This is a genomic window from Rhizobium sp. BK512 (assembly GCF_014194915.1).
Classification (GTDB): Bacteria; Pseudomonadota; Alphaproteobacteria; order Rhizobiales; family Rhizobiaceae; genus Rhizobium.
This window is the reverse complement of record NZ_JACIAS010000005.1, coordinates 461373-563502: the sequence shown is the minus strand read 5'-3', so window position 1 is coordinate 563502 and position 102130 is coordinate 461373. Positions and strand designations below refer to the sequence as shown.

Genomic DNA, 102130 nt, shown 5'->3' with positions numbered 1-102130 from the left:
GCGCTTCAGTCTGCGCACGCTGTTGCTCTGGGGGGCACCGGTGCTGCTGATCCTTGCCGGCGGGGTTTCGCTCATCGTCTTTGCCCGCAGGCGGGCTGGAAAGCCAACTGGCAGCAAGCTGACCGTAGAAGAGCAGGCAAGGCTTGCCGAATTGCTCGATCCGACACCGCGACTTTGACGGAGGTCAAGGTCGGTTCGTCCAAGCCGTCCTACGCTCATGGCACCAGATGTTTCCGAAAGGGGAGGTGCACGCATGCAGGCCAAGGACATTATGACGAGCAACGTGGTCTCGATGAGCCCTGCGGCAGGGATCCGTCATGCCGCCGCGGTGATGATGCAAAACAACATCAGCGGGCTGCCTGTCGTGGACGACGAAGGGCGGATCTGCGGAATTCTGACCGAAGGCGACCTGTTGCTGCGGCGCGAGATCCGGCTTGCGCCGCGCACCGCGCGTAACGCGGAAATCACGTCCGATGTCGATCTCGACCGCTACATTCGCGGCAACGGCTGGTCCGTCAGAGATATCATGTCGCGCGATGTTATCGTCGCCAGCCCGGACAGCGAGGTTTCGGATATTGCCGAAAGCCTCGAGGTCCATCGCATCAAGCGTATTCCGATCGTCGACGACGGACGGCTCGTGGGGATCGTCAGCCGGCGCGATATCCTCGCTCTGATAACCGACGCGCCGACACTCAGGTTGCCGCGCGAGGATGACGCGATCCTACTCGCTGTTTGCACACGCCTGAAATATGATCTCGGGCTGACGCCGCAAAGGATCCGCGTCTCCGTCCATAACGGACAGATCACGCTCGAAGGAAATGTGGAAACCGACTTGCAGCGCCGTGCCGTGCTTGCGCTCGTCGAGAATCTCGGATTGGGAAGCTGCCTCGATCGGTTGCAGCTTGTCGCGGATTCAGATCCGGAAAAGCGGTCGCAACAGGCTTAAATCCAAGCCACTGATCGAGTCGCGGGCCGGGGGCTTCGGTCCGCCGCCGGCAGCCAATGCCTTGTCGAGTGCAGGACCAAGGCCGACCGACAGGGCCTTGTCGTCGAGCGGGCCGACCTGCTTGAACAGGATGCGGCCGTCGCGGTCGATGACGAAGGTCTCCGGCACACCGTAGACACCCCAATCGATTGCCTCCCTGCCGGTCGGATCGACGCCGACGGCAGCATAGGGGTTTCCGTTGTCACGCAAGAAGGCCAGAGCGTTGCTGCTGTCATCCTTATAATTGATGCCTATCAGCTTGACGCGCGGGTCCTTCGATAGCCGCATGAGTGCGCCATGTTCCTGCCGGCAGGGAACGCACCAGGACGCGAATATGTTGACGATCGTGACCTGGCCGGAAAACCCGCTATCTTGAAGTCCGGGAGACTGCAGACCAGCAAGCGGCGGCAGATCGATTACCGGGTGTGCCTGACCGATCAGTGCGGAAGGCAGGGCGGAGGGCGAATATCCTTCCGCCGCCTCCCGATAGAGCGTGCGCCCGGCGGCTCCGGCAATTGCCACAAAGACGAGCAGCGGCACGGCGGCAAGCAGATAGCGGCGCACTTTAGCGTGCCTCGTGGCGCGCGCCATGCCTGATCTTCGCCACTATCTCGACCTGCCGGCGATAGGTGCGGCCGCGAAACCAGGTCGTTGCGCTGATAGCGGTCATGACGGCGAATGCGGCGGCATAGGCCGCCAGCACATAGTCCCGATGTGTCATTTAATTCTCCTTTTGCATTGCGGCCCGTGCCGCCAGGCGGTGATGCGACATGAGTCTCCGCCGCCAGATTTCGTTCCTGATCGAGGCCAGGAGGAGCGTGAAAAAGAGCGCCGTGAAGGCCAGGCCCATGGTCAGGAGCGGGCGAAGGAATTCGATGTCCAGAGCGGGGCCATCTAGCCTGAGCACGCTTGCCGGCTGATGCAATGTGTTCCACCAGTCGACCGAGAACTTGATGATCGGAATGTTGACGAAGCCCACGAGAATGAGAACCGCCGTGACACGAGCAGCGCGCGTCGGTTCGTCGATTGCACGATTGATTGCCAATAGCCCGAGATACATCAGGAAAAGCACGAACATCGAGGTCAGGCGCGCGTCCCACACCCACCAGGTTCCCCACATCGGCTTGCCCAGATCGCGCCTGTCACGAGCGACACGAAGGTAAAGGCGGCGCCGATTGGCACAGCAGCGCGCGCGGCGACATCGGCGAGCGGATGGCGCCATACCAGGGAGCCGATGGCGTTTGCGGTCATCACCACATAACAGAACATTGCCATCCATGCCGCCGGGACATGGACATACATGATCCTGACGGTCTCGCCCTGCTGGTAATCACCATCGGACACAAAACTCAGATAAAGTCCAACAGCGAAACAGAGTGCAGTGACGATCGAAAGTCCAGTCAGGACCCGATCGGCCAGTTCCAGGAATCTGGCGGGCTGCGCAAGCCTGGTGATGTCGTCTTTGATGCGTTCGACATAAGTCATGGCCCGGTCTAGCGCCCAAAGCCGTCAGATTAATTGACCGGGATCAAACTGCGACCATTGGTGCGGTCATGCGTCTCTCATTTCGCTCTCCTGTTATCACAGTCCGATCCTCGGTCGCGGGTCCAGCAGGTTCATCGTGACATATTGCGGGGCCTTCTGACGCGGCAACGCTTGACGGAACCGGCCGATAATTGATCGCGGTCAAAGACGATGGCCGCGTAAATGCCAAAAAGGAGACATTCCAGTCCAGGAGACCTTCACCTTGATGATTGCCGCGCACGACCGATCCGCCCCTCCTCCCGCCGACGTGATTGCGGGCTCCAGCCCGCAGCCGGGGGAAACGAAGTCTGCTGTCTCCGGCCTCGTCCGGTTGCTGCCCCTGCTACGGCCTCACCGGGGCTTGGTCCTCCTGGCGGTGATCTCGCTTGCGGCGGCGGCGCTGATCTCGCTTGCGTTGCCGATGGCGGTCCGCCGGATGATCGATCATGGGTTCGGACAGTTCGACGGTGGCTTCATCAACAGCTATTTCCTGATGCTTCTTGCGCTTGCAATCGCGCTCGCCATAGCAAGCGCCTGCCGCTATTATTTCGTCACGACGCTTGGAGAGTGCGTTATCAGTGACCTGCGTGTGAAGACCTTCCGAAATGTGACGCGGTTGCCGGCAAGCTTTTTTGACGCCAACAAATCCGGCGACATCGCATCGCGACTGACCGCGGATGCCGCACAGATCAAGTCCGCATTGAACCTCGCTGCATCGGTGGCCTTGCGCAATTCGCTGCTGTGCCTGGGCGCGCTGGTGATGATGTTCGTCACCAGCCCTGGACTTTCCGCCATCACATTGGGTGCCATCCCGCTTGTGATCGCGCCGCTCGTCCTTTTCGGGCGCTCGGTCCGGAGAAAGTCGCGGGCGGCTCAGGACGCTCTCGCGACCGCATCCGCTTTCGCCAGCGAAATGATTGCCGGAAGCCGGACGGTCCAGGCCTTCAACGGGGAGGCAGCGGCGAGCGACAGGTATGCGCATGACGTCGAGGCGTCCTATCGCAGCGCCGTCCTTGCCGCCAGCTCGCGTGCGCTTCTGACCGCCGTTGCCATTGCAATGATTTTCGGAAGCGTCGTCGGGGTTCTCTGGATCGGCGCCCATAATCTGCTCTCGGGAACGTTGTCGGCCGGAAGTCTGAGCCAGTTCCTGCTCTATTCCGTCATTGCGGCAGGGTCGCTAGGCTCGCTCTCGGAGGTCTGGGGCGAACTGGCGCAGGCTGCGGCTTCAGCCGAACGCCTTTTCGAATTGCTCGATGAAGATGCCGGTGAGAGCGAGCAGGCCTCGCGTTCTGCGCTCAGCCAACCCGCAAAAGGCGCGATCGAAATTCGAGACCTGCATTTCGCCTATCCGGGCGCTCCGGACAGGCAAGTCCTCACGGGCCTGTCGATGAACGTGCGGTCCGGCGAGACAGTCGCTCTTGTCGGTGCTTCCGGCTCGGGCAAAAGCACAATCTTCTCGCTCATGCTCGGTTTCTACAAGGATTATGCGGGCGACATTTTGCTCGATGGTTGCGATGCGCGCACGATCTCCACCACTGCAGTACGAGGCGAAATTGCCGTCGTACCGCAGGACGTGACCGTCTTCGCAACCAGTATCGCAGAAAATATAAGTCTCGGACGGTCGGATGCGTCGCTGGACGAGATCGTGGCTGCAGCGACGGTGGCAAGAGCGCATGGGTTTATTTCCGAGCTAACGGATGGTTACCGTACCGTTGTCGGCGAGCGCGGTCTCACTTTATCGGGCGGTCAGCGGCAAAGACTGGCGATCGCCCGTGCAGTCCTGAAAAACGCGCCGATCCTCTTGCTGGATGAGGCCACGGCATCTCTCGATTCAGAAAACGAGATGCTGGTGCAACGGGGGCTCGACGAATTGATGTCCAATCGCACGACAATCGTGATTGCTCATCGGCTTGCCACCGTGCTCAAGGCGGATCGAATTCTGGTGCTCGACGGAGGGCGAGTAATCGAGGAGGGTACACACGCCGCGCTGATCCGCAAGGGTGGTGCATATTCCAGGCTTGCCGAGTTGCAGTTCGATCTCTCGGGGTCGGCGGCCATGGAACACGATGCGGCGTAAGGGCAACGACAAACAGTGGCAGATCGCGCGTTGCGGCCACGTCCGCTTTCTGCTCCTCGGTAAGAGGCCTAAATAAATTGCTGGGAAGAGTTCTCCAGACATCGTCTGTAATCTTCAGCGGAGTCCGGCATTTCGATAGGCTGGTGTCGAACGTTCGGTTATCCATATGGCTCTCAGTGTTTCATGAAAGGTGAACGTGAAACAGAAAGGCAACCCCATGTTGCAGGGGCTGCCTCGTCCAAACCTTGCACTAGCCGATCAGGTAACCGGAGATTTGCGTGGCATCACACCAGTCCTCGTCTGACTGCGGCGTCAGCACACGGCAAGCCGTTGGCTTTGCCGCCTCTCGGCCCCGAAGCAGTCATCGCAGCCCTCAATGTTCTCAATCCCATACATTGCAATTTTCCCGGCTCTCGGCTTTCCTGCAACCGGAAAGTGATCTCGGAGGTTGCGGATGACGGAAGCAAAACGCGTTGATGAACTGTTCGAGGCCTGGGCTAACGATCATTCGCCTGGCTGCGCGGTTGCGGTCATGCGTGACGGCGAGGTTATCCATAAGCGGGGATTCGGCATCGCCAATCTGGGCCACGGTATCGCGATCGGGCCGTCCACCGTCTTTCATTCGGCATCTGTCTCCAAACAGTTCACTGCATTTGCCATCCTGCTGCTGTCGGCCGAAGGAAAATTGTCGCTTGATGATGTGGTGAGTAAATACATGCCCGGCCTGCCTGATTTCGGCGCACCGATCACCCTCAGGCACCTCATGCACCATACGGGTGGCCTGCGCGATCACTGGGAATTGCTGGGCCTCGCCGGCTGGCGCTACTCCAAGGACCTGATAACCGATGACGACATCTTCGCGATCGTCTCCCGGCAGCAGGACCTGAACTTCCAGCCGGGAGACGAGCACCTCTATTGCAACACGGGTTATGCCTTGCTGGCCGAGGTCGTGAAGGTGGTCAGCGGCCAGTCGCTCCGTGCCTTTACCTCGGCCCGGATTTTTGAACCGCTTGGCATGCACAACACGTTCTTTCGCGACAACTATGCCGAAGTTGTCAGGAATGTCGCCGACGGTTATGTCGGGACGGAGACCGGGGTTGAGATCTCCAACACGAACTTCGATACGGTCGGCGCGACCAGCCTGCTGACGACAGTGGAAGATCTCGCGCTCTGGGATGAAAATTTCTACCACAAGCGTGTCGGGGGGGCCGACGTCATCGCAAGGATGGTCGAATGCGGCCGACTGAACGATGGCAGTGAAATCGGCTATGCCTCGGGTCTCGGCGTCGGTACCTATCGCGGCCTTGCGATCGTCGAACATACCGGCGGCGATGCCGGCTTCCGCTCCGATATCATCCGCTTTCCGAAGCAGCATTTCACCGTGGCGATCCTTGCCAATTTCGGGTCGATCGTGCCGAGCAACCTCGCGCGGGGGATCGCCGATATCTATCTGGCAGATGTGTTGCAGCCGATCCCGGAATCTCTGCCGAGCACGTTTCCGCAACCCGGCGCCGATGCATTGGAACTGCTCACCGGCTATTACGCCGAACCGCGACTGGCCGGCCGAGTCGCCCGCCTCGTGGCGCATGAGGGAAAACTGCTGATAGGCTATGACATCGAATATGGCACATATCGCCTTGAAGCGGTGGATGACCGCCGGTTCCGTTTCAGCGATTTCCCGAACCATGAGCTCGCGCTGGAGCAAGGAGAAGGCGAGCCGGCAACTGCGCTGACCTCCTATCGCGACGGCAAGCGCCTGTACCAATACCGGCGATTACCCCCCTATACGCCGTCGCCAAAGGAGCTTGCCGATCTCACCGGCACTTATCGTCCGGTCGAAAACGACATGCCCTACGACGTGAAGGTTCGGGAAGCGGGGCTGGTATTCAAATCCGTGAAGTCACGGGAAATAGCGCTGACAGCCGTCGCTCCGGACCATTTTCTCGGTGACGGGGACCGGTTCACGTTCACCCGCGATGACGACGGCCGGGTCACAGGCATGCTGACGAACAGTGGTCGCATCCGCAATTTCCGCTTCGAGCGGCTTTGAACCGCTCGCAGCGCCAGAATGTCTGCTCCTGGCGCTTTCCAGACGAAACATCCTACGGATGAGCCGGTTGATGGCTTACATTTCATCAAAGCGGCTATTTTCGCTGTTGCTCCACAGTCATTGTTACATTGGCCGCTCTTCATTGCTGGCCACGCGCGCTCGGGTCCGAAAACTAGAAATGCTCCCCGACCCAGGGTGCAGGCCCGAGAACGCGCGATCGAGGATCATGACTGCCTGATCGGAACAACCAAGCCCCGTCGCATGGCAACCCCGGCGAGTGGAACCATGGGCCTCATTGACCGGATTTCACCGCGGCAAGCCGGCTAGCCCTTCCAAACGTTATGCCGGCCAGGGCGACGAGCCTGTCGACATGCACGACCAGACCAACGGCGACCGCGAGACGCGCGGTTCGCCAATCGACTTCTTCCCCGCCCTTCAGGCGGCCGATGGACCGGGGTCGTCCGGCTTCTCCGGCGCTGGCCTCTGTCTGCCGGGCGCTCCACCCTTTAGCAGCCTCAGCGTCGGCTTCCCAGCGAGCCTCATCCTCACCTGAAAGCCGTCCGATCCCCTCATCGCTCGTTCCGGCTGGTAGTTGACGGTTTCCAGTAGAACCTGTTCCTGAAACCCATCTGCATTTTCGATAACGATCTTCTGACCTTCCCTTAAGCCAAGAAGGGCAAGGCCACGAAGCGTGTCGACGGGGAGCAGCATGCCGACCGGCGTCGTCATGCGGCCAGTGGTGAGGATGCGCGTGTCCCGCCTACGGTCGATGCTGAAGGTCACTCGACTGTTCAGGCTTGCGGCATCTTCTGGCAGATCCTCCCTGAACACGACAGTCGCGGCGGCCATCTTCCGCCCCAGTAGCTCGTGCAGCAGGCTGTCGCGAACGAAGGGGTCATCGATCATCGCCTCGAGCAGTGTAAAGTCCTTCGTGGTCAGCAAGCATTGGTCTCTCATCGCAGTCTCCATCGCGCGTACCCGGGCACTCAATTCGAATGGGTGGAGTTCCCCTGGCCGCGAACGGCGCAGGGGTCAGGAGCCTGCTGTGATGCACCCCCCGGGAAGATGATTTGGGCGTGGGTCGAGGATCATAGCATTTGACCGAGTTCCGCGGACTCAGACACCCATTCTACGGTCAGCCGGTGCAACTGACCGTCGCGAGCAGTCCAGTCTATGGACTGACCAGCTCTCAGGCCGATCAATGCAGTGCCAATCGGGGTGAGGATTGAAATCTTGCCTTCGGCGATGTTTGCCTCCCCCGGCAATACGAGCGTCACTGTCCTGTCTTCCCCGAGGTCACTGGTGAAGCGCACGGTCGAACCGAGGCGGATGATGCCGCGCGGGAGCCGATGGTCGTCCACAACGTGCGCACGTTCCAATTCGTAAAGCAGTTCGTCGGACACGACGGCATTTTTCGAAAGATGCGCCTCGGCGATTTTCGTCAATTTTCGGTGCTCTGAATGACCGACGATGATCGCCGGCCTGTTTGGGGGTCGCTTGTCTGCCATCTGCAATCTCCTGCTGACCGCAAATCAGTACTGCGGCAGCGAAACGATCGGATATGAGGAGAATGTCGCTATGGCTGCCCGACATGTCGAAGTCGGACGCCAGTATCCCTCGGCAGGCGCGACGCCGCCAGCCGGGGATTAGGATCCTGCGATGAGGATTACCCGCTTCACAACACTATTATGGTGCCAGATCAACATGGATTGAAGATGGCGATGAACCGTTGATGAGTCAAGGATGGCGCACGGGTGAGAGGCGCGGCTCTGTTGGACTCAGGCTCTGAAGCCGCCATCGTTTGTCGGCGTTCGCCTTGAAATATATCGTATTACGATATAAATTCATTGATGAGATCTTGACCACAGAGGAGCGCATTTCTATGGAAAATCGACCGAATCCCGCGGCAATGCGTCCTGCGGCGCGTTATCCTGCGGATAAAACGCTCGAAGATCTGAGGCAAAAGGTTCACGCCCTCCTCGATGATAGAATGGCGAGCCGTTTCGAGCTCCTCCGCGCTGAATGGTTTTACGATCTGGCTCTGCTGATCAATGACTTCCGTCTATGGATGCAGCGCCTCGATCAGAGTTTCGATCGCTTCCAGTAGCCATTGCTTGTCCGGCTCCCTCACGAACGGAAACTCGCCACCACGGCTTCGAACACGCTCGTTAGTAGTGGTCTGCTCGGCGATCAGTCCGAGGCAGTTCGACCGCATATGAATTGGGGTCCTCCAAGGACGGCCTTATTAACATCAATCGGAAGAAGAGGTTGCGTCTCCGAAACTCGGCCATGCATGCGCCGCGGCCAGCGGATGACCGATCTGATTAAGGTCGTTCAGCTAGGAATCTCGAACCTTCGTAACAGCGGCGAACTTGTCGAATGCGACGAGGCCAGCATGCCGCCGTCACCACGTCGTGTCGCGGAGGTTTGACTTCGGAAAATCAGCTGCCGGAATGGACACAGAAATCCGCCGAATCCCAATGGAGCTTGGCTTCATGGACAAGGGCGAGCGATGGCGTCGAAAGATTTTCAGCTGCGGGTGGTGGGTTCATCGAACCCTATAGCACTCCCGTGCGGAACGCAGTCGACTCCAAGCCAGGAGAGCGGCATGGATCTGTCAGAACGGCAGCCTCGATCCGCGCCGCTCGTCGGCGCCGAGCCGAACGCGTTAGGGCAATAGCAACTACAGCGCAAGATTTCAAAGAAGTCTTCGTAAAGGTTGTGTAGGCTCACGTCTCATGCGGGCACACATTGTAAGAATTTTAGAGATCGGTGGAATCGCTGCGATCCTCACGGCCTTTGTCGGCATATGGTGGGAGGCGCCGGCCGGTTCCTTCGATCCCTTCTGTACTTACACCACTCAATACGAGGTGGCCGCATCGCTCAGCGTGGGACCGGAGACGCTCCATTCGGTAATACGGGCCCAGAACAGGCGTTCGAGACGTTGGGTCGAGCGGATTTTCAATGGCGGATGCAAACCATCATCCAACAACGCACATGCATTTGTAGCGCGCGATGGAAGGGCCTTCTTGATTCCAATGCAATTGTGCCCGTTGGCCGAAGAGGTGCTGCGCGATATCGAGCAGGTCGACGTCCTTCGCGTCTGCAAGGGACGATGGCCGAACCGTACCGCTGGATTCGTCGTGATGACCGCTGACAAGCCGACGCAATGGGAGCTGTTCGATCCTTTCGGAAACGGTGCCGCGACATTCGCGTCGATGCATGCCGTGCCCTATCGATGGGGTTCGCCGAAAGATGATGTCGAGGAGAAGGCCCCCAATCTTGTCAAAACTGATTTTGACGGGAGTCGAAACTGGTACGACAGTCCGAACCGCGTTGTCCGACGGTCCAGCGACATCGTCTACCGTGCCCAGAAGGTCGAGCCTGGGATCGCAATAGGGAGGACACCCCGATAGGTATTGCTCGACGCGCATATATTGCACTGGCTGTCCTCCTGCTCCTCCCATTTGTCTACGAGTGGTACCTCAATTCCGCGCGTATGAGGGGGACCGGTGAAGCCGAGGTCGCTAAATCCGTTCCAGGTGGCGTCCGAACGGAGCGCCCTTCCCAGAGGCGCGCTCTTAAGATCCCGGGCTTCCGGGCCGCAGGCGTCAGCACGGCCGGGCTTGCTGACCATGTCGACGAAATCATTACGATCCTCGGACTGGACTATCTTCGACCGTTGAAGTCGCTGAAAGGTGCTGATGACGGATATGTCGACTGGGCTGCCAGTCCAATCGATGCCTATAGCCTCCGGCACGCCTCCCCAAGAGACGGGCAAGTGCTTGCCGCGTTCGAGAAGGCGTGCGAAGCGGCACGCAACATAGAGGATGACTGGGACAGCGATTGTATGGCGTTGAAGCGAGCCAAAACCGATGGTGGCATCTTCTACACTTTTGGCAACGGACGCATCGTGTTCATCGACCCGAAGCGCGGGTTGCTTCATATTGCCTATACCGGGCCGACAAACGGCGTGCGCGTTCAACGCTGAAGCCGTTGGTTGATCTATTCCCAATCTACGGGTCCTTGATTTCCAATTGTCATGCTTCCATGTCGGTTCTGCGCGGCAAATGAAGCAGCATCGTCCTTGTGAAACCGGGCTGTTCGAACGTCGCGCCTCAGGCCGTGGATATCGATATTCCTGCCGTCCTGAAGGGCACCAGCAGGTTCGCCGGACAGCTCTTTGCGACGAGAAGGCCATCCACCTGATCAAGCCCGACCACGTTGCAGGCTGAGACCGCGCCAAGCTTCTCGCGAGACGCGAGCACGATCGTTTCGGCCGCCTGCCTGACGATAGCACGCTTGACGGCCGCTTCCTCCCGATCGCCTGTCGTCAGGCCATGTTCATGATGGATGCCGGTGACGCCCATCAAGTAGATGTCGGCTTTCAAGGAGGAAATGCCCTCTATGGCGACCGCGCCAACCGCCACATTGGAGTGTTTGTAGATTCTCCCTCCTATAAGCTCGACCTCGATGGCCGGATGGGCATGCAGGGCGACGGCGATATCCGGACTATGAGTGACGATTATGGCTCGCAAGGCGAGCGGAAGCGCTCGAGCGACCGCGATGGCCGAGCTTCCTCCATCAAGGAACACGGTTTGTCCGTTCTTGATCATGCCCGCCGCGGCCTTGGCGATGGCCGTCTTGTCGTCTGCATGGACCTTCCGCCTGGTGGGGAGATCGGCCAGCGCTTTGGACGCCGGAAGAGCGCCGCCATGGACGCGTTGAAGCAAACCCTCTGCCGCAAGCTCCCTTAGATCACGTCGAATCGTATCCTCGGAAAGATCCAGTTTCTGGCTCAATTGCTTCGCCACAACCCGCCCTTCGTTGGCAAGAAGCTTCAAGATGAGCGCCTTCCGTTCCGTCGTGAGCATCACCGCCTCCTTGTTGATCGCACGATGTTGCACGAATAGATGAAGCATGCAATATCGTGAGAAAATGAATGGAGCATCGGACAATGATCGCAGACCGCGTGCGTGTCGAAGACGTAGAGACGCTATCGGACGACTGGTACGTCCTGAAGAAGACGACGTTCAGCTTTCTGAGAGCGGACGGAATGTGGCAGAGGCAGAGTCGGGAAACCTATGACCGCGGCAATGGTGCCGTCATCCTGCTTTATGACCTCGAGCGGCGCACGGTGGTGTTGACGAGGCAATTCCGCTACCCCGCCTTCGTAAACGGACATGACGACCTGCTGATCGAAGCGCCGGCCGGCTTGTTGGACGATGCCACGGCCGAAGTGCGCATCAAGGCCGAGGTGGAGGAGGAGACGGGATACCGGGCGGCGGACGTGCGGGAGGTGTTCGACGCCTTCATGAGCCCCGGTTCGGTAACTGAGCGGCTTCACTTCTTCGTCGGCTCCTACTGCGCCGCGGACAAGGTGGCTGAAGGCGGAGGAAACGCCGACGAAGGCGAGGACATCGAGCGCCTCGAGCCGACGATCGATGAAGCTCTGGAGATGATCGCGGACGGGCGCATTCGCGACGGAAAGACCATCATGCTGCTCCAGTATGCCGCGCTTAATCTTTTCGACGTCCGGAAGGACGCTGCCTGATGGAAGTGCGCCTTATCTTAGCTCAGCCGGCACTCGCGCTTTCGAAAACGAAGGCTGCAATGCGAACCGAAATTCAATTGGCGAAACGACTGCCTTCGCGAATCCCCGCACTTCTCATAGTTGGAACTCTATCTGGTTGCGGCGTTACAGGTGCTGATCCGACGGGGGCGGCGGCGATGATACAGTTCGAGGCGCATCGGCAGAAGAGCATGGAGATGCAGCGCCGGGCGACATCCGCAGAAGCAGCCGACGAACGCGAGGCTAACCTCCGAAACGCGATCCAGTTCTGCCGCCAGAACACTCAGGTAGAAGGCTGTCGGGACGTCGTGCGCGACGAGGCGAAGACGATGGAGACGATGCAGAAGATGCGTGCGATCGGATCCCGCTAGAGAAAATCGACCCTGGCGGTCAGCGGCGAAGGATCGACACGTTACCTCGCTGTACTAGGCCCCCGAACACCAGGCGAGAGCACAGTAAGAACACCTTGCAAGGTCTGCGGGTCGCGCGGAACCTCCTTGTTCCAACACCTCTGAGACGCTGCGCGGTGCGGTCCCCTGATCCGACGAATATCAGCCCAGACACATACGGCAGGAAACCTGGCCTGAAGAAGGCAATCATGATTTCACCGGCTATTACTCGAAGACAACATTGGCCGCGTCGAGCTCGACAGCTCAGGTGATGAAGGCAAGGAGCAGATGTGGTGCTGGAATGGCGGCTTTCCCCGAGCGTGCGCAGGCGTGCCGCAGCAGGGATGGGCTACGACGGCGCGGGAGGCCTCACGTAAAGCTGAAGGCAGCGGTCTTGCCAGACGACATGCATAGAAGAAAGAAAAGCGTGGCGCGCATCGGAAAGATCGCGCCGCGCTTTTTCTATTCGCCCTTCTTCTCTCCTTCCGTTGCCGGCTTGTCTGCTCTTCCTCATCGTCGGAGTGACCTGCCGCCATCTCCGGCGGCTTCGGATCGATTGGCGGAAGTCGTGCAGATGGACGGCTTCGAAATAGGGTCGTGGAACCGTAACCAGCCCGGTGAGGTTTGGGAAGAGAACGCAGGGCCGTTCGATCATGGAGGATCCAGATGCAGCCGCAACAGCGTCTTCAACACGCCATTCAGGTCGCGTCGGAGGCACATGGCGGGCAGATGGACAAGACTGGCCATCCTTATGTCGAGCATTGTCGACGTGTCGCCGACTTGGTTGCGACCGAGGAAGAACAAATCGTAGCCTACCTACACGACATCCCGGAAAAAGCGTCGGGCTGGACATTGGATCGGCTTAGACAGGAAGGATTTTCTTCTGCTGTCATCGCCGCCGTGGATGCGATGACCAAGCGGGTCGGTGAAGACGACGATGATTTTGTCCGGCGCGCCATTGCGAACCCGATCGCCCGGGCCGTAAAGAAGGCCGATCTCGAAGACAATCTTGTTCAGGCCGAGGAGGCTGGTCTGGAGACCGCGAAGTACCTGCGCGGACTGGAAATCATTCAGCGGGGAAAAGCCTGAAGTCTCCAGCCGGGATGGCCGAGGTATCGTCGGAGGCGATGAAGGAGCGGTGAGGAACCTACGTCAACGCACGTCGATCCCGAGTAAACGTTCGCATTCTCTTGGCTGAGCGATGGGTTCGATGCGGTTCGCTACACGACAGGATCAACACGCTTTTTATGATAGCCCCTGCTGCCGTCGAGAAGCGTGTGGGTATAGGAGTGCTCAACATTTCCGCTGAGCAAAGCATCTCTCGAGGCGATTTCCACGAACATCCCGCCCTGCATGACAGCGACGCGATTGCAGAGGTGAGCAATGACCGCCATATCGTGACTGACGAGAATGTAGGTCAGCTTTTCCCTTTCGCGCAGGTCCTTCAACAGGTTGAGGATCTCGGCCTGGATGGACACGTCGAGTGCGGATGTCGGCTCGTCGAGGAGAAGAACGCGCGGCTTCAGGATCAGGGCGCGTGCGATTGCGACACGCTGGCGCTGACCGCCCGAGAGCTGATGCGGAAAACGATGATAGAAGGATGCGGGCAGGCCGACGTCACGCAACGCCTGCTCTACGCGCTCCCTGCGCCGGTCGATGCCATGAATCTCGAGGGGTTCGAGAAGCGTACGGCCGATCGTGTGACGCGGGTGAAGCGAGCCGAAAGGGTCCTGAAAAACCATCTGCTGCTTGGCGAGCTGCGATTTTGAGCGCTTGGCGGCGATTGCCTCTCCATCAAGCGCAATCGAGCCATCCCACGCTTTGATCCTGCCCGCCAACGCGCCGAGAACAGTGGATTTGCCGCATCCGCTTTCACCGACGAGGCCGAAGGTCTCGCCCGGAGCGACGTCGAAGGAGACATCCTTGACCACCTGTTTGGCGGAGTGGCCGCTGCCGAAGGAAACGGCAAGATTTTTGACTGATATCATCATGCTCATGCCTCCGCCCAGCTCGGGTCCCGCCTCAAGATCTCAAGGCGGTCTCGAGGGTGGTCGAGGCTCGGCAGCGCCTGCAGAAGACCCCGTGTATAGGGATGGGTTGCCTCTTCGAGCTTTGCAGCTTCAAGCTCTTCGACGATACGTCCGGCATACATGATGATCACCCGGTCGCAGAAGCTCTTCACCAGGTTGAGGTCGTGCGAGATAAAGATCAGGCCGATGTTGCGCTCGGTGATCAGATCGTCGAGGATCGACAGAACCTGCTGGCGCACGGTCACGTCGAGAGCCGAGGTCGGCTCGTCGGCGATGATCAGCGATGGGGAGGAAATCAGCATCATCGAGATCATGATGCGCTGTCCCATGCCGCCGGAGACTTCATGCGGATAAAGATTGAAGACGCGCTCCGGATCGCGAATGTTGACCCGCTCCAGCATGGCGAGTGTGCGTGCTCGCGCTTCGCGGCGGCCGACGCGTTCATGCAGAATGACGGTTTCGGCGATCTGCTCGCCGACCGTCATGACCGGGTTGAGCGAATATTTCGGGTCCTGCAGGATCATTGAAATGCGCCGCCCACGGATCGCGCGCATATCGGCCTCGCTGGCGCGTACGAGATCGACATCCTCGAAGCGCATTTCGTCCGCGACTACTTTGGCAGTGGCCGGCTGCAGCCGCATGATGGCGCGTCCGGTCGTGCTCTTTCCAGAACCGGATTCGCCGATGATGCCGACTTTTTCGCGCCCGACGGAAAATGAGACATTCTTTACGGCCGTCACGACGCCCGAAAGGGTCGGGAATTGGACCGACATGTTTTTGACCGAAAGGATCGGCTGGGATTGATCAGGCATTTCGGGGATCCATGATGTCGCGCAGGCCATCGCCCAGAAGATTGAAGGCAAGGCTGACCACGAGGATTGCAATGCCCGGAACCGTCGTCAGCCACCAGGCATCGAGTAGATATTGCCGGCCCGACGCTGCCATCGCACCCCATTCCGGCATCGGCGGCTGGGCGCCGAGACCGAGGAAGCCGAGGCCGGCCGCCGTCAGGATGACGCTCGACATGTTGAGCGTCAGTCGAATGATGATCGAGGGAGCACAGAGCGGCACGATGTGATGGAGCAGGATGCGACCCATGCCGGCGCCTTGCAGTTCCGCGGCGACGACGAAGTCGGCAGCGCGAAATGTCAGCGTCTCGGCGCGCGCCAATCGGGCGATCGGCGGCCAAACCGTCAGCGCAATGGCGATGACGGCATTTTCGATGCCTGGCCCGAGGGCTGCAGAAAAGGCCAATGCCAGAACAAGGCTCGGGAAGGACAGAAAAATATCGGTGATGCGCATCAACACGACATCGATCCAGCCACCGAGATAGCCGGCAGTCGCACCGATTACAAAGCCGATCGGCGCAACGATGATGGTCACCAGAATGCTGATATAGAGCGTTGTGCGTGCGCCATAGACGAGACGCGAATAGACGTCGCGGCCGAACTCGTCGGTTCCGAACCAGTTGGTCGCCGACGGCGGTCTCAGCGCCGTCGTCAGATCCTGGGCAATAGGGTCGTGATTGGCAAGGAGCGGCGCGAAGGCAGCGACGAGCACCAGCGCGAGCACGACCAGAAAGCCGGCAAAAGCCAGCGGATTGGCAAGCAGGTTCAGCCACAGGACATAGGCCTTGTGGAAGCGCGCTTGCCGGGTCGAGGAAAATTCCTCGTTGATCAGCCAATTGTGGAGATCGTTGAAATAGCGTGTCGCCATGATGTCACCGGGTGCGCGGATCGAGGAAGCGGTAGGCGATGTCGGACAGCAGGTTGATGACGATCGAAATGATGCCGATCAGGAGCACGCTGCCAAGGATCGCGTTCATGTCCGCGAAGAACAGCGCGGAGGTCAGATATTGCCCGAGGCCGGGCCAGGCAAAGACGGTCTCGATGAGGACCGTGCCATCCAGCAGGCCACAATAGGCAAGGGCAACGATGGTCAAAAGCTGCACCCGGATGTTGCGGAAGGCATGACGCCAGACGATGGCGCGCTGGTCGAGACCCTTTGCCTTCGCCGTCAGCACATATTCTTGCCGAAGCTGTTCCAGCATGAAGCTGCGGCTCATGCGGCTGAGATAGGCCATGGCCGCGTAACCGAGGATCAGGGCAGGGGCTGTGACATGCAGCAAGGCATCCCGGAAAACCTCCCATTCGCCGGCAATGATCGCATCGACGAGGATGGAGTTGGTTGGCCCTTCGACCAGTCCTTCATTATAGACGTCCAGTCGGCCGCTGCCGGGAATGAGCCCGAACTTGGCGTAAAAGACCAGGATGACGATGGTGCCGAGCCAGAAAATCGGCGTTGAATGCCCAAGCAGCCCGACGACACGCGCGAGATGATCGACCCATGTTCCCTTGCGAACGGCAGAGACGATGCCGAGCGGAATGCCGAGGCCCGCGCCGATGATCGTTGCGAGCGTCGCAAGCTCCAGTGTCGCCGGGAAAACCCGGGCAAGGTCACTTGCCACGGGATTCTTGGTCACATGGGACTGGCCGAAATTCAGGTGAACGACATTGCTGAGATAGGTCGCGAACTGGACATAGAGCGGCTGGTCCAGCCCCATCTCCTTGTGGACCCGCTCGTAGGTCGCCTGGTCGGCCTGGTCGCCGATGACAGCAATGACCGGATCGGCAGGGACCATGCGGCCGACGACGAAGGTGATGATCAGCAGGCCGAGCAACGTCGTCAGGATGACGCTGAAGGATGTTGCCACCTTCTTCACCGCATCGAGCACGGCTACTCCGCCGCCCGATGCGGCCCCGGATGTTTGTGAGATGCTCACGTCATTCTCCCTTGGAAGGAGGTCACTCGCCCTTGGAAACCGTGTCCCAGCGCGTCAGCCATGTCGAATGGCCGAGATAGCCCTTTACCTCCTTGCGAACCGCCTTTGCGTCGGTGCGCAGGAAGGAGGTGATCAGCGGCGGAGACGATTCGAGATAGGCCTTGTTGATCTTCGCGTAGAGATCGGCCCGCTTCTGCTGGTCGGTCTCGTGGGCGGCTGCAGTCACCATATCCTGAATGTCCTTCGGCACATCCCAGGCGGTGCGCCAGGCGTTCAGGCCGGTAAGCTTGGCATCGTCGGAATTGTTGGCATTGGTCGCATAGGACTGGAGGATCGCGTGAGGATCCGGCAGGCGTTCACCCGATCGTGCCGAAAAGATCTCGAATTCACGCGTGCGGAACTTGCCGATATGGTCGCCGCCCTGAAGATCGAGCTTGACGCCGGCCTTTGCGGCGTTGGCCTGCAGCGACTGTGCAACCTCATATTCCGGGGTGACCGGCGTTGCGTAATAGACCTTCGAGAAACCGTTCGGATAGCCGGCTTCAGTGAGCAGCTGCTTGGCCTTCTCGATGTCGAGCTTGTAGGGATTGACCTCACTTGCACCCGGCAGGCCGGCCGGAATGATCGTCTGCTGCTTGATGCCGTAATATTTCATGACGGTGTTGGCGAGGCCGTCATAGTCGATCAGGTAGCGGAAGGCTTCGCGAACCTTGGGATTGGACAGAGTCTCGTCCTTCTGGTTCAAGGCGAGATAATAGAAGCCGAAGCCCGGCGTCTTCTGGATATCGGCCTTGCCGCCCGCTTCGATCGCCGCGAGGTCGGTGGAGGAAAGACGCGTCGCGACATCGACGTCGCCAGCCTCGAGCTGCAGGCGCTGGCCGGAGGATTCCGGCATGTGGCGCAGCACGACGCGGCGCATTTTCGGAGCACCCTGCCAGTAATCCTTGTTGGCATCGGCGATTAGCAGGTCATTGACGCGCCAGGTCCGCAGCGCATAGGGGCCAGAGCCTGCGTCGTTGGCCTGCAGGAACTCGCGCCCCATATCGCCGTCCTTTTCATGCTCGACAAGGAACTTGCTGTCCAGGATCGAGGTCGAGAAGCTCGCCAGCGAATAGAGGATGAGGTTGGGGTTCCAGAGGCTGGGCGTCTGGATGACCACGGTGCTGTCGTCGCTCGCCTTGATCAGATCGTCGACATTCTTGTCCGTAAAGCCCCATTGGCGAAGGTCGACGGATGGCGCGAGCCCCAATTTGACGAGACGCCGCAGCGACCATTCGACGTCCTTTGCCGTCAGCGGATTGCCGGAATGGAACTTGATGCCGGGGCGGATCTTGAATGTGAAGGTCTTGCCGTCCGGCGAGACGTTCCAGCTCTCGGCGACACCCGGAGCCGGCTTGGTGATGTCGTTGGCCGGCAGCACGATCAGCCGCTCATAAAGGTTCGCGACAATTTCTGCTGCTTCCAACTGGTTGATTTCATTAGGATCGAGACCGCGCATCGACGACATGTTCGTGGCGATGACCAACTGGTCCTTCGGGGTGGCTGCGGCCGCAGCCAGTGGCATCATCAGGCTCGCGGCAACAAGAGCCGACGAGATCAATAGCCCGCGTCTTTGGATCTTCATTTTCTTCCTCCCAAGCATCTCTGCAATCGCATCAGAACGAATTTTGATATCGACATCGATCTGAAATCTGGTATATCAGATCTCACAAAACGATTTTGTCGTCAACGGGGGAATTTTCGGCTTATGGAAAATAGGATGGAGGGTGGGGCGGGCGACGACCGCATCGAAAAGATCGATCCGCGATTCCTGACGACCCTTCGTGATCATGTTCATAAGACGCTGCGAGCGGCGATCTTGTCAGGCCGCTTTCGCGCCGATGAGCGCGTGAACGAGCGCCAGCTCGCCGAGCAGCTTGGTGTTTCCACCACTCCGATCAAGGAGGCACTCCGGCAGCTCGAGACCGAAGGACTGGTTGAAACCCTGCCGCGTCGTGGGGTGCTGATCAGGTTCAACGCCGGGTGGGCGGAGGAAATGATCCTGGCACGCGCCGCGCTGGAATCGATGATCGCCCATCTCGCCGCCAAGCGGATCACCCAGGAAGAAGCGGGGAAGCTCAGCGATACGGTCGCGTCGATGAAGGCGGCCACAGCCAATGGCGTTGCGGATGAACTCATTGCCCTGAATGAGACCTTTCACGAACAGATCCACATCGCCTCGCGCTGCCAGTACTTGTCTCGCATGATCGAGCGCCAGCAATTCTACGACGCGAGCATTCGCCGCGTCATTCATTCCGCCAACAAGGAGCGCGACAAGGCGCTGGCCGAACACACCGCCATCGCTGCCGCCATCGTCTCGAACGATAGCGAGAGGGCTGAGCGGGTGATGCGCGATCACGTCGTCCGCTCCGGGGAAACCTACCTCAACATCGTATTCAGGAAGAAAGAGGACATTTGACGTGACCGTGGCAATGGACAAGATTCGCAAGGCCCTGACGGGCATTTCCGGCGTTCCGGTGACCCCCTACAAGGCGGACGGCAGCATCGACCTCGCCAAGCTTTCCGCATTGATTGCGCGCCTCGCCAGCGCCCGGGTCCACAATCTGATGGCCGCCGGCAATACGGGCGAATTCTTCACGCTGACGATGGATGAGGTAAAGGCGGTTCACAGCGCAACAATCAAGGCCGCCGATGGCAAGGCTTTGATCAGCGCCGCAGTCGGGCGTTCGTTGACGGAAGCCAAGGCGCTCGCCCGTCACGCGATTGCCGAGGGCACCGATGCGATCATGGGTCACCACCCGATGGATCCCTTTGCCGGGCCGAGCTACCAGGCGAAATATTTCCTCGAACTTGCCGAGGCGTCCACCGTCCCTGTCATTGCCTATGTGCGCAGCGATACATTCTCCGTCGCTGATTTCCGCAAGCTTGCCCTGCATCAGAACATTGCCGGTATCAAGTTCGCTTCCGGCAACCTGATGCTGCTTGCCGAGGTCATTCGCTCGACGAAGGATGCGCCGGCGATCTGGGTCTGCGGCCTCGCCGAGGGCTGGGCACCGGCGTTCTATGCCACGGGTGCTCGCGGCTTTACCTCGGGGCTCGTCAACGTTTTCCCCGAGCGTTCGCATGCCATCCATCAGGCGTTGGAAGCCGGCGACTACGCCGCTGCCCGCGCTCTTATCGACGACATCGCCGGTTTCGAAGCGCTGCGCACCAAATATCTGAACGGCGCCAATGTCACTGTCGTCAAGGAGGCGCTCGGCATGCTCGGAACCGATGTCGGCCCTGTTCGCCTTCCCGGCGTTGAAAGTCTGACGGACGCGGAACGCGCGGAACTGCGCGCAATCGTCGACAATGTAAGCGGCAAGAACCGCGCCGCCTGAGGAAGAATGTCAATGCACATCACCGGCTTCAAGACCTACATGCAGCGCGTCGACGACCGGCCGCGACTGCTCCTGAAAATCGAAACGAGCGAAGGCATTTCCGGTTGGGGCGAGTGCTACAATCACGGCCCCGACTGGGCGCTGCCGCCGCTTTTCGACTACCTCTTCCATCAGATCGAAGGGGAGGACCCCCGCCGAGTGGAATTTCTTGTGCTGAAACTCAATCAGCAGTGCCGTTTTCCGCCGGGCGCCCTCGGGCTGGCGGCCATTTCGGCGATCGATCACGCGCTCTGGGATATTGCCGGCAAGGCCGCCGGCCTGCCTGTTTACATGCTGCTTGGCGGCAACGTTCGGGATCGGGTGCGCGTCTATTGTGGCGTCTATACCGCTCCGGACCCGCAGACGGCGCAGGACCAGACCCTGGAGCTGAACGAAAAATACGGCTACACGGCTTTCAAGCTCAGCCCTTTCCGCCGCGACCTGCATGCCGGCCGCTGGGGCGAGCTTGTGAAGGAAACCGGTGACTGGTTTGCCAAGATACGCGAGATTACGCCGTCGCATTTCGAATTCGCATTTGATGCCCATGCGAAGATCTTCGAGCCCTATCAAGCTGTTCAGCTTGCGGCGGCAATTGCGCCGAACGATCCGCTGTTCTACGAAGAGCCGATCCGGCCGGAACACATCCCGGCATGGGCGGAGCTGAAGTCGAAAGTTTCCGTTCCGCTGGCCACCGGGGAATCGCTCTACAATCGCTTCGAATTCCTGTCGCTGCTTTCAGCCCGCGGCGCCGATATCATCCAGCCGGACATATGCGTTGTCGGCGGCGTAACGGAAATGCGCAGGATCGCAACAATCGCTGAGGCACACTATGTAACCGTCGCGCCGCATAACCCGATGGGGCCGCTTGCGACGGCGGTCAACATCCACTTCTGCGCCGCGCAGCCGAACTTCAAGGTGCTTGAGTTCAAGCCCCATGTCCACGCGCCATGGGCGGCCGATCCGTATATGCCGGTCGACGGCCATATGGAATTGCGGCCCGACCGTCCGGGCTGGGGGCTGGAAATCGATGAAAAGGCGTTGCAGACGGAAGACTACATTCACTGGGAGCGGAAAATAACCCGCAAGCCGGACGGATCGACAGCCTATCCCTGACTGGTTCGGTCATTCGCGCCCGCCAGGCCGAGATCGCCCGCCTCGAAGTTCTCGACAACGGTAAGCCGTTTTCGGAGGCCGACTGGGATGTCGCCGAGGCGGCGGGCTGCTTCGATTTATATGCGGGGCTCGCCGAACGGCGTTGCCCCGGCGCGCCCTCGTAGTCGCTTCCGCGGATAAATCGAATGGCTCATGTGGTCGGATCAGCCGTGCAGTCTGCGCAGCATTGTTCCAAGCCGGCTCGCCGGCTCGCTTTCCTCAAGCCCTTTGGGGTGTCGGCAAGGGAAGTGGCTCCTCTTTCCGAACCTCACATCCGTCGGACTATAGCCGAATTCCCGCTTGAAAGCGCGGCTGAACTCCGTGCCGTCACTGAAGCAGCGCTGCTCGGCCAAATCTAGTATCCGGCGTTGGTCGCTAGGGTTCGCTAAAGCTGCATGGGCGTCGAGCAGGCGCCTATGCTGGATGTAATGCTTAACTCCGCCAAAAGCCTCAAACATCCGGTAAAGTCGCGAACGCGAAACCCCCAATTCTCGCTCGAGCGTTTGAGGCCCCAGGGTGGGGTCGAACAGCTTCGATTGTATGATTTTCTGCGCTCGCTCCAGCAGCGTTGTTGATATCGGATGACTTGCCATCTCAACGTTGCCGGCCGAAGGAGAGACACAAGCGAGCATCATTGCGCGCGTTGCCTCCACCAAGGCAGGAAGATCGGTTGGTTGGAGGAGCGGTAGCTGGTTGGCCAGCGCGATCATATAGTCATGGAATAACCGCGCCATGCCGCTTTCAAGTGTTGTGAATTCAGCTGCGCTCAAGGCCCGGGTTAAACGAGGGCAAAAGTCCCGCGGGACGAACAAGATGAGCATCTCGCTCGCCGTCAGACTGCCGTGGAAATTGCGCCCCATCGTATGGACCTGCGTGACCCCGGCAGTGCCACGGAATGTGCCGGTGTTGGTTTCGGTACAGGTTTCTCCGGAAAGCAAAACCGACAGGACGAAATGGTCAAGTGGCTCCCAGTGGAGGTGATGTATTGTGCTCTTGAATTGCAGGGGATCCGTTGTGACATGCGAAAACACAAGGCAGCCGAGGTCCCAGGTGGACAGCTGTCCAAAGAACCCCCTCGTCGTGTCACGCGTCGAACCGAGATCAACGATCGGGGCGAAATTGGCGCGCCACGCCTCGAACTGGCGGATCGTCGGTACAGCGTTCGTTACAAAATCAAAGGAAGAGAGATTTGGTGACTGCGGGGCGGTAACCGGTCCGGGAGCGCGGTTTTCCACCGCATTCCGTCCAGCCGCAAGTCGCGCTGGCTGAAAGGCCTTTTGTTGCGTCCCTATCTGGCAAACTGTCATGATACGCGCGCAGACCGAGCTGCGCTTTGAAAAGCGGAATTCGACATCGAAGGTCTCCAACCAAAATCTGCATTTCAACTGGATGTCTGGCCGTCTTGCGACACTCACGCCGGATTTCGGATCGTCTATTAGCATGATCGACTACAAACTACAATCTAGCCGGGCAGGGACAGCTTTACTATCGCCTGACAACGTACTCAGTTCCGTCGATTGCGGAGAAATCGTTGGTGCGATCTTGTATCGAAGGTAATTCGATGCCGGCTTTCGAGGTTTTTTGGGCTGTGTCGCAGCGAGCCGGTTTCTCGCCCTTAGGTCGCGACGATTGGCGCAATCTTGCTCACAAGAGGCACCTGTTGCTACCGTGCCAACAGATCGAAAGTCGACCTGCTTCGTGGACGGAGAGCATAGGTACGAGATTCCGTGCCATCACTGGGGCGTTGCGGATCAGGTAATGTGAGCTGATGGACGGCCGTTCGTGCCGTCGAAAATAGGCCCATCTGGATCGTCAGCCATGAAATCCTCTTCCGAACGCAAATTCTCGATGTGGACGCTGATGGCGATGTGCGTAGGGTCGATGGTCGGCGCTGGTATTTTTTCGCTTCCACAAGCTTTCGGACGTGCGACGGGGCCATTTGGTGCAATGATCGCTTGGGCGATCGCTGGCCTTGGCATGTTGATGCTCGCCTTCGTCTTTCAGACCCTGTCGCAACGTAAGCCAGATCTGGACGCCGGCATCTACGCCTATGCGAAAGCGGGTTTCGGCGACTATCTTGGATTCCTGTCCACGCTTGGCTACTGGTCCGCCGCCCTGCTCGGGAATGTTTCCTACTTTGTATTGATCAAGTCGACTCTTGGCCTCTTTTTCCCGATCTTCGGCGACGGGAATACGATTTTCGCCATTGCGACCTCGTCAGTGTTGCTGTGGACCGTTCACGCGCTGATCTTGCGTGGAATTCGCGGAGCGGCGTTGATCAATACGATCGTCACCTTCGCCAAAATCATCCCAATCATACTCTTCATTGTATTTGTCATTTACGGTTTCCAAGCCGACATCTTCGCGCTCAACTTTTGGGGAGGAGAAACCGTTACCTTCGGCAGCGTCGCGGGGCAGGTCCGCGCGACCATGCTGGTTACCGTATTCGTCTTCGTCGGCATTGAAGGCGCGAGCGTTTATTCTCGCTATGCCCGCAATCGCTCTGATGTCGGAATTGCGACATTGCTTGGCTTTGCGGGCGTGCTTTGTCTGCTCGTTCTCGTGACCATCCTCTCTTACGGCGTCATGCTTCGTGCCGATCTTGCCAATTTGCGCAATCCATCGATGGCGGGCGTGCTATCGGCCATCGTCGGCCCGTGGGGCACCCTCTTCGTCAGCGCCGGGCTGATGATCTCGGTTGGTGGGGCCTATCTCTCCTGGGTTCTGCTTGCCGCGGAAATTCTGTTCTCCGCTTCGAAATATGGGACGATGCCTCGATTTCTGCGGCGTGAAAACAGTGCCGGCGTGCCGTCGAACGCTCTGTGGTTGACCAATATTGTGGTGCAGGTCTTCCTGATCCTGTCACTATTTGCGCAATACGCGCTTCGCCTGGCTATCGAACTTACCAGTTCGATGATTCTGATTCCCTATTTTCTCGTCGCCGCCTATTCTTTTAAGCTTATCTTGACTGGCGAAACCTACGAAGGGGATTCCGCGAGCCGCCACCGCGAATTCGTGCGATCTGCATTAGCACTCACCTATACTTCCTTTCTTATCGCCGCTGCAGGTGGCACTCATCTGCTGCTTTCCGCCGCCATTTACGGACCCGGTTCCATCCTGTTCTTAATGGCACGTCGAGAGCAGAAACTTCCTGTGTTTAAGCTGGCCGAAATCCCGGTGTTCATCGTTGCGGCCGCAGGCGCCATGATTGCCATTTACGCCCTCGCAACCGCTCGCATTTCGGTTTGAGGACAAGTCAAACCGAATGCAGACCGCGGTCGCAACTGTGCGAGAGTGCCAACAGACTGAAATGTCTCGACATATTTCGCTTCGGCCCGTGCGGCTCCAGGTATCCGCTTCTCAAAGTCGTTGTCGCAAACGCCGCGACTTAACGCATTGTTCGCTAATTTAGCAAATTTCGTCACTTTTAAACGCAAAGCATAGTTGTGAGATTCTGTGCGATCACGGCCACGGCGGAAGCATTTTATAGTGCGCTATAGGCCGTTCCCTGCAGCACGAATGTTCAAAAGGTCCGAACAACCTTCTTGAGAGGGCATCATGACTTCGGCTTCCACGCAAAAATTGTCCCTTTTCGCACTGACGTCCATGGTTGTCGGTTCGATGGTAGGCGCTGGTATATTCAACCTTCCAGGTCGTTTCGGGACGGCGACCGGGCCGTTCGGTGCGATCATAGCGTGGGCGATCGCGGGCACGGGCATGTATATGCTTGCGCGTGTGTTTCAGGCCCTGGCGGAGAAAAAGCCCGAGATCGACTCTGGCGTTTTTGCCTACGCCAAGGAGGGCTTCGGCAATTACATGGGCTTTCTTTCGGCCTTTGGATACTGGCTGGGAAGCTGCCTCGGCAACGTTTTCTATTGGGTGTTGATCGGCTCGACGCTAGGCCGGTTCTTCCCTGGGCTCTTCGGAGACGGGAGCACCATGATCGCCATCGTCGTTTCTCTCCTGGGAATATGGGCCTTCCATTTCATGATCCTGCGCGGCGTGGAGCAGGCGGCCTTCATCAACGTGATCGTCACGATTGCAAAGATCGTCCCGATCGTCGTCGCCATCCTGGCGATGATATTCGCGTTCAATTACACAGAGTTCTCCGCGAATTTTTTTGGCGGCGTACACATGCCCGAAAAATCGCTTTTCGCGCAGGTTCGTGACACGATGCTGATCACGGTCTTCGTCTTCCTGGGGATCGAAGGAGCGAGCGTCTATTCCCGCTTCGCCAAGACCCGTGCCGATGTCGGTACCGCGACCATTCTCGGCTTTGTCGGTGTGACCGGTCTGATGGTGGCGATCACTTTGCTTCCCTACGCTGCGATGCCGCGCGCAACGGTCGCGGGAGTCCAAAACCCCTCGCTCGCCGGCGTTCTGGAAGTCGTGGTCGGCCATTGGGGGGCGGTGTTCATTTCGGTCGGCGTGCTGGTATCGGTCCTTGGCGCCTATCTCGCATGGTCGCTGATCTGCGCCGAAGTGCTGTTTGCTGCTGCCAAATCTGCCGATATGCCGAGGCTATTTGCAGCGCAGAACGACAACAGGGTGCCGGCCAATGCGTTGTGGCTGACCAATATCGTCGTCTCACTGTTCGTGATCTCGACCTACTGGTCTCGCGATGCCTTCAATTTCATGCTCGACATGACGAGCGTGACGGCGCTTCTTCCCTATCTTCTGGTCGCAGGCTACGGCGTCCTGCTTGCACGTCGGGGCGAAGGCTATGAGGAAACGCCGGAGGAGCGCGGCCGCGACCAGATATTTGCCTGGATCGCGGTGATCTACACGATCGTGATGTTCATCGCCGCAGGGCTGAAATATGTCCTGCTCGTCAGCGTTTTATTCGTGCCGGGAACCATCCTTTACGTCTGGGCGCGGCGAGAGCAGAGAGTGACGCTTTTCACCAGCATCGAACTCATCGTTTTCGCCGTCACCGTGATTGCGGGCCTTGTCGGAGCTTATGGTCTGTTGAGCGGCACCATCACGCCTTGAGGACATAGGGAGGAAAATCCATGACACAGGAAATCACATTCGGTGTGCATTCCGAAGTTGGCCAACTGCGAAAGGTCCTGGTATGCGCGCCGGGGCGTGCCCATCAGCGTCTGACGCCGAGCAATTGCGACGCGCTCTTGTTCGACGATGTTCTCTGGGTCGATAATGCCAAGCGCGACCACTTCGACTTCATAACCAAAATGCGTGACCGCGGCGTCGACGTGGTCGAGATGCATAATCTGCTCGCCGAGACGGTTGCGCTCCCTGAGGCAAAGAAGTGGATTCTCGACAATCAGGTCGTCGCCAACCAGATCGGTCTCGGTCTGCTGAACGAAGTGCGATCCTATCTGGAAGGGCTTTCCGACCGGGATCTGGCCGAAACCCTGATCGGCGGCCTGTCGACATTCGAATTTCCGGAAGCTCTGGGCGGCGAGCAACTCGCCCTGATCCGTGATGCCGCCGGTGTCAACGAATATCTGCTGCCGCCGCTGCCGAACACGCTCTATACGCGTGATACGACCTGCTGGATCTATGGCGGTGTAACGTTGAACGCGCTTTACTGGCCAGCGCGTCATGAGGAGACGATCCTTACTACTTCTATTTACAAGTTTCATCCCGACTTCGCCGGCAAGGTCAACGTCTGGTGGGGAGATCCAACGAAGGATTGGGGTCTTGCCACGATCGAAGGCGGCGATGTCATGCCAATTGGCAAGGGTAACGTCCTCATCGGCATGAGTGAGCGCACCTCCCGACAGGCGATCGGTCAGGTGGCAAAAGCACTATTCGAGAAAGGTGCTGCCGAGCGCGTTATCGTTGCGGCCATGCCGAAGCTGCGCGCGGCCATGCATCTCGACACGGTATTCACCTTTGCGGACCGCGACTGCGTGCTTCTCTATCCTGATATCGTCAACAATATCGAAGCCTTCTCCTATCGTCCCGACGGCAATGGCGGCATCGAACTGCGCAAGGACAAGGGCTCTTTCGTCGAAACCGTGCGCGACGCGCTCGGATTGAAGACGATGCGTGTCGTCGAGACCGGCGGAAACGACTATATGCGCGAACGAACCCAGTGGGACAGCGGCGCCAATCTGGTCTGCGCGTCACCCGGCGTCGTCTATGCCTACGACCGCAATACCTACACCAATACCTTGCTGCGCAAGCAGGGCATCGAGGTGATCACGATCACAGGCGCGGAGCTTGGGCGTGGGCGCGGCGGCGGCCATTGCATGACATGCCCTATCGCTCGTGACGCGGTCGACTACTGATCGTGGCCGAAAAACCTGGCTTTCTTATCCGGAATCCTTGGGTTTGTGCCCAGGTCAAGGCGCCTGCCTGTGGTCTGGAGCGCTCGCTTCGGGAAGCATCGCCTCTCGAACGGCACGGGATGGTCATGTCGGAGACGCACCGTTTCAGTGAGATATCTTCGGGGGCATGCCATGTTTAGAGTTGGTAGGAAATATGGCCACCTTGTCCACGATGCCGGTTGCGGTTGCGCAAATCGCGATCTTCAGCAGCGATCCCGCTACCTCGGCGAATATTCGCGACGAACATTCCTGGCCGGCATCGGATCGATTGCCGTTGCGGGTGCGGTACCCCGAGCAGGCAACGCGCAAACTTCAAAGCGGCCCTCAAAAATACTTCTGAACCAGATCCGGCTTTTCGACGGCAAATCCAATACCTTGCAGAACGGCTCGCAGGTCCTGGTGGAAGAAGGTAGGATCATCGCGATCGATGCCGCAAACAATCCGCCGCCCGCCGATGCAATCATAATCGCCTGCAACGATCGTGTCTTGATGCCAGGCATGATCGACGCGCATTGGCACACGATTTACGCCGCGGTTCCCCTGCAGGTCCTTTTGACCGGCGATCCCGGCATGATCTTTGCCGCTTCCACCGCCGAAGCCGAACACACCTTGATGCGGGGTTTTACCACTATTCGCGATCTCGGCGGGCCGGTCTTCACATTCAAACAGGCCATCGATGCCGGCATCATTCCGGGTCCGCGCATTTTCCCCTCGGGGGCAATGATCACGACGTCGGGCGGTCACGGTGACCTGCGCATGCCGTTCGAAATTCCTCCGAGAGATGGTCAGCTCAGTCTCAGCGAATTGATGGGAAGCGCTGCCATCGTCGATGATGTCGGAGGCTTGAAACGTCGCGTGCGCGAGCAGCTTCTTCAAGGCGCATCGCAGGTCAAGATTGTCGGAGGGGGAGGGGTGTCGTCTCCGCGAAGCCCGCTCGACATGAGTACGTTCAGCGAGGAGGAGATCCGCGCAGCCGCGGATGTGGCGCGGGACTGGAACACCTATGTAACGGTTCATGCCTATGCATCCCATACCGTCCGGCGCGCGATCGACGCGGGAGTGGCATGTATCGAACATGCCCACCTCATGGATGAAGAGACGGCAAGGATGTTTGCCGACAGGAATATCTGGCTCAGCACTCAACCGTTCCTGTCGATCGAAGATGCTGCCTCACAGACCGGCGTGGGTGCCGAGCGCGCAGCGCAGATTTTCATCGGAACACCAAAGATCTACGGATACGCGAAAAAATACGGGATCAAGACGGCCTGGGGGTCGGATCTCCTGTTTTCGCCGGAATTGACGCCTCGCCAGAACGTCATGCTCACGCATCTGAGCAACTGGTACTCCAACGCCGAGGCGTTGCGCATGGCGACATCGGGCAATGCAAGTCTTCTGACGCTCTCCAACCTGCGCACGCCCTATTCGGGCAGTTTGGGTGTCATCGAAAAGGGAGCCTTTGCCGATATCCTCGTCTGGGACGGCAATCCGCTCGACGACATCAAGATGATCGAGGAACCCGAGAAAAACCTGAAGCTCGTCATGAAGGACGGCCAGATTTTCAAGAATACACTCTGAGGTACCCACTCGAGGACGATGATGCGGGCTGGACGCCAACGAGCAGTTTCTTCGGCCGAAGTCGTGATTGCGGTGCTTGTCGTGATCGCTCTGTTGCCGGCGAGCGCGCCGGTGATTGCGCCACTGGCATTCGCGCTCCTGGCAATAGCCCTTCTGTGGCCGGTCCAACACGGCATGCAGGCATTCCTTCCAAAATACGTCGCGCTTCTGGCGACCTTGACCGTTGTGATGATCGCCCTTCTTGCGTTTGCCTGGATCTTCTCTTGGTCCTTCGGCCGTGTCGGCGGATGGATGATCAGCAATGCCGCCCGCTTTCAACAACACTATGATGAAGTTCGTCAGTGGCTGGAGGAACAGGGTATCGACGTCGATGTGCTCTGGGCCAACAATGTTGGCACAGCCTCAGTCGTGCGCATGGTTCAAACCGTGACGACCCGCCTCAACAGCACGTTCAGCTTCTGGTTGGTCGCTCTGACTTACTTGCTTCTCGGAGTGATGGAAGTTGAGGGTTTTGCCAGTCGCCTCAAAACAATGCCTTATCCTGTGGCGCGGCAATTGCTTCTCGATGGCAGCCGGCAGACGGCAGAAAAGCTTCGCCGCTACATGAGGATCCGGACGATCATGAGCATCGTAACGGGCCTCGTCGTCTGGGGTTTCACCAGTGCTTTCGGACTTCCCCTCGCAAAGGAATGGGGCGCCATCGCCTTCGTTCTGAATTACATACCCTTTATCGGACCGCTCGTGGCAACGCTGCTTCCTACCGCCTTTGCCCTCATTCAGTTCGACAACTGGCAATCGGCGCTTACCCTGTTCCTGGGGCTCAACCTCATCCAATTCACGCTTGGCAGCTACATCGAGCCTCGCGTATCAGGCAATGCTCTCTCCCTTTCACCGGTCGTCGTGCTGTTTTCCGTTTTTGCCTGGGGTTATCTATGGGGGATCTTCGGCGCATTCATCGGAGTACCCATCTCGATCGCGCTGGTGACGTTCTGCCGCAATCATCCATCCAGCCGGTGGGTATCCGAACTTCTCGGACGCGACAGCGAAGACGATCATGGTGATGACTCAGGCTGAAACGGCGCCAGCGAAATGAATGTTCACCGCCCGACGCATATATAGCCGCGAGCACCGTAAAAACATATGCCGCCCCGACTGCCGCCACCGCTCGAAACGCGGTCGAGGAAGCGCGAGTTGACCCAACCGCTGCGGGAATACCGGGAGCGGACATTACACCATCTGCGCGACGAAGAGCAGCGGTCAATGGTCACTCTATCTCCCCTTCGTAACTGACCAACGACGCGAAACGAGGTGCCGGGTCCCGATCGCACTTGAACTGTGCCGGTCACCTGCGCCGAAGCAGCGTCTGCCGGAGCAACTTCCGCCAACGTTAAGACAACTGTGAAAAAGGCGACTGTCGCCATGTGCAGGACGTTCATGGAATACTCCTTCAGTTGTTCGGGCCAGAAGACCGGTGACGCCTGGCGACCGATGGAAACAAGTCGGCATGCCCATCCGAAAAAGATCGCCGGGTTCCTATCGGAACATCGCAAAAAGCGCCTTGCTTGCCTCCTGCATCGTCAGGCCGCGCCGAAACGCGCCTGTTTCGATGAAACTGACGATTTCGGCGATGACGATGGGGTTGAACATCATGAAGGTGTGCGTCGCATGAAGCACCAGATGGTCCGTCGCGCCCTCCAGCTTCGTCGATGCGACGGACACTTTCCCATCGTTGCGCCCTTCTATGATGGCGTTGAAAAGCGGATTGATGGATATATCACCCGCGATAATGCCCACTGGATAGTCCGGTAGTGGCAGAAGCTTCGGCAACGCGGCGGGGCCAGTCCCAAGCTCGCACCCGGCGGGGCCATTGATCCAATGAAATGGCGTCATCTCTCCGAAGACGTCCACGATCTCGGACCCGTTGTTCGGGGGCGCCAGCATGACAATCCGGCCAAGATTTGCAGGACGCACTTGCGCCAGCCAATAGCGGACAAGAATGCCACCCATCGAATGGGTAACGAAATTGACGCGTCCTGACCCGCACATTGCCACTGCCTCACCTATGTGGCCGGCGAGTTCGGAAATGGTCGCGCGCGTCGAAGGATATTCGTTGTTGATGACGACGTATCCGCGCCGCGCCAGAGTCTTCTCGACAAGCCGAAGGGATCCGCTGCTGCGCGCAAGGCCGTGCACCAGCACGACATTTTCCGCACGGTCCTCAGCAGCAATCATTGCCAAATCCCTCGATGTGGTTCTGAAGAAGTTGGTTTCAGAGATCCCTGGTTCGATCCAATAAATCGCGACCGGTCGCTGCGGTGAGGCCGCGATCCTTCTCGACATGCCCGGAACCGAATATTCGCCGCTTGGCAATCTCTCTCACCGTCTGAACGAATATATAGAGCAAAGGAATGGCGAGAAGGCCTACGATTGTTCCGAGCAGCAGCCCACCGAGCACGGTAACGCCGATCGCCTGGCGGCTGCCTGCTCCGGCTCCCGTCGCCACCACCAACGGCACTACGCCCAATATCGAAGCCATCGCCGTCATCAATACCGGTCTGAAGCGCTGTGACGTTCCTTCGCGTGCCGCTTCTATGATGCTGAGACCGTCTTCCCGGCGCTCCTTGGCGAATTCTACAATGAGGATGGCGTTCTTGGCCGCCAGGCCGATCAGCAGCAGCAGGCCGATCTGGGCGTAGATATTGAGATCGATCCTGCCGATCACCAGGCCCGCCAAGGCCCCGAGCACCGCGACGATCACGGACATCATCACTGCAAGCGGAACGCTCCAGCTTTCATATTGGGCGACGAGGAAGAGGTAGGTGATAATGATCCCCATGATCAGGATGATGACCGTCTGTCCACCCGCTTGCTTTTCCTGAAGCGCCAGTCCCGTCCATTCATATCCGAAGCCTGGCGGCAGCTTTTCCGTTGCGAGCGCCTCCATGGCGTTCAAGGCATCCCCGGTGCTCGCCCCCGCCGCAGCCTGCCCGTTGATAGCGGCGGATGGAAAAAGGTTGTAGCGATTGACCGAGTTTGGTCCGTAGATGGTCGAGATGGAAAGCAATCCTTGCAAGGGAACCAGATCGCCCGACTGGCTCCGCACTCTCAGTCGCTGGATGTCCTCAATGCGCGAACGGAACGTCGGCTCGTCCTGGATCCGGACTTGGTATACGCGCGAAAAAATGTTGAAATCGTCGACATAGGCCGATCCCAGATGCGCTTGCAGCGTGCTGAATATCGTCGCCGGCGAAACGCCGAAAAGCTCGGCCCGCCGCCGGTCGATGTCGAGATAGATCTGCGGCGCGTCAGCCGAAAACGTGCTGAATACGCCTGTTAACCGCTCCGTCTGGTTTGCCGCGACGATCAGCCCGCGCATCACTTCGGCAAGTTCCTCCTGACTTTGCCCGGCGCGGGCCTGAAGGCGAAAGTCAAAGCCACCGGTTGTCCCGAGACCAGGTATTGCTGGCGGATTGAACGGGACCACCGACGCTGTCGAAACCTTTCTGAACTCCGTTCGAAGTTCGTTCATCAACGCAAAGGCGCTCTGGTCCGACCCGCGTTCGCTCCACGGCTTCAGCGCCGAGATGATCATTGCCGAATTGGAGCCGCCCCCGCCTATCATGCTCGTTCCGGCAATGGCGATGGTGTTTGCAATCCCGGGCGTCCGCTGGAGCACAGTGGTGACCGTCGCGATTGTCTCCTGCGTGCGCTCGAGGGAAGCGGAATCGGGCAATTGCACGTTCATGAAGAGATAGCCCTGGTCTTCTGCCGGGACAAAACCCACGGGCAGGATGCGATAGAGACCGTAGACGCCCACGACGGTAATCATGAGAAACAGCAGACTGAGGGCAATCCTGCGGGCAAAAACCGCCAGCAAAGAAACGTAAAACCGTCGCGACGCATCGAGGCCCTGGTTTATCCTGCCGAACAGCTTCGACCGGCTCTCCTGTACCGGCCGGAGGATCAGGACGCAGAGTGCCGGACTGAGGGTCAAGGCATTGATCGTCGAGAAGGTGATCGTGATCAAGATGGTGACCGCGAACTGACGGTAGAGTTCGCCGGTTATGCCGGCGAGGAACGCAACCGGCACGAAGAGAGCGGCCAGCACCAAGGTTGTTGCAACGATTGGACCCGTAACCTGGCTCATCGTGCGTAGCGTCGCTTCACGCACGTCGACGCCCATCTCGCTCATGATGCGCTGGACATTTTCCACCACGATGATCGCGTCGTCCACGACAAGACTGATCGCGAGTATCATCGCGAAAAGCGTGATCGTATTGGCCGAATAACCCATGAGATAAAGCACGGCAAAACCGCCGATCAGCGAAACGGGTATGGTCAGCGTCGGGATGATTGTCGCGCGCCAGTCCTGCAGGAAAAAGAACACGACAAGGACAACGAGTACGAAGGTGATCGCCAATGTGACAAAAATCTCATGGATGGTCTGCCGGACGAAAGCGGTCGTGTCGAAAACGACCGTGTAGGCGAGATCATCCGGAAATTGTTTCGACAATGTCTGCAGCTCGCCAAGAACAGCGTTCGAGACTGCGAGCGCGTTTGCATCGGTCGATTGATAGACGACGACGGTCGCGCTCGGCCTGCCATTCAGGGTCGAAGCCGTATCGTAGGATTGTGCGCCGAGCTCGATCCGGGCGACGTCGCGGAGATGGACGATCGCTCCGTCCGCGTTGGTGCGGATGATGATGTTGCCGAACTCGTTTGCATCGGCAAGCCGTCCTCTGGCCATGACGGTCAACTGCAGCTGCTGACCGGTGGGTGACGGGGGCGAACCGAGCTGGCCGGCGGATGCCTGGACGTTCTGGGCCTGTATCGCCGCCATCAAGTCGGCTGCGGTTATGCCAAGGGCCTGCATGCGATCGGGATTCATCCAGATACGCATGCTGTAGGCGGGACCAAACACGCTCGCCTCACCGACGCCCGGCAGGCGGGCGATCGCATCACGGATGTTGATCATGGCATAGTTGCTGATGAAGACATCGTCTTTAGTGCCCTTCGGCGAGTAAACCGCAAAGCCAAGCAGCATGCTCGACGAACGAGTTCTGACCGAGACGCCTGTCTGTGTAACGGCAGCAGGAAGCCGAGGCGATGCCATTGACACGCGATTTTGCACATTGACCTGGGCGATCGCTGGATCCGTACCCGCCGCGAACGTAACCGTCAGACTGTAGGTGCCGTTATTGGTGCTCGACGATGACATGTAGAGCATGTCTTCAACCCCGTTCACCTGATCCTCGATCGGCGCCGCCACGCTGTCAGTCATGACGCTGGCATTCGCGCCGGGATAGCTTGCCGTGACCTGCACTTCGGGCGGTGTGATCTGCGGAAACTGGGCGACGGGTATCAAGAAGAGAGACAGGCCACCCGCAATCATCATCACAACTGCGATGACCATCGCAAATCTCGGCCTGGCAATGAAGTGCGCCGAAATGTTCATTGCGCTGAACCCGATTGCGGTTCCATAGGCGCGAGCGAGATCGCGCTGCTGTCGGCTGGAGAAACTTCCGTCGGTTCGACGACGAGGCCTTCCGAGACGTTCTGCAGGCCGTCGACGATCAGTTTCTCCCCGCCTTTAAGACCATCGTCTACTGCCCAGTTGCCGCCGATCTGCCGGGTAATTTTTATTCGACGAAGCTCGACGGCATTCTGCGCATTGACGAGCAGAACGTACTTGCCACCCCGATCCTGCTGCACCGCCCCCAGCGGCACGACAGGACGAAGCGTCTTTTCCCTTTCCGATATGATGACCGTTACGAACTGACCTGGAATAAGCAGTGCATCCGGATTGGGAAACAGCGTTCGAATTGCCAGCGTCCCCGTTGCCGGGTCGATTTCATTGCCGAAGAACTCAATCCTTCCCGGCTCCGTGTAAGGTTGGCCGTTCGACAGCCGCAGGCTGGGCTTATAGCCGCCGGCGAGCTCCTCCTTGCCAATATTGCCTCCGGCCGCACGCAGTTCGAGGATCGATCGATCGCTCACAGAGAACACAACGCGGATCGGATCCATTTCGACGACACGAGCCAATGTCGTTGAGCTGCCGCTGACGAAGCTTCCAACAGACAATTCCGCGGCTCCGATGCGGCCGTCGATCGGCGAGACTATCCGGGTGAAGCTGAGATTGAGCTCGGCCTGGCTCACGCGCGCTTGTGCCGACAGAAGGTTTGCCTGACTGGTTTCAAGGGCGGTCTGGCTTTCCTCCAGCGTCGCGCGCGAAACGGTTTGGTTGCTCAGCGATTGATTTCGCGCGACGCGGCGTTCAGCATCCGCCAATGCCGCCTGGGCGCTCGCAAGCGCTGCCCTGGCGTCCGACAGCGCTATTTCCAGGGACCGCTTGTCGATCAGGAAGAGATCCTGATCCTTCCTGACCAGTTGGCCTTCATTGAAAAGACGTTGGTCGACAAAACCTTCGATCCGCGAACGGATATCGACGGCATTGACTGCCTCCACACGTCCGACGAATTCATGTTTCGGCGAAACGTCTTGAACCGGCACGGTGAGGACGCCAACGGACGGACCAGCCTGTGCCGCCACGTTCTGCGGCACTGACATCAGAGCTGCGAACAATAACATCAGGAACGTCGGCGGAACCCGACGATGCAACTTCATCGACATGTCTCCAACAAGACCGAGAAATTCGACAACTCAAGGCGGATGGAAGCAGTCTATAAAAATTAGCAAGCGCTCAAGTTCTACTACCGGACGTGGAAAGCAGCAAGCATTACTGATGGTGCGTCCTGTCCCAATTCGGCGCTCTGGCGACGCTCGCCGGATGCAGATCCACTGCGATCAGGCCAGCGCGGCAGCGTTGCATTAGGCACATCTCTGAGCGTTCGCCGCGTGGGGGCAGCATCCGGCGATCGCGAGTTCGCAGTACCCGCGCGCGTCTGGCTTCGAGCTCCGCAAAGACTTTTTGCCGGCTGGACTTTGCGAACCTACCGATTTGGTGCCGGCCAGATGCCGGTGGCGTCATCGGCGAAGGCGACCATCGAGGCGGCAAAAGCCGGGGATTTCGTGCACCGTCTTTTCATGCTCACTGCAAGGGGCACTTTCTCATTTCTCAGTTAGTCTCATCGATTTTCGACCAGCTTGTTTGTTCGACGTCCGATCTCAAACTTAGCTGGGCCACGAGTTGTTCGACAACGCTGTCCTGGTCGTTTTTCGTGAATACGATTGCTTCGATTTCCATCCCGTCGCCGGCATCGCACAGGCGGCTTTTTATCGATCGGAACTGCAGCTTGTTGGCGTTCAGCGATTGCAGCAGCGTCGCACGGACGGCTATTTCATGATCGGTTGGGCATTTGAGCTTTATATCGTAGATAAGCTCCTGTTCTGGTGCGACTATAGACCAAGTTTCAATATACGATCCAAGCTTGGGAAGCGTGTAATTGAAGGCGACAATGAAAAGAGCCGCTTCGCCGGCCAGCAGAAGCTGCCCATAGCCAGCAAAGACGCCTACCGCGCCGGTGCTCCAGACAGTCGCGGCCGTGCTCAATCCTTTTATATTGGTGCCGTCGCGGATAATGAGACCGGCCCCAAGGAAGCCTATACCGGTAACGACTTGGGCGCCCATGCGCAGATCGAATTCGAAGCCCATCGCGCTTGGAAGCGATGCATAGGATGCGGCACCAAGGGAAACAAGCGCATGCGTTACGAGATTTGAGTTCCGCTGCTTTAAATGCCTTTCGGCGCCGATCAGCGTTCCAAGCAGCAGGGCAATCACCAGTTTGAGGAGAATTGATTGGCTGGCGTCCATATCGTCGCCTCTATGTTATCCGGTTGAGTGGCGCCTATTTCCGGGACGTCGGCCAGTGACGTCTAGTGCAAGAAACCATTTACCCTCGTGCAGAAAGAAACCAGTATCCTCTCGTCTTTCTTACTCTGAATTGGAAGTTGAAGGTTCGATCGGAGAAACCATGATAAACATCCTGCTGAAGTTACGCTTCGTCATGGCGCTTGCATCCATAGGAGTTATTGCCGCCGCGGGTTTGATGTTTTGGGAGGGCCTGCTGACATTATGGCATGCCTTTGCCTATGTGAGAACCGACCCGGACCTTGCCGTTATTGCGGCCGTCATGCGGGCCACGGACAAGCTACTGTTTGCCATCGTCCTTATCATCTTCGGCTGTGCCATCGCGCTTGGCTTTCTCATCGATCTGTCGCCCGAACGACGCGCGGCGCTGCCCGATTGGATGGTCATCGATAGTGTCGCCGAACTCAAGAACCTCTTCATCCAGATGATTATCCTCTATCTGGTCGTCCATTTCGCCACGCTCGTCGCCGAGACTGACCAGATGTTACAGTGGAACGCGTTGGTCCTCCCGATCTCGATTCTGCTATTGGCCGGCGCAATGCGACTGATCGCCGGTTCGCCTGGACACGGCACTCACGCTGAGGATGCTTCGGTTCAAAAAAAGCCACCCGCTTCCACTCCCAGCGCCGATGGTTCCTAAATTCACATCCGCAATGTTACCTGCTGCTCCTTGGGTGGAGCAGCTTTTCCGAGCCGCAGGCTCCATTCGTTCCCGCAATGTCGTACCAGTGTTAGCGGCCGACCACACATGTCGACCGAGGTCACCTGATCTGTCCAGCATACGCCGCCATGCCAGGTCGAACTGCGACGGCCGGTATCTTTGATATCTCCGGCATGGATGGTCAGCGTAGCCCCGTGAACCAACAGCATTTTCCCGCGTTTTCTGGGCAAGGAGAACGTCATGGGCCTGATCATTGAAGGTGACTATCATCGCATCGGTCGCGATTACGACGAGCCTGATGAACTCGGGCAGGCAAATGCAGTCGTCGACGAATACCTCCACTTAGTCAAAGAGAGCGATATCGGCAGGCAGCTGATTGATGAAATCGAGCTGCCCGTCCGTAAGAGACTGCTCGTGAAGGCTTTTTGCACCGTCATTGCGGCCGAGCATCGCCCGGATATGCGCGCCCTGTTAATCAGGGCAGGCCTTACGCTGGCCCAATATCAATCGGGAATCGGCGCCCGAATATTCCTCAAGCCAGGCCATGGCACCAGCACCAGCCACCAACGATCGAGGCTCTCGGCTCACCGATTGGAGGCCATCCTGTTCACCGCGGCTGCAGATCGGGTTCGGCTTGGGGATCTGTTTCTGGCCGTTGTGAAGCGCTCCCTTCATTAATGACCAGTAACAGGCAGTGTATGTCCCGGCTCGATCAATGCGGGTTGCGGCGCGCCAGGCCATGTCCCGCCGTTCTCTGTCGGGCGTATTCGAACGTTCTCTGTTCCAATAGTTGTATAAACTCGGATAGAGCGGGTGCAGCCGGTGGGCCATCTCAGCCTCGGCAAGGCCCAGATCGGGCCGACCGAGCGCACCTTGCATCCACGCCTAGAGGATAAGGATCGTGGCATCATTGGGGTTCATGGATTTCGCCTGATCGAGATGGTGGAGCGGAGCGAGCCGGCCCGGAAGCCGCGGTTGGCCGGTCGCTTGGACGAAGCGAAGTAGATCTGACCGCAGGGGGCGATAGCGGGGATGACGAGCTTGCCCTCCTGCTCAGCCTTTGACGTTCGCATGGCCAGGCCAAAATCTATTCACATGCCAGGTGATCGTCGTTCAGATCACTCTGCAAGAAAATCGGAATTGCGCATCGGGCTTGCCTCGGACAGCGCATCTCGAACGCCCGCAAGATCGAGATTGGTGCCGTAAACCGGAGTGCCGGGCTGCTGCCTCCAGGAATCCCTCAGCTTGCCGGCGTCCACGGCGTCGAACCCAATATCATCGATGAGCCTAATGAGTTTCGACTTGGCGTTTGTATCGTCACCCGCAACGGGGAGCGCAATGCGGCCCGGCGAGCCCGCCGGCTTGCCGTCGTTGAGAAGGTTCTTCCAGTTGATGTTGTTGAAGGCTTTCAGAACGGGGCGCCCGATCTGTGTTTCCACCCATTGGCTCTCCGTCAGCCCGTCCTCGATTGCAGCAATCTTCCCGTCGCGCTGGCGCGGGTAATAATTGCCCGTGTCGACGACGACGACGGCCGGATCGACGCTTTCGAAGAGATCCTGCGGCAGGTCAGGGACCCGGATTTGTGGGATGGTGACGATAACAATCTCACCGCTGCGCGCGGCTTCACGAGCCGCTACCGCCTTGGCGCCGGTTTCTTTGGCGAGAGCAGTTAGGCTCTCGGGGCCTCGGGAATTCGCGACGAAAACAGTGTGGCCGGCGGCCGTCAAGAGTCGTGTGAGAGCGCCGCCGATGTGGCCGGCACCAATGATTCCGATATTCATGACCTATTCTTTCATTTCTGGCGACCGGATGTGGCCCTTGCCACCGAAACTGGGATCGAGGGGCAACCTTGACAAGTGTACCAGGGTATCGTCTTCAGGTCGGCCATGATCACAATGGCGTGCAAGAGGCAGAGCACTTTCGAAGAGCTTGCAGATCAGCCCCTTTGCGGGGGAGCGCTCCTTCGCCTCGGCACTGGCAGCTGGTTCCGGCATTCCTTCGGGCTGCGTTGAGCTGTTGTGGCTGCATTTGTCGTGCACCTGGTCGACGACGCTCAATGAGCTGAGGCCGCGAGCGTGGCTCAAATGAGTTCAGTTCTCGCTGATTGGTCACCTTTAACGCAGCAGGCCGTCGCTGTCGAAGTCGTCCCAACCGCTCAATTCTGTCGCTGCCTTGTCAATGTTGGCTTCGGTGCGCTGCGTCTTCTTCTTTTTCCGAGAACGCGTCAGTTTCGCCTGGTGTGCAGCGCGCCTGCGGTTTTCTGCTCTTGCGGCAGCTTCTTCCTCTCGCCATTCGTCCACGGCGGCGCGGTCGAGCAGGTCTTCGACCACCCGGGGATCAAATACATGGAAAGTGATTTTTCTTGCTCGCCCCTGCAATCTGACGGTTCGCGTTCCAGCGCTCGGCAGACGGCCGTCCTCCAGCCAACGTTTCCTTTCAGAAGCTGTAATCGTCAGGATATCCTCGATCTCGCGAGGGATGATCGGAAGGTTCGAAATGTCCGCCAGCGATTCGGAGATGACCGACGCGGTCGCGCGGAACGCCGCCCTGGCAGTCTCGGGCATGGTGAGGGTCAGTGCCCCGGTCTGCATGTCGAGCGATTTTCTGACAGCGGTCGGCAGTCGGGAACGGATTTCCTGAAGGATTCCCTTGACCCGAACAGCGGATCCAAGCGTTGCAGCCACCGGCAGTGACCATTCTCTGATCAGCTCGGGATCGTCGCTTTCTTTGGTTTTCGTCTTTGTTCTGGGCATACTGCAGCAAATGGGAAGGGCAGGGTCGAGCGTCAATCGAACTCCGGCCTTTCTAACGTTTGACGAGCGAGGAGGGAACCCTGTCGTCTGTCCCGAACGAACCGATTGGACCGCCATCATTGTTGCGACCTGACGTCGGCCGCTCTCTCTCGGCCGATATGGGCTCCACCGGCGGTCACAGTCGAAAAACAAGCCCTTCAGTCGCCGGTCATGACAAGGCCCTCGATCTTACGCGGATCAACGCCGGATAGCTTCGGATGCCCAGGCGGTCGCTGGCAGTGGACGTCGATGACGATGAGCGCGAGCAAAATTGTCCTGTGTCCCATAATGGGAGCGCCGGCGCACCTCGGTTCCATAAGATAGATTACGCGATCTTTAATGCATGGCGGGTGGGTTCAATGATGAAGTGCGACCTTCGAACCAGTGGGTTGTCACTCGCAAGGAAGACGCAATGGCTCGTACCCATTCGCATATCGATCTGGATGAACGACGCAAGATCGCCCGCTGGCGAATGGCTGGCCTAGGTATCGAGATCATTGCCGAGAAGCTCGGACGGCATTTTCACCTGTTCGCTTACTTGCCGCACTGCTATGGCAATTTGAACGACGCTCGGTTTCGAGAAGTCACGCGAGGTGTAATGCACCGAAGAAAAGAGATTGCGGAGCGTGTCGTCGCACGATGGAAGGCACACGGCTTTGCGCTCGACGCTGATCCGCAATATACGCTCCTCGTCGAACTCTGGGTCGACGGCGCCATCGAGGCACGAGAAATGCGGCGCCGTTTACTGACAGTTCTGCGCGAGCAAGAGTCCGCCCGGACATCTCGATCCGCTCGGGGAGTAAATCCGCAATTGATGGAATGCAACGGGTTCGCGAACGGGTCCGAGCGCAGCCAAGCCACCGACACCAGACCATCACCTAATCTCCCCTCTTCACTCCCCGACTGAAGGAACGATCAATGGCGACGAACCCACGCAAACCGGTCAATCCACTCGATGCCGCCGAAGCCCTGTTCAAACCAGCCAAGAAGACAACGGCACCACCTGTCGAGCGACCCGCAATTCCAGTCGCGACCGAGACCGTCTCGATCAAGATCGACGGGGATGTGCTGGCATTCTTCCAGGAAGACGGACCGGGCTGGCAGGAACGCATCAACGCGGCCCTTCGAAAGACAATGGAGGCGACACGCTAGCCACTGCCCGGACAACCGACTTGGGCAATGGCGAAGCTGATCCTTCGCGGCTTCAGGCCGCTTTACGACTGGCGGCCCCAAACGCTGTCTTAATGTGCCGTCCCCAACATGGCACGGCGTATCTCCGCATGAGCAAATTCTCCCTGCGACCGCTTAAACTCCTGGTGGATGCTGCCATGCGCCAGCACGTAGGCGCGCGATGATATGTCGATTGCTTGCAGGAAGCTTTGCTCGGCCATCAGGATGGTCATGTTGCTCTTTTCGCGCAGTTGCATGATGGCGTTCAGCACGTCACGCACGACGATCGGTGCGAGACCGACCGAAGGCTCGTCGATGATGATGATCTTCGGCGACGTCATCAGCGAACGGGCGATTGCCAGCAATTGCTGCTGACCGCCGCTCATCGTGGATGCAATCTGCTTGCGGCGTTCCAGGAGAAGCGGGAAGGTCTCGAAACAATAGGCGAGATTGTCTTTCATGCGGGCAATGACGAGGGGATTGCTACCCGCAAGCTTGAGATTGTCTTCCACCGAAATGTTGGGCACCAGCCGTCGTCCTTCCGGCACAATCGACAGACCGAGGCGGACGATTTCATGTGGGCGCAGTCGGGTGAGGTCAGTCGTCCTGCCATCCCATTCCAGCAGGATGCGGCCGGCGCTTGCCTGCACGAAGCCGAGAACGCAGTTGAGCAGAGTGCTCTTGCCGTTGCCGTTCATGCCGAGCAAAGCCACCATCTCGCTTTCGTTGAGTTCCAGCGAAACGTTGCGCAACACGGCCACCGCGCCGTAGCCGGCGGACAGATTGTCGATGATCAGTCTATTCACCGAAATACACCTTCTGGACGAGCGGATTGTCGGCGATTTCGGCCGAGGTACCCGAGGCGATGAGGCGGCCGGTTTCGAAACAGACGATCCGCTGCGAAAAGCGCATCACCGCATGCATGATGTGCTCGATCATGATGACCGCTACGCCTGTCTCGTTGAGTGCAAAGAGGATTGCCAGAACCTCGTCGATCTCCTCCTCGGACAGTCCCGCCATCGCCTCGTCGGCAATCAGCACCTTAGGATTGCCGACGAGCGCGCGGGCGAGTTCCAGCTTGCGCAATTCGAGCTGCGACAGGTTTTCGGAAGGGTCGGATATCCTGTTTGCGAGCCCGACGCTTGCAAGCACCGAGTGGGCGCGCTCGGGCTTGCTGCCTTCGACATGGCAATAGTCGAGCGGCACCAGCAGGTTCTCCAGCACCGTCATGCCGGTAAAGGGCCGCGGAATCTGGAAGCTGCGGGAAATGCCGAGCCGAGCACGTTTGTGGGCTTCCACATCGGAAATATCCTGGCCCTGAAAATGCACCGAGCCCTTGTCGGGACGATAGACGCCGGTGATGCAGTTGATCAGCGTCGTCTTGCCGGATCCGTTGGGGCCGATGATGCCGAGCCGCTCGCCGGGAGTGACGTCGAGGTCAACAGGACCAAGCGCACGGAATGCGCCGAAGACTTTCTCGACACCCTTGAGGGAAAGAACCATGTCGCTCATGCCCCTGCTCGCTCCCGTCTGCGGCCAAGGACACCGGACAGTCCGCCGGGCGCGAAGGCGACGAAAGCGATCAGCACCAGTCCGACGAAGAGGATGTTGAGCTCGGAGGAAATGGTGACGGTGGCGATCTGCTGTACGGAGGCAAGCAGCAGTGCGCCAAGCACCGGTCCGGCCCAGCTCTTTGTGCCGCCGATCAGCGGCATGGCGATGGCATTGAGCCCGATGATCAGGCTGAATGCAGTGACCGGCTCGACGAAGGATGTGTAGAAGGGATAGGGAGCGCCGGCCGCAGCCAGTACGGCGCCGCTCAGGGCGCAGGCGAGCAGCTTGAGGCGCAGCGTCGGAACTCCGGAACATTCCGCCGCGTCTTCGCTCGCCCGCACGGCGCGCAGACCGCGGCCAATCCAGGAGATTTCGACGAAGCGGGCAAGAGCGACGCTCGCCACCGCGATCACCAGCATGACGGTGAAATTATACTGCGATGGGCCGGGGCTCCAGGCCGGTGGGCGCGGCCCGTAGACGGCCATACCGCTTGCACCTCCGAGCGCTGAGATATTGTGTACGAGGGTCTCCAGAACGACAACGAGACCGAGTGTGGCGATGGCGAAATAGACGCCCTGGATGCGAAGCGTCAGATATCCCATCAGCACACCGAGGATGGCGCCGACCACAGCTGCTGCGACGATGAGAACCGGGAGCGGCAGGCCGAAGGTGGTAAACAGGAAAGCGGAGAGATAGACGCCGGCGCCGACAAAGCCGGCGGCTCCGAAGTTGATGTAGCCAGCGTAGCCGCCAAGGATATTCCAGCCGGTGGCGATCGTCACATATTGCAGCACGACGTAACCGACGAAGAAATAGAACGGGTTCTTCAAAAGCCACGGCATCAGGAAGCCGACCGCCAGCACTATGAAGGCTCCGGCGAGGAAGAGGACGGAGTTCTTGCTCATCGTGCGCCTCCGAACAGGCCTTGGGGGCGTCCGGCAAGGCCGAGCAAAAGGATGGCGAATGCCGCGCCCGGAGCCCAGGACGGATTGAGATAGGAAGCAACCAGTGCCTCGGCGATGCCGATAATGATCGCGATCACCAGACTGCCGGGAATCGAGCCCATACCGGCGAGGACGATGATCGCAAAGACGCGGCCGATCTGGTAGCGGCCGGCAAAAGGTTCGATCGGCCCGACCATGATAAGCGCCGCCCCGGCAATCACGGCTGTCGCTGTCGCAATGCCGAACGCATGCCGCTTGACGGCGGCCGGATTGATGCCGGCGATCGACAATGCCCGCTCTTCGTGAGCGACCGCTCGGATCGCGGTCCCGGAACTGGTGCGAGCGAGATAGAGCGAGAGAGCCGCGATCATCAGTGGGCCAAGAAGTGCAGGGATCAGCAGCCGGTATGGAATGGTGAGAAGGCCGAGCTTCAGGCTGGAGCCGATATAGGAGGCACTGACCGATTTCAGCTCCGAGCCGAAGCCGAGCGAAAGCAGGATCTCGATCACCAGTGACAGACCAAAGAACAATGTCAGGCTCTGCAGCACATTAGCGCTGCCCCGCCGTTCGAAGACTCGGGAATAGAAGATGTAGAGCACCACGCCGAGAAGATAGAACGGCACCAGGCCGATCAGCGCTGCGACGATTGGATCAAGCCCCCATTGGCACAGGGTATAGACGAAGAAGGCGCCCGCCACGACCAGGGTCGGATGGGCGATATTGGGGATGTGAAGGATGCCGAAGGTGATCCCGAGCCCGAGGGCAAGCGCTGCATAGACGCTTCCCAGCAGAATGCCCGTCACGATGGCGTTCAGCAGAATATCGATCGAAAACATCATGGAGCCCTTGAGCCGGCCCTAAGCCGGCTCTGGATCGGTTGACAGATCAGCCGGCGCGCGCCGCATTGTAGGGGCCGGCAAGATCGCCGGTCTTCAGCGAAGGCGGATCGAGAATGACCTGGTGGCCGGGATTGCGGAACTGTTCCAGGTCGTTGCCCTTGATGCCGCGTAGCTGCACCATCAGCACCCGCCGCTCCTTCCAGTCGCCGATCTCGTTGAAGCCAATCTTGCCGGCAATCGTGTCGACCTCGTTGGCATGTAGATATTCGGCCATCTTTGCCGGATCGACCGAGTTCGAGCCCTTGATCGCCGCTTCGGCGAGCTGACCCGCGACATAGTAGAAGGGCGGGATATAGAAGCCAAGAGGATCAACGCCCTGCTTGACGGCGATCGGTGTGTAGCGGTCGAAGAAGCTCTTGATCGCCGAGGTCTGCATCGTCGGTTCAGGAACAAACGTATGGGAGTTGACGATACCGTTGAGCTCCGGCCCGAGCGAACTCAGGAGCGCGCCATATTGCGGACCGATCATCGCGCCGCCAAAGAGTTTCACCTTGTCGGAAATGCCAATTTCCTTGACGCCGCGAATGATTGCCGTGCTGTCGGCCGGGTAGGAGGCGATGAAGATCGCTTCCGGATCGGCGGCATTGATGTTGCGGATGATCGAGGAGAAATCGGTCGTGTTCGGCGGGTAGCTCTGGTTGAAGACGACATCGATGCCGTATTCCTTGGCGACTTCCGCGCCGCCCTTGGCGGCATTCTTTGAGAATTCCAGGTCGGCATTGATGATGGCGATCTTCGTTACACCCTGCCCCTTGGCGAGATCGAAGAAGCCGCGCGCCCAGTCTCGGCCGGAATTCGGTCCCCAGGGGCCGCTGTGGAAGAACTTGTCGTGGCGGGCGACATCGTTGCCGGCGAGCCCGAACATACCGATCATGAAGAGATCGCGCTGCTTGATGAAGGGCATAACCGGCGCCGAGAGATTGGCTCCATAGGGCGAGAAAAGCACGTCACAGGCATCGACGTCGACGAGCTTGGAATAAATGGCCGGAACATTGGCCGCGCTGCTCTGGTCGTCATAGGTGACGAGCTCGACCTTGCGGCCGAGAAGACCGCCGGCGGCATTGACGTCATCACGCCAGAGCTCGTAACCGATCAGCCCGTTCTTCGTGCTGGCGAGCGGGCCCGTCAGCGAAACGCTGGCGCCGATGCGGATCGGCTTGTCCTGTGCGAAAGCTCTGCCTCCGAGAATGGCAGGTGCCGCAAGCCCGGCTGCGGTTGCGGCCACGAGCTTATGAAACTCACGCCTTGTCTTCATCGTTTTTCCCTCCCAAGAAAATTCGCTAGACGAATAAATATTCGCATAACGATAGGCGGCAGCTCTTGCGCTTGTCAATCCCGTGTGCGAACGAAAATAGGAACTGCAGGAGGATTCCGATGATCGACAGCAATTCGCCCGAATTTGTCGAGGCGCTGGCTAGGGGCCTGTCCGTTCTGGAAGCTTTCGATCGGCATGATCCGGAAATGACGCTGGCGGAACTGTCGCGCAAGGTCGGCATGTCGATTGCCACCGTCCGCCGCAATGTGCTGACATTGGAGGCGCTCGGTTTCATTCGTCGCCACAACAAACATTTCCTGCTGGCCCCGCGTATTCTGACGCTCGGCTCCGCTTATTTGAACGCCTTCAATGTCGAGGAGGCGGTTACCCCCGAACTTCATCGCATCACAACGCAGTTCGGCGATGCGGCCAACATGGCAGTCCTCGATGGTACGAATGTTCTCTATATCGCCCATCTGTCTGAAAGCCGTGGCGTACGTCGCAATGCAAGCCTCGGTGTCACCTACCCTGCCTATGCAACGTCGATGGGCCGTGTCTTGCTCGCAGCATTGCCGGACGACGAGATCGAGCGCTATTTTCAGGCTTACAATCCGATCAAACTCACCGACTATACGATTACCGACGAAGCGGAACTGCGCGATATTCTCGTCGAGACCCGCAACAAAGGCTATTCGATCACCGTCGACCAACTCGACTACGGCATCACGGCAATCGCGGTGCCGGTGAAGGACAGTACCGGCCGTATCGTCTGTTCCATCAACAGTTCTGGCTATACGCCGCGGCTCACACCGGATGAATTGATCGCTCAACGGCTGCCGGAAATGCGGCTGGCCGCCAACCGGCTCTCGCAACTTTTTACCCGCTTCCCGGCGCTCCTTCACTCGCTGGCGCCGACCGCCGCACCCGGGCGCTAAACAAATCTCCAGCCGTATTTTTTGACAGGGCTCGACGCCGGGGCTTGACACCTGCCTTTTTCGAAATTCATTATACGAATATAAATTCGCTAGACGAATATAGGGCCTCGGGAGGAGCTTATGACGCGATTGAAAGTCGCCCTTATTGTCGGCAGTGCACGGGCTGCCTCCCTCAACCGACTGCTCGCCCTTGCGATGACAAAGCTTGCCAAGCCCGACGTCGAGTTCGACTGGGTAACGATCCGCGACCTGCCGATCTTCGACCAGGAGGTTCTGGATGCCGGCACACCGCCGCAGGTTGAGCGGCTGAAGAGCCAGATCAAGCGCGCCGATGCGCTGCTGTTCGTGACGCCCGAGCATAATCGCTCCATTTCGGCCATGCTGAAAAATGCCATCGACTGGGCTTCGCGGCCCCGGGATTCCAGCGTCTGGACGGGCAAGCCGGGCGCAATCGCCGGCGCTTCTTACGGGCGCATCGGAACCGCCGCCGCCCAGCAGCACCTGCGCGCCATTCTCGGTTGTCTCGACATTGCCGTCATGGGACAGCCCGAGGCCTTCATTCATCTCTACGCTGATCTCATCACGCCTGAGGGCGAGGTGACGAACGAGGAAACCCGCCGTTTCCTGCAGCTCTACATGGATCAGTTCGATCTCTGGGTCAGCCGCTTCGTTTCGGCGAAGAGCGCGGCCGCCTGACACGGGAACCAACCCAAGGACTTCAGCATGAAAATCGGAAAGCAATCACAGCCCTATCAGGCGATCTGCACCTCGAACCCGGAGACGATCATCGTCCGGGGCCACGACCTCGTGAAAGACCTTGTGGGCTCCATTTCCTTCACCGACTATACTTGGCTGCTCGTGGCCGGTTCGCTGCCGGACGAAAAGCAGCGCCGCATGCTGGATGCAACGCTTGTGGCAATCGCCGAACATGGTCTCGTCCCGAGCGTGCAGGCGGCCCGAATGACGCTCGCCGCCTCTCCGGAAGCCGTTCAGGGAGCGGTCGCCGCCGGTCTTCTCGGCTGCGGTTCGGTGATCCTGGGTGCTTCTGAATCGGCCGGTGCCTTCTTTCGCGACGTGCGCCAGGAAAGCGAAGCAAACGGTAGTTCCACCGAGGCTGCGGCCGAAAAGCTGCTGCGGCGCTACAGGGAAGACAAGAAGCCGGTGCCCGGCTATGGCCATCCGCTGCACAAGGGGCATGATCCCCGCGCCGAGCGGCTGCTTGAGATCGCCCGGGATCTCGGCCTCGCCGGCATACATTGCGAGATCGCCAAGACGGTCGAGAAACTCATTCCCGATATCATCGGTAAGTCGTTGGTGATGAACGTATCGAGCGCCATCCCATGCGTGCTGCTCGATGCCGGTTATCCACTTCTTGCGCTGAAGGGCGTGCCGCTTCTGGCCCGAACAGCCGGGCTTATCGGGCACCTGCTCGAAGAGCAGACCCGTCCGATTGGCTTCATCATGTCCCACGCTGCCGCCGGCGCCATCGACTATGACGGTCCCGCGCCCGAGGGTTTCGTTGCGAACGAGAATTAGGATCCGGAAATGCTGACTGCTTTGAACCAAATCCGTGTCGTCGAACAGGGCACGTTCATCACCGGGCCCTGCGCGGGCATGATGCTCGCCGATCTCGGCGCTGACGTGATCAAAATTGAATCCGCAGGTAACGGCGACCCCTATCGCAGCTTCAAGACCGGCTTCTACAGCGCGCATTTCCAGGCCTATAACCGCAACAAGCGGGCGATCGGGCTGGATCTGAAAAGCGATGCAGATCGCGAAGTCTTCTATCAGCTGATCGCCCAGGCGGATGTTTATATCCAGAACTTCCGCCCAGGCGCTGCCGCCCGTATCGGCGCGGATTACGAGACGCTGTCGAAGATCAATCCGAAACTCATCTATTGCTCGATCAGCGGCTTCGGGCCCGACGGTCCATACGCGCAGCGGCCGGTCTATGATTCCGTCGCCCAGGCCGTTAGCGGGTTCCTTAGTGTCTCCATCGATCCCGAGCAGCCGCGCTTCATAGGGCCGGCGCTCGCCGACGCCATCACCGGCATTTATGCCTCGCTCGGCATCTCCGCAGCCCTCGTCGAGCGCGGCCGAACCGGCAAGGGCAAGCGCATCGACATTTCGATGATCGAGGCAATGATGCATTTTGCCGTCGAACCCTACATGGGCTATTTCGCGCTCGGCGAAGAACCGAGCGGCGTCGATCGGCCGCGGCTCGCGCAGGCCTATATCGTCCGCTGCAAGGACGGAAAGCTCTTCGCCTTCCATCTCTCTTCGCTCGACAAGTTCTGGGATGCGCTGGTGGAGGCGATCGGCGGGCAGGAACTGGCCAAAGACGAACGCTTTTCGCAACGCCTGAAACGCATCGACAATTATGAAGCGCTGAATGCCGAGCTGAATGCGATCTTCGCAACGAGGACGCGGGCCGAATGGGTGGAGCGTTTCTCCGGCTTCGACGTGCCCTTTGCGCCGATCAACTCAATCCCTGACGTTGTCGGCGATCCGCAGGCCCAGCATCTCAACATGTTCGTTCCGGTCGCAGGACGCATCGAAGGCGCCGAGCAGACAGTGCGCCCGGCTTTTTCCTTCGACGGCAAGCACGCCACGACGGTACGGGCCGCGCCCATCGTCGACCAGCACAGCGAGGAAATCCGCGCCGCGCTCAAAGGCAATCCCGGCGCCTGGCCGGAACTGAACCGCGAAATGGAACCGGTGGCAGCGGCGCAATAAAACGGCTTAATGGACAAGCGATATTTGGAGGAGAGACATGGCAACCCTGGCAGCGGTCCTTGCGACCACCCACCATCCCTTTTACCTGAAGGCGACGACGGCACCGCCCGAGCAGCAGATGCCGCAGGCGCCGGAATGGAAGCGCAAGATCGAGGCTTATCGCGAGACGCTCACTCGTGCGCAGCCCGATATCCTGGTCATGGTCGGCGCCGACCATTTCCACCAGTTCTTCCTCGACAACTACCCGACCTTCCTGATCGGAAAGGCACCGCGCTACGACGCCACCTTCTACAATGAGGAGCGCGAATTCGGCATTCCGAAATATGTGCTTGAGGGCCATGAGGAACTGTCGAACTTCATGCACCAGGGTCTGATGGACCGCGGCTTCGACTTCGCCTTCAGCCATGAGCTGAAGCTCGATCATTCGATCATCTGCCCGATCATCACCACCCGGCCGGATGCCGACCTGCCGGTCGTACCGATCTACACCAATATCTTCGTGCCGCCGCTGCCCTCGCCGAAACGCTTCTGGGATCTTGGCCGCGCCATTCGAGAGATCATCGACGAATATCCCTCGGACCAGCGTATCGCCGCCGTCGGCAGCGGGCATCTTTCGCTGGAGCTTGGCGGTCCGCGCCAGTTCAAGGAAACTGGTCCCGACCCGGAATTCGATCGCAAGGCGATCGAATGGCTGTCGACCGGCAATATCGACGCGATCCTCGAAAACGTCACGCATGACAGCATGACGAAAAGCGGCAACGCCACCCATGGCTTCATGGACCTGATCCTGATGATGGGCATCGCCGGGCCGATCCCGACCGCCTATCACGACAATCTCGATCTCTTCCACACCATGGAGGCCTATTTCACCTGGTATCCCGAGGGAGCTGCAGCATGAGCAAGTATTATGTGAACAAGTTCCTCTTCACCGTCGATCGCGATCCCGACCTGCTGCGCCGATATAAGGACGATCCGCGCTCGCTGGTCGCCAGCTGGGAACAATCGATCGGACCGAAGCTCAACGATGCGGAAATCTCCACCGTCAATTTCCTGACGGATGCCGAGCGCGAAGCGCTGATCAAGCACGACTATGTCACGCTCTTCGAAATGGGCGCGCATTTCTTCCTGTCGTTGACGATCTTCATCGCCATCTACGACGAGGATTACATGACAAAGAACGGTCCGCTGTCTTTCCAGCGGGAATTTGCCGAGAAACTGCAGCACTGGACAGGCAAGGATTATCCGTCTGTTGCGCTATGGCAGGCGGCTGCACGCTGAAGATTTCGTTTTGAACGACCTTTCGGCGCCCTGGGCGAAGGAAGGTATCTGGATCGGATTGTGGAGGAAAACCATGTGCAAGTTCTGTGGTAACCGGACGCACGCGCCGGCCGAACTCGGGAGCGGCGCAAACAGGGCAAGCGCCGTATCGGCAGACATGCCCGCCGGCATCGGCGAGGCCGATCGCTTGACGCTCATTCGCGGGGGCGCGGTCCTTTCGATGGATGCAGCGGTCGGCAATTTTAGAAAAGGCGATGTCTTGGTCCGTGGTTCGCGGATCGTCGAGATCGCCGAGGCGATCGACGCGCCTGAAGCCGCTGTCATCGACGCGTCGGGCACGGTGGTCATGCCAGGCTTCATCGATACCCACCACCATCAATTCGAGACCGCACTTCGAAGCCTGCTTGCCGACGCGATCCTGATCAATGACGGGCGGCCGGAGAGTGCGGCAAATTACTATGAATGGATCCTGCAAAAGTTCTCCGTCCTCTACCGGCCCGAAGATGTCTATATTTCCGAATTGTTCGGTGGCCTGTCGCAGATCGATGCCGGCGTGACGACTGTAATGGATGTCAGCCAGATCCATCATTCGCCTGATCATTCGGATGCCGCCATCGCGGCACTGCGCGACGCAGGGCGGCGTGCCGTCTTCGGCTATTTCGAAGGCTGGGGGGATGCATCAAAATACCCAGGGGATGCGCGCCGCATCAAGGCCGAACATTTTTCGAGTGACGACCAGTTACTGACGATGGTCATGGGCGGCGAGATTTACCTGCCTTTCTACGAGGATGCCTGGACGCTTGGGCGTGAACTCGGCATTCCGATTGCACTGCATGTCGTCGGGACTTTCGGCATGCGGCCGGTCTTCGACCAATTGGCTGAAGCTGGCCGGTTCGGGCCCGACAATATCTTCATTCATATGACCGGCATGAGCGACATGGCGTGGAAGCGTGCAGCCGATGCCGGTTCACATATTTCACTGTCGGTGCCGATCGAGATGCAGATGCGCCATGGCAATCCGCCACTGCAGCAGGCACTCGATCTCGGACTTCAGCCGTCGCTGTCGACCGATGTCGAATGCACCATGACTGCCGACATGTTCACGCAGATGCGCTCGGCAATTACTTTGCAGCGTATGCTGGCAAATGATCAGGCTCTTCGTGGTGAAGATTATCCGAAACTTCTGTCGGCCATGGATGTCATCCGCTTCGCGACAGTCGAAGGCGCGCGCGGACTGAAGCTCGACCATAAGACGGGTAGCCTGACGCCCGGCAAAGAAGCTGACATCATCCTTCTTGACGCCACCGCCATCAACGTTGCGCCGCTGAACAACGTCCCTGGCGCCGTGGTGACCCTGATGGAGCGCTCGAATGTCTCGACGGTCCTATGTGCAGGCAAGGTCCGCAAATGGCAGGGCAAGCTTCTCGGTCATGATATTACGGCACTCCGGGCGAAACTGGAATCGAGCCGCGACCATCTGCTCGACAAGGCCGAGATCGCAGCGGCTCTGTTCTAGGCTGTGGTGACAAATTAATGATTTGGGATGCCGTTTGAGGAGCAAATCAGATTCAACGCTGAGTTTGGAGGTCAGCGATGGAAGGTGAAGTTGTCCGGGATGATCAGTGGGAGCGGTTGAAGCTGTTCGTGCTTGGCGGTCGCAAGGGCAGGCGGGGTCCACGCAGCGACGGACGGCGGTTCTTCGATGCGATCTTGTGGCTGGCCCGCTCCGGTGCGCGTTGGCGCGACCTGCCCGAAGATCGCTTCGGTCCGTATCAAACGGTCAAACGACGTTACTACCGCTGGATCGATCAAGGCGTCTTCGACCGGATATTCGAAGCGGTGGCTGCCGATCCGGATATGGAATGGCTGTCCATCGATGCCACCGTGATCCGAGCGCAGGCGCAAGCGGCTGGCGGACGCCGCAAAAGGGGGGAGCGCAAGCCCAGGCTCTCGGCAGCTCCCGTGGCGGATTTGGCAGCAAAATCCATGCCGTAGTGGATGCCCTCGGGCTGCCGGTTCGTTTCCATCTCGGCCCAGGACAGCAGAACCACATGGCTCCGGCTTGCGACCTCGTTCGGGGACTGCCAGCCAAACAGGTGCTCGCATCGCCTACAAGCAGTGCTGGGGCATTCAGAGTTTCTTCGCCAAGCTCAAACAATGGCGACGCCTCGCCACACGCCATGACAAACTCGCAGCCAATTTCCTCGGCTTCATCAAGCTGGCAAGCATCATGCTTTGGCTCAAATAGTTAATTTGTCACCACGGCCTAGAGATTTCCAACCTCCCTCAGCTGAGAAAAATCAAGCTTGCGGCGCCGATCAATCCGGCATGCCTTGCGAGTTGTGCCGGCACGACCGGCACGTCGCGATAGGCAGGCATTGCGCGCTCCCGCATGGTGGCCTCGATTCTGTCACGTAGCAGATCATGGCCGTGAGATATTCCGCCGCCCATGACGATCATGTCGGGCGAGTAGAGATGCAGCAGGTTGGTAAAGCCGATGCCCAGCCAGCGGGCTTCCCTCTCGATCAGTGCAAGGGCTGCTTCGTCACCCGCGCGTGCCGCCTCCACAACGTGTCGGCCCGTCACCTCGCCATCATCGGACAGTGTTCGCAGCGCCGAACCGTCGCCGGGTTTTGTCAGAGCCGTCGCGCGCCGGCCGAGGGCAGTACCCGACGCCACCGCCTCGAAGCAGCCCACCGCTCCGCAAAGGCATCGTTCGCCCTCGCTCGTGATAGTCATGTGGCCGATTTCGCCTGCGAGCCCGCGGCGCCCATGCATGATCCGGCCATCGGAGATCACTCCACCGCCGATGCCGGTGGACACGGTGACGAACACCAGCGAGGCTGCGCCGCGCCCGGCGCCGAAACGCCATTCGCCAAGAGCGGCGGCGTTCGCATCGTTCTCCAGTCGCACAGGAAGTTTCAAGCGCTCCTGAAGAAGACGCGCAAGGGGCACTTCACGCCAACCCGAGAGGGTCGGCGGCGCGGTGAGAATGCCTAAGACCGGATCGAGCGGGCCAGGTGCTCCGATGCCGACACCGAGCGGATTGGCGTCGGGAACTTCCGAGCAGGTTTTCTCGGCAAGCATCGCGATCTGCTCGATGACTGCATTCGGTCCATCCCTCGCGCGCGTCGGTACGGACGCGAACGCCAGCAATTTGCCGCCGTCGTCAACCAATGCGGCGCGCAACTCCGTTCCACCCAGATCGAATGCAAGCGCAATCTTGTTCATCAGGGCTGAGTCTCCAAAGCATGCAGCCAGGCGATACGGGCAGGGAGATCCTTGTCGCCGAACGCCAGTGATCCGAGCACGACCGTCTCCGCACCTGCTGCCCGCAACATTGGAACGGTCTGTTCACGGATGCCGCCATCCGCGGCAAGAACGATCTCCTTTTCACGTCCGGCACGCTTCATCAGCGACCGGGCTTCGCGCAGCCGGTCACAGGCTTTATCCGAAAGGCTTTGTCCCTTGACGCCGATCGAGGTTCCGAGCAGCGTGAAGAAAGCGACCTCGGTGAGGAACGGTTCTGCCTCGCTGACCGGAGTTTCCAGCCGCAGAACGACGCCGGCTTCGGCTCCAAGCTCTTTTGCGAGTGCTACTGCGCGCAAGCCTGCTTCACCGTTCTCGGCATGAACGCTGACGAGATCGGCGCCCGCTTCGATGAACTGGCGCGTCTGCTCCTCCACAATCTCGGCCTCGACCATCAGATGCACATGGATCGGTTTTGCCGTCAGCTTGGCGATGCGGGCGACGAAATCGGGAAAGAACAGGAAGCCGGGTGTGAAGCGCGCGTCGGCAACGTCGATATGGTGGAGATCGACATAGGGTTCGATGCGGTGAAGGTCGCGTTCCATATTGGCAAGATCTGCGGACCAAAGTGAAAACTCGCCGAGCAGCCTATGCCGCGGCAATGTGGCGATGGTGCCGCCCGAGAGAGATTTCGATGTCATGGCTGAGCGACGCTCCGATGTTTGAATTCTGTGGTGAGGAATTGCCGGATCACCGTCCGGACCGCGGCGAAATGAGATTCCGCATCCGCTGCCTTTGCCGGCACTTCGAGGAAATGCGCATTTGGAAGCGCGTCGGCTATCACTTGTGCGACGGCGAGAGGGTGAATGGCATCCTGCCGGTTGCCGAGAATGAGGGCGGGAACAGCGAGCCTTGCCGCGTCTGCTCGCGAAACGCCGGTCCCATCCGAGGCGATGTCATGAAGCACGTCGGCGAAATCAGGCGCATCCGGGCGCTCGAAATAACCGAGCAGGGAAGCGAGATTGTCCGGCGCTTCCACCCGCAGACGTTCCGCTGTCGCCGACCTGGCAAAAAGCGTCTGGCCTTCGGCAGGTGGATGAGATCGAAGCAAGGCGGCGATCTCGCGGATCGGCGCGAGATTGTCTGGGGCGCGGGCAAACGACCAGGCCGGGCGCACCAGGATGAGGCCGATAACGCGCTCGGGATACGTTTTTGCCAGATGCAGTGCGATCGCCGCGCCCATGGAGATGCCGCCGGCGATGAACCGGTCTACTCCCTTTTCGTCTGCTGCGGCGATGACGTCGGCTGCAAACATCGCAATCGAGAAGGGGCGTGGCGTGCCGAGCGTCGAGCTCCCATGCCCGCGGCACTCAGTCGTGATCCGCCGCCAGTCGAGACCTTCGGGGATAACCTGTGCGACCTGCGCCTCATTGCCTCCGAGCCCGTGTTGAAAGAGCAAGGCTTTGCCTGTTCCGCAGTCGTAAACTGAAAGGTCGGCATCGTCTCGTCTGAAGGCGATGTGCGTCTTCATCGGATCAGATCCGAAAGAAATCTGGCGACGGCGGGTGCTTCCTCTGCCGTAAGACCATGCGTGACGAGCGTACCGTCGAAACCGGTCACGCACAGGCCGTCGATGAAGGCAGGGAAATCGACGATACCTTGACCTGCTGTCGCGAAGCGGCCATCGGCATAACGATCCTTCGCATGGGCCATCGCCACGTACCCGGCCGAGATATCGATTGCTCTGTCGACGATGTCGGACACTTCGGCCGGTGTCGCCTGCTCGAAGAGGTTTGCCGGATCGAGCACGATGCGCAGGTGCCTCGACCCCATCTCTCCGATCAGTCGCACCGCATCAGCGGCGGAAGTGACGATGTTTGCCTGTTCCGGCTCAATGCCGAGATCGATATCGTGCCGCTCGGCGAGTTCCAGCGCTTTTTCCATTTCGGCAGCCATATCGGCCCAGGCAGACGGAAGCGCATTGTCCGGATGATGCATCCATTGATCCTGGGCATGGCGGCTGCCTGTGCAAAGCGTCACAAGCGGAATCTGCAAGGCCGCTGCCGTTTCGATCACCACCCCAAGCTGTTTGAGCCCTCTTTCCCGCACGGATTTGTCCGGGTGGGCCATGTTATAGGTGCCTGAAAGTGCCGCGAGTGAAATACCGGTCTCTTCAGATGCCGCCCGGATCGCGGCGATCGTTTCCGGCGCCACTGCATCCGGCATCGACGGCAGGCCGACGCAGGCGAGATTGAACTGCGTTGCCGCAAATCCGCTGTTGCGCACGGCCGAGAGCACCTGTCGAGGATCGGTGCCGGGGAAGGTCTTTGCGAAGATGCCAAGCTGCATCAGACCGATCCCGTGACGGTTGCGAGTTCGACGCGTTCGCCCGTTTCGACCGAGCGGGCGATGGCGACCATGGCACGGATAGAGGCGATGCCGTCTTCTATATTGGCGCCGCGCATTGGCGCGCCATTCAGCACGGTATCGGCAAGCCCTTCCAGTTGCCGGCGGAAGAAGTGCCCGTCGGCGCCTAGTGGCTTGCGCGTGGTCGCGTCCTTTTCGTGGAAGATCTCGACCTCGCTCGCCCTGAAGTACCAGGGATTGAAGGTCTTAGCGATCACCGAACCGTTTTCGCCATAGAGCTGGAAGCCCTCATGCCAGTCCATACGGACCGCGACCGTCAGATCGAGATGACCGAGCGCGCCATTGGCAAACTCGGTTTCCACGAACCAGCAATAGGCGCCGGCACGCTCGAGAAGGCGGGCTCGCACCGCGACGATCTCGCCACACAGGAAACGGGCGGTATCGACGAGATGCGAGCCATGCGCCAGCATGAAATACTGGCGTAGGTCAGCCTTGGGATTTCCTGCGGGTTTCCTGGCGAATTTGCTGGTGATCGGCAGCGGCTGAACCGCATCGGTATTGGTGTAGCGGTGGGTGGAGTCGCAGTACCAGGCTTTCAGCGCGAAGATCTCGCCGATGTCGTCACGGACGAAATCCCGGGCAGCCTCCAGCGCCGGGTCAAACCGCTTCATATGACCGACCTGCAGCACTTTGCCGGAGCGCTTGACGGCGTCGGCGAGCGTCCGGCCCTCCTCGATCGTCACGCCGGTCGGTTTCTCGCAGAGCACATGCTTTCCCGCATCGAGCGCCTTGACCGACATCGGCACGTGATAGGCGTCCGACGTGGCGATGATGACGGCTTCGAGCTCGGGATCGGCAAGCATCGCGTCATAATCGGCGTACATCTTCTGTGGTTCGTATGTCGCGCCCATGCGCGCGAGCAGGTCGGGTGCTGCGTCGCAGATGGCGTAGAGGTCGGCATTCCCAGCCTTCACGCACGATTCGAGATGGGCGAACTGTGCGATCGGGCCGCAGCCGAGCACGCCCACACGCAGCCGACGGTCTTCCTTACGGATCATGACTTCTCCCTCAGGCGCCGTAGCGGCGCATCGTTTCCCGGTTCGCCCGGACGGCTGCCACGGGATCGCCGGCGGCGGTGTCTGATTCCTCTTCCAAGACCAGCCAGCCATTGAAGCGCGGCGCGGCAGCGACGATGTCGATCACGGCGGGCGTATCGCAGACCCCTTTGCCAAGCATGGCCCATTTGCCCTCTGCATCGACGTCCTTGAGGTGCAGATAGCGGATACGGTCCTGATAGGTTCGCAGCGTATCCAGAATATCGTCGTGGCCGCGCAGAATATGACCGGTATCCGGCACCCAGCCGACGAGGTTCTTGTCGAGAAGCGAGAAGATCCTGTCATAATCGGCACGGTCGAACAGCAGCGTATTGTGGTGCGAGCTCGGATGCACAGCGATATCCACGCCGGAAGCTTTGCCCAGTTCGCCCGCCCGATTGTAGAATTCCGCGGCGATTTCGAATTTCGCCTCCCGCGATCCTTCGGAGACCACCGTCGCAGAGCCGATCGAAACGAAGGCGCCGGAAAAGGTGGCCGCGAAATCGATCCAGCGTTGTGTGGTCCTGAGGTCGTTCTCGATCTCTTGCCTGAGGGTGAAGCCGCTTTTGGAGCCCATCGCAAAAGACACGAGCGTCAGGCCATGTTTCTTCAGGCTCGCGGCGAAATCATCGGGATGATCCGCGTAGCGACCGATCATCGTGTCGGTAATCTCGATGCCCGCGTAGCCGCCCGCCGCAATGGCTTCCAGCAGATCGTCCGGGCCGCCATTCCAGTTTTTTCCGAGCATTTCCCAGGTGAATGTCTGGCAGCCGACTTTCAGGTCTTTGATACTCATGCCCATTCCTTGACTTCGACCCGCGTAGGCCTTCGTTGATATGCCGCTGGACCGGTTGATCGCGCTCTTGGCATGATGGTGAAGCGGCGACGTCCCCTGGCGAGCTGCGTGTAACGGTTGGATTGCTATTTCCGCATGGTTTATAAAAATTTGTCGCGCGTCAAGAAATAAAATGTTCTATAGCGGTTGTCGCTGCGGCAACGCCCATCGATGATGGGCGGAATATCTGAAATTGGTGGGGAGGCCAGTTTATGAGAGCATATCCGGGGACCAGGCTGGGCATCGGCGTTATCGGCTGCGGCAATATCTCGATGACTTACCTGCGTAACGCTGCCCTGTTTGCCGGAGTCGAATTGAGGGCCTGTGCCGACATCTCATCCGACATGTCGGCGCTGAGGGCGAGGGAATATGGCATCCGGGCGATGGAGGTCGATGCGCTCTTGGCCGACCCCGAAATCGATCTGGTCCTGAACCTCACGATCCCGGCCGTCCATTTCGACGTGACGATGTCGGCGCTCTCTGCGGGCAAGCACGTCTTCACCGAAAAGCCGCTCGCGACGTCTGCTGCCGAGGGCCGCAAGCTCGTGGCCGAAGCTGCAGGTCGCGGTCTTCTGTTGGGTTCGGCTCCTGATACATTCCTCGGCGCCGCCGGCCGGCGTGCGCGAGGCCTGATGGATGCAGGTGCGATCGGCCGCCCGGTCAGCGGCACCGCCTTCATGTTCGGCCGCGGCATGGAACATTGGCATCCCAATCCGCAATTCTATTATCAACCCGGTGGCGGGCCGATGTTCGACATGGGTCCCTATTATCTGACGATGCTGGTCAATCTGCTTGGCCCGGTGAAAAGCGTCATGGCGATGGCGACGAAAGGCCAGGAAGAACGGTTGATCACGGCTGATGGCCCCTTCAGGAACACGACGTTCAAAGTGGGCACGCCGACCAATGTGCTCTCGCTTCTCGAGTTCCAGTCGGGCGCGACGGTGAATTTCGGTGCGTCTTGGGATGTCTTCCGGCACTCCAATCATCCGATCGAGTTGCACGGCACCGAGGGGTCGTTGCGCCTGCCCGATCCCGATACGTTCGGCGGAACGGTCTCGTTCTCCGAGCGCGGCGCCGAATGGAAGAATTTCGAAAGCGAAGGCGAGCTGTATGGCGCGCTGAACTGGCCGTATAGCGCTCCTGATCGCGCCAATTATCGCATGCTGGGCGTTGCCGATCTCGTGCGCGCGCTTGGCGAGGGCAGGGCGCCGCGCGCCTCCGGCGATCTGGCACTTCATGTTCTCGAGATCATGGAAGCGACCCTGGCGTCCAGCGAGGCCAGGAGCGCGGTTGTGATTGCCGGCACAGTTGCACAACCGCCGCTGCTTGGGGACGATGAAGCCCGCAGCCTGCTTGCTTGAGGTGAGACGATGAAAGATCGATTGGATCCCGGCGCCGCGCATGTCCTCGCGCTCGGTCGCGCAGCAAACCAGCCGCCCTTTGAGCAGGGGACAGTAAGTGAGGCGCGTGCTGCCTATGACGCGGGGTGCCCGACATTGCAGGGCGATCGCGAGCCTGTCGCGGCCATCGAGGACAGAACGATTGCCGGAACGGGCGGCCCGATCCCGCTCAGGATCTACCGAGGCGTCGGCGCTCCGAACGCGGATGCGCCGGCACTTCTCTACCTTCACGGTGGTGGCTGGGTCGTCGGCACGCTTGAATCCCACGACGAGATCTGCCGGTGGTTTGCGAATATCGGCGCCTGCATCGTAATTTGCCCGGACTATCGGCTGGCGCCCGAGCACAAGTTCCCGGCGGGTTTGGAAGATTGCGTATCGGCGCTTGCCTATGTGGTGGAGCAGGCAAGCGCGCTTGGTATCGATCCAGATCGGATTGCCGTCGCGGGCGATAGTGCCGGCGGCAATCTGGCCGCTGTCCTGTCACTTCTCGCGCGCGATGGCGTTGCGCAGAAAATCTCGGCGCAACTTCTGCTCTATCCCAACACCGATGCCGGGCAGAGGACCGACAGCTTTGTCAGGTTTTCAGAAGGATACGGTTTGACTGCCTCGACGATGCGCTGGTTCCGCGATCATTATGTCCGCGACGCGGCTGATATCGGTGATTGGCGCGTCTCACCGCTACGGGTCGGAAATGTCGTGGGCTTGCCACCGGCCTTCGTCGCGATTGCGGGCCAGGATATCCTCGCAGACGAAGGCGAGGCCTATGCCCGCCGGCTTGCCGAGGCGGGGGTTCCTGTAGTCCTGCGGCGTTGGCAGGACCAGATCCACGGCTTCGTTTCCATGGGGCGGCACATTCCGGCGGCGCGGCGGGCGGTGGAAGAAGCGGTTGCCGGATGGCGCAGCCTCGTCGATCACGCCGACTGACGCATCACCAATGTACCATCGAGGATGATTTTTCGTGCAACGACCTGCTTGGTGTCGTTGTCTTCGTCCAGCATCGAAAGCAGTGTGTCGACACTGCTGCGTGCCATGGCGGTGAAATCTTGCGCCATCGTCGTCAATGGCGGGCAGGTATAACGGCTGAGAGGGTGATCGTCATGGGCGGCGATGCGAAGATCGCTATCGCCCCTGCGGCCGATGCGGAGGCCGCGCGAGTGGGCGGCAGCCATCGCGCCGAAGGCAAGTCGATCGTTCGCGCAGAGGATTGTCCTGCCCGGAAGCGTTCCAGCCGCGATCATTGCGTCGGTCTGCTCATACCCCATACGTTCGAAATCCCAGCCGTAGCTCTCGGTGGCGCCAAACACGACCGGTTCGAAACCGAGCGCTTCCATCGTGGCGACATAGCTTGCCAGCCGCTCCCCGGAATTGTGATTAACATGCGGAATGTCGAAATATGCAGGCGGCTCGCCGGACCGGCAGAGATAGTCGACAATTGTCGCAACGCTTTGGGCATTGTTGTTGCCAATGAAGGGCGTGTCGCCCTCGATGAACGTATCGAAATAGACAATGGGAATGCTCTCCCGGAGTTTTTCAAAGATGCCAGGCTCGGAAGAAAGACCCAGAGGCGCGATGATCGCGCCGGCAGCCTTCAAGGACAGAAGCGTGTTGACGGCCTCGGCTTCAAGATCCGGCAAGCCGTGGGACGAGATGACGATTGGCCAGTAACCTTCACCCCGGACGAGCAATTCCAGACGGTTGACCATTTCGGCATAGAATGGATCTGTGATGACAGGCACGAGAATGCCAACGTTGCGTGTCCTCTTGCGATTGAGATTGCGCGCATAGAGATTAGGACGGTAGTCCGATGCCGAGAGCGCATCCTCGATGCGTTTGCGTGTCACCGGCTTTACGCTGCTCGGGTCATCGAAATACCTCGAAAGCGTTGGACGAGAAACGCCACAGGACCGGGCGAAATCGTCCATAGTTTTGATCGTCATCTTGTCCATCGGCAATTCTGGTTGCACTGCGCCAAGGCACCTCTGCGTAAGCCGATGTCGCAAGGGCGGTCAGTGTGGGGGCTTCGAAATGCGTTTGTAGCCTGACAATATCGCATGCGCAAAATTTTTTGTTACATAGGTACAATTGGCAGCCTAAACGCCCCTACACATAGCGCACTTCGACCCCCAGCTTGTCCAATCGGCTGCGAATCCCGTGCGGCATGCCGGTGTCGGTGATGATCAGATCGACACGTGAAAGCGAAAATGCCTTGGACGAGGCGCCAATATCCCACTTGCTGGAATCCGCCACGAGGATGACGCGCCTCGCCATGCGGACCAGATTGCGTTTGGTGCGTGCAATGTCTTCCGAGACATCGACGACATCGAATGCGTGATCGATGGCATGAGCACTGAGGAACGCCTGGTGGGCGACAAGACCGCCCACTGCCTTGTCGGAATCCGAGACGATCGTGCTGACGGTACTTGGAAAGACACGGCCGCCTATCATATGCACGTCCAGCCCCGGCCGATACATCAGATGCTGCGCGATATTCATCGCGGTTGTGGCCACGACAACGTTATTGACCGGGGGCATTTGCATGGCAACCTGCAGCAGTGTCGAGCCGCTGTCGAAGACAACAGACTGGTTGTCGATTATTTGACGTGCCGCCATCTGTGCGATGCGTCGTTTGGCGTCGAAATTGCGGTTCATCCGTTCTTCGAAGGCCGCTGCGGGCGAACTGGCCGGCAATGCGATCGCGCCGCCATGCGTTTTGATGAGCTGCTTCTTGGCATCCAGAATTTCCAGGTCGGATCTGATGGTCACCTCGGAGACACCGAAGTTTTCCGCCAGCTGCGTCGTGCGTGCTTGGCCGGTCCGCTGAAGTTCCAGCATGATCTGATGTCGCCGTTGTTCCGCAAGCATGTGTGACCTCGAATTCCCTTAGATGACGGTACCGATATTTCGAAAATCGAAAATGCACGGCAACTATTGTGATCAAAAGACGCGATGGAGGGCGGCATCAGCGTATGTCCAGCCCGCGTTACTGTCATATTAAATCAAAACGAAAGAAATCGAAATATTGAACGTTCGTTTATTTTCGAGTTAGGGTCTCAACGCGAGATCAAATTGTAGAGGGACAGCATCGATATGGGCCTTGGAACCAAAATTCGCCTGTCACGGCTGTTTTCACATCCGTCGGGGCATCTGTTCGGTGGCGCGGTCGACCACTTCGTTGGCTATGGCAACGTCCGTGAGGGCGGCCTGGCGGATCTGCCGGGCGCGCTGAAGCGGGTGATGGCTGGAGAGCCGGACTATATCAGCATTCAGCCGGGGGCTGCGCGTCATTTGTGGCCTGCCTATGCCGGCAAGGCGGCGCTGGTCATTCAAGCCGGCTGCTTTACGCCGGACGATCGAATCCGTCAGTTGATCGCGACCCCCGAGGATGCGGTGCGCTACGGGGCAGATGCTCTGGCCGTTGCCATTCCGGTGCGCGGCAATACCGAAGGCGAATACATTCGCTGGCTCACCGATACCGTCAACGCCGCAGCTCGCTTTGAAATGCCGGTCGTTGCCCATGTCTATCCCCGCGACTATTCAAACGGCGGCAAGATTGTCTTCACCCCAGACGAGATCGCCTATGCCGTGCGGATCGGGTTTGAAACCGGCGTTGACGTGATCAAGGTCGGATACACCGGGGACTTCGACTCATTCCAGGAAACCGTCGCCACCTGCCCGGTTCCCATCGTTATCGCGGGCGGTCCGAAAACGGAAAATCTGCTCGGGGCTCTCACTCAGACCTTCGATGCCTTGCGGGCGGGAGCGAAGGGTGCCGTGGTGGGACGAAACCTTTGGGGCCACGGCGATACGACGATGGCGGCGCGCGCCTTCAAGCTCGTCATTCACAGCGGTATGGCGCCGCAAGAGGCGCTCGCTGCCGCGGGCGGTTAACGGGTGACACACAACCTTCAGGTTCTCGGCTTCGGGGCGCTGGCGATCGACGATATCATCTACGTCGATCGACCGCTGAGCGCCGGCAAGGGAAAAGTGACAAGTCGCACCCAGGACCACGGCGGCAATGTCGCGACGGCCCTTGTTGCGGTCGCAAAGCTGGGGGGACGGGCCGGTTTCATCGGTTGGCTGAGTGATCAGCCTGTTACCGATATCAGCGCCCGCGAGCTCGAACGGCATGGCGTCGACATATCCTTTGCACCGCGTCGCCCCGATGCCAGGCCGATACGGTCGATGATCACGGTCGGACCTGAAGGGGACAGGTTTATCGCCTATGACGACAATGTGCCGCACGGAACCTCCGAGGCACTCGCCGATAGCACTCTTGCACAAGCCCAGGTGCTGTTGATCGACGGCTATGCCACCCACGCCGATACGATCGTTGCGCGCGCCCGCAAGCTGGGCCTTGCTGTGGTGGCAGACATTGAATGGACGATCGGGCTTGCGACCGAACGATTATTGAGCCTGTCCAACCATCTGGTACTGCCATTGAAATTTGCGCAGACTTATTCCTGCGAAGCCGATCCGGCGTTGATCCTCCATAAGCTCTGGTCTGACGACCGCACCGCAGTCGTTTTGACCGACGGTGAACGAGGATCCTATATCAGGCAGACGGGAGACGCCGTTTTTTGGCATGTTCCGGCCTACGAGGTCAAAGCGGTCGACACGACGGGCGCCGGAGATTGCTTTCACGGTGCTTATGCTTTTGCCCTGACACAGGGAAAGCCGCCTCTCGACTGCGCCATCTATGCAACTGCCGCAGCCGCGATCTCGGTGACTGGCCCCGGTGGCCGCATGGCTCTGCCGGATCAAAGCGCCTGTCTCGCGTGGCTGGCGAGGGAAAATGCACCCGTGCCCAGACCGATCGCGCCACCGGACTGAGAGTTCATCACACTGGTGCCCTGGACGATCGGACTAGCGCTGCGCAGACGATGGTTTCGGTTCGATCAGAAACAGCGCCGGGGAGGGGCTGTCCTGGGGATTGGATGGCGACGATACTAAGGAGGAAGTGCCGTGGCTGTTGTTGTACTGGATAAAATTTGCAAGACCTTTGGAACCAAATTCCACGCGATCAAGGATCTTAGCCTGACGATAAATGATGGCGAGTTCCTCATCCTCGTCGGTCCTTCAGGATGTGGAAAATCGACGGCATTGCGCATGATCGCCGGGCTGGAAGAGATCAGCAGCGGGACCCTGAGCATCGGTGGAGAGAATGTCGAGGATCTCGCGCCGAAGGACCGGGACATAGCGATGGTCTTTCAGAATTATGCGCTTTACCCGCATATGACGGTGTTCGAAAATATTGCCTTCTCGATGAAGCTTGCAGGCAAGAGCAAGGAAGAGCGCACGAAGCGGGTCCATGAAATTGCCAAGACCCTTCAACTGCATACGCTGCTCGACAGCAAGCCGGCCGCGCTCTCCGGCGGCCAACGCCAGCGGGTCGCCATGGGGCGCGCAATGGTGCGGGAACCGGCAGCGTTTCTCATGGACGAGCCCCTGTCAAACCTCGATGCCAAGCTGCGCGTGCAAATGCGCGCCGAAATCGTCAGCCTGCAAAGACAGCTTGGCGTGACGACGATCTATGTGACGCACGATCAGACCGAAGCCTTGACCATGGGCGACCGGGTTGCGGTCTTGAAGGGCGGCGTCCTTCAGCAGGTCGACACACCAAAAACACTGTACAGCCGGCCGGTCAACGCCTTCGTTGCGGGTTTCATCGGCTCGCCATCCATGAATCTGTTCGAGGGCCGCTTGCAGAACGGCAGGATCGATCTGCCGACCTTTTCCATACCGGTCGCGACGACCGCATTCGAGCAGTCTCCCGGTCTGAGGGCGTTCGAAGACAAGACGATCGTCTTCGGCATTCGCCCGGAAGACCTTTACGACAGCGGTCTGGAATCGGGATCACGCCACGCGACGATCCCTGCCCTCGTGAAATCGATCGAGGAGTTGGGTTCGGAGCTGATCGTTCATCTGAAGATAGAAGCAGCGCGGATCGATTCCGGTGACCCGGATGCCGTCGAGGACTTGAGCGGCGCGGCAAATGCCGTGGCGAAGTTCGAATCCGTGAGCACAGTCCAGCCGGGCGCAATGATCAGCCTGGCGATCGATGTAGCCAAACTACACTTCTTCGATCCTCAGACGCATCTGGCAATCTAGCAAGATCTGCGGCGACGGAGCTGCTTGGCGGGCGTTCGCAAGAGCGCCTGCTTGCGTCATCGTTCACAAGTCCTCGCCGCTCCTTGCCGGCCGGCTTTGCGCGTTCCGCATCGAAAGTGCAGGATCTTACACCGTTTCGTAACCCGTGACTTTACGGCCAGAGGCTGAGTTCTTTTGGCGTTAGTTAGTTGGCGCCTGATTGCTACTTTAAAGTGTTAAGTCCGTGAGGATAGCCTTGCGGAACCTCGCTTTTCCTGGATCGCCAAAGCCTTTCATTTGTTTTCCTTTGGGCGGCGCAGCTTTCATTTGTTTACGAAAGTAAAGAAAAAATGCGACATGAGCAATATGTCGGAAAGAAAAAATGTCTTCGAGATTTGAAGATAAAACTTATAGAAATCAATAGCTTAAAGTAATTTTTATCGCCTCTGAAGCCCTCCTGCTTTTTCCGATTGCAGTTCTTCATTGACAGCCAGACGCCTGGAGGAACCTACTTTGGTCTCGATCGGGAGGATCGAGCGAAATATCGTTTTCAGGGAGGGAAACATGAACGTCAGAAGATTTATCGTGGCGGCTCAGTCGGCTGTGGCCGCCTGGGCACTATGCGCCACCTGCGCCTTTGCCCAGACCAATCTCGAGTTCATCCAGTGGTGGGAGCCAGAAATGCCCGCCGGTGCTCTGCGCAGCATCATGGATGACTTTGAAGCCAAGAACCCCGGCATCAAGGTGACGCTTGTCAGCGGTCCCTATTCCGCCACCCATGATCAGATCGTTGTGGGCGCAGCGTCCGGGACACTCAGCGATGTCGTCGGCCTGGACGGCGCATGGGTCAACGGCTTGGCAAAGCAGGGCGCAATCGCCTCGATGGACAGCCTGATGGCTGATGCCAAATACGATCAGAGCCAGATCGCCGACATCATCAAGGTCAATGGGCAAAGCGTCATGTTCCCGCTTGCCTCGTTCGTCTACCCGGTCTTTGTCAACCTGGATTTGGCAAAGGCGGCTGGGGTCGAAAAATTGCCGACAAACCGCACCGAATTCGCTGCTGCCGCGAAGAAGATGACCAATGCGGACAAGAACCAGTATGGCTGGGTGTTGCCTCTGTCGTTGCAAAACCCCGGCGGCATCCAGAATGACGTGATGTCCTGGGTCTGGGCATCCGGAGCATCCATGCTGAAGGATGGCAAGCCAGATCTGGAAAATGCCTCTGTCGTCGGCACGCTTGAATACATCAAGTCGCTGCAGGACGCCGGCGTCATCTCGCCTGGTATTTTTGCCAAGAAGGAACAGGACAAGGTCGAAGAGTTCGTCAACGGGCGTGTCGGCATGATGATCGACTCGTTGGCGCACATCAATCTCATTCGCCAGCGAAACCCCAATCTCAAATTCGGCATCTCCGCCCTTCCAGCCGTTGACGGCTACACCGGCAAGCGCGGGTTGCCCTATGCCTCCTGGGGCATCGGCATCAGTGACAAAAGCGAGCACAAGGCGGAGGCCTGGAAGCTCGTCGAATATCTGATGAGCCCGGAAGTGAACAGCCGCCTCGTGTCGATCGCCAACGCCTTCCCGGGTAATATCCACGCCAAACCCGATTTCTCGAAATCGGACCCGCTGTTCGAAGAAGCCTTCAAGATATTCCAGAGCGGGAAGCTCGCCAACGAATTCGTCGGACTGCCCGTTGCCGAAGATCTCATGCGTCAGATGAATGTCGAAGTTCAGAAGATGTTCGACGGTCAGCAAACCGCAAAGGACGCGGCTGCCAATACGCAGAAGCAATGGTTGGTCGAATTCAGCAAGTAGTCTCCCAAGACGGACGGCAGCGTGACAAACTTCGATCACGCTGCCGTCGCATCGCGACGAAGCAATGCGTTACGACCAGGGAGAAATTACCTCTCATGAGCCTCGCCACCGAAACTATGATCCGGACGCAATCAAAAACGCGCAAGCGCGGTCTACTGTCTTACAAGACAAGAAAGAGGCTGGTTCCCTACCTTTATGTTGCGCCAGCGACGTTTCTATTCTGCCTCCTCATGCTGTTTCCCATGATCACCGTTCTGCGCTATTCGCTGATGGACGGTGCGATCACGAAAAAGGACGCGTCCTTCGTCGGATTGCAGAACTATGTGACGATCTTCAAAGATCCGGTTTTCTGGCAGTCGGTCGGGCAGACACTCTACTTCACGATAATGAGCGTCATTTTCCATCTTCTGATCGGTCTCGCCTTCGCCCTTCTGCTCAACAGCCAGCGTGTCGATCCGTTGGTCAGAAGCATTCTGCGGGTTCTCTACATTCTGCCCTGGCTCTTCACGGCGGTAATCATCGCAATCATCTGGCGGCTGCTTCTGGATCCGAATGGCGTCGTCAACAGCATCCTGATGACGCTCCATATTATTGACTTCAAGGTCGAGTGGTTTTCTTCGACGAAAACCGCGCTGCATGCGCTGACCTTTGCGAATATCTGGGCGGGATACCCGCTCTATATGGTCAGCCTTCTGGCTGGTCTTCAGGGCATTCCCAAGGATCTCTACGAGGCCGCCGGCATTGACGGCGCTAACGAGTTTCAGAAATTCCGCTACATCACGATCCCGCAACTGATGCCGATCATCATCAGCATCGCCTTGCTTGATTTCATCTGGACGATGCAGGTCTTTCCCCTCGTGTGGATGACGACGGGAGGCGGTCCGATCTACGCGACCGAGGTGCTCAGCACCTACACCTACAAACTTGCGTTTTCGAGTTATGAATTTTCGCGCGCGTCGGCGAGCGCAATCTTCATTCTGATCATCTCGATGGGCGCCACATATTTCTACATCAAACACCAGAAGGCCAGGTGACCGGCAATGGCAAAACGCTCTCTCAGTCGCACCATAGTACCGACCCTCCTGACATATCTCGGGCTGGCGGTCGGGCTGGTCTTCGCGGGCTTTCCGATCCTGTGGATGTTCTTCACGTCCTTGAAGTCGAACACCGAGATCTTTGCGCTCCCGCCGCGCCTGCTGCCCGACCGTTTCACCAGCGTCGCCTATCTTGCGATCTTCAGCGACCCAACGAAGGTTCGCTTTTTTCTCAACAGCTATCTCGTCGCGGGAGTGGTAACGGTTCTGACGGTGCTGATCGCCATCCTGACGGCCTATGCTTTCAGTCGGTATTCATTCCGGCTCAAGAAAACGCTGAACGTGTTCATCATCAGCACGCAGACCGTGCCGCCGATCACGCTTTTGATCCCCTATTTCGGCATGGTCGTCGCCTTCGGCATTTTCAACACCTATTTTGCGCTGATTTTAACCTACATGGTTTTCACGCTGCCTTATGCGATCCTTCTCATGACTGGCTATCTCAATACCTTGCCGAAGGAACTCGACGAGGCCGTGCTTGTCGATGGCGGGTCGAGCTGGACGGCGCTCTGGCGTGTAATCATCCCGCTGTCGGTGCCGGGCATCGTCGCGACGGCGGTCTATACATTCTTGCTGGCATGGAACGAATTCCTCTTCGCGCTGACCTTGACGAAGTCAATGGACATGAGGACTGTTCCCATCGGTATCGAGTTGCTTATGGGCCAACACGCGTTCGAATGGAACGAGATGATGGCGATGAGCGTGCTCGGATCGCTCCCGCTTCTGGTCTTGTATCTGATAGCCCAGCGCTACTTCCTCGCGGGCATGGCGGCCGGGTCGGTAAAGAGTTGAGCATGCGATCTATTGCCTTCGACGCACTAACGCTTCGCGAAAACCATCTTGCGTATCGTAAGTGTATCGCTGCGCTTGCCGGACGACTGTGCGGGTCATGAGCTCGACTGATCGGTGTCCGTCATCGACGGCCAACCGAGTCTGAGATGGAAAACGCGGTGGTCATCACATTGCAGGCGGTGGCTCGCGAGGCCATCATGGCGTGCCATACCGCTCAGCGCTAACGGGCACGATGCTCGCGATCGTTGGCCCACCGTCCTTGAGGGCGATTGGCCAAACGAGGCGCTCGAGCAGGACGTTCAAGCAAATACGACGCCGTGAATGCGCCGTCGAGAAAGGAGGGGGCAAAGATCGGCCCACGTTTCCACCATCCCCGCAAACCTCCCGTGACCTCGCCACCACCGCCTGACGAAAACCGATTGACTGTCGCTGCAGATGTCGTTTCTGCGCGTACCCAAGGGGGAGAAGTTCGCACCAAGTTCTTGTGCTATTCCATAAAAGACCGCTTTAAGAGCGATGCCTGCTTCTCTCCCTCGATAGGGCAATTCCATCCCGCAGTTTACACTTCCTAAGGTAGATTATCGTTATGCTGGTGCTACCTTAAAGCGATCCTGTGAGGTCTACATGGAACTCCCTCCTTCTTTTTTCCAGAGATATCGTTCGCGGCCGTAGAATACAGGAGGCTATCGATCTCCGGAAATGGCGCAAACTTACGGCGCTCGCTGTAGCCCTGGGTGTAAACGAAAGTGCGCTAACGCGCTGGCGCAAAGGCGATTCAATTTCGCTGGAGAGTGCCGCAAATCTCTGCAAGGCCCTGGATGTGTCCCTCGACTGGTTGGTGCTTGGGCGAGGCTCACCTGAACACCATAAGCTACCCTCGCGCTCTGAACCGGAGCACGAATTTGCCAGTCTCTTCCGTGCCCTTCCGCCCGGTGCCGCAGATCACCTAACGGCCTTCCTACGGTCTGTTTGTTCAGATGGGTGACCATCATTTTGCGCAGAGCGAAAACAATCTGAGGTCGTTTTGCGAATAGCAAAATACCTATAAGTTGAAAATATCCTTCAATCGATGTCTATTTGTCTCGCATCCCGGCTGTATTTGCCGAGATCGCAACTGCATTGTGCAAGAGAAGTCACGGTATAGAGCCAAATATAACGGGTCTATCCGATCGTTACGTTCATTTAAACCGAGATGGAGACGATCATGAATTCGATTACACTTGATTCCGCAGTGGATTACTTCGCGGAAATTCGTCACCCGCATCTGCCAACCGTCAACGAAATGCTAAGGGCCGGCGCTCCGCTGCCCAGTGCGCCCAAAGATCCGCAAACTGCTTTCAATACAACCGACAATGGCCTGATCTCGGTCGTCCTGGCGCAGCCCAAAGTGCCTGACTCTGTTCAGAAGGAGTTGGACGTTCAGCGTCAAAACCTCATCGACCTGACCGGGGTCGCGTCGGCCTACGTCCGCAAGGCCGCGGACAAAGCCAACGATCCCAACAAGGTCTACGACACCATGCTGTGGCAGAGCGTCTTCAATCATCTGCCGCTGATGGGACCGAGCCAATTCGTCAAGCAGACGATGACCCAGAACATCAAGGGGGTGGAACTGGCTGGAAAATTCATCTCGACGATTCTTGGCGTCGCGGTGGGCGGTGGACCTGCATTGGCTTCCTTTGCTAAATTCGTTTCAGGTCTGGGCGATTCCATACGGATGGGGGTCCAGACCGGTACGAAATCCTATAGCGTCGGCACGATCTCGATCGTGCTCGAGGGCCAACAGGTCGGCAACGAGATCAAGATCAATCCCTGGCTGAAGGGGTACTTCATCGACTTTACCCAGGATGAGAAGAAGATCTACTCATCGTGTGGATCGGCCGAGAGCTTCTCGATGTCGTTCAGCTATCGCGCCGCAACATCGTTGTTCAATTACGGCGCACTCGCAAATGCTGACGTCAAGAAAAAATACGACGCCTTCATCTCGGGCACGCAGATCGACGACATCGAGTCGGCCACCAACTTCTTCGACGGCAAGTTCGATACGAACTGATCCGGCAGTGCCGCCGCTTTGCGGCGGCACGTCAACCATAGGAGAAGCTTCGATGGAAAGCTGCATCTTACTGCATTTTGTCGATCCAAAGACAGATCAATGCGTCGCCGGCTCCGTCACGCCAAGCTCTGTCCTCGACACAATCGCCGATGTCGTGGGCCGCTATGTTGCCGGTCAGCCAAGTCTCGCTGCCGCGGCAGCTTGGGAAACAGGGCTCAACCATGTGCCGTTTCTGTCACCCGCAGGTCGGTTCGAACGAACGCAGACGGTCACGAGACCTGAGCGGGATGTCGGCTATGGGCCGATCGTGACTGGGCTGATCGTGGAGCTTGTGCCTGAGGCCAAGCAGATCATTGATGATAATGTTGCCCTGCAAAAGCGCCTATCCGACATCAGCGACGAATTGCGCCAGAGCCTCATGACTTCGGCGACCGCCAGGCTCGTGTTCATAGTGATGAGCGCTATGCCAGGCGACAACCGCAACCCTGTCGTGAAAGTATATGTGGTCGATCGCCTGGCCACGGCAGCACAAACCTCCAACATGAAGCCGCCCGGTGTCTGGTTGAGCCTGGCAGATGTCATTTCCGCGTACGCGTTCGACTTCGCACGCATGGCGGATGCGGCTGACCTGGCGGATTGGCAGAGGTTTGTTTCCAAGACAAAGACTGCGGGGAAGTGACACCTCGGTGCTCCCCGCAGCGCCAACGACCAAACATTGCTAGTCCACCAACCTCGTTATCGCTCGTCTTGAAAGGAGAGCCTTCGATGTCGAACTATGTACTCGTTTGCCACGGTGACATCCGCGAGTTCGGAAGTTTTAACCTGGCTGCCAAGCAAGAGGTCCAGTACCGCGGCAATTTCGGAGCCGCACTCGGCTATATGACAGCATTGGCTGTCTGGAAAGCTTTGAGATCAGATCCCACAGTGGATGACAAAAGCCTGGCCAAGGCAATCCACAACTACCATCCCGAGCCAGTTCTGGCCGGACCGAACTCTTTCGCTCCGGATATTGATTTGGAGGGCGACGACAATCTGTTCCTCTTCCTCATCAATATGAACACTCGCAACTATATCAGGCTGAAAGATGACTGGAAAATCAAGCTGAGCAGCCTCGTCGATATATTGGGAAACCAGGGCAAAAGCAGCTTTTGGCTCAATCTGCTCTGCTGCACGGATATTCCGGGGTCCGGAATTGAAATGCCATCGGGCGCCCATTTGGTGTCTTCGTTCGAGAAGATTCTCTGAAACAGGCGACGATAGAGAGAACATGTCGAACGGTCATCTGCCCGTTCGACATCCTGGAGGGCCGCCGAAGCTTGCGTCATTCGGACCGCCATCGACCCAAGGTGATCACCGCCCCCTTGACCTCAGGTCCAGTGGGGCTGCAGGTTGGGTTTCTTGCCCCGTGGCTCGGTCACGACGCTGGCGCTTTTTCCCGTCAACTTCAAGCACCTTGAGTTCCATGCGGAACGGACCTCCGAGAGCGGCGACCAAGTCGTGATCACCGGGAAGTTCCGGCACCGTAAGTGAAGCTCAGTATGTCCCGCCTGTGCTTTCGGAAGACGGTTTGGAGCTAGCCGAGCAATCCTATAGAGCCGCGCAGGATGTTGCTTATTCGATGGCGAGCTACCGCCTGAAAATCTCTATCCGCTGCATGTTTTTCAAAAGCTCCACTTTGTAAATGCCTCGCAGTCGAGTGTTGCCGCCATGAGAGTGGTGCGGGAGGAATCGCCGACCAAGATGTCGAACCTCGCAACCGACTGCGGTGCGCCTCATGCCGCCGTGAAATAATCGGATCGCTCTCAGGTCCAAAAAGGCGCGGCATTCACTCGATATCAGGCGACAACAGGGCGACTTCGAACATAAACAGAACATCCCTGGCGTTCCGGCCGTTTTGGGGCTATGGAATGGCAACAAAACGAGGGACTACATGAGTCGGTTGAAGCTCCTTAGAGACCAGCGTCAGCTCGCGCTGTCAAAACTCGAACACCTGGCAGAGGACCATCCGCTTCGGCCACGATATTTGGAACGCGTGCGTGAACTGGACGATCAAATCGAAGCGCTCGGCGCCTTCGAATAGTTTGGTGCAACAAGGGATCAATAATGTCGTTGGCTGAGAAATTCATCGTCGTTCCATTCAAGCGCAACCGAGCTGGCTTGGTCCCGGGAGAGATGCGACAGGCTTCGAATGGGACATCTGCGGAAAAAATCGCTTCCGCAATGTCGGCCAGGTCCCTGGGTGTCGGAGCCTATTCGGTGATGGTCGACAGCGAAACGGGTGACATGAGCTCGCCAAGGCTGCTTGCAGCCTTCGGTGAAGTTGGCGACTTAACGCAAGATTGAGATATCGCGACCGCATTGCGCCACTGCTTCGCGCGCAACAGGCGTAAGCCGCTTCGCCCACTTATCTCGGACATCTCCGCGTTCGTAGTGTCAACTGCGGCGTTTGATGGTCGCCAATAGCTCTTCGGCCTCGGCATTCGCGTTCAGCATCAAAGCATGGTTATCGGCGAGCGAAATGAGTGCGACGAGCGTTTCCTGCTGGCCCCATCCCGTTTCGTTCGCGTCCTCCAGGAGCTTCAGAAACGAGCTATACAGCGCATCCTGGCAGCGCACGAACCTCTCTTGCTGATCGTCCGATGGGTTGGGGGGTACTATCGTCATCGTTCCGGAGTTGAAAGAGATTTTGGGCACTTGGCCGACGCTATTGACTGCGTCTTCGGGCATAGCCCTGCTGAAGCCCGTATTGAAGCGTCGTGCTTGCAGATGTCCCCTGACAGTGAACTTATCCACACTTTGTGCCCAGAAAGGAGCGCCCTTCTGCGGATCTTCGAACCTGCACATGTACGGCTTGCTCTGGCTTCTCACTCAGGGTGAGACGCGCAAGACGAGCGTGTCGGCTCTTCACCGAGTTCTTATCTCGCAATCTTAGCCCTTTTCTCCTGCCTAGCGGCGATCGAGGAGTTCGTTGTTGTCGACCGTCCCTTGCGTGGTAGCGATGAACGCCATGCACTTGCCGCCAAGCTGGCGCGACAGCGGGCAAGTTCAGGCCTAACTCCTTGTAGGAGCAGCTTCAGAGCCGCTAATAGATCGTTCCCCTGCGCTCAAATCCACTGGGAATTCGAGAATAACTCCTACGTCTCCAGGTCAAAGCATTGTGAAACTGAACACCTCTGGCGCGTTGCAGCGGTTCAGGGCATCCTATGATGGCTGAAAATTGTGTTTATGGCAGTTGGAGGAATGCCGATGCGCTGCTTTACCGTGCTTGGACCCTCGCAGACCGGAAAATCAACAGTCGTGGAAAAGATCGGCTCCCTGGAGGGGGTGGCGAGAAAATCCAGGTCCCCTTATGGATTGAACCTCACAGAATTCACCTTTGGAAACGAGGCCTGGTGTGCGCTGGATGCGCCAGGAGCCAACGAAGCGTTGGCGCATGCACAGCACGCGCTTCTTGCCAGCGACGCCTGCATCCTGTGCGTTTCATCGGCACCCGAGGAGGCTGTGCTTGCCGCGCCCTATCTGCGGATAGTCGAAGCCTCGGGGACGCCGTGCATCCTCTTCGTCAACCGAATGGACGAACCGAGAGGGCGGCTGAGGGATGTGATAGCCGCGCTTCAAGACTACGCCAACCACACGCTTTTGCTTCGCCAGATCCCGATCCGAGAGGGAGACAGGATCATAGGCAGTTGCGATTTGATTTCGGAACGGGCGTGGCGCTACCGGGAAGGCCAGACGTCGGCGCTGATCGCAATTCCCGAAAGCGCCGCCGAGCGCGAGCACGAAGCGCGCAGCGAGCTCCTGGAACACCTGTCCGAATTCGATGACTGGCTTCTCGAGGAACTGATCGAAGATCGCGAGCCGGCGAGCGACGCGCTCTATGCCATTTCATCGCGGGTTCTCAGCGAAAACAGGATTATTCCAGTCCTGATCGGTGCCGCAAGTCACGGCAACGGTATGATGCGGCTGATGAAGGCGCTGCGTCACGAGGCGCCGCCGGCAGGGGTTCTTCGACAGCGCCTGGCTCGTGCAGGTAATCTCGATGAAAACAAGCTGAGCGCCGTGAGCTTCCATGCCTATCATCGTCAGAATATCGGCAAGACGGTGCTGGTGCGTGCGTTTGGTGAGGGACTTCGGCAAGGCGCATCACTCGGCGGCTCCAGCCTCGGCGCCGTGCAGGATCCCGCAAACGGACGGTCGAGCTCGGCGATCGTGCCTGCACCGGGGGATGTCTTCGCGACGGTCAAGTCCGACCATTTGCCCGTCCCGTCGCTGTTGACATCAGACGCGACGGTCGCCCCACCCGAATGGACCGCGCCGCCTACGCCGATGCTTGAAAGGATCCTGGTCCCGGGCAGCGCACGCGATGAAAACAAGCTCTCCGAAACGCTGACAAAACTCTCGGAGACGGATCGGGGTCTTGTCGTCTTGCAGGAGGAGGGCACTGGCGCCCAGCTCGTCCGCGCCCAGGGCCCGGTACATCTGCGCGATCTCTGCCGAACCCTGTCCGACGTCTTCCACATCGACGTAACCGATCGAACGCCCAACCCGATCTACCGCGAGACAATTGCAAAGCCGGCCGAGGTTCACTACCGGCATCGCAAACAGACCGGCGGCGCCGGGCAATTCGCGGATGTGAAGCTGAGCATTCGCCCCAATGAGCGCGGCCGCGGGTTCACCTTCAGCGAAACCGTCAAGGGTGGCGTCGTTCCGCGCAACTACATCCCTGCCGTCGAAGCAGGCGCGCGCGAAGCCATGGAGAAAGGGCCGCTCGGCTTTGAGGTCATCGACGTCGGGGTAACGCTGTTTGATGGTCAGCACCATGCCGTCGACAGTTCGGAACACGCCTTCAGGACTGCGTCGAAAATGGGAGTGCGACAGGCGCTTTCCGAAGGGTCGGCCGTTTTGATGCAACCGGTCTTCCGCAGTGAGATTCACATTCCGTCGATCTATTCTGGCAACCTCGTCCAGATCGTCTCCGCTCTCAAGGGTCAGGTTCTCGGCTTCGACCGGGATGAAACCGCTAAGGGATGGGACATCTTCCGGGCACTTGTTCCCGGCAGCGCACTTGACGATCTCGCGCGGGCGCTGCGTTCGGCGACGCAGGGCATTGGTTACTTTTCCAAGACCTTCGATCACTTCGAGGAGCTATACGGCAAGGAAGCGGACGCCATCGTTAGGGCACACGAGGGACAAGGCGTCGCACACTGAAACGTTCGCGCCACTTGCTCGTTCGCAGCACGGGCTCATGTCGTTTGGCAGTTAACCGGGTTCTTCCTCGCTTGGTGTGGAGCGGCGGTAGCATTCGTGCTCTCAGCAGTTCGGGACCTGCCCGACCATGCATGCGCGCTGAGGTTCTTAGGCGGTTGATCTGGCCTTCGGCCTGTCCGTTGCTCGAGGGCAGCTCGATAGCGTTGCTGACGGCGTCGCTATCGCCTCAACTCATCGATGTGGTGGGAGCGGCGAGTTGTTTCTTCAGGATCGCCGGTTCGGGTCCGCTCGAGGCCCCAACGCGCCTCGCCCTGTGCCTCAGTGAAATAGATCGGGGAGCTCTGACATTGCAATTCTTCGCAATCGCTCGGCTTCCGAAGCATCGATCGATCGGTAGGGAAACCGCAGACGAGTTCCCACGGGTCCCCAATTGCCGATCGCACTCAGCAATTTGTCGAGGGCAGCGTTCGAAAAACCCATGTTTTGGCGGAAAGGGACGATGTGATTGTCCATGAATGCGCAGATCCGTCGCTCGAGATCGAGTGCGGCATCGATGTCGCTGCGCATCGAGGCCGTCCATTTTTGCGCGCCGCGGGGGCTGAGGCAAGCGACATTGGAAAACGAGCCTGCCGCCACACCCTCCTTCGTGCCGGTCGCAAGGTGGTGGCCGGGAACGAAGAGAGACTGGCCTGAAAGATGGCGACGCGCCTCTGCATACCAGGAACCGTCGCCGTCGGCGAGCTTGATGCCGGTCACGCCGGGCACTGACGCGCAGACCGCACCCAGTTCCTTGGGCGTGAGGACGCGCTTTGCATGTGGCGGATTGTAAAGGATGAGCGGAATTCCATCGGCCGTTTCCGCGGCACGGTTCAGGAAGTCGATCGCTTCTGCATTGGTGAGCGGCCACCAGTCCGGCAGGATCACCTGAATGGCGGCGGGATAAAGTGCACTGGCCCGACGGACGCGATTGAGCATGATCAGCGGGTCCGGCTGGCAGGCGCCAATCACAAAGGGCGTCGAGGATGCGCTGCAGCGCTCGGCCAGCAATGCCTGTATCCTGTCGAACTCCTCCTCGGTCTGATTGTGGAATTCACCGGCGGTGCCGTTCGAATAAATGCCATCGACTTTGGCGGCGATGAGGATATCGATCTCCTCGCCGAGCTTGTCGAATTCGATGCTATCGTCGGGCGCAATCGGCAGCAGCAGGCTCGCCCAGTTGCCGGCAATGGCGGGATGCCGCTTCTTCGCGTTCATCTATCGTTTTCCCTGAGGTTTCAATTCAATCGAGATCGTCGCGGATGCAGGCCTTGTATTGGCCCGGCGCGACCTCCCGCAGTTGAGGAACCGTGGCGGCGCAGGCATCGAGCGCGCTCGGACAGCGCGTGCGAAAGACGCAACCGCTTGGTGGATTGGCCGGACTTGGAATATCGCCTTTGAGGATCTGCCGGTCACGCCGGGCATCCGGATCGGGTGACGGAATGGCGGAGAGCAGGGCGCGCGTATAGGGATGCTGCGGCCTCGCATAAAGGTCGGCGCTCGGTGCGATCTCCATGATGCGGCCGAGATAGAGCACGATGACCCGGTCGCAGATATATTCGACGACAGCAAGATCATGCGAGATGAACAGCATGGTCAGCCCGAGCCGTTGCTGCAATTCGCGCAGAAGGTTGATGACCTGCGCCTGGATCGAGACATCCAGCGCGGAGACCGGTTCATCGGCCACGATGAATTCGGGCGACAGGGTCAAGGCGCGGGCGATGCCGATGCGCTGCCTCTGCCCACCGGAAAACTCATGCGCGTAACGATTGATCGCATCGGCCGGCAGTTCGACCTGCGCCAAGGCGGCTTGGGCTCGTTCAAGCCTGTCGCGTGCCGACCCGATTCCCTGGATCTTCAAGCCCTCCGTCAGGATTTCGCCGATCGTCATGCGCGGCGACAGGCTGGCGAAGGGGTCCTGGAAAATATACTGCATGCGCGGCCGTTGCCGCCTCAGGGCCGAAGCTGAAAGGTCTGTCAGTTCGTTGCCGTCGAAGCGGACGCTGCCTGACGAAGGCTCGACCAGCCGAAGGACGGAGCGCCCGATCGTGGTCTTTCCGCTGCCGGATTCGCCGACAAGCCCGACGACTTCACCCTTGCCGATATCGAAGGAGATACCTTGCAGGATATTCAGCCGAGCACCGCGGGACGTATAGTGTTTCGAAAGGTCACGGACGGAGAGCAGGGGCTCGCTCATCTAGATCTCCTGCCATCTGATGCAGCGGCTGCGATGCTGCGAATTGATCTTTTCAAGCGCGGGAACCGCGGCGCGACAGGCATCGACCGCGAATTTGCAGCGCGGCGCGAAAGCACAACCGCTCGGCATGTTCATCAGGCTCGGGACCATGCCGGGAATGGCTGCGAGCTTTTCACCCGCCTGTTTCATCCGTGTCGCGTCGCCAAGCCGTGGCATGGAGGCGAGCAGGCCCATCGTATAGGGATGCTTCGGATTGCGGAAAACCTCGCCGACCGGTCCCTCCTCGACGATCCTGCCGGCATACATGACCGCGACGCGATGGGCGATTTCGGCGACGACGCCGAGATTGTGCGTGACGAAGAGCATCGCCATGCCGCGCTCGCGCTGCAGTTTGAGCAGCAGATCGAGAATCTGAGCCTGGATCGTCACGTCGAGTGCCGTGGTCGGCTCGTCGGCAATCAACAGTGCCGGATCGCAGGCGAGCGCCATTGCGATCGTGGCGCGTTGGCGCATGCCGCCGGAGAGTTCATGCGGGTATTGGCCGGCGCGGCGTCTGGCGTCCGGTATGCCGACGCTTTCAAGCAGCGTGACGGCGGCATCCATCGCAGCCTTTCGGCTTGCGGCGCGATGGATACGGATCGGTTCGGCAATCTGATCGCCGATCGTGAAAACGGGATTGAGGCTCGACATCGGCTCCTGGAACACCATGCCGATGTCGTCACCCCTGATCCGGCGCATGCTCTCCTCGTCGAGACAAACAAGATCCCGGACCGCACCGGAGCGCGTCGTCAGACGGATGCTGCCTGCGGCGATCACCCCGATGTTGCGGGTGAGCAGCCGCATGACCGAGAGGCTGGTCACAGACTTGCCGGAGCCGGATTCGCCGACGAGCGCGAGCGTCTCGCCGGCGGCAACCGTCAGGTCGATATCGTTGACCGCCGTGATCTCACTGCCGCGGACGCGGAAGACCGTTCGCAGTCCCTTGATGTCGAGTACGGGTTCGGCGGTCTGCACCATCAGCCCTCTCAGTTCAGCAGTCCGGTTGCACGCAGGATCCCGTCGATCCGCGCGGTCTCGGCATCGTTCAGAGCAGCGCGCGGTCGCGGCATAACAGCAGAATCGATAATGCCGAGGCTGCGCATGGCCGCTTTGAAGGCACCGATGCCGGATGCGCCGCCGCTCACACGGCCCTGCGCGACCCAGACGATTTCGAAGAGACGGCAAAGCCGCTCCTGCTCTTTCTTCGCAGCGGCCCAGTCACCACGCTGGGCGGCATCCCAAAGCCGGACGTAGCCGTGGGGATCGACATTGGCGATACCGGGAACGACGCCATGCGCACCCATCAGGAGAGCATTGTCGACGACGATCTCGGAGCCGGTCATCAGGAAGATGTCCTTGTGTTCTGCAAGGTCGAGGAGCGCGTAACGGAAGTTGCCGTCATCGCCGCTGGAATCCTTGAGGCCGATGATCGTACCCTCCTTGGCGAGCGTGACGACGGTCTGCCGCTGAAGCTTGACGTGCACGCAGACGGGAATGTCATAGGCAACCAGCGGAACGTCCACCGCGTCGCGGATATAGCGGAAGTGATCGAGGATCTCGGACTGGCTGGTGACGGTGTAGAAGGGTGCGGTCACCACGACCGCATCGGCGCCGGCCGCCTTTGCAACCTTCGAATGGGCGATGACGCGATCCGTGGTCGGATCAATGACGCCGACGATCAGCGGCACGCGCCCATTCACCACCTTGGCGGAATGCTCGATGATCTCGCGCCGGATCTTTTCGTCATGGAAGATGACTTCGCTCGTCGACCCCAGCACGAATACGCCTTGGCAGCCGGCATCGATCAGATGTTCCAGCACGCGTGTATAGGAGGGGTAGTCGACGGTGAAATCCGGATTGAGCGGCGTGACGACGGGGGGAACAACGCCCTTGAATTTGGTCATTTTCTCTTTCTTTCGATTGTCAATTCAGTTCGGCACGAGGGTCGAAGGCATCTCTGAGGCCATCGCCAATGAAGTTGATTGCAAGCACGGCAAGGATCAGCGCGGCACCGGGGAAGAGCCACTGCCACGGATATTGTTCGAGCACGGCCGTCGAACGGGCCGCATTCAGCATGTTGCCCCAGCTTGCCGCTGGCGGTGCGATACCGAGACCCAGGAAGGAGAGGCCCGCCTCGAGCAGGATGGCATTGGCGATCTGCAGCGTGGCATAGACCACAAGGATATCGATCGAATTCGGCAGGCCATGGCGGAAGAGCAGGTGGCCGATGCCGGCACCCATGCCGCGCGCGGCCATGACGAAGTCGCGCTCGCGCAATTCCAGCAGTCGGGAGCGGATCATGCGCGCAAGCAACGGCCATGAGAGAAGCGAGATGACGATGACCGTCGGCCAGATGCCGGTGCCCGCAATCGAGGCAAGCACGAGCAGGAAGATGACGGGCGGCAAGGTCATCACCAGATCGACGAAGCGCATGGAGGCTGCATCGGCCCAGCGTCCGGCAAGCGCGGAGATGGCTCCGAAGAGAAAGCCGATAACCGCGGAAAGAGCCGTCGATGCGACGGCAACCAGCAGCGAAATCCTGCCGCCTTCCAGCACCCGCGCAAAGACATCGCGGCCGACACCGTCGGTTCCGAACCAGTGCGTCATCGTCGGACCGCTGTTCATCGCCAGGAGATCGATGTCATTCGGCTGGAAAGTCCACCACAGCGGGTAGGAGAGGATCAGCGCCAGCATGGGAACTGCGATGCAGACGCCGGCAACGGCGGCGCGATTGTGCAGAAAGCGTTCGAAGGCGCGGGCAAGTGGCCCCGGGCTGCGGGGTTGCGGAGAGCGTGCCAGCATGTCAGCCCACCTTGATGCGCGGATCGACGACCGCATACGTGATGTCGGTCAGAAGATTGACGACGATGACGCAAGCGCCGATGATGAGCGTTGCCCCCATGATGACCGGGTAATCACGGGTCTGCACGGCATCGACCAGCAGAAGCCCCATGCCCGGCCAATTGAAGACACTCTCGATGAAAATGGCGCCGCCAATCGCAAGGCCGATGGTCGAACCGACCAGCGTCACGATTGGAAGGAGTGCATTGCGCAAGGCATGCTTGGCGATCACCCAGAACTTGTGGACGCCCTTGGCGCGCGCCGTGCGGACATAATCCTGGTTCAGGACTTCGAGCAGCGAAGCGCGCATGTAGCGCATGATCAATGCGCCCTGTGCGACAGACAGAAGGGCGGCCGGCAGGATCAGGTGATGCAGGAGATCGCCAACCGAGAATTCCTCGCCAGGGGTCAGCATGCCTCCTGAGGGCATCCAGTGCAGCCGGACCGAGAAAACATAGAGGCCGATCAGCGCGCTGAGAAATGCCGGGCTCGAAATGCCGGCGAGCGCAACGATAGACAGGGAGAGATCGGAGATGGAATTACGGCGGACCGCGCTGATCACCCCAAAGGCGATGCCGGCGACGACAGCAAAGACAAGTGCAGTGCCCATCAACAGCACCGTCGGACCGATCCGCGACAGAACCAGGCCGAGAACCGGCTGGTCGAGACGCTTGATCGAATAGCCAAGATTGCCCGTCAACGCCTGCTGCAGCCAGCCAAGATATTGGAGGGGAAGCGGCTGATCGAGGCCGAGGCGGCTGCGCAGATCGGCGAGATCGGCCGGCGACATCGGTATGTTCGGATCGATATAGGCATCGATCGGATCGCCCGGCGCCAGGCGCAGCATCAGGAAGATCAGCATGCTCAACCCAACGAGCATGCCTATTCCTATCATCAGGCGTCTGAGACTGTATCGGAGCATCGTAAATCCGTCCGTCAGGGTGGCCGAAGCCACCCTTTAGCTTTGCGGAAACGCCTATTCGGCGACCGACCATTTCTGCGGGTCGGCCTGGTAAGGGCCGCCGCCCGGCGCAGGCGTCCAGACGAAATCCTTCACCTTGGCCGAGACGACGCCGTAGCGATTGGCGACCCAGAGCGTCGCCCAGGGGAGGTTGGTGTTCATCACCTTGCAGACGTCCTGATAGGCCGCATCCCGCTTGGCGATGTCCGGCTCGCCAAGCGCCGTATCGAGTGCCTTGGTAAGGTCAGGCATGCGAACTCTGGCGACGTTCGGTCCGGCCGGCGGAATCTGCTTCTCGTTAAGGCCGACATTGATGCTTCCGGCATCCGGTCCGTTCTGAAGCCCGGCATAGACCATCTGGAATTGAGCGATATCCGGCTTCGCGTTCAGCACGATGCTGTTATAGGTCGGCGTATCGACGGCACGAGGAACGATATTGATGCCGACCTGGGCAAGCATGGCCTGGACTGCCGCAAGAACATTGGTCGCCAAAGGCGTGGTGTAATAGGTCAGAAGCGTGATCGGTTTGTCGCCGTTGATCTGATCCCAACCTGCTTCCGTCAACAGTTGCTTGGCCTTCTCCGGATCATAGGCATAGTTGTCGATGCCCTGCGGTATCAGTTGCTCGGCAACGTAGGCGCAGTTGGCGGGTTTGGCCGCGCCGCCATAGAGGCTCTTGATGATGGCATCACGATTGATCGCGTACATCACCGCCTTGCGGACCCGCACATCCTTCCAGATCGGCGAATCGTGATTGAAGCCGAGATAGTTGACCACGAAGGAGTCACCTTCGATGACCTTGAAATCCTTGTTGTCCTTGAAGGTCGGGACGTCGTTGGAATCGACATAGGTGAACTGGATCTCGCCGGATCTCAGCGCCGCAATCGCGGCTGCCGGATTGGCGAAGTAGCGATTGATGACGCGCTCCAGCGCAGGCTTGCCACCGCGATAGTCGGTGTTGGCGGCAAGTTCGACATATTGATCCGAGACGTATTTGGTAAACTTGAACGGACCGGTGCCGATCGGAGTGGTGGACCACCATGTGCTCTTCGCCAATTGGTCGGCCGGGATCGAGGAGAGCGCATGCTCCGGCAGCATCATCACCTTGGTCATCGTATCGAGGAGACTGCCGCTCGGCGTGCTGAGCTTGATGACGACGGTGTGGTCATCCGGCGCCTCGACGGACGAGACGGCCTTCAGGCGAGCTGCGAGCACCGAGCCGGTTTTCGCATCCATCGCAAGGCCCATGGTGAACTTTGCGTCCTTGGCGGTAAACGGCTTGCCGTCGTGCCATTTGGCATCCGCCAGCTTGAATGTGTAGGTCAACTGGTCCGGGCTGACCTCATAGGAGCTGGCCAGTGCGCCGACGACCTTCTGCAATTTCTCGTCATAGGTAATGAGCGGTTCGTAATAAACGCTGAGCCAGGTGAAACCGGAGGTCGCGGCAAGCGGATTGAAATTACCCTGGAAACCGCCTGGACCGACATCGAAACCGCCAGATAGCGTGGCGGCCTCAGCCTTTGTTGCGACAGCCGAAGCGACAAGCGCCGGAATGGCAACAGTCGACAGCATGGCGCCGAGCGCGGCTACGGATAATTTAGACAGTCTTTTCATGTGTTCCTCCCACGTTTGAACTTGTCTTGTTGTTGGCAATCACTTGGGCAATGCCCTCGTAGTGGCGATCCATGCGCTTGCGCGCTTCCTCCAGATCCTTTGCCTCGATCGCATCGACAATTGCGGCGTGATCGCGCCAGGTCGCCATCGGATCGATATTCTCGAGATTGACGAAATCCGATGCCTTGTAGAAGGCGAGCCAGAAGACATCGATCAGTCGCACGAGCGTCTCATTGTCCTGGCAGCGAAACAGCAGCCGGTGGAACAGCTGGTCATCCTCGGCGAAGGTTTCGCCGCGTTCGGCATGGACACGCATCCGGTTGACGGTCGCACGCAGCTCGGCGAGATCCTCGGCGCCGATCATCTCAATCGTCTTGCCGATCAATCCCACTTCGAGCGTGCGGCGGATTTCGATCACTTCTTCGATCTGTCGCAACGCCCCGCCAAGGCCATAGGCAAGGTTGTCTAAAAGCGGCTCGAAGGAAAAGGCCTTCACGAAGATGCCGACGCCGCGCCGCGTCTCCAGAACTCCGAGCGATTCCAGCGCCTTGATGCCTTCGCGCAGCGAATTGCGGCTGACGCCGAGCTGGGCGGCGAGCTCTCCCTCGGCAGGCAACATTGTTCCCGGCGCCAAGCCGTTATCGTGGACGTAAGCGCGCAGGCTTTCCTGCACGGATACATGCAGCAGCGGTGCGCGTGTCAGCGGCTTCATCGATTTCAACGCCATGCCTTATCTTCTCTTCGCCTCGCCGATAAGATGGGAGCTACATATCCACTTGTAGGATATCTGTCAAATGGGCAGGTTTGGAACTGTCTGTGGAAAACTGGTTGCGACCAAGGCGATTGCCCCATCATCTTAATACCAGTATAGATCCAGAGGGGTTTCGCAGAAAAATTTTGAGAGCATCGGGAACGCTATGGCGACGGATGAACTGATCGACGTGATCGGCAAGGAGTTACAGGCATCGGCATCGGGTCTGCCGCTCTACAAGCGGCTAAAGTCGGCGATCGAAACTGCGATCCTTTCGAATGCGGTCAAGGCAGGCGCCGTTCTGCCCGGAGAGCGGGTGCTTGCGGAAGCCCTGTCGCTTTCGCGCGTGACGATACGCAAGGCGCTGGCGCTGCTTGAGGAGGAAGGCTTCCTCAATCGCCGCCACGGTTTCAAGACCGAGGTCGGATCACGGGTCGAAAAGTCTCTTTCCACACTCACGAGCTTCTCGGAGGATATCCTCGCGCGCGGGCTTACTCCCGGATGTATATGGCTTTCCAAGCAGATAAGCCGACCTTCCCCCACGGAAATGATGGCACTCGGAGTGGCTGGAAACAGCCATATCCTGCGCATGAAGCGCATCCGCACAGCCGATGGCGTGCCGATTGCCGTGGAGATATCAACGGTCCCCGTTCGCTTCATTCCGTCGGCAAGCCTGGTCGGCGATTCCCTTTACCAGGCGCTGGAAGCACGCGGGTTTCTTCCTCAGCGTGCCGTCCAGCGTATGCGTTCGCGGGCGGCCTCCGCGGAGGATGCGCAATATCTCCATTGCGAAGCCGGAGCGCCGCTGCTGATGACGGAGCGCCGCTGTTTTCTCGGTGACGGCCAGATCGTCGAATATTGCGAGAGCCGCTACAAGGGCGACGTTTATGACTTCGTGTTCGAGCTAACGCGATGATACCAGTCATAAACTGGTTGTAATCTGGTACTTTCCAATTATCGTGATGCTGAAATGGAGTGTCACGATTGCAGCGCGACGACATCAAGAAGAGCCTTATCGTTTCCTGCCAGCCGGTTCCCGGCGGGCCGACGGACACGGCTGAATTCGTCATTGGATTTGCGAGGGCCGCCGTCGATGCGGGTGCAAAGGCATTGCGGATCGAATCCGTCGGCTACGTGAAAGCGGTACGCCCCGCCGTGACCATACCGATCATCGGCATCGTCAAGCGCGATCTCGATGACAGTCCAGTGCGGATCACGCCCTTCGTTGCCGATGCCGAAGCGCTGGCGGATGCCGGCGCCGACATCATCGCCTTCGATGCGACGGATCGCGTTCGGCCGGCATCCATCGAAGCGCTGGTCAAGGCTGTCAGGGCTCGCGGAAAGCTGACAATGGCAGACTGCTCGAACCTTGAAGACGCGCGCACCGCTTTGGCAGCCGGGGTCGATTTCGTCGGCACAACGCTTTCCGGCTATGTCGGCGGGCCTGAGCCCGTCGATCCGGATATCGACCTGATCAGAGCGATGCGAGCACTCACACCCTATGTCATTGCCGAGGGCCGCATTCGCACACCCGAGCAGGCAGCAAGTGCCGCCGACGCTGGAGCATTCGCCGTCGTCGTGGGGTCAGCGATCACGCGCACCGAGCATGTGACCTCGTGGTTTCGCGATGCCGTTGCCGCGGCCTACGATGCCGACAGCCTGCAGACGGCGCTTGCCATCGATATTGGCGGCACGAAGACGATGGCAGCGCTCGTCAGGGGCAGCGACGTCCTGGATGAAATGACGGTGCCGACGGCACGGGAAGCAGGTCCGGATGCGTGGCTTTCCGTGATCGCGGACGCTACTCGATCCTGGACGGATCGCTATTGCCGCGTCGGTATTGCCGTCACCGGCTTCATTCAGGACGGATGCTGGTCTGCGCTCAACCCGGCAACGCTCGGGATCCCCGACCGCTATCCGTTGGTTGACAAGGCAAGCGCCGTTTTCGGCAAACCGGTTTTTGCGATCAACGATGCGCAGGCGGCCGCTTGGGGAGAATATCGGTTTGGCGCCGGCAATGGTGGCGATCTGGTGTTCCTGACCATCTCGACCGGCATCGGCGGCGGCATTATCGTCAATGGTCGTGCGCTAACAGGGCTTGCCGGCCATTTCGGACTGATCCGTGGTCCGTCCGCTGGGCAGTCGCCGCTTGAAGATCAGACGTCCGGCCGTTGGATTGCGGCGGAGGCCCAAAAGGCCGGGCACCCGGGTACCGCAGCCGAGGTGTTCGAGCAGGCCGACCGCGGCGAGACCTGGGCTGGCGAGATCGTCTCGCAATCGGCATTTCGTGCGGCAACGCTCTGCCGTGACATTCAGATGATGCTCGATCCGACGCATATCGTCATCGGTGGCGGCATCGGCCTTGCATCCGGTTATCTCGACCGCATGCGCAATTGTTTTGCGGGTGTCGATCCCAGGCTGACGCCTGTTCTGGTGGCCGCCAAGCTCGGCAGCCGTGCGGGTATCATCGGCGTGGCGAGCCTTGCAGTTCAGGGTGACTGATGAATTCCGGAAGACATCGATCCTAACCTAACAAAAAAGAGGGAACTACGATGACATTGAACAGAACGACCCTATCCGCGCTTGCCGTACTTCTCGCAAGCGTTGCTCTGCCTGGTACGTCCAATGCGACAGTCACCGTTCTCGGCTGGCCAGGCGGTTCGGAAGAAACGGCGCTGCGAGCAACCGTCGAAGAATACAACAAGACAGCCGGCATCAGCGATGCCGACAAGGTCGAGCTTTTGTTCTTCAACCGGGAGGGCTTCTTCGACAAGCTGCAGGCCGACATGGCAGCAGGCTCGACCGCCTTTGATATCAATCTCGTCGCCACTTACTCGATCGGCCGTTACGCGCCGTATATGGAACCCGTCGATCTCGGCGATGGCGCTGCCAAGACGTTTGGCGAATCCGTGCTGAAGACCATGCAGTTCGATGGCAAGCAGTACGGCGTGCCGACGGACCTGTCGCTGCATTTCATGTATTACCGCAAAGATCTGATCGATGCGCTGATGAAGGACGATGCGGCCAAGAAGAAATATGCCGAAATCGCCAAGCAGTATCTCGGCAAGGAATTGCAGCCGAAGGATCCGGACAGCTGGACCTGGGACGATTGGGCGGCGACGGCTCTCTATTTCTCCAAGCAGGTCAATCCCGAAAGCCCCGTGCGCTATGGCACGGTCCTGCAGATGAAGAACCTGCTTTTCAACATGATGGTGTTTCAGTCCTTGCCACGCTCCTACGGTGGAAACTGGACCGATGAAGAGGGCAATATCACCGTCGATTCCAACGCCTACAAGACTGGCCTCGAACTCTATAAGAAGCTTTACGACGCTGGCGCTTCGCCCAAGGATTCGCTGAGCTACGAATATGCCGAGACCAATGCCGCGTTCGGTTCCGGTCAGGCGGCAACGGCCCTTCAGTGGAATGCGGCTGCCGCGGATCTCACTAGTGCCGAGAAAACCCCTGCCGTTGCCGAGGTCACCGGTATCGTGGCGCCGCCGGCCGGGCCGGATAGCCGCGCCGACCATATTCACGGCCTTGGCCTCGGCCTGAACAAGAACGCCAAGAACAAGGACGGCGCCGTCAAATTCCTGAAATGGCTGGCGACAGAGGATGCCGCCTTGCTCTATGCCCGAAAGGGCGGTTCGCCAGCCCTTACGCCTGACGTTGTGGCGAAAGTCGCCAAGGAACGTCCCGATCTCGTCAAGCTCGGCGAGTTCGCCAGCAAATACGGCTACGTGATGAATGGTGCCACCTCGGCCAACGCACTCTCCGTCTATGAACTGCAGGCCAAGGAATTCACCGGTTACTGGTCGGGCCAGCAGAACCTCGACGATGCACTGGCTCACACCAAGGCCGGAATGCAGGATCTGTTGAAGAAGTGATATCAGCCGGACGCCTTGCCTCCCGCAAGGCGTCCGGCCCATCCGGCGGATTGAAATGGCGATCATAAAACGTGCCGAGGCAAGAGCCTATCTCACGCCGCTCGTGGGGTTCCTGCTGCTGTTTCTCGGCTTTCCTGCTGTCATCAACCTCATCTATTCCGTCTCGACCGTCGACTTCCAGACCCTGCGAAGTCCGACGCTGAGCGGCTTCGGCAATTACCTTGCCGTGCTCGCCGATCGCGATTTCTGGCGCGCCACGTTCTTTTCCTTACGGTTCGGCATTCTGACGGCGATGATCGAATGCCTGCTCGGGCTGTTCCTGGCGATCTTTCTGGCTCCGCTTTTATCGAAACGATCGGCATTGATGGCGCCGCTCATGCTGCCGCTGATGGTGGCGCCCGCCATGATCGGCCTGATGTACCGCCTGGTGCTGCACGAATTTGCCGGGCCTGTGCCCTATTATCTCTTCATGTGGTTTGGTGACAGCCCGGCCTTTCTCGACGCTTCACACGCATTGTGGACCCTGATCGTGGTCGAAACCCTGCAATGGACGCCATTCGCCTTCCTGCTCTTCTACATGGCCTATGTCGCAGTGCCGATCGACGTGCGTGAAGCCGCCGCGCTCGATGGGGCCTCAGCTATTAAAACCCTCTGGTTTGTCGAGCTACCGTTGATGCTGCCGACATTGGTGATCGCCTTTTTCATCCGTTTCATCGACGGCTTTCGTGTCTTCGACAATGTCTACGCACTGACCGGCAGCGGCGCAGGCGGCTCGACGACATCATTGTCAATCTATATCTACCAGGCGTTCTTCAAGGAGGGCGCGATCGGCAAGGCAGTGGCGGCTTCCGTCGTCCTCTTCCTCACGTCGCTGCTCGTGCTCTACGGCCTCAACTGGCTGGCTGGCCGCAGGAGACGTGAACCATGATAAACGCACTGCGCTGGATCGTCTTTGCCGTTGCGGCTCTCGCAATGAATTTCCCGGTCATCGTCACGCTCGTCACGTCGTTCAAAAGCGCGCGTGAGCTTTCGATCAATCCCGGTTTGTGGATCAATCAGCCGACGTTCGAAAATTACCTGCGTGTTCTGACGCAGATCGATCGATTCAACATCTATTCCTATCTTTGGAACAGTACCGTCGCCTCGTTGATCGGCACCGGGCTTGCAATCCTGCTTGCCTTTCCCGCTGCCTATGCGATCGCAAGGAGCGAGGTCGGCAAACACACGCTGCTGCCTGTTGTCATCAATCTGCGCGCCGTGCCGCTCATCATTTTCGCGATCCCGCTCTACATGATGTACCAGTTTCTGGGACTGCTCGACACTCAGCTTGGCCTCGGCCTGATCCTGACGATCGTCAACACGCCGCTGGCGCTCGTCATCCTCGTCAATGCGATTTCCGACGTTCCGCTGGAACTGGACGAGGCGGCGAGGGTGGACGGGGCGAGTTCGTGGCAGATCATGGTCAGCATCATCCGGCCGGTGGTGCGGCCCGCAATGGTGACGACCTTCATCTTCGGCTTTATCACCGCCTGGAACGAGTTCCTCTTCGGGCTGATGCTGACGACGAACAAGGCAGTTCCGATGACTGTCGGTGCATCGTTCTTCTTTGCCGCGAGCGGCGGCGGCGTCCAATGGGGGACCGCGTCGGCGGTCATGATCCTCGGCGCTCTGCCGCCTGTCCTCCTCGGCTTGCTGATGTATCGGCAAATTTCGGGCTCGATGACGGCGGGGGCTATCAAAGGCTAGGCGAGGCGGAATTCGAACAATCTCAGTATCGCCATGACGTCCAGTACCTCGCCAACTGGAAATGACTGCGTGAGGCGGTCGCCCTACCGAAATGCGCCGTAAGTCCGTTTTTGCCTTATTGCCTTCGAGCTGAGGGTCCTACGGGCGGTGTCGCCAGTTCCTATCCCAGAGCACCAAACGGCAGGGCTTACGGCTGAGTCGTGCCGGTTGCTGCGAGTCTTTCTGGCAACACCTATGGGGCAACTGAAATCTTGGACGCATTTGACTGGCTTAGAGCGTTTCGGTTGCGATATCAGTAGGACTGCAAAAGCGATTTGCACGGTCGGGACAGCTGGAGAAGCCACGTCCGCACCTCCTGGAGCAGGATCTTGATGAACGCGGATATGATAGCCGCCTGGGCGATGGAAAACGGATTCCATGCGATCGATTCGCGGAATTATCGTCGCCATGACAATGCAGGCGTGATGACGATCGAAATCAAGAGGATGTCATTCCTCCTCATCGATGAGAGGCAAGGACTTCGACCGCGCATGATATCGCGGTTGTTCAAAGACATTCCTCTTAATAGCGGGCGTGGCCGCTTGCAGGGTCTTCTTCTTGACCGCTATCCAATCGTTAAGTCCTGACGCGATCACCACAGCCCAGCGGCGGTATCGAGTTGCCATGTATCGGCGTCGCAACACTGAAACGAATGCCCGCCTGCGGACGCCCGAAATCCGTTCGCTGAGAGGTGCCGACCGCGGCGACCGAATAAAAGATGCCAAAACCGAATTCCGCACAAACGCGGATCCACGCACCACTCTGTAACATTCGCGGTCGACGCTCGGTTTCTTGCACATCTCTGGCAACGTCATTGTATTGGGATTTTCACAATTTGTCGGCGCCATTCTGGTCGCCGGCGTCGATCCGACAACTGACCGTCAATCACGCTTTGCTGCATCCCTCCAGGCGCGCTCGAACGGCAGGCGCCAAGCGTGCGGGGCGATAAGTTGATGGATCGACTTCGGCCCCCAGCCGCCCTGGTCGTAGAGGCGTACGGGCGGCGGGTTGTCGAGGAGAGGTTGGGAAACCTCCCAGAGCCGCTCAATGCCCTCGGCCGTGGTGAACAGCGTGTGGTCACCGCGCATGGCGTCGAGGATCAGACGCTCATAGGCCTCCAGAACTTCGCCAATCAGGCCGGTTTCGCTCATGGCGAATTGCAGCGAGAGCTTGTCGAGCCGGAAGCCTGGTCCAGGGCGTTTGCCATAGAAGGAAAGCGAGACCTTGGAGGCATCAGCAAGGTCGAAGGTAAGGTGGTCGGGGCCTTGTGCCCCCACACCAGAGCCCGCAGGGAACATCGATTTCGGGGGTTCGCGGAATGCGATCGAAATAATGCGCTGCCCCTCGGCCATGCGCTTGCCGGTACGCAGGTAGAAGGGCACGCCAGCCCAGCGCCAGTTGTCGATGGCGCATTTCAGGGCGATGAACGTGTCAGTGTCGCTTTCGGAATCGACGCCAGGCTCCTTGCGATAGCCAATATATTGACCGCGCACCACATCGCGCGGCTCGATCGGCAACATGGAGCGGAACACCTTGTTCTTCTCTTCCGAGATTGGTGCAGGCTCAAGGGCAGTGGGCGGCTCCATCGCCATGAAGGCGAGGATTTGGAAGAGGTGGGTCACCACCATGTCACGATAGGCGCCGGTGGTCTCGTAAAAGGCGGCGCGGGTGGAAAGGCCGAGCGTCTCCGGAACGTCGATCTGCACGTGGTCGATGAAGTTGCGGTTCCAGATTGGTTCGAACAGGCCATTGGCAAATCGGAAGGCCAGGATGTTTTGCGCCGGCTCCTTGCCGAGGAAATGGTCGATGCGGAATATCTGCTTCTCGTCGAACACTTCGTGCAGCTTCTTGTTCAGTTCAACGGCACTGGCAAGGTCCGTGCCGAAGGGTTTTTCCATGATGATACGGGAGCGTTCGGTCAGCCCAGCCTGGGCGAGGAGTTGCACGGCCGGAAGGGCGGCGCTTGGTGGCACGGATAAATAATGCACGCGCCGCGTCTCGGCGCCCAGTGCTTCCTCGGCCCTGTCGACCGCTGCCTTGAGAGCATTGGCGCCGGCAGCGAGGGGGACGTAGTCGAGCGATGCGGCAAACGCTTCCCATTCGGACTGCGAGAACTTGCGGGTCAAGAACTTGTCCAGCGAGTCACGGGCGATGGTCCGGAAGGCATCTGCATCGATATCGTCGAGCGAGACGCCGATAATACGGCACCCTGGAATGAAGCCCGCGTTCGTAAGGTGGAACAGCCCGGTCAATAGCTTGCGCCTTGAGAGATCGCCCGTTGCGCCGACGAGCACAACGACCTGCGGATAGCCGGGGCCAACCCGAGTTGAATTCTTGCGCAAAACACCCATCCTCAAGTCTTCGGTTGTCCCTTGGGGATGGAGGTCGACCCCAGCTCCGCGCTGCCGCGAAGCGGCTATCTTCGTGCGTGATGCCATGACGTTGAAGCTCACCCCTCTAAGGTTGAATAGAGGCATGGATTGCGTGGCGGAGCAAGGGGGCGGCATTACCGTCGCGAAGTGCCGCGTCCTAGAGGCTTCACCGAGCGTGTTTTCGGTTAGTCGCCCGCGGCTCTGGAACCGCGGGAGCGGTCGAAGGTTAATTGAGGCGCCCTCGATATATCGCAGCGGAGACAGCCGTGCTCGTCGTCCATCACCTAAACAACAGCCGATCGCAACGCGTTCTCTGGATGCTGGAGGAGCTCGGCCTCGATTACCAGATCCGTTCCTATAAACGGAATCCCGACATGACGGCTCCGGATGCGCTGAAACGCATCCATCCTCTCGGCAAGTCGCCCATTGTCGAGGATATCGGCGACGACGAAAATCGAATGATCCTGGTCGAGACCGGAGCAATTTGCCAATATCTGGTAGACAAGTCTGCTGGACGTCTCGGCCCTTCGGCAGATCCGGAAGAGGTCTACCGATACAGACAGTTCCTGCATTATGCCGAGGGATCGGTCATGCCAGTCTTGCTCGCTCTCCTCGTGCTTTCGAAGGTTCCGCTCCTCGGCAGACTGGGAGCGAAGAGGATCCGGCCGATGCTCGACGTCCACCTCGATTACGTCGAAAGCGAACTCTCCTCACGCCAGTGGTTTGCCGGCGATACGTTGACTGCGGCAGATATCATGATGAGTTTTCCGCTGGAGACAGCAGCGAAGAGAGCAGGCGAAGTGACGCCTCGCCCTGCGACCGCGGACTGGCTGAAACGGATCCATGATCGCCCCGCCTATCGCAGGGCATTGGAAAAGGGCGGGCGATACGCTTATGCGCCCCGTCCACGTTGACCCCATGCCTCTCGCTGAAGTGCAAGATCGGTCTTGAGGATCTGCATGTCGCTGAAATCAAACTTCACCAGCGCGATACAATGCAAATTGACCGCCTTGCGACGATAAGTGCTCGAGCAAGGTGTGGTCAGCCAGGCATCGGCGACTTGACGCCTCCAATAATCGCGGCTGCCGTGCCTACAGAACTCCGTCAGCCTCCAAATCCGCTGGAAACCATATATTCGATTGCCCTCGTTGCAACGGGCGCTAGCGCGAGAAGAACGAGCGTAATCGAAGTAAAGGAGACCGCCATGACGGCTGCCGGAATACAAAGATCGCTATTGAGGCATGACGAAGGAGCAGCTGCGGCCTGGACCGGATAGTCTAGATGCGCGCGCCTCTCGTTCGAATTTGCAGCGCGCAAGAATTTTCTCACGCCGGTTCTCGGGACTGTTCCGTCGTTAATAACGTACGAGGAGTGCTGGATGACCATTGGAAGCTCGTTTTTGAGGGCGTATGGGGCCTAACTACCCAAACCTTCGCTCAATCCGCTTTCGTTGCAAATTACGACTAGGTTTAAGCTTTCCATACGTATGTGTAGGTCGTTCGCGTGAGGTAGTATCCGCTTGCCTCCCATCCTCCCCGCGCCCGTCGTCTGTGTCGTCGCCGGGAGCCTCTTCGGATGCGAGCTATACCTATGGGAAACGACTTCTACACGAGGGTATAGATGCGCCCGCGATAGGTACGACGTAACTTCTCTCCATCGAAAACTCGATCGCATGAAGTCAGACCCTTCTAGTCCGCTTTGGCGATCGAGTATCGCCAACCTGTGGAGTAGTCACGATGCCCACCTTTCGCGCTGCGGCCGCTGCCGCGCTTGCTATCACCCTCGTCGCTTCCGCCTTACCGGCATCGGCGCAGGAATGGCGCCGGCCCTACTATGACGATCAACCGCAATGGCATCATCACCACGGCAACGGCGCAGCGATAGCGGGAGGAATTGCCGCTGGTGTGATCGGAGGTCTGCTTGGTGGCGCGATCGCGGGCGCTAACAACGGTCCCCGCTACATTGATCCGCAGCCAGCGCCGCGTTGCTGGTACGAAAATCGACAGGTTCCGAATTCCTACGACGGCGGCTGGCATAACGAGAGTGTTCGCGTCTGCCAGTAGACGTAACCAAGAGCTAAGCACTTGAGAAAGGGCGATGATTCGTCCCGCCTTGTTTCAAGCGACCGCCTTTCCATGCCTGACCGAAAGATTTGCGGCGGCATCAAGACGAAGCCAGCCAGAGGAATTCTGGGAAACGGACCGGGCATCTCGTCATGTCTCATGCACCACGAGAGAATGTGGCCACGGGTGGCGACCATCTACGGCGATGGCCTTCCTTCGGCAGACCAGATGCCGAGGCCGCCCTGCGAATGGGCGCGCTCGCAATTCTCACCGGTATCGCTGCCGGGATCGGAGGCCTGTCACTGGCCCTGATCCTGCATTGGATACAGCATCTCGCCTATGGATACAGCCTGCAAGCCATCATCAGTCCCGAGAGCTTCCTTCAAGGCGTGTCGAACGCATCTCCCTTTCGACGGCTGACCATGCTCGGCCTATGCGGGCTGGTTGCGGGGGTGGGTTGGCCGGTCCTTGCCAGATACGGACGCCCTTTGGTTTCGGTGACCGCGGCCGTCGGCAAGGCACTGCGACCGATGCCCGTCGGTGAAACCCTCGTCCATGGCCTTCTCCAGATCGTGACCGTAGCACTGGGGTCACCGCTCGGGAGAGAAGTTGCACCAAGGGAATACGGCGCTCTTTTCGCACAGAGGGTCTGCGCGCTTTTCGGCGCTCCTGCTGACGAACTGCGCATTCTGGTGGCATGTGGTTCAGGTGCAGGTCTGGCCGCGGTCTATAACGTTCCGCTGGCAGCTATCATCTTCGTCATGGAGGTGCTTCTCAGACGTGTTGAGCTAAAGATCGTCGTGGCAGCGCTGTTGAGCTGCTTCGTTGCGGCATATGTTTCCCGGCTGGGCCTGGGTAACGAAGTGCAATATCCGATACCTTATTTCACATCGAATGGCTGCTTGTTATTGATCAGCCTTATCGTCGGCCCACTGGTCGGTGGAGCAGGCGTTTTCTTCAGGCGGTGGACTAGCGGCTGTTCGGCTCGCGCAGCGACTGGCCTCCGGCAGGTGGCCGGCTCCTTGATCGCATTTGTGATTGTCGGCGCTCTATCGATGATATTTCCGCAATTGCTTGGCAACGGCAAGGGACTTGCAGAGCTCGCGTTTACCGACAATCTGACGCTTGGCTTCGCGGCGCTCCTCGTTCTCACCAAATTATTGAGCATCACCATAGTCCTGCGAGCCGGGGCCAGAGGCGGCCTTTTAACCCCTGGGCTCTCGATAGGAGCTCTTCTCGCCATAATGATAGGGGCCCTCTGGAACCAATGGCTTCCCAATATCGATCTTGGGGCCGTCGCGCTCGTAGGCGCCGCCGCTTTCCTATCATGCTCCATGGCCATGCCCCTCACGGCCATGTTGATTGCCGTTGAATTCACTGCTGCGCCCGCGACTTTGTATGTTCCGATCGCCATTGGAGTTCTCGGAGCATCGGCAGTTCAATATGCGATTGGGAGATATCCCTCACGTTGACGTGGGAGACGAGGCGAAGATCTTTGCTGCGCTCCATAGCCACCGCCCATCATCATGTCCTGCCACCTGCACGCCGCCAGGCCCCTGATTTGCAATGTACCGAATCGTACAAGCATGGGGTTGGCTGGATCATAGGGGCGACCCAGTCTCTCCTGCTGGAGGCGTCCCGCCACTATCTGCGGCGTTCCAAGCCGCTCGTGTTCGGACTGACATTCAGGAATCAAGAAGGATCCCGCCGCCGAGGAGATCTTCGCGACGACAAGACTGCTCGAAGACGCCCCTCCCGACGACTTCGACGCCGTCTTCTATCCCGGCGGTCAAACTCCGATGTGGAAGTGGCCAAAGACATTTGATCGCAAGCAGCGAATCCTTGTACAATTCCGGCAAGTCAGTCGCGGCTGACGGTGCACTGGAGGCCGCCAACTATTAGGTCTGTTCCAGGCAGGCGTGAAGAGCCCAAGCACCTTCGTAAAATGCTCGACCAAGCCCATCGGCTGCGTTAAGCGACACCATTGTAAAATCGACCCGCCCCGAATCGGGACGCAAATTTTGTTTTCAGTCGCGACCTCGCAAGGCTGAGGGGGCGCGTGTCTAATCGGAGGATATCGAAGTGCGTCATGCAAGGACGGTGGGAGCGGCTATCATGCTCATTGCATTGGACGGTTCTTCCCTCGCGCACGCTGGAGACGCGATTCCTCCAGCTTCTCAGCCCAAGGCGGTTGCCAGCGAGCCCGAACAGTGGCTGTTCGGCGACTGGAATGGCGCTCGCACCGACCTTCGCGACCGGGGCATCGATTTTCAGTTTGGCTACGTCGGGGAGTTTGCCGTCAATCCGGGCGGAGGCATAGAAACCAAGGCCAGGTATGCCGACCAGTATACCGCCGGAGTGACCTTCGACCTCGATAGGTTGCTTGGCGTCCCGGATGCAAAGTTCCAAGTGACGCTGACGCAGCGTACCGGGCGCAACCTGAGTGATGACGCACTTCTCGGCACCCTCCAGCAAGTTCAGGAAGTCTTTGGGCGCGGTCAGACCATCCGGCTGACGGACTTCTGGTACGAGCAGCAGTTCGCGAACGGTCTTATCGATTGGAAGATCGGGCGAATTCCAGTGAACGAGGACTTTGCAGCATTCCCCTGCGACTTTCAAAATCTCACGTTCTGTGGATCCGATCTCGGGAATCTTGTCGGTAACTACATCTTCAATTGGCCCATCAGCCAGTGGGCGACGCGCGCCAAGATCAATATCAACGGTTTCGGTTACTTCCAGGTGGGCGTGTATGACGTTAACCCCAAATATCTCGGGGTAGACGATCAGGTGCTGCCCGTCTTCTTCAGCCACTCGACCGGTGCGTTGATACCCGTCGAGATCGGCTGGCTTCCTCAGTTCGCGAACGGTGCCCTGCCGGGCAGCTACAAGGTTGGTGCCTGGTATGACACCTCGAGTGCCGATGACGTTTCCCGGGACATCAACGGTGATCCTTTCGAACTGACCGGGCTTCCCGCGCAACAGCACCGGGGCCGCTACGGTGCGTACCTGACCTTCCAGCAGCAGGTAAGCGAAAACCTCAGTCTCTTTCTGAATGCGGTCTTTGCAGACAAGCGGACATCTGTCACCGACCATCAGGTCGCTGCAGGGCTTGTCTACAAGGGATTGTTCGATTCCCGTCCCGAGGATGATATCGGCCTTGCCGTAGGCACGACGCACGTGAACAGTCGTGCGTTCGCTCCCAATAATCCGGGTGGATCCGAATACGCTGCCGAGCTGTATTACACATATCGACCGACGAACGGCCTGCTCGTCCGCCCCAATCTGCAATATATCCACCATCCCGGCGGAACGAGCGAGAACGACGACGTCTACGTGTTCGGCCTGAAAACCGCCGCCACCTTCTAGTTCGGCGGCGGTACCACTGCCCAGCGCAGGTTACAGGGCCCTTGGCTCACCAATCGTAGTAGTCCGGCAGGAGCTTCGACGTACCTGTCTGTTGCTTGTCGTGGTTGATGAAGAGCCCTGCACGGGATTTCGTCATGAATGCTATGACGCGCTCCATGGAGGCGAAGGACTCTGACTTGTCCACATCGGCTTCGGAATGATGTCGCGTTCGAAGTTGACTCCCAGGTGGATCACGTCGCCGGAGAGGATCACGTATTCGGTGTTCTCCGGATGAACCGTCAGAGATTGGCTTCCGGGCGCGTGCCCCGGGGGCGAAAGAAGCGTGATGCTTCCGTCGCGGAACAGCTCAACGACACTTGGGACCCCAGCCGAGTAGGGTGTTCGACAAGCGTCCAGGCGGGTGACGAGATTTCACCGCCGGCCGAGATCGATGCCGAGCGTCAGCAGGGCAGGATTGTCAATCCCCGCCGGAGAGGAAGTGGTCGCGTTGACGGCAGAGACGCCGGGTTGCAGAGCGATGGCGATCGGTAACGCCGCTGCCCCCAGAGCCGGAAGCTCCGAGCTGTGTTCGGCGCGCATCAATCGGGGATGCGGGCTTGCATGTCGGTGAATCATGGCAGGCAGAAGCGGTGAAGTTGCGTCGATGAGCCGGTCCAATATCTCGGCCGGCAAGCCACCGCCAATGACCACGGTATCCGGGTCGAACATGGCTTCTATATTGCGGATGGCAATACGCAGGTAGTGCGCCGCCTCGCGCAGCCAGACGGTCAATCGCGGATCATCGTCCAGCATGCAGGCCACGAGTTCTTCTGACGAAACCTCATCCGGCGTTCGGGTCGGACCGCAGATGGTCTCAGCTGCCGCGTAGAAGGAAACATATTGCTCCAGGCAGCCACGGCTTCCGCAGGCGCACAATCTGCCGCCCGGCTTGACGATCAGGTGACCGATCTCACCGGCTCCGCCGAAAGCACCACGGTAATGCTGGCCGTCGAGAACGAGGCCCCCTCCGATGCCCAGATTGAAATGCAGGTAGAAAAAGGAACGAACCGATCGGCCAATCCCGTAAAGCCGCTCGCCAATGGCGGCAACCGTGGCATCGTTTTCCACGAAGGTTTTGATACCCGTTAGATCCTCCAGTCGCGCGGTCAGTGGAAATTTCGTCCAGTCGTCACCTTCCTGAACCTTATCGTACCAGAAGGTGCCGTTCTCGACAGTTCCGGGTACGCTGCAACCGACGCCCCATACCTGCTGGCGTTCAATTTCGCCGGCCAACAGCAGGCGCAGCGCGAGTTCGCCGAGAGCATCTGCCGTGGTTGCCGGATCTCTCTCTGGCAGGGGCCTTGTTTCGCTTGCCACCACACTACCGGTCAGGTCCACGAGAAGTCCGGTGATGCGCTGATGGGCAAGGCTCAGTCCAATCGTGTACCCGCCCTTCGGATTAAGCGACAGCTCGACCGCCGGCTGACCGCGCTGGCCCGAGCGTCGGCCCTCCTGCCGTATGAGGCCGGCTTCCTCAAGCTCGGCGGCAATATTGGAAATAGCCTGAACAGTCAGGCCGATCGATTGAGCGAGCTCGGTGCGGGTAATCGGTCCGCTGCGGCGCACCGCATCGAAAACGGCCCGTCTGTTGAGCGTGCGGGTCTGAAGGAGGTTCGTGCCGGGTAGCACGCCTTCACGGTCAAGGCGCAAATTCATGGTCGCATTCTTATCATCAGCCCGATCTTTATCAAAATCCTTTTAAATAAAAAGTGTTGTGTTATCTTTCCGCCTATGACGGATGAAAAATGAAACTCCGTCTTGGCTCGAAAACGCTGAAGAGCTGGATCAGCCGGCCGCGCACAAGGCGTTTTCGGGAGCATTAAGGGTGAACGAAGAACCGGGATGACATCGATGAAATTCAATCTCACAGACAGGTAAGTTCCGTCGCATGATCGCCACGCCTGACCCGAACGCCGCCTTCTTACGAAGTTGGCGATGTTTAACTTTTGGTTGTGCTATGGAGATCTGGAACGGTGTCGAAGGAAGAAGGAAATCAAAAAATAAGTTATTAAAATCAGCTATTTGAACTCTGCATCCGACTCTCGGTACCCACTTTTCATGTGACGATGGGATCGAAAATAAAAGTGAAACACTCAACTTGACAATGCAAATTTTCCGCTGATAGCTTGTAACCAACTAGTTATTTGGTGGTAATGCGAGGCCGTCTTGCAAGCGATGATCAGCATCGAAAACGTCTCAAAATCGTTCCTCGCAAAAGGGGCGGAGGCATTCACGGCTCTGGACGACGTGTCCATGCGGATTCGTGACCGCGAATTCTTCACGCT

Annotated in this window: 96 protein-coding genes and 4 pseudogenes (1 of these 100 running past the window's edge); 56 read left to right on the top strand and 44 right to left on the bottom strand. The window is 58.9% G+C overall.

Translation table 11 applies throughout. From position 1 onward, the window contains the following. Both FHX06_RS20585 and FHX06_RS20580 read left to right on the top strand, forming a co-directional pair. Positions 1-178, top strand: a 178-nt coding sequence (locus FHX06_RS20585; RefSeq protein WP_183880669.1) for a cytochrome c-type biogenesis protein CcmH, incomplete at its 5' end; no start/stop codon positions are given. A gap of 75 nt (positions 179-253) precedes the next feature. Next, a complete protein-coding gene (locus tag FHX06_RS20580) occupies positions 254-946 on the top strand; it encodes a CBS domain-containing protein (RefSeq protein WP_113212737.1) in 693 nt (230 codons plus the stop codon). Here the strand turns inward: FHX06_RS20580 and FHX06_RS20575 are convergent. The 3 genes and pseudogenes from FHX06_RS20575 to FHX06_RS20565 form a co-directional block, all read right to left on the bottom strand. After that, entirely contained in the window at positions 914-1576 is a 663-nt protein-coding gene (locus tag FHX06_RS20575; protein WP_210300576.1) for a DsbE family thiol:disulfide interchange protein, read from the bottom strand. The genes FHX06_RS20580 and FHX06_RS20575 overlap by 33 nt on opposite strands. Further along, positions 1551-1706: a heme exporter protein CcmD gene (locus tag FHX06_RS20570; RefSeq protein WP_112970565.1), complete on the bottom strand. Its 156-nt coding sequence runs from the start codon at positions 1704-1706 to the stop codon at positions 1551-1553. The genes FHX06_RS20575 and FHX06_RS20570 overlap by 26 nt, the downstream gene beginning before the upstream one ends. Then, positions 1707-2470, bottom strand: a pseudogene (locus tag FHX06_RS20565) (heme ABC transporter permease). A 265-nt stretch (positions 2471-2735) separates the two neighbouring features. Between FHX06_RS20565 and FHX06_RS20560 the strand changes: the two are divergent. Further along, positions 2736-4586, top strand: a complete 1851-nt coding sequence (locus FHX06_RS20560; RefSeq protein WP_113212740.1) for an ABC transporter transmembrane domain-containing protein — start codon at positions 2736-2738, stop codon at positions 4584-4586. Between the two features lie 454 nt (positions 4587-5040). Continuing rightward, positions 5041-6636 (top strand): serine hydrolase, encoded by a 1596-nt coding sequence (locus FHX06_RS20555; protein WP_183880667.1) that lies wholly within the window; start codon positions 5041-5043, stop codon positions 6634-6636. Positions 6637-7071: 435 nt separating this feature from the next. Here the strand turns inward: FHX06_RS20555 and FHX06_RS20550 are convergent, their stop codons facing one another. Then, complete coding sequence (locus FHX06_RS20550; RefSeq protein ID WP_113212742.1) at positions 7072-7593, bottom strand: nucleoside-diphosphate kinase; 522 nt, start codon at positions 7591-7593, stop codon at positions 7072-7074. 131 nt (positions 7594-7724) lie between these two features. Next, complete coding sequence (gene rnk / locus FHX06_RS20545; RefSeq protein ID WP_113212743.1) at positions 7725-8144, bottom strand: nucleoside diphosphate kinase regulator; 420 nt, start codon at positions 8142-8144, stop codon at positions 7725-7727. A 308-nt stretch (positions 8145-8452) separates the two neighbouring features. Between rnk and FHX06_RS20540 the strand changes: the two genes are divergently transcribed. From FHX06_RS20540 to FHX06_RS20530, 3 genes are all read left to right on the top strand, one after another. Next, on the top strand, positions 8453-8743 hold the full coding sequence (locus FHX06_RS20540) for a hypothetical protein (RefSeq protein ID WP_246715597.1): 291 nt from the start codon (positions 8453-8455) through the stop codon (positions 8741-8743). A gap of 631 nt (positions 8744-9374) precedes the next feature. After that, on the top strand, positions 9375-10052 hold the full coding sequence (locus FHX06_RS20535) for a hypothetical protein (RefSeq protein WP_183880665.1): 678 nt from the start codon (positions 9375-9377) through the stop codon (positions 10050-10052). Positions 10053-10318: 266 nt separating this feature from the next. Further along, the gene (locus tag FHX06_RS20530; RefSeq protein WP_162729987.1) at positions 10319-10627 is read left to right on the top strand and encodes a hypothetical protein; all 309 of its coding nucleotides are present in this window, start codon (positions 10319-10321) and stop codon (positions 10625-10627) included. A gap of 127 nt (positions 10628-10754) precedes the next feature. Here FHX06_RS20530 and FHX06_RS20525 read toward each other — a convergent pair whose 3' ends face one another. Next, a complete protein-coding gene (locus tag FHX06_RS20525) occupies positions 10755-11510 on the bottom strand; it encodes a DeoR/GlpR family DNA-binding transcription regulator (protein ID WP_112970584.1) in 756 nt (251 codons plus the stop codon). Positions 11511-11593: 83 nt separating this feature from the next. On the opposite strand from FHX06_RS20525, the gene FHX06_RS20520 reads away from it, so the two are divergent. The 3 genes from FHX06_RS20520 to FHX06_RS20510 all read left to right on the top strand — a co-directional run bounded on the left by FHX06_RS20520 (position 11594) and on the right by FHX06_RS20510 (position 13686). After that, a complete protein-coding gene (locus FHX06_RS20520; protein WP_183880663.1) occupies positions 11594-12190 on the top strand; it encodes an NUDIX domain-containing protein in 597 nt (198 codons plus the stop codon). Continuing rightward, positions 12190-12579 (top strand): hypothetical protein, encoded by a 390-nt coding sequence (locus FHX06_RS20515; protein ID WP_112970557.1) that lies wholly within the window; start codon positions 12190-12192, stop codon positions 12577-12579. The genes FHX06_RS20520 and FHX06_RS20515 overlap by 1 nt, the downstream gene beginning before the upstream one ends. A 684-nt stretch (positions 12580-13263) precedes the next feature. Continuing rightward, positions 13264-13686, top strand: coding sequence for an HD domain-containing protein (locus FHX06_RS20510; RefSeq protein ID WP_113212746.1), 423 nt, complete (start codon positions 13264-13266; stop codon positions 13684-13686). 131 nt (positions 13687-13817) lie between these two features. Here FHX06_RS20510 and FHX06_RS20505 read toward each other — a convergent pair whose 3' ends face one another. Genes FHX06_RS20505 through FHX06_RS20485 form a run of 5 tightly spaced genes read right to left on the bottom strand, consistent with a single transcriptional unit; the run spans position 13818 to position 19033 of the window. Beyond that, a complete protein-coding gene (locus FHX06_RS20505) occupies positions 13818-14588 on the bottom strand; it encodes an ABC transporter ATP-binding protein (protein ID WP_113212747.1) in 771 nt (256 codons plus the stop codon). Positions 14589-14590: 2 nt separating this feature from the next. Next, complete coding sequence (locus FHX06_RS20500) at positions 14591-15439, bottom strand: ABC transporter ATP-binding protein (RefSeq protein ID WP_113212748.1); 849 nt, start codon at positions 15437-15439, stop codon at positions 14591-14593. Continuing rightward, positions 15432-16343, bottom strand: a complete 912-nt coding sequence (locus FHX06_RS20495; RefSeq protein WP_112970552.1) for an ABC transporter permease — start codon at positions 16341-16343, stop codon at positions 15432-15434. The genes FHX06_RS20500 and FHX06_RS20495 overlap by 8 nt, the downstream gene beginning before the upstream one ends. A 4-nt stretch (positions 16344-16347) precedes the next feature. After that, entirely contained in the window at positions 16348-17409 is a 1062-nt protein-coding gene (locus FHX06_RS20490) for an ABC transporter permease (protein ID WP_183880661.1), read from the bottom strand. A gap of 22 nt (positions 17410-17431) precedes the next feature. Continuing rightward, entirely contained in the window at positions 17432-19033 is a 1602-nt protein-coding gene (locus FHX06_RS20485) for an ABC transporter substrate-binding protein (RefSeq protein WP_113212750.1), read from the bottom strand. A gap of 135 nt (positions 19034-19168) precedes the next feature. On the opposite strand from FHX06_RS20485, the gene FHX06_RS20480 reads away from it, so the two are divergent. The 4 genes and pseudogenes from FHX06_RS20480 to FHX06_RS20465 all read left to right on the top strand — a co-directional run. Continuing rightward, positions 19169-19867: a GntR family transcriptional regulator gene (locus FHX06_RS20480; protein WP_183880705.1), complete on the top strand. Its 699-nt coding sequence runs from the start codon at positions 19169-19171 to the stop codon at positions 19865-19867. Between the two features lie 13 nt (positions 19868-19880). After that, complete coding sequence (locus tag FHX06_RS20475) at positions 19881-20789, top strand: dihydrodipicolinate synthase family protein (protein ID WP_183880703.1); 909 nt, start codon at positions 19881-19883, stop codon at positions 20787-20789. 12 nt (positions 20790-20801) lie between these two features. Continuing rightward, positions 20802-21941 carry a mandelate racemase/muconate lactonizing enzyme family protein gene (locus FHX06_RS20470; RefSeq protein WP_037109672.1) on the top strand — a complete coding sequence of 380 codons (1140 nt, stop codon included), beginning with the start codon at positions 20802-20804 and terminating at the stop codon, positions 21939-21941. Between the two features lie 11 nt (positions 21942-21952). Continuing rightward, positions 21953-22081, top strand: a pseudogene (locus FHX06_RS20465) (aldehyde dehydrogenase family protein); the annotation flags it as partial. Positions 22082-22144: 63 nt separating this feature from the next. Here the strand turns inward: FHX06_RS20465 and FHX06_RS20460 are convergent. After that, on the bottom strand, positions 22145-23422 hold the full coding sequence (locus FHX06_RS20460) for a helix-turn-helix domain-containing protein (protein WP_246715596.1): 1278 nt from the start codon (positions 23420-23422) through the stop codon (positions 22145-22147). Positions 23423-23798: 376 nt separating this feature from the next. Between FHX06_RS20460 and FHX06_RS20455 the strand changes: the two genes are divergently transcribed. From FHX06_RS20455 to FHX06_RS20435, 5 genes are all read left to right on the top strand, one after another. Continuing rightward, the gene (locus tag FHX06_RS20455) at positions 23799-25229 is read left to right on the top strand and encodes a basic amino acid/polyamine antiporter (protein WP_183880659.1); all 1431 of its coding nucleotides are present in this window, start codon (positions 23799-23801) and stop codon (positions 25227-25229) included. 309 nt (positions 25230-25538) lie between these two features. Beyond that, complete coding sequence (locus FHX06_RS20450; RefSeq protein WP_112542678.1) at positions 25539-26972, top strand: basic amino acid/polyamine antiporter; 1434 nt, start codon at positions 25539-25541, stop codon at positions 26970-26972. 20 nt (positions 26973-26992) lie between these two features. Further along, a complete protein-coding gene (gene arcA, locus FHX06_RS20445) occupies positions 26993-28237 on the top strand; it encodes an arginine deiminase (RefSeq protein WP_112542677.1) in 1245 nt (414 codons plus the stop codon). 171 nt (positions 28238-28408) lie between these two features. Beyond that, positions 28409-29851 (top strand): metal-dependent hydrolase family protein, encoded by a 1443-nt coding sequence (locus tag FHX06_RS20440; RefSeq protein ID WP_183880656.1) that lies wholly within the window; start codon positions 28409-28411, stop codon positions 29849-29851. Between the two features lie 21 nt (positions 29852-29872). Beyond that, on the top strand, positions 29873-30925 hold the full coding sequence (locus tag FHX06_RS20435) for an AI-2E family transporter (RefSeq protein WP_183880654.1): 1053 nt from the start codon (positions 29873-29875) through the stop codon (positions 30923-30925). Positions 30926-30948: 23 nt separating this feature from the next. Here the strand turns inward: FHX06_RS20435 and FHX06_RS36315 are convergent, their stop codons facing one another. The 5 genes from FHX06_RS36315 to FHX06_RS20410 form a co-directional block, all read right to left on the bottom strand. After that, positions 30949-31272, bottom strand: a complete 324-nt coding sequence (locus tag FHX06_RS36315) for an SH3 domain-containing protein (protein ID WP_409564431.1) — start codon at positions 31270-31272, stop codon at positions 30949-30951. Between the two features lie 112 nt (positions 31273-31384). Continuing rightward, positions 31385-32083 carry an alpha/beta hydrolase gene (locus FHX06_RS20425; protein ID WP_183880650.1) on the bottom strand — a complete coding sequence of 233 codons (699 nt, stop codon included), beginning with the start codon at positions 32081-32083 and terminating at the stop codon, positions 31385-31387. Between the two features lie 37 nt (positions 32084-32120). Continuing rightward, positions 32121-35306: an efflux RND transporter permease subunit gene (locus FHX06_RS20420; RefSeq protein WP_183880648.1), complete on the bottom strand. Its 3186-nt coding sequence runs from the start codon at positions 35304-35306 to the stop codon at positions 32121-32123. Continuing rightward, positions 35303-36475, bottom strand: a complete 1173-nt coding sequence (locus FHX06_RS20415; RefSeq protein WP_113206519.1) for an efflux RND transporter periplasmic adaptor subunit — start codon at positions 36473-36475, stop codon at positions 35303-35305. The genes FHX06_RS20420 and FHX06_RS20415 overlap by 4 nt, the downstream gene beginning before the upstream one ends. Before the next feature lie 451 nt (positions 36476-36926). Continuing rightward, positions 36927-37622 (bottom strand): MgtC/SapB family protein, encoded by a 696-nt coding sequence (locus tag FHX06_RS20410; protein WP_113015085.1) that lies wholly within the window; start codon positions 37620-37622, stop codon positions 36927-36929. Between the two features lie 160 nt (positions 37623-37782). Between FHX06_RS20410 and FHX06_RS20405 the strand changes: the two genes are divergently transcribed. Next, positions 37783-38319, top strand: a complete 537-nt coding sequence (locus tag FHX06_RS20405; RefSeq protein ID WP_112970538.1) for a YqhA family protein — start codon at positions 37783-37785, stop codon at positions 38317-38319. A 261-nt stretch (positions 38320-38580) separates the two neighbouring features. Then, positions 38581-39018 carry a hypothetical protein gene (locus FHX06_RS20400; RefSeq protein WP_113117552.1) on the top strand — a complete coding sequence of 146 codons (438 nt, stop codon included), beginning with the start codon at positions 38581-38583 and terminating at the stop codon, positions 39016-39018. Positions 39019-39458: 440 nt separating this feature from the next. On the opposite strand, the gene FHX06_RS20395 is transcribed toward FHX06_RS20400, so the two are convergent. Together FHX06_RS20395 and FHX06_RS20390 are read right to left on the bottom strand one after the other, a co-directional pair. Then, the gene (locus FHX06_RS20395; RefSeq protein ID WP_183880646.1) at positions 39459-40121 is read right to left on the bottom strand and encodes an NADPH-dependent F420 reductase; all 663 of its coding nucleotides are present in this window, start codon (positions 40119-40121) and stop codon (positions 39459-39461) included. 333 nt (positions 40122-40454) lie between these two features. After that, positions 40455-41093 carry a hypothetical protein gene (locus tag FHX06_RS20390; protein ID WP_112542746.1) on the bottom strand — a complete coding sequence of 213 codons (639 nt, stop codon included), beginning with the start codon at positions 41091-41093 and terminating at the stop codon, positions 40455-40457. 451 nt (positions 41094-41544) lie between these two features. Here FHX06_RS20390 and FHX06_RS20385 point away from each other — a divergent pair. Beyond that, positions 41545-41652: pseudogene (locus FHX06_RS20385) on the top strand (helix-turn-helix domain-containing protein); the annotation flags it as partial. A 398-nt stretch (positions 41653-42050) separates the two neighbouring features. Beyond that, the gene (locus tag FHX06_RS20380) at positions 42051-42284 is read left to right on the top strand and encodes a BrnA antitoxin family protein (protein ID WP_183880644.1); all 234 of its coding nucleotides are present in this window, start codon (positions 42051-42053) and stop codon (positions 42282-42284) included. Between the two features lie 89 nt (positions 42285-42373). On the opposite strand, the gene FHX06_RS20375 is transcribed toward FHX06_RS20380, so the two are convergent. Genes FHX06_RS20375 through FHX06_RS20355 form a run of 5 tightly spaced genes read right to left on the bottom strand, consistent with a single transcriptional unit; the run spans position 42374 to position 46954 of the window. Further along, positions 42374-43108 carry an ABC transporter ATP-binding protein gene (locus FHX06_RS20375; protein ID WP_183880642.1) on the bottom strand — a complete coding sequence of 245 codons (735 nt, stop codon included), beginning with the start codon at positions 43106-43108 and terminating at the stop codon, positions 42374-42376. After that, positions 43101-43814, bottom strand: coding sequence for an ABC transporter ATP-binding protein (locus FHX06_RS20370; protein ID WP_183880640.1), 714 nt, complete (start codon positions 43812-43814; stop codon positions 43101-43103). Before FHX06_RS20370 ends, FHX06_RS20375 begins: the two co-directional genes overlap by 8 nt. Beyond that, positions 43811-44761: a branched-chain amino acid ABC transporter permease gene (locus FHX06_RS20365; RefSeq protein WP_113015092.1), complete on the bottom strand. Its 951-nt coding sequence runs from the start codon at positions 44759-44761 to the stop codon at positions 43811-43813. Before FHX06_RS20365 ends, FHX06_RS20370 begins: the two co-directional genes overlap by 4 nt. Beyond that, positions 44758-45639: a branched-chain amino acid ABC transporter permease gene (locus tag FHX06_RS20360; RefSeq protein ID WP_183880638.1), complete on the bottom strand. Its 882-nt coding sequence runs from the start codon at positions 45637-45639 to the stop codon at positions 44758-44760. Before FHX06_RS20360 ends, FHX06_RS20365 begins: the two co-directional genes overlap by 4 nt. A gap of 46 nt (positions 45640-45685) precedes the next feature. Continuing rightward, the gene (locus FHX06_RS20355; RefSeq protein WP_113145385.1) at positions 45686-46954 is read right to left on the bottom strand and encodes an amino acid ABC transporter substrate-binding protein; all 1269 of its coding nucleotides are present in this window, start codon (positions 46952-46954) and stop codon (positions 45686-45688) included. 119 nt (positions 46955-47073) lie between these two features. Between FHX06_RS20355 and FHX06_RS20350 the strand changes: the two genes are divergently transcribed. From FHX06_RS20350 to FHX06_RS20315, 8 genes and pseudogenes are all read left to right on the top strand, one after another. Next, on the top strand, positions 47074-47889 hold the full coding sequence (locus FHX06_RS20350) for an IclR family transcriptional regulator C-terminal domain-containing protein (RefSeq protein WP_112970530.1): 816 nt from the start codon (positions 47074-47076) through the stop codon (positions 47887-47889). Between the two features lie 120 nt (positions 47890-48009). After that, positions 48010-48585, top strand: a complete 576-nt coding sequence (locus FHX06_RS20345; RefSeq protein WP_183880636.1) for an NADPH-dependent FMN reductase — start codon at positions 48010-48012, stop codon at positions 48583-48585. Between the two features lie 27 nt (positions 48586-48612). After that, positions 48613-49425, top strand: a complete 813-nt coding sequence (locus FHX06_RS20340) for a citryl-CoA lyase (protein ID WP_112542659.1) — start codon at positions 48613-48615, stop codon at positions 49423-49425. A 9-nt stretch (positions 49426-49434) separates the two neighbouring features. Beyond that, positions 49435-50625 carry a CaiB/BaiF CoA transferase family protein gene (locus tag FHX06_RS20335; protein ID WP_112542658.1) on the top strand — a complete coding sequence of 397 codons (1191 nt, stop codon included), beginning with the start codon at positions 49435-49437 and terminating at the stop codon, positions 50623-50625. A 37-nt stretch (positions 50626-50662) separates the two neighbouring features. Further along, positions 50663-51523, top strand: a complete 861-nt coding sequence (locus FHX06_RS20330) for an extradiol ring-cleavage dioxygenase (protein WP_112542657.1) — start codon at positions 50663-50665, stop codon at positions 51521-51523. Then, positions 51520-51903 (top strand): hypothetical protein, encoded by a 384-nt coding sequence (locus tag FHX06_RS20325; protein WP_112542656.1) that lies wholly within the window; start codon positions 51520-51522, stop codon positions 51901-51903. Before FHX06_RS20330 ends, FHX06_RS20325 begins: the two co-directional genes overlap by 4 nt. 73 nt (positions 51904-51976) lie before the next feature. Then, positions 51977-53419 carry an amidohydrolase family protein gene (locus FHX06_RS20320; RefSeq protein WP_183880634.1) on the top strand — a complete coding sequence of 481 codons (1443 nt, stop codon included), beginning with the start codon at positions 51977-51979 and terminating at the stop codon, positions 53417-53419. 77 nt (positions 53420-53496) lie between these two features. Further along, positions 53497-54151, top strand: a pseudogene (locus FHX06_RS20315) (IS5 family transposase). Between the two features lie 38 nt (positions 54152-54189). Here FHX06_RS20315 and FHX06_RS20310 read toward each other — a convergent pair. Genes FHX06_RS20310 through FHX06_RS20285 form a run of 6 tightly spaced genes read right to left on the bottom strand, consistent with a single transcriptional unit; the run spans position 54190 to position 59409 of the window. After that, positions 54190-55134 carry an ROK family protein gene (locus tag FHX06_RS20310; protein WP_183880632.1) on the bottom strand — a complete coding sequence of 315 codons (945 nt, stop codon included), beginning with the start codon at positions 55132-55134 and terminating at the stop codon, positions 54190-54192. Next, positions 55134-55853, bottom strand: a complete 720-nt coding sequence (locus tag FHX06_RS20305; RefSeq protein WP_183880630.1) for a ribulose-phosphate 3-epimerase — start codon at positions 55851-55853, stop codon at positions 55134-55136. Before FHX06_RS20305 ends, FHX06_RS20310 begins: the two co-directional genes overlap by 1 nt. Then, positions 55850-56683, bottom strand: coding sequence for an alpha/beta fold hydrolase (locus tag FHX06_RS20300; protein WP_183880628.1), 834 nt, complete (start codon positions 56681-56683; stop codon positions 55850-55852). The genes FHX06_RS20305 and FHX06_RS20300 overlap by 4 nt, the downstream gene beginning before the upstream one ends. Continuing rightward, positions 56680-57501 carry a sugar phosphate isomerase/epimerase family protein gene (locus tag FHX06_RS20295; RefSeq protein ID WP_183880626.1) on the bottom strand — a complete coding sequence of 274 codons (822 nt, stop codon included), beginning with the start codon at positions 57499-57501 and terminating at the stop codon, positions 56680-56682. The genes FHX06_RS20300 and FHX06_RS20295 overlap by 4 nt, the downstream gene beginning before the upstream one ends. Further along, positions 57501-58577 (bottom strand): Gfo/Idh/MocA family protein, encoded by a 1077-nt coding sequence (locus FHX06_RS20290; protein ID WP_113117536.1) that lies wholly within the window; start codon positions 58575-58577, stop codon positions 57501-57503. Before FHX06_RS20290 ends, FHX06_RS20295 begins: the two co-directional genes overlap by 1 nt. A gap of 10 nt (positions 58578-58587) precedes the next feature. After that, a complete protein-coding gene (locus FHX06_RS20285; RefSeq protein ID WP_183880624.1) occupies positions 58588-59409 on the bottom strand; it encodes a sugar phosphate isomerase/epimerase family protein in 822 nt (273 codons plus the stop codon). A gap of 251 nt (positions 59410-59660) precedes the next feature. Here FHX06_RS20285 and FHX06_RS20280 point away from each other — a divergent pair, with 251 nt between their 5' ends. Both FHX06_RS20280 and FHX06_RS20275 read left to right on the top strand, forming a co-directional pair. Further along, on the top strand, positions 59661-60809 hold the full coding sequence (locus FHX06_RS20280) for a Gfo/Idh/MocA family protein (RefSeq protein WP_183880622.1): 1149 nt from the start codon (positions 59661-59663) through the stop codon (positions 60807-60809). A 9-nt stretch (positions 60810-60818) separates the two neighbouring features. After that, positions 60819-61772 (top strand): alpha/beta hydrolase, encoded by a 954-nt coding sequence (locus tag FHX06_RS20275; protein ID WP_183880620.1) that lies wholly within the window; start codon positions 60819-60821, stop codon positions 61770-61772. Here FHX06_RS20275 and FHX06_RS20270 read toward each other — a convergent pair. Continuing rightward, positions 61760-62794 carry a LacI family DNA-binding transcriptional regulator gene (locus FHX06_RS20270; protein ID WP_112542648.1) on the bottom strand — a complete coding sequence of 345 codons (1035 nt, stop codon included), beginning with the start codon at positions 62792-62794 and terminating at the stop codon, positions 61760-61762. The two genes, FHX06_RS20275 and FHX06_RS20270, sit on opposite strands and share 13 nt — an antisense overlap. A gap of 154 nt (positions 62795-62948) precedes the next feature. Continuing rightward, positions 62949-63710, bottom strand: a complete 762-nt coding sequence (locus tag FHX06_RS20265; protein ID WP_112542647.1) for a DeoR/GlpR family DNA-binding transcription regulator — start codon at positions 63708-63710, stop codon at positions 62949-62951. Between the two features lie 225 nt (positions 63711-63935). Between FHX06_RS20265 and FHX06_RS20260 the strand changes: the two genes are divergently transcribed. From FHX06_RS20260 to FHX06_RS35655, 11 genes are all read left to right on the top strand, one after another. After that, positions 63936-64736: a class I fructose-bisphosphate aldolase gene (locus tag FHX06_RS20260; protein ID WP_112970517.1), complete on the top strand. Its 801-nt coding sequence runs from the start codon at positions 63936-63938 to the stop codon at positions 64734-64736. A gap of 3 nt (positions 64737-64739) precedes the next feature. Next, positions 64740-65678 carry a PfkB family carbohydrate kinase gene (locus FHX06_RS20255; protein WP_113212776.1) on the top strand — a complete coding sequence of 313 codons (939 nt, stop codon included), beginning with the start codon at positions 64740-64742 and terminating at the stop codon, positions 65676-65678. A 132-nt stretch (positions 65679-65810) separates the two neighbouring features. Then, positions 65811-66956 carry an ABC transporter ATP-binding protein gene (locus tag FHX06_RS20250; RefSeq protein ID WP_113212777.1) on the top strand — a complete coding sequence of 382 codons (1146 nt, stop codon included), beginning with the start codon at positions 65811-65813 and terminating at the stop codon, positions 66954-66956. A gap of 543 nt (positions 66957-67499) precedes the next feature. Then, positions 67500-68753 (top strand): ABC transporter substrate-binding protein, encoded by a 1254-nt coding sequence (locus tag FHX06_RS20245; protein ID WP_112542743.1) that lies wholly within the window; start codon positions 67500-67502, stop codon positions 68751-68753. A 116-nt stretch (positions 68754-68869) separates the two neighbouring features. Beyond that, a complete protein-coding gene (locus tag FHX06_RS20240) occupies positions 68870-69787 on the top strand; it encodes a carbohydrate ABC transporter permease (protein WP_409564430.1) in 918 nt (305 codons plus the stop codon). Between the two features lie 6 nt (positions 69788-69793). After that, complete coding sequence (locus FHX06_RS20235; RefSeq protein ID WP_112542642.1) at positions 69794-70639, top strand: carbohydrate ABC transporter permease; 846 nt, start codon at positions 69794-69796, stop codon at positions 70637-70639. Between the two features lie 613 nt (positions 70640-71252). Next, the gene (locus FHX06_RS36310; protein WP_113117530.1) at positions 71253-71624 is read left to right on the top strand and encodes a helix-turn-helix domain-containing protein; all 372 of its coding nucleotides are present in this window, start codon (positions 71253-71255) and stop codon (positions 71622-71624) included. Positions 71625-71843: 219 nt separating this feature from the next. Beyond that, positions 71844-72689 carry a hypothetical protein gene (locus FHX06_RS20225; protein WP_113212779.1) on the top strand — a complete coding sequence of 282 codons (846 nt, stop codon included), beginning with the start codon at positions 71844-71846 and terminating at the stop codon, positions 72687-72689. A gap of 52 nt (positions 72690-72741) precedes the next feature. Next, complete coding sequence (locus tag FHX06_RS20220) at positions 72742-73368, top strand: hypothetical protein (protein WP_113212780.1); 627 nt, start codon at positions 72742-72744, stop codon at positions 73366-73368. Positions 73369-73454: 86 nt separating this feature from the next. Then, entirely contained in the window at positions 73455-73934 is a 480-nt protein-coding gene (locus FHX06_RS20215; RefSeq protein WP_113212781.1) for a hypothetical protein, read from the top strand. Between the two features lie 858 nt (positions 73935-74792). Continuing rightward, positions 74793-75032 carry a hypothetical protein gene (locus FHX06_RS35655; RefSeq protein ID WP_112542637.1) on the top strand — a complete coding sequence of 80 codons (240 nt, stop codon included), beginning with the start codon at positions 74793-74795 and terminating at the stop codon, positions 75030-75032. Between the two features lie 90 nt (positions 75033-75122). Here the strand turns inward: FHX06_RS35655 and FHX06_RS35650 are convergent, their stop codons facing one another. Beyond that, positions 75123-75533 carry a hypothetical protein gene (locus FHX06_RS35650; protein WP_246715610.1) on the bottom strand — a complete coding sequence of 137 codons (411 nt, stop codon included), beginning with the start codon at positions 75531-75533 and terminating at the stop codon, positions 75123-75125. A 402-nt stretch (positions 75534-75935) separates the two neighbouring features. Here FHX06_RS35650 and FHX06_RS20205 point away from each other — a divergent pair, with 402 nt between their 5' ends. Further along, the gene (locus FHX06_RS20205) at positions 75936-77897 is read left to right on the top strand and encodes an elongation factor G (RefSeq protein ID WP_183880618.1); all 1962 of its coding nucleotides are present in this window, start codon (positions 75936-75938) and stop codon (positions 77895-77897) included. A 318-nt stretch (positions 77898-78215) separates the two neighbouring features. On the opposite strand, the gene FHX06_RS20195 is transcribed toward FHX06_RS20205, so the two are convergent. From FHX06_RS20195 to FHX06_RS20160, 8 genes are read right to left on the bottom strand one after another with little or no spacing between them, the layout of a single operon-like run. Further along, complete coding sequence (locus FHX06_RS20195) at positions 78216-79151, bottom strand: dihydrodipicolinate synthase family protein (RefSeq protein ID WP_183880616.1); 936 nt, start codon at positions 79149-79151, stop codon at positions 78216-78218. A 25-nt stretch (positions 79152-79176) separates the two neighbouring features. Further along, positions 79177-80130 (bottom strand): ABC transporter ATP-binding protein, encoded by a 954-nt coding sequence (locus tag FHX06_RS20190; protein ID WP_113212783.1) that lies wholly within the window; start codon positions 80128-80130, stop codon positions 79177-79179. Beyond that, entirely contained in the window at positions 80131-81147 is a 1017-nt protein-coding gene (locus tag FHX06_RS20185) for an ABC transporter ATP-binding protein (protein ID WP_183880614.1), read from the bottom strand. Between the two features lie 8 nt (positions 81148-81155). Further along, positions 81156-82073 (bottom strand): dihydrodipicolinate synthase family protein, encoded by a 918-nt coding sequence (locus tag FHX06_RS20180; RefSeq protein WP_113212785.1) that lies wholly within the window; start codon positions 82071-82073, stop codon positions 81156-81158. A 19-nt stretch (positions 82074-82092) separates the two neighbouring features. After that, positions 82093-82971 carry an ABC transporter permease gene (locus FHX06_RS20175; RefSeq protein WP_183880613.1) on the bottom strand — a complete coding sequence of 293 codons (879 nt, stop codon included), beginning with the start codon at positions 82969-82971 and terminating at the stop codon, positions 82093-82095. A gap of 1 nt (position 82972) precedes the next feature. After that, positions 82973-83932 (bottom strand): ABC transporter permease, encoded by a 960-nt coding sequence (locus FHX06_RS20170; RefSeq protein WP_113212800.1) that lies wholly within the window; start codon positions 83930-83932, stop codon positions 82973-82975. Between the two features lie 54 nt (positions 83933-83986). Next, positions 83987-85585: an ABC transporter substrate-binding protein gene (locus FHX06_RS20165; protein WP_113212786.1), complete on the bottom strand. Its 1599-nt coding sequence runs from the start codon at positions 85583-85585 to the stop codon at positions 83987-83989. Further along, positions 85569-86312: a FadR/GntR family transcriptional regulator gene (locus FHX06_RS20160; RefSeq protein WP_112542629.1), complete on the bottom strand. Its 744-nt coding sequence runs from the start codon at positions 86310-86312 to the stop codon at positions 85569-85571. The genes FHX06_RS20165 and FHX06_RS20160 overlap by 17 nt, the downstream gene beginning before the upstream one ends. A gap of 190 nt (positions 86313-86502) precedes the next feature. On the opposite strand from FHX06_RS20160, the gene FHX06_RS20155 reads away from it, so the two are divergent. From FHX06_RS20155 to FHX06_RS20130, 6 genes are all read left to right on the top strand, one after another. Beyond that, positions 86503-87252, top strand: a complete 750-nt coding sequence (locus tag FHX06_RS20155) for a GntR family transcriptional regulator (protein ID WP_113117519.1) — start codon at positions 86503-86505, stop codon at positions 87250-87252. 68 nt (positions 87253-87320) lie between these two features. Then, the gene (locus FHX06_RS20150; RefSeq protein ID WP_183880611.1) at positions 87321-88838 is read left to right on the top strand and encodes a putative N-acetylmannosamine-6-phosphate 2-epimerase; all 1518 of its coding nucleotides are present in this window, start codon (positions 87321-87323) and stop codon (positions 88836-88838) included. A 50-nt stretch (positions 88839-88888) separates the two neighbouring features. After that, positions 88889-90220: an extracellular solute-binding protein gene (locus tag FHX06_RS20145; protein ID WP_112542626.1), complete on the top strand. Its 1332-nt coding sequence runs from the start codon at positions 88889-88891 to the stop codon at positions 90218-90220. A 55-nt stretch (positions 90221-90275) separates the two neighbouring features. Continuing rightward, positions 90276-91148: a carbohydrate ABC transporter permease gene (locus FHX06_RS20140; protein ID WP_183880609.1), complete on the top strand. Its 873-nt coding sequence runs from the start codon at positions 90276-90278 to the stop codon at positions 91146-91148. Continuing rightward, on the top strand, positions 91145-91966 hold the full coding sequence (locus FHX06_RS20135) for a carbohydrate ABC transporter permease (RefSeq protein ID WP_112970499.1): 822 nt from the start codon (positions 91145-91147) through the stop codon (positions 91964-91966). The genes FHX06_RS20140 and FHX06_RS20135 overlap by 4 nt, the downstream gene beginning before the upstream one ends. A 371-nt stretch (positions 91967-92337) precedes the next feature. Beyond that, positions 92338-92592 carry a hypothetical protein gene (locus FHX06_RS20130; protein ID WP_183880607.1) on the top strand — a complete coding sequence of 85 codons (255 nt, stop codon included), beginning with the start codon at positions 92338-92340 and terminating at the stop codon, positions 92590-92592. Between the two features lie 294 nt (positions 92593-92886). Here FHX06_RS20130 and zwf read toward each other — a convergent pair whose 3' ends face one another. Then, a complete protein-coding gene (zwf, locus tag FHX06_RS20125) occupies positions 92887-94356 on the bottom strand; it encodes a glucose-6-phosphate dehydrogenase (protein WP_112542621.1) in 1470 nt (489 codons plus the stop codon). A gap of 287 nt (positions 94357-94643) precedes the next feature. Between zwf and FHX06_RS20120 the strand changes: the two genes are divergently transcribed. The 4 genes from FHX06_RS20120 to FHX06_RS20105 all read left to right on the top strand — a co-directional run bounded on the left by FHX06_RS20120 (position 94644) and on the right by FHX06_RS20105 (position 99806). Further along, positions 94644-95291, top strand: coding sequence for a glutathione S-transferase family protein (locus FHX06_RS20120; RefSeq protein ID WP_018114277.1), 648 nt, complete (start codon positions 94644-94646; stop codon positions 95289-95291). A gap of 822 nt (positions 95292-96113) precedes the next feature. Beyond that, positions 96114-96440, top strand: a complete 327-nt coding sequence (locus tag FHX06_RS20115) for a hypothetical protein (protein ID WP_112542619.1) — start codon at positions 96114-96116, stop codon at positions 96438-96440. Between the two features lie 248 nt (positions 96441-96688). After that, on the top strand, positions 96689-97912 hold the full coding sequence (locus tag FHX06_RS20110) for a chloride channel protein (RefSeq protein ID WP_210300575.1): 1224 nt from the start codon (positions 96689-96691) through the stop codon (positions 97910-97912). 643 nt (positions 97913-98555) lie between these two features. Continuing rightward, the gene (locus tag FHX06_RS20105; RefSeq protein ID WP_113212792.1) at positions 98556-99806 is read left to right on the top strand and encodes a carbohydrate porin; all 1251 of its coding nucleotides are present in this window, start codon (positions 98556-98558) and stop codon (positions 99804-99806) included. Positions 99807-99852: 46 nt separating this feature from the next. Here FHX06_RS20105 and FHX06_RS20100 read toward each other — a convergent pair whose 3' ends face one another. Both FHX06_RS20100 and FHX06_RS20095 read right to left on the bottom strand, forming a co-directional pair. Beyond that, entirely contained in the window at positions 99853-99990 is a 138-nt protein-coding gene (locus FHX06_RS20100; RefSeq protein WP_162738581.1) for a hypothetical protein, read from the bottom strand. Positions 99991-100217: 227 nt separating this feature from the next. Further along, positions 100218-101501 (bottom strand): ROK family transcriptional regulator, encoded by a 1284-nt coding sequence (locus FHX06_RS20095; RefSeq protein WP_113212793.1) that lies wholly within the window; start codon positions 101499-101501, stop codon positions 100218-100220. Between the two features lie 519 nt (positions 101502-102020). On the opposite strand from FHX06_RS20095, the gene FHX06_RS20090 reads away from it, so the two are divergent. Continuing rightward, positions 102021-102130 carry the 5' portion of an ABC transporter ATP-binding protein gene (locus FHX06_RS20090; protein WP_183880699.1) on the top strand. 892 nt of this gene lie beyond the right edge of the window, so only the first 110 of its 1002 coding nucleotides appear in the window; its start codon is at positions 102021-102023; its stop codon lies off the right edge, out of view.

Excerpts from the sequence above, each read along its gene's own strand:
- FHX06_RS20580 (WP_113212737.1), top strand. The coding sequence starts at position 254 with ATGCAGGCCAAGGACATTATGACGAGCAACGTGGTCTCGATGAGCCCT.
- FHX06_RS20575 (WP_210300576.1), bottom strand. The coding sequence starts at position 1,576 with ATGGCGCGCGCCACGAGGCACGCTAAAGTGCGCCGCTATCTGCTTGCC.
- FHX06_RS20570 (WP_112970565.1), bottom strand. The coding sequence starts at position 1,706 with ATGACACATCGGGACTATGTGCTGGCGGCCTATGCCGCCGCATTCGCC.
- FHX06_RS20560 (WP_113212740.1), top strand. The coding sequence starts at position 2,736 with ATGATTGCCGCGCACGACCGATCCGCCCCTCCTCCCGCCGACGTGATT.
- FHX06_RS20555 (WP_183880667.1), top strand. The coding sequence starts at position 5,041 with ATGACGGAAGCAAAACGCGTTGATGAACTGTTCGAGGCCTGGGCTAAC.
- FHX06_RS20550 (WP_113212742.1), bottom strand. The coding sequence starts at position 7,593 with ATGAGAGACCAATGCTTGCTGACCACGAAGGACTTTACACTGCTCGAG.
- rnk (WP_113212743.1), bottom strand. The coding sequence starts at position 8,144 with ATGGCAGACAAGCGACCCCCAAACAGGCCGGCGATCATCGTCGGTCAT.
- FHX06_RS20535 (WP_183880665.1), top strand. The coding sequence starts at position 9,375 with ATGCGGGCACACATTGTAAGAATTTTAGAGATCGGTGGAATCGCTGCG.
- FHX06_RS20525 (WP_112970584.1), bottom strand. The coding sequence starts at position 11,510 with ATGCTCACGACGGAACGGAAGGCGCTCATCTTGAAGCTTCTTGCCAAC.
- FHX06_RS20520 (WP_183880663.1), top strand. The coding sequence starts at position 11,594 with ATGATCGCAGACCGCGTGCGTGTCGAAGACGTAGAGACGCTATCGGAC.
- FHX06_RS20515 (WP_112970557.1), top strand. The coding sequence starts at position 12,190 with ATGGAAGTGCGCCTTATCTTAGCTCAGCCGGCACTCGCGCTTTCGAAA.
- FHX06_RS20510 (WP_113212746.1), top strand. The coding sequence starts at position 13,264 with ATGCAGCCGCAACAGCGTCTTCAACACGCCATTCAGGTCGCGTCGGAG.
- FHX06_RS20505 (WP_113212747.1), bottom strand. The coding sequence starts at position 14,588 with ATGATGATATCAGTCAAAAATCTTGCCGTTTCCTTCGGCAGCGGCCAC.
- FHX06_RS20500 (WP_113212748.1), bottom strand. The coding sequence starts at position 15,439 with ATGCCTGATCAATCCCAGCCGATCCTTTCGGTCAAAAACATGTCGGTC.
- FHX06_RS20495 (WP_112970552.1), bottom strand. The coding sequence starts at position 16,343 with ATGGCGACACGCTATTTCAACGATCTCCACAATTGGCTGATCAACGAG.
- FHX06_RS20485 (WP_113212750.1), bottom strand. The coding sequence starts at position 19,033 with ATGAAGATCCAAAGACGCGGGCTATTGATCTCGTCGGCTCTTGTTGCC.
- FHX06_RS20480 (WP_183880705.1), top strand. The coding sequence starts at position 19,169 with ATGGAGGGTGGGGCGGGCGACGACCGCATCGAAAAGATCGATCCGCGA.
- FHX06_RS20475 (WP_183880703.1), top strand. The coding sequence starts at position 19,881 with ATGGACAAGATTCGCAAGGCCCTGACGGGCATTTCCGGCGTTCCGGTG.
- FHX06_RS20470 (WP_037109672.1), top strand. The coding sequence starts at position 20,802 with ATGCACATCACCGGCTTCAAGACCTACATGCAGCGCGTCGACGACCGG.
- FHX06_RS20460 (WP_246715596.1), bottom strand. The coding sequence starts at position 23,422 with ATGCTAATAGACGATCCGAAATCCGGCGTGAGTGTCGCAAGACGGCCA.
- FHX06_RS20455 (WP_183880659.1), top strand. The coding sequence starts at position 23,799 with ATGAAATCCTCTTCCGAACGCAAATTCTCGATGTGGACGCTGATGGCG.
- FHX06_RS20450 (WP_112542678.1), top strand. The coding sequence starts at position 25,539 with ATGACTTCGGCTTCCACGCAAAAATTGTCCCTTTTCGCACTGACGTCC.
- arcA (WP_112542677.1), top strand. The coding sequence starts at position 26,993 with ATGACACAGGAAATCACATTCGGTGTGCATTCCGAAGTTGGCCAACTG.
- FHX06_RS20440 (WP_183880656.1), top strand. The coding sequence starts at position 28,409 with ATGTTTAGAGTTGGTAGGAAATATGGCCACCTTGTCCACGATGCCGGT.
- FHX06_RS20435 (WP_183880654.1), top strand. The coding sequence starts at position 29,873 with ATGCGGGCTGGACGCCAACGAGCAGTTTCTTCGGCCGAAGTCGTGATT.
- FHX06_RS36315 (WP_409564431.1), bottom strand. The coding sequence starts at position 31,272 with ATGGCGACAGTCGCCTTTTTCACAGTTGTCTTAACGTTGGCGGAAGTT.
- FHX06_RS20425 (WP_183880650.1), bottom strand. The coding sequence starts at position 32,083 with ATGATTGCTGCTGAGGACCGTGCGGAAAATGTCGTGCTGGTGCACGGC.
- FHX06_RS20420 (WP_183880648.1), bottom strand. The coding sequence starts at position 35,306 with ATGAACATTTCGGCGCACTTCATTGCCAGGCCGAGATTTGCGATGGTC.
- FHX06_RS20415 (WP_113206519.1), bottom strand. The coding sequence starts at position 36,475 with ATGAAGTTGCATCGTCGGGTTCCGCCGACGTTCCTGATGTTATTGTTC.
- FHX06_RS20410 (WP_113015085.1), bottom strand. The coding sequence starts at position 37,622 with ATGGACGCCAGCCAATCAATTCTCCTCAAACTGGTGATTGCCCTGCTG.
- FHX06_RS20405 (WP_112970538.1), top strand. The coding sequence starts at position 37,783 with ATGATAAACATCCTGCTGAAGTTACGCTTCGTCATGGCGCTTGCATCC.
- FHX06_RS20400 (WP_113117552.1), top strand. The coding sequence starts at position 38,581 with ATGGGCCTGATCATTGAAGGTGACTATCATCGCATCGGTCGCGATTAC.
- FHX06_RS20395 (WP_183880646.1), bottom strand. The coding sequence starts at position 40,121 with ATGAATATCGGAATCATTGGTGCCGGCCACATCGGCGGCGCTCTCACA.
- FHX06_RS20390 (WP_112542746.1), bottom strand. The coding sequence starts at position 41,093 with ATGCCCAGAACAAAGACGAAAACCAAAGAAAGCGACGATCCCGAGCTG.
- FHX06_RS20380 (WP_183880644.1), top strand. The coding sequence starts at position 42,051 with ATGGCGACGAACCCACGCAAACCGGTCAATCCACTCGATGCCGCCGAA.
- FHX06_RS20370 (WP_183880640.1), bottom strand. The coding sequence starts at position 43,814 with ATGAGCGACATGGTTCTTTCCCTCAAGGGTGTCGAGAAAGTCTTCGGC.
- FHX06_RS20365 (WP_113015092.1), bottom strand. The coding sequence starts at position 44,761 with ATGAGCAAGAACTCCGTCCTCTTCCTCGCCGGAGCCTTCATAGTGCTG.
- FHX06_RS20360 (WP_183880638.1), bottom strand. The coding sequence starts at position 45,639 with ATGATGTTTTCGATCGATATTCTGCTGAACGCCATCGTGACGGGCATT.
- FHX06_RS20355 (WP_113145385.1), bottom strand. The coding sequence starts at position 46,954 with ATGAAGACAAGGCGTGAGTTTCATAAGCTCGTGGCCGCAACCGCAGCC.
- FHX06_RS20350 (WP_112970530.1), top strand. The coding sequence starts at position 47,074 with ATGATCGACAGCAATTCGCCCGAATTTGTCGAGGCGCTGGCTAGGGGC.
- FHX06_RS20345 (WP_183880636.1), top strand. The coding sequence starts at position 48,010 with ATGACGCGATTGAAAGTCGCCCTTATTGTCGGCAGTGCACGGGCTGCC.
- FHX06_RS20340 (WP_112542659.1), top strand. The coding sequence starts at position 48,613 with ATGAAAATCGGAAAGCAATCACAGCCCTATCAGGCGATCTGCACCTCG.
- FHX06_RS20335 (WP_112542658.1), top strand. The coding sequence starts at position 49,435 with ATGCTGACTGCTTTGAACCAAATCCGTGTCGTCGAACAGGGCACGTTC.
- FHX06_RS20330 (WP_112542657.1), top strand. The coding sequence starts at position 50,663 with ATGGCAACCCTGGCAGCGGTCCTTGCGACCACCCACCATCCCTTTTAC.
- FHX06_RS20325 (WP_112542656.1), top strand. The coding sequence starts at position 51,520 with ATGAGCAAGTATTATGTGAACAAGTTCCTCTTCACCGTCGATCGCGAT.
- FHX06_RS20320 (WP_183880634.1), top strand. The coding sequence starts at position 51,977 with ATGTGCAAGTTCTGTGGTAACCGGACGCACGCGCCGGCCGAACTCGGG.
- FHX06_RS20310 (WP_183880632.1), bottom strand. The coding sequence starts at position 55,134 with ATGAACAAGATTGCGCTTGCATTCGATCTGGGTGGAACGGAGTTGCGC.
- FHX06_RS20305 (WP_183880630.1), bottom strand. The coding sequence starts at position 55,853 with ATGACATCGAAATCTCTCTCGGGCGGCACCATCGCCACATTGCCGCGG.
- FHX06_RS20300 (WP_183880628.1), bottom strand. The coding sequence starts at position 56,683 with ATGAAGACGCACATCGCCTTCAGACGAGACGATGCCGACCTTTCAGTT.
- FHX06_RS20295 (WP_183880626.1), bottom strand. The coding sequence starts at position 57,501 with ATGCAGCTTGGCATCTTCGCAAAGACCTTCCCCGGCACCGATCCTCGA.
- FHX06_RS20290 (WP_113117536.1), bottom strand. The coding sequence starts at position 58,577 with ATGATCCGTAAGGAAGACCGTCGGCTGCGTGTGGGCGTGCTCGGCTGC.
- FHX06_RS20285 (WP_183880624.1), bottom strand. The coding sequence starts at position 59,409 with ATGAGTATCAAAGACCTGAAAGTCGGCTGCCAGACATTCACCTGGGAA.
- FHX06_RS20280 (WP_183880622.1), top strand. The coding sequence starts at position 59,661 with ATGAGAGCATATCCGGGGACCAGGCTGGGCATCGGCGTTATCGGCTGC.
- FHX06_RS20275 (WP_183880620.1), top strand. The coding sequence starts at position 60,819 with ATGAAAGATCGATTGGATCCCGGCGCCGCGCATGTCCTCGCGCTCGGT.
- FHX06_RS20270 (WP_112542648.1), bottom strand. The coding sequence starts at position 62,794 with ATGGACAAGATGACGATCAAAACTATGGACGATTTCGCCCGGTCCTGT.
- FHX06_RS20265 (WP_112542647.1), bottom strand. The coding sequence starts at position 63,710 with ATGCTTGCGGAACAACGGCGACATCAGATCATGCTGGAACTTCAGCGG.
- FHX06_RS20260 (WP_112970517.1), top strand. The coding sequence starts at position 63,936 with ATGGGCCTTGGAACCAAAATTCGCCTGTCACGGCTGTTTTCACATCCG.
- FHX06_RS20245 (WP_112542743.1), top strand. The coding sequence starts at position 67,500 with ATGAACGTCAGAAGATTTATCGTGGCGGCTCAGTCGGCTGTGGCCGCC.
- FHX06_RS20240 (WP_409564430.1), top strand. The coding sequence starts at position 68,870 with ATGATCCGGACGCAATCAAAAACGCGCAAGCGCGGTCTACTGTCTTAC.
- FHX06_RS20235 (WP_112542642.1), top strand. The coding sequence starts at position 69,794 with ATGGCAAAACGCTCTCTCAGTCGCACCATAGTACCGACCCTCCTGACA.
- FHX06_RS20225 (WP_113212779.1), top strand. The coding sequence starts at position 71,844 with ATGAATTCGATTACACTTGATTCCGCAGTGGATTACTTCGCGGAAATT.
- FHX06_RS20220 (WP_113212780.1), top strand. The coding sequence starts at position 72,742 with ATGGAAAGCTGCATCTTACTGCATTTTGTCGATCCAAAGACAGATCAA.
- FHX06_RS20215 (WP_113212781.1), top strand. The coding sequence starts at position 73,455 with ATGTCGAACTATGTACTCGTTTGCCACGGTGACATCCGCGAGTTCGGA.
- FHX06_RS35655 (WP_112542637.1), top strand. The coding sequence starts at position 74,793 with ATGTCGTTGGCTGAGAAATTCATCGTCGTTCCATTCAAGCGCAACCGA.
- FHX06_RS35650 (WP_246715610.1), bottom strand. The coding sequence starts at position 75,533 with ATGTGCAGGTTCGAAGATCCGCAGAAGGGCGCTCCTTTCTGGGCACAA.
- FHX06_RS20205 (WP_183880618.1), top strand. The coding sequence starts at position 75,936 with ATGCGCTGCTTTACCGTGCTTGGACCCTCGCAGACCGGAAAATCAACA.
- FHX06_RS20195 (WP_183880616.1), bottom strand. The coding sequence starts at position 79,151 with ATGAACGCGAAGAAGCGGCATCCCGCCATTGCCGGCAACTGGGCGAGC.
- FHX06_RS20190 (WP_113212783.1), bottom strand. The coding sequence starts at position 80,130 with ATGAGCGAGCCCCTGCTCTCCGTCCGTGACCTTTCGAAACACTATACG.
- FHX06_RS20185 (WP_183880614.1), bottom strand. The coding sequence starts at position 81,147 with ATGGTGCAGACCGCCGAACCCGTACTCGACATCAAGGGACTGCGAACG.
- FHX06_RS20180 (WP_113212785.1), bottom strand. The coding sequence starts at position 82,073 with ATGACCAAATTCAAGGGCGTTGTTCCCCCCGTCGTCACGCCGCTCAAT.
- FHX06_RS20175 (WP_183880613.1), bottom strand. The coding sequence starts at position 82,971 with ATGCTGGCACGCTCTCCGCAACCCCGCAGCCCGGGGCCACTTGCCCGC.
- FHX06_RS20170 (WP_113212800.1), bottom strand. The coding sequence starts at position 83,932 with ATGCTCCGATACAGTCTCAGACGCCTGATGATAGGAATAGGCATGCTC.
- FHX06_RS20165 (WP_113212786.1), bottom strand. The coding sequence starts at position 85,585 with ATGAAAAGACTGTCTAAATTATCCGTAGCCGCGCTCGGCGCCATGCTG.
- FHX06_RS20160 (WP_112542629.1), bottom strand. The coding sequence starts at position 86,312 with ATGGCGTTGAAATCGATGAAGCCGCTGACACGCGCACCGCTGCTGCAT.
- FHX06_RS20155 (WP_113117519.1), top strand. The coding sequence starts at position 86,503 with ATGGCGACGGATGAACTGATCGACGTGATCGGCAAGGAGTTACAGGCA.
- FHX06_RS20145 (WP_112542626.1), top strand. The coding sequence starts at position 88,889 with ATGACATTGAACAGAACGACCCTATCCGCGCTTGCCGTACTTCTCGCA.
- FHX06_RS20140 (WP_183880609.1), top strand. The coding sequence starts at position 90,276 with ATGGCGATCATAAAACGTGCCGAGGCAAGAGCCTATCTCACGCCGCTC.
- FHX06_RS20135 (WP_112970499.1), top strand. The coding sequence starts at position 91,145 with ATGATAAACGCACTGCGCTGGATCGTCTTTGCCGTTGCGGCTCTCGCA.
- FHX06_RS20130 (WP_183880607.1), top strand. The coding sequence starts at position 92,338 with ATGAACGCGGATATGATAGCCGCCTGGGCGATGGAAAACGGATTCCAT.
- zwf (WP_112542621.1), bottom strand. The coding sequence starts at position 94,356 with ATGGGTGTTTTGCGCAAGAATTCAACTCGGGTTGGCCCCGGCTATCCG.
- FHX06_RS20115 (WP_112542619.1), top strand. The coding sequence starts at position 96,114 with ATGCCCACCTTTCGCGCTGCGGCCGCTGCCGCGCTTGCTATCACCCTC.
- FHX06_RS20110 (WP_210300575.1), top strand. The coding sequence starts at position 96,689 with ATGGGCGCGCTCGCAATTCTCACCGGTATCGCTGCCGGGATCGGAGGC.
- FHX06_RS20105 (WP_113212792.1), top strand. The coding sequence starts at position 98,556 with ATGCTCATTGCATTGGACGGTTCTTCCCTCGCGCACGCTGGAGACGCG.
- FHX06_RS20095 (WP_113212793.1), bottom strand. The coding sequence starts at position 101,501 with ATGAATTTGCGCCTTGACCGTGAAGGCGTGCTACCCGGCACGAACCTC.